At 74.0% G+C, this 115,343-nt stretch carries 84 protein-coding genes and 2 pseudogenes (2 of these 86 cut by a window edge); 18 read left to right on the top strand and 68 right to left on the bottom strand.

The features are described 5' to 3' along the window. The 14 genes from ACHZ99_RS15185 to ACHZ99_RS15120 form a co-directional block, all read right to left on the bottom strand. A protein-coding gene (locus ACHZ99_RS15185) for an ROK family transcriptional regulator (RefSeq protein WP_420305214.1) crosses the window boundary here: on the bottom strand, positions 1-124 show its beginning. 1,082 nt of this gene lie to the left of the window's left edge; only the first 124 of its 1,206 coding nucleotides appear in the window; it begins with the start codon at positions 122-124; the stop codon falls past the left edge of the window. A 221-nt stretch (positions 125-345) separates the two neighbouring features. Beyond that, positions 346-1,281: a carbohydrate ABC transporter permease gene (locus ACHZ99_RS15180; RefSeq protein ID WP_420305090.1), complete on the bottom strand. Its 936-nt coding sequence runs from the start codon at positions 1,279-1,281 to the stop codon at positions 346-348. A 22-nt stretch (positions 1,282-1,303) separates the two neighbouring features. After that, positions 1,304-2,302: a carbohydrate ABC transporter permease gene (locus ACHZ99_RS15175; RefSeq protein WP_420305213.1), complete on the bottom strand. Its 999-nt coding sequence runs from the start codon at positions 2,300-2,302 to the stop codon at positions 1,304-1,306. Positions 2,303-2,366: 64 nt separating this feature from the next. Further along, entirely contained in the window at positions 2,367-3,785 is a 1,419-nt protein-coding gene (gene ngcE / locus ACHZ99_RS15170; RefSeq protein ID WP_420305088.1) for an N-acetylglucosamine/diacetylchitobiose ABC transporter substrate-binding protein, read from the bottom strand. Positions 3,786-4,065: 280 nt separating this feature from the next. Continuing rightward, positions 4,066-5,019 (bottom strand): hypothetical protein, encoded by a 954-nt coding sequence (locus tag ACHZ99_RS15165; protein ID WP_420305087.1) that lies wholly within the window; start codon positions 5,017-5,019, stop codon positions 4,066-4,068. Next, positions 5,007-5,654 carry a hypothetical protein gene (locus ACHZ99_RS15160; protein WP_420305086.1) on the bottom strand — a complete coding sequence of 216 codons (648 nt, stop codon included), beginning with the start codon at positions 5,652-5,654 and terminating at the stop codon, positions 5,007-5,009. The genes ACHZ99_RS15165 and ACHZ99_RS15160 overlap by 13 nt, the downstream gene beginning before the upstream one ends. Positions 5,655-5,802: 148 nt before the next feature. Next, the gene (locus ACHZ99_RS15155) at positions 5,803-6,192 is read right to left on the bottom strand and encodes a hypothetical protein (protein ID WP_420305085.1); all 390 of its coding nucleotides are present in this window, start codon (positions 6,190-6,192) and stop codon (positions 5,803-5,805) included. Continuing rightward, on the bottom strand, positions 6,189-10,724 hold the full coding sequence (locus ACHZ99_RS15150) for an RHS repeat-associated core domain-containing protein (RefSeq protein WP_420305083.1): 4,536 nt from the start codon (positions 10,722-10,724) through the stop codon (positions 6,189-6,191). Before ACHZ99_RS15150 ends, ACHZ99_RS15155 begins: the two co-directional genes overlap by 4 nt. 135 nt (positions 10,725-10,859) lie before the next feature. After that, the gene (gene acnA, locus ACHZ99_RS15145) at positions 10,860-13,574 is read right to left on the bottom strand and encodes an aconitate hydratase AcnA (RefSeq protein WP_420305212.1); all 2,715 of its coding nucleotides are present in this window, start codon (positions 13,572-13,574) and stop codon (positions 10,860-10,862) included. A 229-nt stretch (positions 13,575-13,803) separates the two neighbouring features. Then, a complete protein-coding gene (locus tag ACHZ99_RS15140; RefSeq protein ID WP_420305081.1) occupies positions 13,804-15,435 on the bottom strand; it encodes a hypothetical protein in 1,632 nt (543 codons plus the stop codon). Further along, positions 15,422-17,473 (bottom strand): ATP-binding protein, encoded by a 2,052-nt coding sequence (locus ACHZ99_RS15135; protein WP_420305080.1) that lies wholly within the window; start codon positions 17,471-17,473, stop codon positions 15,422-15,424. The genes ACHZ99_RS15140 and ACHZ99_RS15135 overlap by 14 nt, the downstream gene beginning before the upstream one ends. A 36-nt stretch (positions 17,474-17,509) precedes the next feature. Next, on the bottom strand, positions 17,510-18,406 hold the full coding sequence (locus tag ACHZ99_RS15130) for a hypothetical protein (protein WP_420305079.1): 897 nt from the start codon (positions 18,404-18,406) through the stop codon (positions 17,510-17,512). 165 nt (positions 18,407-18,571) lie between these two features. Continuing rightward, entirely contained in the window at positions 18,572-18,970 is a 399-nt protein-coding gene (locus tag ACHZ99_RS15125; RefSeq protein ID WP_420305078.1) for a RidA family protein, read from the bottom strand. A 113-nt stretch (positions 18,971-19,083) separates the two neighbouring features. Beyond that, complete coding sequence (locus ACHZ99_RS15120; protein ID WP_420305077.1) at positions 19,084-20,286, bottom strand: acyl-CoA dehydrogenase family protein; 1,203 nt, start codon at positions 20,284-20,286, stop codon at positions 19,084-19,086. A 129-nt stretch (positions 20,287-20,415) separates the two neighbouring features. Here ACHZ99_RS15120 and ACHZ99_RS15115 point away from each other — a divergent pair, with 129 nt between their 5' ends. The 3 genes from ACHZ99_RS15115 (at position 20,416) to ACHZ99_RS15105 (ending at position 23,600) form a co-directional block, all read left to right on the top strand. Further along, the gene (locus ACHZ99_RS15115; protein WP_420305076.1) at positions 20,416-22,053 is read left to right on the top strand and encodes an AMP-binding protein; all 1,638 of its coding nucleotides are present in this window, start codon (positions 20,416-20,418) and stop codon (positions 22,051-22,053) included. Between the two features lie 9 nt (positions 22,054-22,062). Beyond that, positions 22,063-22,944: a PaaX family transcriptional regulator C-terminal domain-containing protein gene (locus tag ACHZ99_RS15110; RefSeq protein WP_420305075.1), complete on the top strand. Its 882-nt coding sequence runs from the start codon at positions 22,063-22,065 to the stop codon at positions 22,942-22,944. 101 nt (positions 22,945-23,045) lie between these two features. Next, a complete protein-coding gene (locus ACHZ99_RS15105) occupies positions 23,046-23,600 on the top strand; it encodes a Uma2 family endonuclease (RefSeq protein WP_420305074.1) in 555 nt (184 codons plus the stop codon). Positions 23,601-23,602: 2 nt separating this feature from the next. Here the strand turns inward: ACHZ99_RS15105 and ACHZ99_RS15100 are convergent, their stop codons facing one another. The 3 genes from ACHZ99_RS15100 to ACHZ99_RS15090 form a co-directional block, all read right to left on the bottom strand. Then, positions 23,603-24,859, bottom strand: a complete 1,257-nt coding sequence (locus ACHZ99_RS15100) for an RNA polymerase sigma factor (RefSeq protein WP_420305073.1) — start codon at positions 24,857-24,859, stop codon at positions 23,603-23,605. Between the two features lie 2 nt (positions 24,860-24,861). Continuing rightward, positions 24,862-25,218 carry a YciI family protein gene (locus ACHZ99_RS15095; protein ID WP_420305072.1) on the bottom strand — a complete coding sequence of 119 codons (357 nt, stop codon included), beginning with the start codon at positions 25,216-25,218 and terminating at the stop codon, positions 24,862-24,864. A 234-nt stretch (positions 25,219-25,452) separates the two neighbouring features. Further along, on the bottom strand, positions 25,453-25,716 hold the full coding sequence (locus ACHZ99_RS15090) for a hypothetical protein (RefSeq protein ID WP_420305224.1): 264 nt from the start codon (positions 25,714-25,716) through the stop codon (positions 25,453-25,455). A gap of 165 nt (positions 25,717-25,881) precedes the next feature. Between ACHZ99_RS15090 and ACHZ99_RS15085 the strand changes: the two are divergent. Next, positions 25,882-26,907 (top strand): annotated as a pseudogene (locus ACHZ99_RS15085) (M20/M25/M40 family metallo-hydrolase). A gap of 336 nt (positions 26,908-27,243) precedes the next feature. Here ACHZ99_RS15085 and ACHZ99_RS15080 read toward each other — a convergent pair. The 14 genes and pseudogenes from ACHZ99_RS15080 to ACHZ99_RS15015 form a co-directional block, all read right to left on the bottom strand. Then, entirely contained in the window at positions 27,244-27,750 is a 507-nt protein-coding gene (locus ACHZ99_RS15080; protein ID WP_420305070.1) for a DinB family protein, read from the bottom strand. A gap of 67 nt (positions 27,751-27,817) precedes the next feature. Then, positions 27,818-28,429, bottom strand: coding sequence for a dihydrofolate reductase family protein (locus tag ACHZ99_RS15075; RefSeq protein ID WP_420305068.1), 612 nt, complete (start codon positions 28,427-28,429; stop codon positions 27,818-27,820). A 74-nt stretch (positions 28,430-28,503) separates the two neighbouring features. Then, on the bottom strand, positions 28,504-29,346 hold the full coding sequence (locus tag ACHZ99_RS15070) for a helix-turn-helix domain-containing protein (RefSeq protein ID WP_420305211.1): 843 nt from the start codon (positions 29,344-29,346) through the stop codon (positions 28,504-28,506). A gap of 92 nt (positions 29,347-29,438) precedes the next feature. Further along, on the bottom strand, positions 29,439-29,930 hold the full coding sequence (locus ACHZ99_RS15065; protein WP_420305223.1) for a hypothetical protein: 492 nt from the start codon (positions 29,928-29,930) through the stop codon (positions 29,439-29,441). After that, positions 29,899-30,330 (bottom strand): annotated as a pseudogene (locus tag ACHZ99_RS15060) (alkene reductase); the annotation flags it as partial. The gene ACHZ99_RS15065 and the pseudogene ACHZ99_RS15060, both read right to left, overlap by 32 nt. Before the next feature lie 289 nt (positions 30,331-30,619). Next, the gene (locus tag ACHZ99_RS15055; protein WP_420305066.1) at positions 30,620-30,742 is read right to left on the bottom strand and encodes a hypothetical protein; all 123 of its coding nucleotides are present in this window, start codon (positions 30,740-30,742) and stop codon (positions 30,620-30,622) included. Between the two features lie 385 nt (positions 30,743-31,127). Beyond that, positions 31,128-33,437 (bottom strand): bifunctional salicylyl-CoA 5-hydroxylase/oxidoreductase, encoded by a 2,310-nt coding sequence (locus ACHZ99_RS15050; protein WP_420305065.1) that lies wholly within the window; start codon positions 33,435-33,437, stop codon positions 31,128-31,130. 5 nt (positions 33,438-33,442) lie between these two features. Next, positions 33,443-34,270, bottom strand: a complete 828-nt coding sequence (locus tag ACHZ99_RS15045; protein ID WP_420305064.1) for an enoyl-CoA hydratase family protein — start codon at positions 34,268-34,270, stop codon at positions 33,443-33,445. Positions 34,271-34,406: 136 nt separating this feature from the next. Further along, positions 34,407-35,405 (bottom strand): ornithine carbamoyltransferase, encoded by a 999-nt coding sequence (gene argF / locus ACHZ99_RS15040; RefSeq protein ID WP_420305063.1) that lies wholly within the window; start codon positions 35,403-35,405, stop codon positions 34,407-34,409. A gap of 39 nt (positions 35,406-35,444) precedes the next feature. After that, positions 35,445-36,698 carry an arginine deiminase gene (locus ACHZ99_RS15035; RefSeq protein WP_420305062.1) on the bottom strand — a complete coding sequence of 418 codons (1,254 nt, stop codon included), beginning with the start codon at positions 36,696-36,698 and terminating at the stop codon, positions 35,445-35,447. 169 nt (positions 36,699-36,867) lie between these two features. Continuing rightward, the gene (locus ACHZ99_RS15030) at positions 36,868-38,529 is read right to left on the bottom strand and encodes a hypothetical protein (RefSeq protein ID WP_420305061.1); all 1,662 of its coding nucleotides are present in this window, start codon (positions 38,527-38,529) and stop codon (positions 36,868-36,870) included. After that, on the bottom strand, positions 38,516-43,225 hold the full coding sequence (locus ACHZ99_RS15025; protein ID WP_420305060.1) for an SDR family NAD(P)-dependent oxidoreductase: 4,710 nt from the start codon (positions 43,223-43,225) through the stop codon (positions 38,516-38,518). The genes ACHZ99_RS15030 and ACHZ99_RS15025 overlap by 14 nt, the downstream gene beginning before the upstream one ends. Before the next feature lie 9 nt (positions 43,226-43,234). Then, on the bottom strand, positions 43,235-43,630 hold the full coding sequence (locus ACHZ99_RS15020) for an SCP2 sterol-binding domain-containing protein (RefSeq protein WP_420305059.1): 396 nt from the start codon (positions 43,628-43,630) through the stop codon (positions 43,235-43,237). Positions 43,631-43,667: 37 nt separating this feature from the next. After that, the gene (locus tag ACHZ99_RS15015; protein WP_420305058.1) at positions 43,668-44,927 is read right to left on the bottom strand and encodes a cytochrome P450; all 1,260 of its coding nucleotides are present in this window, start codon (positions 44,925-44,927) and stop codon (positions 43,668-43,670) included. 267 nt (positions 44,928-45,194) lie between these two features. On the opposite strand from ACHZ99_RS15015, the gene ACHZ99_RS15010 reads away from it, so the two are divergent. Beyond that, entirely contained in the window at positions 45,195-45,920 is a 726-nt protein-coding gene (locus tag ACHZ99_RS15010) for a thioesterase II family protein (RefSeq protein WP_420305057.1), read from the top strand. Between the two features lie 28 nt (positions 45,921-45,948). On the opposite strand, the gene ACHZ99_RS15005 is transcribed toward ACHZ99_RS15010, so the two are convergent. From ACHZ99_RS15005 to ACHZ99_RS14975, 7 genes are all read right to left on the bottom strand, one after another. Continuing rightward, the gene (locus tag ACHZ99_RS15005) at positions 45,949-47,730 is read right to left on the bottom strand and encodes an acetyl/propionyl/methylcrotonyl-CoA carboxylase subunit alpha (protein WP_420305056.1); all 1,782 of its coding nucleotides are present in this window, start codon (positions 47,728-47,730) and stop codon (positions 45,949-45,951) included. 22 nt (positions 47,731-47,752) lie between these two features. After that, positions 47,753-47,971, bottom strand: a complete 219-nt coding sequence (locus ACHZ99_RS15000) for an acyl-CoA carboxylase epsilon subunit (RefSeq protein ID WP_420305055.1) — start codon at positions 47,969-47,971, stop codon at positions 47,753-47,755. Then, entirely contained in the window at positions 47,968-49,542 is a 1,575-nt protein-coding gene (locus tag ACHZ99_RS14995; RefSeq protein WP_420305054.1) for an acyl-CoA carboxylase subunit beta, read from the bottom strand. The genes ACHZ99_RS15000 and ACHZ99_RS14995 overlap by 4 nt, the downstream gene beginning before the upstream one ends. Positions 49,543-49,599: 57 nt before the next feature. Then, positions 49,600-51,348 carry a fatty acyl-AMP ligase gene (locus ACHZ99_RS14990; RefSeq protein ID WP_420305053.1) on the bottom strand — a complete coding sequence of 583 codons (1,749 nt, stop codon included), beginning with the start codon at positions 51,346-51,348 and terminating at the stop codon, positions 49,600-49,602. A 121-nt stretch (positions 51,349-51,469) separates the two neighbouring features. Beyond that, a complete protein-coding gene (locus ACHZ99_RS14985; RefSeq protein ID WP_420305052.1) occupies positions 51,470-60,187 on the bottom strand; it encodes a beta-ketoacyl synthase N-terminal-like domain-containing protein in 8,718 nt (2,905 codons plus the stop codon). Beyond that, positions 60,184-61,530: an NAD(P)/FAD-dependent oxidoreductase gene (locus tag ACHZ99_RS14980; RefSeq protein WP_420305051.1), complete on the bottom strand. Its 1,347-nt coding sequence runs from the start codon at positions 61,528-61,530 to the stop codon at positions 60,184-60,186. Before ACHZ99_RS14980 ends, ACHZ99_RS14985 begins: the two co-directional genes overlap by 4 nt. 36 nt (positions 61,531-61,566) lie before the next feature. Next, complete coding sequence (locus ACHZ99_RS14975) at positions 61,567-61,833, bottom strand: acyl carrier protein (RefSeq protein ID WP_420305050.1); 267 nt, start codon at positions 61,831-61,833, stop codon at positions 61,567-61,569. Between the two features lie 398 nt (positions 61,834-62,231). On the opposite strand from ACHZ99_RS14975, the gene ACHZ99_RS14970 reads away from it, so the two are divergent. The 4 genes from ACHZ99_RS14970 (at position 62,232) to ACHZ99_RS14955 (ending at position 65,352) form a co-directional block, all read left to right on the top strand. Beyond that, positions 62,232-62,972 carry an ABC transporter ATP-binding protein gene (locus tag ACHZ99_RS14970; protein ID WP_420305049.1) on the top strand — a complete coding sequence of 247 codons (741 nt, stop codon included), beginning with the start codon at positions 62,232-62,234 and terminating at the stop codon, positions 62,970-62,972. Beyond that, a complete protein-coding gene (locus tag ACHZ99_RS14965; RefSeq protein ID WP_420305048.1) occupies positions 62,973-63,707 on the top strand; it encodes an ABC transporter permease in 735 nt (244 codons plus the stop codon). A gap of 119 nt (positions 63,708-63,826) precedes the next feature. Further along, positions 63,827-64,462, top strand: a complete 636-nt coding sequence (locus tag ACHZ99_RS14960; protein ID WP_420305047.1) for a TetR family transcriptional regulator — start codon at positions 63,827-63,829, stop codon at positions 64,460-64,462. A 347-nt stretch (positions 64,463-64,809) separates the two neighbouring features. Further along, a complete protein-coding gene (locus tag ACHZ99_RS14955; protein ID WP_420305046.1) occupies positions 64,810-65,352 on the top strand; it encodes a DNA-binding response regulator in 543 nt (180 codons plus the stop codon). 59 nt (positions 65,353-65,411) lie between these two features. On the opposite strand, the gene ACHZ99_RS14950 is transcribed toward ACHZ99_RS14955, so the two are convergent. The 12 genes from ACHZ99_RS14950 to ACHZ99_RS14895 form a co-directional block, all read right to left on the bottom strand. Continuing rightward, positions 65,412-66,938, bottom strand: a complete 1,527-nt coding sequence (locus ACHZ99_RS14950; RefSeq protein ID WP_420305045.1) for an amino acid adenylation domain-containing protein — start codon at positions 66,936-66,938, stop codon at positions 65,412-65,414. Further along, positions 66,935-68,071, bottom strand: coding sequence for an acyl-CoA dehydrogenase family protein (locus tag ACHZ99_RS14945; protein ID WP_420305044.1), 1,137 nt, complete (start codon positions 68,069-68,071; stop codon positions 66,935-66,937). The genes ACHZ99_RS14950 and ACHZ99_RS14945 overlap by 4 nt, the downstream gene beginning before the upstream one ends. A 533-nt stretch (positions 68,072-68,604) precedes the next feature. Further along, positions 68,605-71,229: a polynucleotide kinase-phosphatase gene (locus ACHZ99_RS14940; RefSeq protein WP_420305043.1), complete on the bottom strand. Its 2,625-nt coding sequence runs from the start codon at positions 71,227-71,229 to the stop codon at positions 68,605-68,607. Further along, positions 71,226-72,710, bottom strand: a complete 1,485-nt coding sequence (locus ACHZ99_RS14935) for a 3' terminal RNA ribose 2'-O-methyltransferase Hen1 (RefSeq protein WP_420305042.1) — start codon at positions 72,708-72,710, stop codon at positions 71,226-71,228. Before ACHZ99_RS14935 ends, ACHZ99_RS14940 begins: the two co-directional genes overlap by 4 nt. A 56-nt stretch (positions 72,711-72,766) precedes the next feature. Next, entirely contained in the window at positions 72,767-73,693 is a 927-nt protein-coding gene (gene mmuM, locus ACHZ99_RS14930) for a homocysteine S-methyltransferase (RefSeq protein ID WP_420305210.1), read from the bottom strand. A gap of 8 nt (positions 73,694-73,701) precedes the next feature. Further along, positions 73,702-74,064: a nucleotide pyrophosphohydrolase gene (locus ACHZ99_RS14925; RefSeq protein ID WP_420305041.1), complete on the bottom strand. Its 363-nt coding sequence runs from the start codon at positions 74,062-74,064 to the stop codon at positions 73,702-73,704. A gap of 37 nt (positions 74,065-74,101) precedes the next feature. Next, positions 74,102-74,896, bottom strand: coding sequence for an SDR family oxidoreductase (locus ACHZ99_RS14920; protein ID WP_420305040.1), 795 nt, complete (start codon positions 74,894-74,896; stop codon positions 74,102-74,104). Between the two features lie 29 nt (positions 74,897-74,925). Beyond that, positions 74,926-76,170 (bottom strand): AAA family ATPase, encoded by a 1,245-nt coding sequence (locus tag ACHZ99_RS14915; protein ID WP_420305039.1) that lies wholly within the window; start codon positions 76,168-76,170, stop codon positions 74,926-74,928. A 119-nt stretch (positions 76,171-76,289) separates the two neighbouring features. Beyond that, complete coding sequence (locus ACHZ99_RS14910) at positions 76,290-76,661, bottom strand: cell division protein SepF (protein WP_420305038.1); 372 nt, start codon at positions 76,659-76,661, stop codon at positions 76,290-76,292. A 284-nt stretch (positions 76,662-76,945) separates the two neighbouring features. Beyond that, entirely contained in the window at positions 76,946-78,511 is a 1,566-nt protein-coding gene (locus ACHZ99_RS14905; RefSeq protein ID WP_420305037.1) for an alkaline phosphatase D family protein, read from the bottom strand. Continuing rightward, the gene (locus ACHZ99_RS14900; RefSeq protein ID WP_420305036.1) at positions 78,508-79,098 is read right to left on the bottom strand and encodes a phosphoesterase; all 591 of its coding nucleotides are present in this window, start codon (positions 79,096-79,098) and stop codon (positions 78,508-78,510) included. Before ACHZ99_RS14900 ends, ACHZ99_RS14905 begins: the two co-directional genes overlap by 4 nt. 156 nt (positions 79,099-79,254) lie before the next feature. Beyond that, on the bottom strand, positions 79,255-80,265 hold the full coding sequence (locus ACHZ99_RS14895) for an ArsR/SmtB family transcription factor (RefSeq protein ID WP_420305035.1): 1,011 nt from the start codon (positions 80,263-80,265) through the stop codon (positions 79,255-79,257). 314 nt (positions 80,266-80,579) lie between these two features. Between ACHZ99_RS14895 and ACHZ99_RS14890 the strand changes: the two genes are divergently transcribed. Then, complete coding sequence (locus ACHZ99_RS14890) at positions 80,580-81,860, top strand: hypothetical protein (protein WP_420305034.1); 1,281 nt, start codon at positions 80,580-80,582, stop codon at positions 81,858-81,860. A 50-nt stretch (positions 81,861-81,910) separates the two neighbouring features. Further along, on the top strand, positions 81,911-82,747 hold the full coding sequence (locus tag ACHZ99_RS14885; protein WP_420305033.1) for a peptidoglycan DD-metalloendopeptidase family protein: 837 nt from the start codon (positions 81,911-81,913) through the stop codon (positions 82,745-82,747). A 60-nt stretch (positions 82,748-82,807) separates the two neighbouring features. On the opposite strand, the gene ACHZ99_RS14880 is transcribed toward ACHZ99_RS14885, so the two are convergent. From ACHZ99_RS14880 to ACHZ99_RS14820, 13 genes are all read right to left on the bottom strand, one after another. Next, positions 82,808-83,590, bottom strand: coding sequence for a PH domain-containing protein (locus tag ACHZ99_RS14880; RefSeq protein WP_420305032.1), 783 nt, complete (start codon positions 83,588-83,590; stop codon positions 82,808-82,810). 312 nt (positions 83,591-83,902) lie between these two features. Then, on the bottom strand, positions 83,903-85,621 hold the full coding sequence (locus ACHZ99_RS14875; RefSeq protein WP_420305031.1) for a carbohydrate-binding module family 20 domain-containing protein: 1,719 nt from the start codon (positions 85,619-85,621) through the stop codon (positions 83,903-83,905). Between the two features lie 306 nt (positions 85,622-85,927). Then, positions 85,928-86,659, bottom strand: a complete 732-nt coding sequence (locus tag ACHZ99_RS14870) for a cytidylate kinase family protein (RefSeq protein WP_420305030.1) — start codon at positions 86,657-86,659, stop codon at positions 85,928-85,930. 12 nt (positions 86,660-86,671) lie between these two features. Beyond that, positions 86,672-86,821 carry a hypothetical protein gene (locus tag ACHZ99_RS14865; RefSeq protein WP_420305029.1) on the bottom strand — a complete coding sequence of 50 codons (150 nt, stop codon included), beginning with the start codon at positions 86,819-86,821 and terminating at the stop codon, positions 86,672-86,674. A 92-nt stretch (positions 86,822-86,913) separates the two neighbouring features. Then, the gene (locus ACHZ99_RS14860) at positions 86,914-87,381 is read right to left on the bottom strand and encodes a hypothetical protein (protein ID WP_420305028.1); all 468 of its coding nucleotides are present in this window, start codon (positions 87,379-87,381) and stop codon (positions 86,914-86,916) included. Positions 87,382-90,795: 3,414 nt separating this feature from the next. Then, on the bottom strand, positions 90,796-91,806 hold the full coding sequence (locus ACHZ99_RS14855) for an alpha/beta hydrolase (RefSeq protein ID WP_420305027.1): 1,011 nt from the start codon (positions 91,804-91,806) through the stop codon (positions 90,796-90,798). A 62-nt stretch (positions 91,807-91,868) separates the two neighbouring features. Continuing rightward, entirely contained in the window at positions 91,869-93,479 is a 1,611-nt protein-coding gene (locus ACHZ99_RS14850; protein ID WP_420305026.1) for a phosphodiester glycosidase family protein, read from the bottom strand. A gap of 146 nt (positions 93,480-93,625) precedes the next feature. Continuing rightward, a complete protein-coding gene (locus ACHZ99_RS14845) occupies positions 93,626-96,001 on the bottom strand; it encodes a family 43 glycosylhydrolase (protein ID WP_420305025.1) in 2,376 nt (791 codons plus the stop codon). Then, positions 95,998-97,467, bottom strand: coding sequence for a sulfatase-like hydrolase/transferase (locus ACHZ99_RS14840; RefSeq protein WP_420305024.1), 1,470 nt, complete (start codon positions 97,465-97,467; stop codon positions 95,998-96,000). The genes ACHZ99_RS14845 and ACHZ99_RS14840 overlap by 4 nt, the downstream gene beginning before the upstream one ends. Then, the gene (locus ACHZ99_RS14835) at positions 97,464-98,450 is read right to left on the bottom strand and encodes an aliphatic sulfonate ABC transporter substrate-binding protein (RefSeq protein WP_420305023.1); all 987 of its coding nucleotides are present in this window, start codon (positions 98,448-98,450) and stop codon (positions 97,464-97,466) included. Before ACHZ99_RS14835 ends, ACHZ99_RS14840 begins: the two co-directional genes overlap by 4 nt. A 70-nt stretch (positions 98,451-98,520) precedes the next feature. Continuing rightward, positions 98,521-99,336: an ABC transporter ATP-binding protein gene (locus tag ACHZ99_RS14830; protein ID WP_420305022.1), complete on the bottom strand. Its 816-nt coding sequence runs from the start codon at positions 99,334-99,336 to the stop codon at positions 98,521-98,523. Beyond that, the gene (locus tag ACHZ99_RS14825; protein ID WP_420305021.1) at positions 99,333-100,145 is read right to left on the bottom strand and encodes an ABC transporter permease; all 813 of its coding nucleotides are present in this window, start codon (positions 100,143-100,145) and stop codon (positions 99,333-99,335) included. The genes ACHZ99_RS14830 and ACHZ99_RS14825 overlap by 4 nt, the downstream gene beginning before the upstream one ends. A 16-nt stretch (positions 100,146-100,161) precedes the next feature. Beyond that, positions 100,162-101,373, bottom strand: coding sequence for an ROK family protein (locus ACHZ99_RS14820; RefSeq protein ID WP_420305020.1), 1,212 nt, complete (start codon positions 101,371-101,373; stop codon positions 100,162-100,164). 259 nt (positions 101,374-101,632) lie between these two features. Here ACHZ99_RS14820 and ACHZ99_RS14815 point away from each other — a divergent pair, with 259 nt between their 5' ends. The 5 genes from ACHZ99_RS14815 to ACHZ99_RS14795 all read left to right on the top strand — a co-directional run bounded on the left by ACHZ99_RS14815 (position 101,633) and on the right by ACHZ99_RS14795 (position 108,557). Beyond that, the gene (locus ACHZ99_RS14815; protein ID WP_420305019.1) at positions 101,633-103,003 is read left to right on the top strand and encodes a family 43 glycosylhydrolase; all 1,371 of its coding nucleotides are present in this window, start codon (positions 101,633-101,635) and stop codon (positions 103,001-103,003) included. A gap of 89 nt (positions 103,004-103,092) precedes the next feature. Further along, a complete protein-coding gene (locus ACHZ99_RS14810; RefSeq protein ID WP_420305209.1) occupies positions 103,093-104,178 on the top strand; it encodes a magnesium and cobalt transport protein CorA in 1,086 nt (361 codons plus the stop codon). Between the two features lie 358 nt (positions 104,179-104,536). Beyond that, positions 104,537-106,768, top strand: coding sequence for a catalase/peroxidase HPI (gene katG, locus ACHZ99_RS14805; protein WP_420305018.1), 2,232 nt, complete (start codon positions 104,537-104,539; stop codon positions 106,766-106,768). A gap of 79 nt (positions 106,769-106,847) precedes the next feature. Then, positions 106,848-107,213, top strand: coding sequence for an Mth938-like domain-containing protein (locus ACHZ99_RS14800; protein WP_420305017.1), 366 nt, complete (start codon positions 106,848-106,850; stop codon positions 107,211-107,213). 120 nt (positions 107,214-107,333) lie between these two features. Then, a complete protein-coding gene (locus ACHZ99_RS14795) occupies positions 107,334-108,557 on the top strand; it encodes an MFS transporter (RefSeq protein WP_420305016.1) in 1,224 nt (407 codons plus the stop codon). A 16-nt stretch (positions 108,558-108,573) separates the two neighbouring features. On the opposite strand, the gene ACHZ99_RS14790 is transcribed toward ACHZ99_RS14795, so the two are convergent. Continuing rightward, entirely contained in the window at positions 108,574-109,059 is a 486-nt protein-coding gene (locus ACHZ99_RS14790; protein ID WP_420305015.1) for a hypothetical protein, read from the bottom strand. Between the two features lie 317 nt (positions 109,060-109,376). On the opposite strand from ACHZ99_RS14790, the gene ACHZ99_RS14785 reads away from it, so the two are divergent. Then, entirely contained in the window at positions 109,377-110,966 is a 1,590-nt protein-coding gene (locus ACHZ99_RS14785; protein WP_420305014.1) for a peptidoglycan-binding protein, read from the top strand. A gap of 46 nt (positions 110,967-111,012) precedes the next feature. Here the strand turns inward: ACHZ99_RS14785 and ACHZ99_RS14780 are convergent, their stop codons facing one another. After that, complete coding sequence (locus ACHZ99_RS14780; protein WP_420305013.1) at positions 111,013-112,275, bottom strand: MFS transporter; 1,263 nt, start codon at positions 112,273-112,275, stop codon at positions 111,013-111,015. Positions 112,276-112,338: 63 nt separating this feature from the next. Here ACHZ99_RS14780 and ACHZ99_RS14775 point away from each other — a divergent pair, with 63 nt between their 5' ends. Beyond that, positions 112,339-113,346: a DUF5937 family protein gene (locus tag ACHZ99_RS14775; RefSeq protein WP_420305012.1), complete on the top strand. Its 1,008-nt coding sequence runs from the start codon at positions 112,339-112,341 to the stop codon at positions 113,344-113,346. Between the two features lie 21 nt (positions 113,347-113,367). Here ACHZ99_RS14775 and ACHZ99_RS14770 read toward each other — a convergent pair whose 3' ends face one another. From ACHZ99_RS14770 to ACHZ99_RS14760, 3 genes are all read right to left on the bottom strand, one after another. Continuing rightward, the gene (locus ACHZ99_RS14770; RefSeq protein ID WP_420305011.1) at positions 113,368-113,940 is read right to left on the bottom strand and encodes a dihydrofolate reductase family protein; all 573 of its coding nucleotides are present in this window, start codon (positions 113,938-113,940) and stop codon (positions 113,368-113,370) included. A gap of 115 nt (positions 113,941-114,055) precedes the next feature. Beyond that, complete coding sequence (locus ACHZ99_RS14765; RefSeq protein WP_420305010.1) at positions 114,056-115,153, bottom strand: chemotaxis protein; 1,098 nt, start codon at positions 115,151-115,153, stop codon at positions 114,056-114,058. 53 nt (positions 115,154-115,206) lie between these two features. Then, positions 115,207-115,343, bottom strand: the end of a protein-coding gene (locus ACHZ99_RS14760) for a universal stress protein (RefSeq protein WP_420305009.1). 739 nt of this gene lie beyond the right edge of the window; 137 of the gene's 876 nt are visible here — the last part of the coding sequence; its start codon lies off the right edge, out of view; it ends in the stop codon at positions 115,207-115,209.

Genomic DNA, 115,343 nt, shown 5'->3' with positions numbered 1-115,343 from the left:
CGGCGGACAGCCCGGTGCTCCGCGCGATCTGCGCCTGGGTGAGCGAACCGGACAGTCGCACGGCGCGCACGACGCGCTCAAGGTTTGCCCGGTGCAGCGAGGACTGCGAGCCCGGAGTCTCCACCACGGCCATCCACTCCTGGTCCGGTGGGCGACACGACGGCCCCCACCTCCCGGATCACGCCTATGGGACCCGGATCGCCTACAACTTGTGAAGTCTAGGCTCGACGGCCATGGTTACCGCCGTCAAGACCTTGACGGCGTGACTCTTCCGTAACCCGCAGCTGTCCACGGTACCGGGGCTGCCCGAACGGGCACCGGAAACCCGCCCCGGGCCCGGCCCGGCTACTTCACCGCACCGGCGGTGAGCCCGGCCTGGACCTGGCGCTGGAAGATGGCGTAGACGATGAGGATCGGCAGCGCCGCCATCATCAGGCCCGCGAACAGGCGGCCGTAGTCGGCGCGGTAGCCCGCCTGGGCGAAGAGGAAGCCGACGCCCTGGGTGAGGACGTAGTCGTCCTCGTCGCCCTGGTTGAGGGCGAAGGGCAGGACGTACTGGTTCCAGTGGCCCAGGAAGTTGAAGATCCCGACGCTGATCAGGCCCGGCTTGGCCATGGGCAGCATGACCTGGAAGAAGATCCGCGAGTGGGACGCGCCGTCGATCTCGGCGGCCTCGGCGACCGACGAGGGCAGCGTGCGGAAGAACGTGGTCATGAAGAAGATCGTGAAGGGCATCGAGTAGGCGATGTAGACCATGACCAGGCCGTGCCGGGTGTCCAGCAGCGCCAGGTTCTTCATGACGAAGAACAGCGGGACGAGCGCCATCACCACGGGGAAGGCCATGCCGCCGACGAAGGTGAAGTAGACGATCCGGCTCCCGCGGAAGTCGAAGCGGGCCAGCACGTACGCGGCCATCGAGCCGAACAGCATCGTGAGCGGCACCGAGAAGATCACGATGAAGAACGAGTTCAGCGTGTAGCGGCCGATGTTCGCCTTCGACCAGGCGTTGGACCAGTTCTCCCAGTGCAGGCTGTCCGGCAGCCCCCACGGGCTCGACAGGATGTCCGCGGACGGCTTGAAGGCCGTCATCAGCGCCCAGATCAGCGGCCCGGCGGCCAGCACCGCCCACAGGATGAGGAAGCCGTGCGAGAACACGTTGAGCACGGCGCCCTCGATGGTCCGCTCCGGCCCCCGCAGGGGCGAGCCCGTCTTCTTCGCCTTCGGGTCCGCCGCCGGCGCCTCGGCGGGCCCGGGGGTGTCCGTGGGTTCGGCAGTGGTCATCAGGTGCTCTCCCGGGTCGCGCTCAGTATTCGATGCGGTCGCGGCGGCGGCCGACGGACAGGGCGGCCACGGCGAGGAGCATGGTGAGGATGAAGAGGCAGACGCCCATCGCGGCGCCGCGGCCCGCCTGCGCCTGGGTGAAGCCGGTCTGCCAGAGGTAGACGCCGAGCACCTGGGTGGAGTCGTCGGGGCCGCCCGGTCCGATGGTGATGATGTTGACCACGGCGAAGGACTCCGAGCCCAGCGCCATGATGCCCATGTAGACCCAGCCGGTCTGCACCGTGTCGCGGATGAGCGGGAGTGTGATGCTGAAGAACGTCCGGGCCCGGCCGGCGCCGTCCAGCAGCGCCGACTCGTTGATCTCCCGGGGGATCTGCCCGATGGCGGCCGAGAAGAGCACGACGAAGAAGCCCACCATCGCCCAGGACATGACGATCATCACGGCGAACAGCGCGAAGCGCCGCTCCCCCAGCCAGCCGTTCTCCGGCGACAGCGACTCCGGCAGGATGGCTTCGAGCACGCCGATGCCGGGCGTGAAGATGTAGCCCCAGAGCGCGGCGATGACCGCGATGGACAGCGCCTGCGGGAAAAAGTAGAGGATCTTGTACGCCTTGGCGCCCGCGACCCCCGTCACCGCCTCGCCCTTCCGGCCGCGGCCGCCGAGGTTGATCATGAAGGCGAAGAAGAGGCCCAGGCTCAGCGTGAACAGCGGCACGGCCAGGGCGAGGATGAGGTTGTTCCGGACGGCGGCCCAGAACCTCTCGTCGTCCATGAGCCGGGTGAAGTTGTCGAACCCGACCACGTTGAAGTCGCTGCTGAGGCCGGACCAGTCGGTGAACGAGTAGTAGAAGGTCTGGACGAACGGCGAGATGACGAACACCGCGTACAGGCCGAACGGGATCGCCAGGAACCCGACGACGAACCGGTACTTGACGTAGGTCCGGTAGCGCGGTGAGGACCTGAAGCCCCCCGCGCCGCCCGCCTTCGGCGATCCGGTGGACCGCCGCACTGTCTTGATCACGGCAGGGTCGTCGACCGTCATCCCGCCCGCTCCGTCCCGCTCGCTCACCGACTGGGCCCGACGCTCAGTGCTTGTACTTCTTGATGCTGTCGTCCTTGGCGGCGTCGTCGACGATGCCCTGGATCTTGTTGACCGCCTCGCCCGGGCTCGCGTCGCCCTTCATCATGTCGCCGAGGACGAAGACGACGTGCTCGCGCCAGGTGGTCGGATACCAGTCGGGGAACCGGGGGTTGAGGAAGTTCTCGCCGGCGGCGTCCATGAGCCCGATCGCGCTCGTCAGGCCGGTGCCGAACTCCAGGCCCTCCTCCGAGCCCTGGACGGACGCCAGCGAGGAGACCAGCTTGGAGAAGCCCGCGGCCGACTCCTTCCGGAGCATGTGGCGCAGGAACTCGAATCCGCCGTTGACGTTCTTCGCCTTCGCCGGAACGATGTACGGCTCGCCGGCCTGGGCCCAGATCGTCTCGAACGGCATCGCGTCCGAGGCGTCCAGGTTGGGCGACGGGGACACCGTCATCCGGAAGTCCGGGGGCGTGGTGTCCTTGGACTCGTTCTCCACCCAGGAGCCGTTGGGGATGAACACGGCCTTGCCCTCGGTCCACTTGGTCTGCGACTCGGTGTGCTTCCAGCCGCCGGAGCCCTCCAGGATGTAGCCCTTGGCGTACAGCTCGTAGTGCGCCTCCAGGACGCTCTTGACCGCGTCGTGCTTCCAGGCGTTGGGCTCGAAGTTGTCGATCGCGTCGAGCACCTCGGCGCCGCCGACCTTGCCGATCATCGGCAGCATGCTGAAGCCGAGGTACTGGGGGTAGACGCCGGTGTACGTCCAGCCGGCGATGCCCTCCTTCTTCGCCTCCGCGCAGACGGCGAGCATGTCGTCCCAGGTCTTGGGGTACTCCCAGCCGTGGTCGTCGAGCATCTTCTGCGAGTACCAGATGCCGAACACCGAGTAGGCGATGTTCATGCGGTAGCACTTCTCGTCGCCGTACTGGCCCATCTCGACCGTGCCGGGGCGCAGGGTGTCCGCGACGGTCTTCGACGGGTCGTCGATGGACGGCGCGTTCAGCAGCGGCGTCATGTCCGCGAGCTGCCCCTGGCCGATCAGCGCGGGCACGTCCATGGCCTCGTCGCCGGAGTTGTTGATCACGTCGGGCGGGTCGCCCGCGGCCATCCGGCCCTGCACCTTGGACTGGATCTTGACCGTCGAGCCGGTCTTGACCTTCGCGTACTTCTTCTCGTAGGCCGCGGCGTCGTCCTCGACGTACTGGGTGCCGAAGCCGCCGTCGAAGATCAGCAGTTCCAGCGGGGCGTTCTTGTCGACGCCCAGCGGGTTCTTCTCCGTCTTCTCGCTCTTGGCGCCCCCGTCGTTGTCGTCGTCACCGCCGCTCGCGCACGCCGTCAGAGCGCCGATGGTGGGTACGGAGATCAAGCCGAGCGCCATGGCCTGCTTGACGAGATCGCGGCGACCGACTTCCGAGGTGGATCCCATGCTCAAGTCCTCACTTTCTCCAGGACTCAGGCGGTGCACCGGGTCCCCCGACGCCACATGCCGGCGGAGGGAGGGGCCGATTACCGCGGTCGGTGATACGTGAGTGGTTCTGGGTCTTCCCCCGGGGGGCCAGGGGGAGCCGCCGGGTGCGGACAGGTATAGTCCACTCGCCACCGTCCGAGCAAGATCAAATACAAGGTTCGCCGTGAGTCTTTTTCGACTTGAGACCTGGGCGTACCGGCCCGCACCGGTACACCCAGAGGTCTACTCCAATTGGGCCCTACCGGACCACGGTCTGGATCTCCTTCACGGTGACCGGAATGTCGTCCGTCGACTGCCCCTCGGGCAGGGGCGTCGCCGGGGTGCCGGCGGGGTCGGCCGACGCGTTCCAGGCGACCTCCCACGTGAGCGACGCCCGGAGGTCGTACGTGCCCTCGCCGCTCGACCTGCGGTACGTGATGTTGCAGCCGGCGTCCTCGGTGTCCACCGTGTAGCCGCCGCCGGCGGGCACCAGCTCGTACGAGCACTCCGCCGGGTCGGCGTGGGCGCTGTCCGCCGCCAGGGTGAGCCGGCTGGGGGTGGCCACGGTGGTCGCGGCGATGCCGAGCTGGTCGATGCTCGCGGTCACCCACGCCGGCTCCAGGTCCTGGCCGAAGGTCGCGAGCGTCTCCAGGTTCACGATCTGCCGGTCGGCGCCGGGCTTGAGGTCGACCGGCGGCGTCGGCAGCTTGATCCGCTCGTAGGCGAGCATGGCCAGCAGCTCGGGGTCGGGGATCTCGACCTCGGGCGGCGGCGGGAAGTCCGGGCCGATGAACTCGTACGGGTCGAGTTCGTGCGCGCAGCTGAGGTCCTCCTGGTTGAGGTCCACGGTCAGCTGCCACCACTCGCCTTCGTCGCCCTTGTGGTACTTCCCGTCCGTCTCGTTGAAGTACTGCTTGTACAGATCGGCGCCCGCGCTGCCGGTGTAGTTGTGCTCCTGGAGGTACTTCTCGAACTCCTCGGGGCTGTACTTCGGCGCGTACCAGCACGTCGGCGGCGCCCAGTCGGTGTCGCCGGAGGTCATGGTCGTGCCCGTGGAGCCGGGGTTGCTGTACACGAAGTCGACGAACGCGCCGAGCCCGCCGTCGTCGCTTTCCCCGCCGTAGTCCGCCGCCGCCGGCGCGGCGCCCAGACCCGTCGCCACCACCAGCCCGGCGGCGATCACACCCGCTCTCCGCAGGCTCAGAGCTGACACTCGGGGGCTCCCCTCTCGGACTGGTCGAAGGTCATCTTCCAGACGCCCCCGGCCGTCTTCCTCATCAGCGCCGTGTAGCGCACGAAGCTGTCGTCGCTGGGCTCGGTCCGCTCGACCTCGCCGCTCTCCACGTCCTTGTCGAACGCCTTCCGCTGGTCCTCGCAGTACGTCACGGAGGCCGTGTCCTTGCCCTTCAGCTCGACCTCGCGGTCGTAGAAGTGGGTCTCGCCGGTCACGGTCCGGCCGTCGGCCTTGAAGGACGCGACGGTGTCGGCGGACTTGATGAACGACTCGCCGCCCACGTAGTCGGCGAGCACCGGCAGCTCCGGGTCGAGCTCGGCGAGGGCCAGCATGTGGGCCCGTACCGCGTAGCCGTGGTCGCGCAGGACCGCGTCCTTGGTCTCGTCCCCCGTGGTGTCGGCGTCGACCTCGACCTTCAGGCCGGCGGGGAAGTCGAACTCCGGCGCGTCCACGGGCGGTTCCGACCCGCCCGGCTCCGGGGACTCCGCCGCGGGCTTCTCCGTCGCGCCCACGATCTTCTCCGTGCCCTCGTCCCCCGAGTCGCCGCAGGACGTCAGCAGCAGGGCCGCGCCCAGCACCGCGGCGGCGCCCCCGCGCCGGCGTGAGGTGGTCATCGTGCGGCAACTCCCCATGTCGTGCATACCATTGACGTCAGGTGCAGGAGCCTAGTCAGACGTGCTGGCCGGAAGAAAGCGGTCCCCCGGCATTCTCACCGGGCTGTTACGTGCCGCCCGCGGCCCGGCGCCGCCCGCGGCGTCGCGCTCAGCGCCAGGGCCGTACGTCCCTCAGCGTGCCCGCGGCGAGGTCGACGCGGCCCCAGACGTCCCCCACCTGCGTCGCGACCACCACGACGGGTCCCCCGTCGTCGAGGTAGGCGGTGTAGTAGCCGATGACCCAGTGCGGCTCGCCGCCGGTCGGCGGCGGCCGCAGCCGCGTGTTTTCGGCCCCGTCCGCGTCGAAGACGACCGCGTTGTCCTTGGCCGCCCCCGCCGGCGGCACCGCCTCGACCACGAGGACGTGCCCGTCCCAGGCCACGACGGACTGCGGGGGCTCGGCGAAGCGCTTCTCCACCGTCGCGCCGCCGTGCGTCCAGCGGACGAGCCGGTCGCCCTCCGCCCACCGGACCTCGATCGTGCCGTGCTGCTCGGTCATGTGGGCAACGCCACCGGATCACCTACCGGGATGAGTCTCGCGCGGTCGCCGAAGTCCAGGATCTCCAGCTGGGTCCCCCCGCCGGGCAGGTGCCCGAGCACGGGGTCGGTCTGGGGTCCGACGATACTCTCCTGGATCCGGATCGGATCGCCGTCGGGTATGCGGTAGCGCTGCACCATCGACACGTCCGGCTTCCAGTCGCTGCGGATCGCCAGCTGCTCGCGCGCGTACTGCTGGTGGGGGATGTCGTCGAACGTGCCGAAGCCGCCGGGCCGCGACGGCGGCTGGCCGCGGGAGAGGACCATGTTGAACTCCTCGCCGGGCCGGGCCAGCCGGGAGACGATGTCCGTGCCCGCCAGGTTGGGCGGCTCGCGGCCCGCGGGCGGCAGCGCCGCCCGGCTGCCGGCCGCGGTGCACGGGCTGAGCCCGAGCGGGTCGCTCCAGGTGAACGGGTTGCGGACGTACGTGCCCGGGTTGGGCGCCGGGGTCAGCCCCAGCGGGTCGGGCGAGGCGTAGCGGGCGGTCTCCGGGTCGTAGTAGCGGTGCACGTTGTAGTGCAGCCCGGTCTCCGGGTCGAAGTACTGGCCGGGGAAGCGCAGCGGCGTGTACGCGGTGGCGTCCGCGGACCACGCCGTGCACCCCCATACGGTGCGCCGGGTGCGCCACGCGACGTCGCCGTCCGGGTCCACCAGCTCGGTCGGCGTGCCGACCAGGTCGGTGACGATCGCGAAGAACCGCCGGTCGACCTCCTCCTGCGGCAGGTCCGCCGCGCCCAGCCGCTCGCTCTGCGCCACCGGGTGCAGCCCGTCGTGGTCCCACGTCAGGGTGACCGGCGGGGCCCCGCCGGACCCGTGGGCGGTCTGCTCGACGAGCGTGAAGCCGTCCCAGCAGAACTCCACCCGCTCCACCGGCTCACCGCCGGCGCCGAGCCGGTGCTTGGCGATCCGCCGGCCCAGCGGGTCGTACAGGTAGCGCCACACGGCGCCGTCCGGGGTGGTCACGCGCGTCAGGCGGTCCTCGGCGTCCCACTCGTACGTCCAGGTGTCCGGCTTGCGGGAGAGCCGGACCTTCTGCCGCTCGACGGTGCGGCCCGCGGCGTCGTGGCGGTAGCGGACGGCGCCGGCGAGGATGAGCGAGGTCCCCGAGAAGGCGCGCGCGCCGGCGGCGTCCGCGTCGTGCGGGCCGGCCGGCCAGTGGCCCTCGGTCTGGTTGCCGGCCGGATCGTAGGCGTACGACTCGGTCCAGCCGGCCGCCGTGACGGTGGTGACGCGGCCGGCGCGGTCCAGCTCGAAGGTGCGCGGCCCGTCGAGGAGGTCGTCGACCCCGGTGAGCTGGCCGTCGGCGCGGTAGTGGAAGCCGTGCTCCTGGAGCCGCCGGCCGTGCCCGGTGAGGGTCTGCCCGGCGAGCCGCCCGGTCGGCTCCCAGGCCCGGTCCAGGACGAGCGCGTCGCCGATGCTGCGGGCGACCTCGTGCCCGGCGGCGTCGTAGGCGGAGCCCAGCTCGACGCCCGCGGTGGTGAGCAGGGTGCGGCGGCCGGCGGCGTCGTAGGCGTAACGGGTCTCGGCGCCGGCCGGCGTCGTCCGGCGGGTGCGCCGGCCGCGCTCGTCGTAGGCGGCGGCCAGGGTGCGGCCGTTGCAGGTCTCGGCGGTGACCCGGCCGACGGCGTCGCGCTCCCAGGCGAGCACGGCGTCCGGCCCGGCCGCCGCGACCAGCTCGTCGTCCGGGCCGTACGCGAACGTCGACTCGGCCCCGGCGGTGTTCTGGGCGACGACGCGGCCGAGGACGTCGTAGCGGTAGGCGACTTCCTGGCCCAGCGCGTTGGTGCGGGAGACCAGCCGGCCGGCGGCGTCGTGCGCGTAGTCCAGCCGGCGCCGGTCGAAGTCGGTCTCGGCGACCAGCCGGCCCGCGGGGTCGTAGGCGTACGTCCAGGTCAGCCGCTGCGGGTTGGTGACGCCGGTGAGCCGCAGCTCGGTGTCGTGCGCGAACTCGTAGCGGGAGCCGTCGGGCTCGGTGCGGGCCACGAGCACGTCGAAGGCGCCGTACTCGTAGGCCACGGTGTTCCCGGCGGCGTCCACGTGCGCGGTGCAGTTGCCCTCCGCGTCGTACGTCCAGCGCTGCTCGGCGCCGTCCGGCGCGCGGTGCCGGGACGGCTTGCCCTCGGTCGTCCACTCCAGCTCGGTCCGGGCGCCGAGCGCGTCGACGGCGGCGGCGATGCGCCCGAAGGCGTCCCGCTCCCAGCGCGCGGTCGCGCCCGTGGGGTCGGTCACCGCCAGCGGCAGCCCGGCGGCGTCGGTGACGACGTCGTGGCCGTGCCCGAGCGGGTCGGTGACGCGCAGCGGGTGGCCGGCCGGGGTGTAGTCGTAGACCGTCGCGGCGCCGGACGGGTCGGTCACCGAGGTGCGGTTGCCGCGGGCGTCGAAGGTCTGCCGCCAGGTCCGGCCGCCGGCCAGGGTGAGGGACTCGGCGAGCCCGGGGGCGGCGTAGACGGCGGTGACGGCGGTGCCGTCCGGGCGGGTGGCGCAGGCGAGGTTGCCGTCGTCGTCGTACTCGTAGCGGGTGGTGCGGTCCGTGGGGTCGGTGATCGAGGTGAGGCGGTCGTAGCGGTCCCAGGTGCGGCGGGTGGTGTGGCCGAGCGGGTCGGTCTCGGCGACGAGCTGGTAGGCGTCGTCGAAGCGGTAGCGGGTGGTGTGGCCGAGGGAGTCGGTGGCGGAGGTGGTGCGGGTCCCGTCGTCGTAGGCGTACGTGTACGCCAGCGTGCCCTCGGCGCCGCCGGCCCGGACGCAGCGGCCGGCGGCGTCGTACTCGTAGCGGTAGGACGCCCCGATGCGGTCCGTCCAGCCGGTGACGCGGTGCTCGCCGTCGTAGTCGAACCGCTGCGGCAGGCCGGAGGAGTTGTAGACCTCGGCGAGGTTGCCGTGCTCGTCGTAGGCGAAGCGGCGCAGCTCGTGCCGGGTGTCGCCGTCGCGGAGGTGGAGGGCGACGACGCGGCCGAGGGCGGTGGTGACGGCGACGCGGTAGCCGGCGTGGACCACCTCGGCGGGCATGCCCTCGGCGTCGTACTCGACCGAGACCGTGTTGCCGTTGCGGTCGGTGAGCGCCACGAGCCGCGCCTCGCCGGCCCCGGGCACGGGGGTCTGGAAGTAGAGCGTGTGGCCTTCGTCGGGCCGGTGCACGCCGAGGGTGCCGTTCTCGTCGGCGGGGTGCAGCGGCCAGCGCGGGCCCTCGACGGGCAGCACCGGGGTCCCGGGCCCGGGCAGGGGGTAGCGCAGCACCATGCCGTCGGCGGTGACGAGGCGGTAGCCGTACTCGTCGGCGACGAGCCGCTGGTCGAGGAGGGACGACCAGGAGGGGCCGAAGAGCCGGCCGGCGGTGAAGCCGGTGCGGTGGTGGCGGTCGAGGACCAGGGGCAGGACGCCGGGGAGGCTGACGTCGTGGGCCGACATCACCATCTCGCCGGTGGCCATGTCGATGGGGTCGCCGCAGGTGAAGAGCTTCTTCATGGCCCGGGCGCCGGAGCGCGCGGACCGGGCGAGGCCCTTGGCGGCGAGGGTCATGCCCTTGAGGCCGGTCTTGGCCATGCTCAGCCCGCCCTTGAGGCCCTTGGCGAGCTTGCCGAGCGAGGTGAGGCCCTTCATGCCGGGGATGCAGTCGAGGGCGGCCATGGCGACGTCGAAGAGGGACGCTTCGCCGTTCATGTATTTCATGAGGGTGTCGGCGAGGACGACGAGGGCGGCGGCCAGCACCACCCAGGCCAGCGGCCCGCCGATGATGAGGACGACGATGCCGAGGACGGCGACGATCACCTTGCAGACGGAGACGATGGTGTCCCAGTTGTCCTTGACCCAGTCGACCGCGTTCTCCCACCACTTGCGGTTCTGGATCCCGGCGTCGGAGGCGTCTTCGAGTTTGTCCTTGGCCTCGGAGGCGGCGTCCTCGCGCATCTTCCTCGCGTCGTCCGCCATCTTCCTCGCCGCCGCGAGACCGGCCTCGGCGTTGTCGACGGCCGTCTGGGCGCTGGACTGGGCGGACTTGGCGTCGGTGGCGTTGCGGGCGGCGGCGCGTACCTCGGAGTCGTCGGGCTTCTCCTTGCCCTCCGCCTCGTCGTACTTCTCCGTCTTCTCCGTCGCCCGCTCGACCCAGGAGTTCGCCGAGTCCAGGCGGCCGCTGGCGGCGGTCAGGTCGCTCCGCGCCTCGCGGCCCTTGGCGAGCGCCTTGTCGGCCAACGACTGGGCACGCTCCAGTTTCGGCCAGTACGCGGCGAGCGCGTCGCCCGCCATGTCGTACGAACGCTGAAGCTTCTTCAGGTTCTTGGGGACCTCGTCGAACTCGTCCTGGAACGCCTTCGCGGTCTTCCCCGCCCAGCGCAGCAGCGCGTCCTCGTCCGCCATCCCCTTGATCTGACGCAGCGCGTCGGCCACGTCGTCGGCGAAGTCGTGCAGCTCACGGGCCAGCTGCTTCACCCGCTCCGGATCGCCGGGCGTCGGATCGTCATCGAGATCCAGTACGTGCCAGTCCGTCGGTCTGTTGCCCACCGGTCCCCCCGGTCTCACCGGTACCTGAAGCGTCGCACAGCACCGTAGCGGCCGGACGGGTCCGGTGGGAGGCTGACGGAAAAACCCCGCCCCCTCCCGGCGGGAGGGGGCGGGGTTCGGAGCGGAGGCGTCCGGTCAGTCGCGGATCAGGGAGCGCAGGACGTACTGGAGGATGCCGCCGTTGCGGTAGTAGTCCGCCTCGCCCGGGGTGTCGATCCGTACCACCGCGTCGAACTCGACACCGGTGTCCGTGGTCACCTTGACCGTCTCCGGGACCGTGCCGTCGTTCAGGGCGGTGATGCCGGTCAGGGTGAAGGTCTCCTCCCCCGTCAGGCCCAGCGACTGCGCCGAGGCGCCCGCCGGGAACTGGAGCGGCAGCACGCCCATCCCGATGAGGTTGGAGCGGTGGATGCGCTCGTACGACTCGGCGACCACCGCGCGGACGCCGAGCAGTGCGGTGCCCTTCGCCGCCCAGTCGCGGGACGAGCCGGAGCCGTACTCCTTGCCCGCCAGCACGACGAGCGGGGTGCCGGCCGCGGCGTAGTTCTGGGCGGCGTCGTAGATGAAGGAGACCGGGGCGTCCGCGCGGGTGAAGTCGCGGGTGTAGCCGCCCTCGGTGCCGGGGGCGATCTGGTTGCGCAGCCGGATGTTGGCGAAGGTGCCGCGGATCATGACCTCGTGGTTGCCGCGGCGGGAGCCGTAGCTGTTGAAGTCGCGGCGGGTCACGCCGTGCTCGGTGAGGTACTTGCCGGCCGGGGTGTCGGCCTTGATGGCGCCGGCCGGGGAGATGTGGTCGGTGGTGACCGAGTCGCCGAGGAGGGCGAGCACGCGGGCGCCCGCGATGTCCTCGACCGGCGCCGGGTCCATGCCCATGCCGTCGAAGTACGGGGGCTTGCGCACGTAGGTGGACTCGCTGTCCCAGGCGAAGGTGTCGCCGGTCGGGATCGGCAGCGCCTGCCACTGCGCGTCGCCGGCGAAGACGTCCTGGTACGACTCGGTGAACATCTCCTCGCCGATCGCGGCGGCGACGACCTGCTCGACCTCCTGCTCGCTCGGCCAGATGTCCTTCAGGTAGACCGGCTTGCCCTCCTTGTCGGTGCCCAGCGGCTCGCGGGTGATGTCCGTCTTCATCGAGCCCGCGAGGGCGTAGGCGACGACCAGCGGCGGCGACGCCAGGTAGTTCATCTTGACGTCGGGGTTGATCCGGCCCTCGAAGTTGCGGTTGCCGGAGAGCACCGAGGTGACGGCCAGGTCGTGCTCGTTGACGGCCTTGGAGATCTCCTCCGGCAGCGGGCCGGAGTTGCCGATGCAGGTGGTGCAGCCGTAGCCGACGAGGTTGAAGCCGAGCTTGTCGAGGTACGGGGTGAGGCCGGCCCGGTCGTAGTAGTCCATGACGACCTTGGAGCCCGGCGCCAGCGTGGTCTTCACCCACGGCTTGCGCGTCAGGCCCTTCTCCACCGCCTTCTTCGCCAGCAGCGCCGCGCCGACCATGACGGACGGGTTGGAGGTGTTGGTGCAGGAGGTGATGGCGGCCACGGTGACGGCGCCGTGGTCGAGCTCGAAGGTCGTCCCGTCGGCCGCGGTCACCGGGGTGACGCGGGTCGGTACTCCGTTGGAGGACGCGGGGGCGTCGGAGGCGGGGAAGGACTCCTTGCCGGGCTCGTCGGCGTCGTCGACGTAGTTGCGCACGTCGAGGCGGAACTGCTCGGCGGCCTTCGACAGCTCGATGCGGTCCTGCGGGCGCTTCGGCCCGGCGAGCGACGGCACCACCGTGGACAGGTCCAGCTCCAGGTACTCGGAGTACTCCGGCTCGTGCGCCGGGTCGTGCCACATGCCCTGGGCCTTGGCGTACTCCTCGACCAGCGCGAGCTGCTGCTCGTCGCGGCCGGTGAGCCTCAGGTACGTGAGGGTCTCGGCGTCGATGGGGAAGATCGCGGCGGTGGAGCCGAACTCCGGCGACATGTTGCCGATCGTCGCCCGGTTGGCCAGCGGGATCTGGGCCACGCCGGCGCCGTAGAACTCGACGAACTTGCCGACGACGCCGTGCTTGCGCAGCATCTCGGTGATGGTGAGCACCAGGTCGGTGGCGGTGGTGCCGGTGGGCAGCTCGCCGGTGAGCTTGAAGCCGACGACGCGCGGGATGAGCATCGAGACGGGCTGGCCGAGCATCGCCGCCTCGGCCTCGATGCCGCCGACGCCCCAGCCGAGCACGCCGAGGCCGTTGACCATGGTGGTGTGGCTGTCGGTGCCGACGAGGGTGTCGGGGTACGCCCTGCCGTCGCGGACCATGACGACGCGGGCCAGGTGCTCGATGTTCACCTGGTGCACGATGCCGGTGCCGGGCGGGACGACCTTGAACTCGTCGAACGCGGTCTGGCCCCAGCGCAGGAACTGGTAGCGCTCGCGGTTGCGGCCGTACTCCAGCTCCACGTTGACCTGGAAGGAGTCCGGGGTGCCGAACTTGTCGGCGATGACGGAGTGGTCGATGACCAGCTCGGCCGGGGCCAGCGGGTTGATGCGGGCGGCGTCGCCGCCCAGCTCCTTGACGGCCTCGCGCATGGTGGCCAGGTCGACGACGCAGGGGACGCCGGTGAAGTCCTGCATGATCACGCGGGCCGGCGTGAACTGGATCTCCCGGCTCGGCTGGGCCTGGGAGTCCCAGCCGCCCAGGGCCCGGATGTGGTCGGCGGTGATGTTCGCGCCGTCCTCGGTACGGAGCAGGTTCTCCAGCAGCACCTTCAGGCTGTACGGCAGCCGGGCGGCGCCGTCGACCTTGTCCAGCCGGAAGATCTCGTACGACTCGCCGCCCACCTGCAGCGTGCTGCGGGCGTCGAAGCTGTTCGCCGACACGACAGTCTCCTTCGTCATCTTCGCGTTCCACCGCAATCCTGCCGCTACGTCCGGAGCGGGGCGACCTGAGGGTGGCACCTTCGGCAGATATCTCGATGTCGAGATAAACCCTACTCCATGGCCCCGCCGCGGCGCCCACCCGTGTCGCGTACCCGGGCGGGCGCCGGCCGAACGTGCCGGGCGCGGCACGGCGCCGCAGCTCAGCGGGGCCCGCGGGCGGGGCGCGGCGCTACGCCGGGCACTTCCCGTTCGGGCCCTGGAACGTCCGGTACAGCCGCGGCCGGTCCGCGCCCTCCGGGCGCGGGTACTCGATGATCGGCACCGGCTTGCACACCGGCCAGTTGTCCTTCTCCACGTCGAAGCCGAACTGCCCGCTGGCGCCCGGGACGCAGTCGTGGCACCCGTCGGGGCCCCGGACCACCCGCATGTTGGTGATGGTGTTGTAGACGTCGAGCTTCGACGGCAGCCGGTTCGACCCGCCGCCCCCGGCCGACTCCTCCAGGTCGGTCAGCGCGGTATCCGTGGCCCGGGAGACGACGACGAAGGCGTCGTGGTGCATGATCGCGTAGCCGTCGTTCAGCGCCTCCCCCGGCAGCCCGCTGGCCTTCCCGAACCCCTCCGCGAAGGTCGCGAAGCGCTCGCCGGACCCCTCGCCCGCCCGCCAGGAGGGCGCGTCCGTCGCCGAGGCGCCGACCGTGACGACGCGGGCCTCGGCCATGTCCTCGCGTACCCGCCGGTCCGTCAGGCCCTCGGGCAGGCCGGTGGCAACGCGCAGGATGCGGATCTCGGCGTCGAAGTCGTCGCAGTCCGGCTCGTCGGACAGCTGGGTGATCAGATACGGCAGGTCGGAGTCGCGGCCGGCGTAGAAGACCGTGTCGGCCTCCAGCCGGCAGATGCCGCGCGCGGCCGGGGAGAAGCGGCGCGGCGCGCCCGCGTAGTCACCCATCCGGCCGACGAAGCTCGCCTGCCGGTTCTCCAGCCCGTACTCCTCGCCGAACACCCGGCGCATGTTCTCGCGGGTGTTGGCGACGTAGCCGTCCTCCTCGCGGGAGTCCCAGACCAGGAAGCCGGAGGGCTCACCGGGGTGCGCGCCCGGGTTCTCGTCGAGGTAGCCGGAGAGCGCGGCGACGGACTCGGTGTTGGACGGCGCGGCCTTGAAGAGGGTGTCGGCGCTGATCTCCGGCGAGCTGAGCACGCCGCTGACGGCGGGGATGTCGGCCCGCGCCAGCGCGACGGCGGCGTCCTCGGTGTCCTTCTCGCTGTTGGGCAGGCCGATCACGCCGACGAGCGGGGAGTCCTCCTCGGTCGGCGCCTCGTGGACGGTGAGCGCGTCGAGGGCCTCGACGGCCGGCCGCCACTGCGACAGGTCCCTGCCTATGTTGGACAGCAGCAGCTGGTAGTTGAGCCCGTGGTCGCGGTTGGCGTGGAGCTGCGCGGTGAGCACGCCGGCGAGGCTGTTCTGCACGACCTCGGGGGTCATGGCGCTGGACTCGCTGGCGTTGAACGGCAGCAGGACCGCGACCCGCACGTACGGCTCCTGCCGCCCCTCCCACAGCTCGCCCACCTTCTCGTTCTCCTCCGCGATCTTCCGCACGAGGTCCGCTATCCGCTCGTCCGGCCCGTCCGCGCCCGGCTCGAACGCCGGGGATCCGGCGGTGGCGTCGGCCACCCCGACGCACTCCTCGCCGTCCGCCGACTCCACCAGCCCGTCGCCGCACGGGCCGTCGCCGCCGAGACGGAGCACCAGCACCACCGCGACCGCGGCGACCGCCGCGACGGCGAGCACCGCCAGGATCGCCCGCTCGGCGCGGCCCAGCGGCCGCCGCCTCCTCCGGCCCGGCCGCCGCCTAGTCAACGCCATGCCCTCTCCCCTCCTCGCCGCCGGAGCCGTCCCCCACGGCCGGGTCCGGCGTGCGCAGGTCCTTGATCGCCGCCGGCCACTCCTGCGACGCGTCGTACAGCGTGCTGTTGCCCGTCGGGTGCTTCAGCGACAGGAAGTCCAGCTCCCGCCCGACCCGGCCGCGCAGGTGCGCGTCGGGTACGGACAGCGGGTCGGCGGCGAACCACACGGCGTGCAGCAGCCGGTTGACCGAGCGCTGGACGGAGTCGCCCTCGAACGTCCCGTCCCGCTCCCCCGAGGCCGTCGCCCGGCAGGTGTCGGCCCACGCGGGGTCGGGCGGGTGCGGGGCGGTGGCGATGTGCCAGAGGTCGGCGAGCCAGCGCCCCGCGGCGGTGCCGCGGAAGGTGTCGGCCAGCCACCGCGCGGGCTCGTCGGGGCGGCCCGCCGCCAGCGCGTGGTGCCGGGCGGTGGCGGGCTCGCCGCGGTCCTCGTGGTGGTCGCGCAGCAGCCCGTGCAGCTCCGGCCAGGACTGCGGCGGGTCGGTCGCGCCCGCGGGGCGGCGGCGCAGCTCGTGCACGAGCACGGCGCGCAGGAAGTCGTCGGCGACGAACGGCCGGATCGCCTGCGGCCACTGCTCGGCGCGCAGGTGGCTGCGTACCGCCTCGACCGCGCCCGCCTGGTGGTCCCGGGTCAGGTACGCGCCGGCCAGCGCCCGGGCCGCGGCGGGGTCCTGCGCGACGGACAGCAGGACGAGGTACGCGCTCAGCTCCGCGTCCGGGACGAGCGCGTGCAGCATCCGCTCCGTGACGTGCTCCCCCGCCAGCCGCAGCCGCGCCAGCCCGTGCGTCCCGACGGCCGCCGGGTCCGGCGCGGCGTTGAGGGCGTCGTAGAAGATCCGGCAGCCCAGCGGGCTGCCGCCGGTGAACCGGTGCACCGCGCGGGCCGTCTCCTGGCGCACCGCGCGCTCCTCGCCGACGCGCATCATCGCCAGCAGCTCGTCCCGGCCCAGCGGCGGCAGCGGCAGGGTGACGAGCCCGGCCGCGGACGAGCCCCGCGCGGGCCGGTGCCAGCCGGCCAGCCCGGGCACGTCGGCGAAGGTCCACCGGGTCGCCCCGGTGAAGCGCCGGCCCGTCGCCCCGCCGAGGGTCGCGGCGACCACGACCAGCGGGTCCGGCCGGTCCTCGGCGGCGGCCCGCCGGGCGAGCAGCAGGTCGAGCAGGTGCCCGCCGGCGGGGGTGTGGACGTTGTCGAGCAGCGCCAGCGGGCGGGGCGCGGCGTTGAGGTGCCGCCATCCGGTGTACGCGGCCCGCAGGTCCGCCAGCAGCGCCTCGACGAGGTGGCCCTCGACCCGGCGGCGGATGTCGTCGCCGAGGTGGAAGGCGCGGCTCACGGCGGTGAACACCTGGCCGTCGTCCGGGGCGCCGGAACCGCCCTCCCCGCCCCGGTGCCGGCTCCGGTACCACTGGCGCACCGCCCGGTTCTCCCGGAAGCCCAGATACCGGCCGGTGAAGAGGTCGACGCTCGCGGCGGCGACCGGCCCCAGGTCGTCCGTACCCCACCCGGTGACGAGGTCGAGCACGTCGCCGGCCCAGCCGCGGGCCCGCTCCGGGTCCTTCTCCAGCCCGCAGTCGGTGAGCAGCGCCGCGACGCGGTCGCGGCCGCAGCCCTGCTCGCCGAGCTCGCCCCGGTGCCAGGCGCTCACCGCGACCAGGCCGGTGAGCAGCCGGGGCAGCCGCAGCCGGCCGAAGCCGGGGCGGTGCCCGCTGAGCCCGCGGGCCAGGCCGGTGAGCAGTTCGGCGGCGGGCGAGGTGTTGGAGACCGCGGCGTCGTCGTCGGCCGCGTCCGCGCAGTCCACGGCGGCGACGGGGATCCGGTCGGCGTACGCGGCGCGCAGCTCCTCCAGCACGGCCGAGCGGCCGCTGCCGTGCCCGCCGTGGAGCACCACGGCGGGCACCTCGCCGCGGGGCTCCTGCCGTATCGACTTGTTCTTCGCGTGGTGCAGCCCGACCATGCGGGGCACCAGCTCGTGCAGCACGGCCTCACGTCCGTACGGGGTCAAGCTCCGTTTCCCTCCCGTTGCGCGACGGCGTCCCGGCTAGCCGAGCAGGCCGCCGACCTGTCGTGCGGTTTCGAGGAGCAGCTGCCGGCCGGTGGTGTCCGGGGCGCCGCCGAGCTCGTGGGTGATCCGGTCGAACAGCGCCCGCAGCCGGCCGGGCCGGTCCTCCTCGGCCGCGCGGCGCATGTCGTCCGCGTCCCGCAGCAGCAGCCGCAGCCGCTCCTCGTCGAGCCCGAGCGCCGGGCCGAGCCCGGCGAGCTGGTCGGCCAGCCTGCCGACGACGTGGACGGTGCTGTTCTGGATGAACGTGACGTCGCCCTGGACGGTGCCGATGTTCACCGGGGGCGGCGGCCGGTCGCGCTCGCGGCGCAGGAAGCCGGCGATGCCGGTGCCCGCGTGGCCGCACTCCAGCCCGCGCTCGGTGAGCTCGACCTGCCCGGTGACGACGTCGCCGGAGATCCCGTCGTCCGTGACGCCGAGCAGGCCGTCCGACCGTAACGAGCGGGCCGCGGCCAGGACTTCCTCGGCGTCGAGGGCGTCGCCGTGGAAGAAGACGTGGTCGGCCACGAAGAAGTCGCGCAGCGGCAGGCTGTCGTCGCCGCGGTGCTCGAACGCCCAGCGCAGCACCGCGTTCTCGGCGTACGAGCGGCGCGCCACCGGGTCGCGGCGCTCGCTCTCCAGGCGCAGCGCACGCGCGTGGCCGGCGGGGCGGAGCGAGGTGTCGGCGGGGTCGTGCTCGGGCCACTCGTGGGCGTGCACCAGGCCGCGGTCCGCCAGCGCGGCGATGACGGCGGAGACGCCGAGCGCCGGCTTGTTCTGCGCCAGGCCGAAGGGGGCGGTGCGCACGGGCACGTCCGGGCGGTGGCCCGACTCCCGCAGCAGCCACAGCAGCAGCCGCGCCTCGTAGCGGCCGAGCTCGGGCCGGCGGTCAGCCATCGGCGCGTAACCTCTGTTCTGCGTGCGGTGGTTGGGGATGCGCACGAATCTACCTACGATCTCCCCGGGTCACCAGTTCGTTGCCCAGCGGAGTCGCCACACTGCGGCCGTCCCGTAGCGGGATCGCGACCGTCGCGCGACGTGCCGCCGCGCCCCGCCGCCCCGTTACGGCAGCACCGCGATCCCGTCCAGCTCGACCAGCGCCTCGGCGTCCCAGAGCCGGGTGACGCCGATCAGCGCCATCGCCGGGTACGTGTCGCCGGCGCGGCGGCGCCAGATGCGGCCCAGCTCGGCGGCGTGGGCGCGGTAGTCCTCGGGGTCGGTGGCGTAGACGGTGACGCGGGTGAGGTGGGCGGGCTCCCCGGCGCCGGCGGCGAGGGCGGTGAGGAGGTTGCCGAGGGCCTGCTCGAACTGGGCGGGGAGGGTGTCGCCGACGATCCGGCCGGCGCCGTCGAGCGCGGTCTGGCCGGCGAGGAAGACGAGGGTGGAGCCGGTGGCGGTGACGGCGTGGCTGAAGCCGGAGGGCTTGGCGAGGACGGCGGGGTTGATGCGGTGGACGGACACGGCGGCGGGTTCCCTTCGGTGGCGGGCGGCGGGGGTGCGGTCGTGCGGGGTGGGTGGGTCCGTACATCGATACGTCGACACATCGGTACGTCCGTACGTCCGTACGTCCGGGTTCAGCGGCGGTACAGCTCCCTGGCGATGATGCTCCGCTGCACCTCCGTCGCCCCCTCGTAGATGCGCGGCGCACGCACCTCGCGGTACAGGTGCTCCAGCAGATGCCCCGCCTCAAGCGCGCGGGCGCCGTGGATCTGCACCGCCGCGTCGACGGCCGCCTGCGCGGTCTCCGTCGCCAGCAGCTTCGCCATCGCCGCCCGCCGGGCGACGTCCGGCGCGCCCGCGTCGTACGCCGAGGCCGCCGCGTACACCAGCAGCCGGGCCGCCTCGACGCGGGTCGCCGTCTCGGCGAGGGTGTGCGCGACGGACTGCAGGTCCGCGAGCGGCCCGCCGAACGCCTCCCGCCGCCCGGCGTGGTCCAGCGCCGCATCGAGTGCGGCCTGCGCCATGCCGACGGCGAACGCGCCGACGGAGGGGCGGAAGAGGTTGAGCGTCGCCATGGCGGTGCGGAAGCCGCCGTCGACCTCGCCGAGCACGTCGGCGGCGGTGACGGGGACGCCGTCGAAGCGCAGGGTGCCGATGGGGTGCGGGCTGAGCATGGTGAGCGGCTCGCCGGTCAGCCCGGGGCGGTCGGCGGGGACGAGGAAGGCGGTGACGCCGCGGGCGCCGGCGCCGCGGGAGTCGGCGACGGGCGTAGTACGGGCGAAGACGGTGACGAAGTCGGCCTCCGGGGCGTTGGAGATCCACTTCTTCTCGCCGGTCAGCCGCCAGCGCCGCGGGCCGGGGCCGCCGTCCGGCTCGGCGGCCAGCCGCAGCGCCGCCGCGTCGGAGCCCGCCTCCGGCTCGGTCAGGGCGAACGCGGCGACCGCCCGCCCCGCCCGCACCTCGGGCAGCCACCGCTCCCGCTGCCCCGACGTGCCCGCCTGCACGACGGGGTACGCGCCCAGCCCCTGCAACGCGAGCGCCGTCTCGGCCTCGGTGCACTCGCGGGCCAGCGACTCCCGCAGCAGGCAGAGGGTGAGCGCGGAGACCGGCCCGGCGGCGGGGAACACCTGGGCCAGCAGGCCCGGTTCGCCGTCGTCGCCGGGGGCGCCCAGCGCGGCGAGGAGCGGCCGGTTGACCCGGCCCGGCTCGCCGGCCTCGGCGAGCGGGCGGAGCCGCCGGGCGGCGAGCGCGCGCAGCTCCGCGCACCAGCGCTGGAGCCCGGGGTCGAGCGCGAAGGGCTGCGGAGCGGGGTGCGGCTGCGCGTGCGGCTGCGCCATGCGGGGTGCTCCTCTCTCCCGGTCCCTCCCGTGACGGGCCGGGCCGGGATATCGCGGAGTGTTGACTGTCGTCACGCCAACGCTACGCTCCTTGGGGTACCGCAGGGCACACCTAGGGGGCGTACCGCCATGCAGCTGAAGCCTTCCGCCCACGCCGACAGCTTCGCCCGCGACCACCTCCCGCCGGCCGGGCAGTGGCCGGAGCTGGTCTTCCCGCTGCCGGGCCTGCGCTACCCCGACCGGCTCAACTGCGGCGCGGAGCTGCTCGACGCCACCGTCGAGCGGTTCGGCGCCGGCCGCCCCGCCCTGCACACCGACGCCGGCGAGAGCTGGTCGTACGGCGAACTCCAGCGCCGCACCGACCACATCGCGCACGTCCTCACCGACGACCTCGGCGTGCTCCCCGGCAACCGCGTGCTGCTGCGCGGACCCACGACCCCCTGGCTGGTGGCCTGCTGGCTGGCCGTCATGAAGGCCGGCGCGGTCGCCGTGACCGTGCTGGCCGCGCAGCGCGCGCACGAACTGCGCGGCATCTGCGACATCGCGCGGGTACGGCACGCGCTGTGCGACGCGCGTGCGCTCGACGACCTGACGCAGGCGGAGGTGGCCGGGCTGACGGTCGTCCCGTACGGCGGTGACGGCCCGGGTGACCTTCTACGCCTCGCGGACGCCAAACCCGACACGTACGCGCCTGTGGAAACCTCCGCCGACGACGTCGCCCTCATCGCCTTCACCTCCGGCACCACCGGCCGCCCCAAGGGCTGCGTCCACTTCCACCGCGACGTGCTGGCCATCGCCGACACCTTCTCCGAGCACGTGCTGCGGCCCGTCCCCGAGGACGTGTTCGCGGGCAGCCCGCCGCTCGGATTCACCTTCGGCCTCGGCGGCCTCGTCGTCTTCCCGATGCGGGCCGGCGCGTCGGCGCTGCTGCTGGAGCAGGCCGGGCCCGACCGGCTGCTGCCGGCGGTCGCGGAGCACCGGGTGTCGGTGCTGTTCACCGCCCCGACCGCGTACCGGGCGATGCTGGAGAAGCTCGACGCGTACGACATCGGCTCGCTGCGCCGCTGCGTGTCGGCGGGCGAGAACCTGCCGGCCGCCACCTGGCAGGCGTGGCGCGAACGCACCGGGCTGCGGATCATCAACGGCATCGGCGCCACCGAGATGCTGCACATCTTCATCTCCGCCGCCGACGGCGACGCCCGCCCGGGCACCACGGGCGTGCCGGTGCCCGGCTACGAGGCGCGGGTCGTCGACGCGGACGGCGCGCCGGTGCCCGACGGGGAGCCGGGGCTGCTCGCGGTCCGCGGGCCGACGGGCTGCCGGTACCTGGCGGACGAGCGGCAGCGCGAGTACGTGCGGGGCGGGTGGAACTTCACCGGCGACACATACGTGCGCGAGCCCGACGGGTACTTCCGCTACGTCGCGCGCGCGGACGACATGATCATCTCGGCCGGGTACAACATCGCCGGGCCGGAGGTCGAGGACGCGCTGCTGCGCCACCCCGACGTGCGCGAGGCCGCGGTCGTGGGGCGGCCGGACGCGGAGCGCGGCACGGTGGTCGTGGCGTACGCGGTGCTGCGCGACGGCGTGCCGCGGGGGCCGGAGACGGCGGCGGCGCTGCGGGAGTTCACGAAGGGCGAGATCACGCCGTACAAGTGCCCGAAGGAGATCGTCTTCACCGACGCGCTGCCGCGGACGCCGACCGGGAAACTCCAGCGGTACCGGCTGCGGGAGGAGCAGGCGGGGCGGGCCGCCGGGAATCGCTAGAGTGATCGAGTGGCAGCAGAACGGACCCCGCGGTCCCTGATCGTCAGCTTCTACGGGGCGTTCGGCCGGGGCGGTGATCCCGGCCGGGGCCCGGACGCCGGCGACCCGGGCGGCTTCGCGGGCTCCGGGCGGGTGCCCGTGGCCGGGCTGATCCGGCTCCTGGGGGCGGTGGACGTGGACGCGCCGGCGGTGCGGTCGGCGGTGTCCCGGCTCAAGCGGCGCGGGCTGCTGCTGCCCGTACGGCACGAGGGCGAGGCCGCGTACGAGTTCTCCCCCTCCGCGCGCACCCTCCTCGACGACGGCGACCGCCGCATCTACCGCCGCGACACCCCGGCGAGCCCCGGCGACTGGCTGCTGGCGGTGTTCTCCGTCCCGGAGTCCGAACGCCGCAAGCGGCACCTGCTGCGCTCCCGCCTGGCCCGCCTCGGCTTCGGCCAGGCGGCGCCGGGCGTGTGGATCGCGCCCGCGCACGTCGCGGAGGAGACCCGGCACACCCTGCGCCGCCTGGAACTCGCCCCGTACGTCGACCTCTTCCGCGGCGCGCACGAGGGCTTCACGCCGACGCCGGAGGCGGTGGCGCGGTGGTGGGACCTGCCGGCGACGGCGAAGCTGCACGAGGCGTTCCTGGACGCGCACGAGCCGGTGCTGCGGCGGTGGACGGCGAGCACCGCGTCCGCCGCGTCCGCCGCGTCCGCCGAGGACGCGTACCGCGACTACCTCCTCGCCCTCGACGCCTGGCGCCACCTCCCGTACGCCGACCCCGGGCTGCCCCCCGAGGTCCTGCCGCGGGACTGGCCGGGCGCACGGGCCGCGGAGGTGTTCGCGGCCCTGCACGACCGGCTGCGGGGGCCGGCGGCGGATTTCGTGAGCGCGACGCTTCACACACCGTGACCAACCGACACGATGAGTCGTTGATACGACCGACAGTGCCCTGCAGCCACAGCTACTCTGGCCGTGGCGGACCGGACGACTCAGGAGGAGCAGTGGTGGTTATGACCGCGACCGAGCGCCCCGGCTCGGCGGAGGAGGACCCGACGCTCGCCGCCTTCCTTGAGCTTGAGCCGCCGGAGGGCTGCCGCGCCGAGCTGATCGAGGGTGAGATCGTCGTGTCCCCGCCGCCAGACCGTGACCACGAGGACATCGTGGGCAAGCTCACGTGGCTGATCGCCCGTGAGTCCGCCACCCAGTTGTACGCGCCGGGGACGGTCGGCCTGATCACCCCGCACGGCAGGTTCATCCCCGACGCCACGGTCGGCGCCTGGGGAAGTTTTCATGGAGCGGAGTCCTGGGCCGAACCCGCGGGTGTGGTCATGACCGTGGAGGTGACCTCCATCCGCGCGGACAAGGACCGCGGCCCCAAACGGCGCGGATACGCCGCCGCCGGTATCCCGCTCTACCTGCTCGTCGACCGTACAAACGCCACCACCACGCTGTACAGCGAGCCCCACGAGGAAGATTACCGACAACACATCCGCGTGCCCTTCGGCAAGGAACTCGAACTCCCCGCCCCCTTCTCCTTCACCCTCGACACGTCGGTCCTCACCTGACCTCAGAGTCCGTCCCGCGCCCGCAGCAGATACGCCCGCTCGGCGGCGTTGCCCGTACGGGCCGCCGACGCCGTGTACTCCGCCGCCGCCTCCGCCGTGCGGCCCACGCGCCGCAGCAGGTCGGCGCGTACCGCGTGGAAGACGTGATACCCCGCGAGCGGCAGGGCGTCGACCTCCGCCAGCGCCGCCGCCGGACCGGCGGTCTCGGCGAGGGCGACGGCGCGGTTCAGCGCCCCGACGGGGGTGGGGGCGACGGCCATGAGCTGGTCGCAGAGCCGCACGATCTGCCGCCAGTCGGTCGCCGCGGCGGTGCCCGCGTCGCTGTGGACCGCGTTGATCGCCGCCTGGATCTGGTACGGGCCGGGGCGGTTCCGGCGCAGGCAGCGCCGCACCAGTTCCCGCCCCTCGGCCATCAGCTCCCGGTCCCACAGCCCCCGGTCCTGGTCGGCGAGGAGCACGAGATCGCCGCGGGCGTCCGTACGGGCAGCGCGCCGCGACTCCGTCAGCAGCACCAGCGCCAGCAGCCCCAGCGCCTCCGGCTCGTCCGGCATCAGCCCGGCCAGCAGCCGCCCGAGCCGGACGGCCTCGGCGCCGAGGTCGGGACGGCCCAGGGCGTCGCCGGAACCGGCGGTGTGGCCCTCGTTGAAGATCAGGTAGAGCACGGCGAGCACGGCGCCCAGCCGCTCCGGCAGGTCGGCGTCCCGCGGCACCCGGTAGGGGATGCGCGCGTCGCGGATCTTGCCCTTGGCGCGTACGAGCCGCTGCGCCATCGTCTTCTCCGGGACCAGGAACGCGCGGGCGAGGTCGGCGGTGGACAGCCCGCCGAGGAGCCGGAGCGTAAGCGCGACCCGGGCGGCGGGGGCGAGCGCCGGGTGGCAGCAGGTGAAGATCAGGCGGAGCCGGTCGTCCTGCACGGGTGTCTCCTCGGCGGCCGCGGCGGCGGTCGCCGCGGGATCGTCCGCGTACGGCGCGACGCCGGGCCCGTACACCAGCGCCGTCTGGGCGTGCCGGTGCTCGCGGGTGGCCTCGCGGCGGAGCCGGTCGAGGGCGCGGTTGCGCGCGGTGGTGATGATCCAGCCGGCCGGGCTGGGCGGCAGCCCGGCCGCGGGCCAGCGGTCGACGGCGGCGGCAAAGGCGTCCTGGACCGCCTCCTCGGCGACGTCGATGTCGCCGAAGCGGCGGACCAGGACCGCGACCGCGCGCCAGTACTCCCGGCGGAACACCCGGTCGATCTCGTCGGCGGAGGGCCGGGACGACACGGTCAGCCTTCGGCCCAGCCGTAGAAGGGCCGCACCTCGATGGGCAGCAGCCGCACCGCCGCCGCCTCCTTGCGCGCCCAGACGAGGGCGGCGTCGAGGTCGGACACGTCGATGATGGTGAACCCGCCGAGGTGCTCCTTCCCCTCGGCATACGGACCGTCCGTGGTGAGCACCTCCCCGTCGCGCATCCGCACCACGGTCGACGCCTCCGGCCCGTGCAGCCCGCCGTCGAAGACCCACACCCCGGCGGCCTTCATCTCGTCCTTCACCGCACCGAGGTCCCGCATGATGGGATCCAGCACCTCGGGCGGCGGCGGGTCCCCGACGGGCTGGTGCATGGCGAGCAGGTAGTACGACACAACGACTCCCAGGTCCGGCGACCGGCTCGGTACCGGCCTCTCACCCTCTACACGAACGCCCCGGCCCGGATCGACACCGACGCGCACAAAATCTCCCCACCCCCGCACCCCGCACCGCTCCGTTGTCTTTTTCGCGACTTCGCAACGGGGTTGCCTCGCCCGCAGGCCCGTCCTTCTGGCCGCAGCCCGACGGTCACCCAACGGACCGCTCCGTCGCACGCACCAGAAGACGGCTCAGACCGTTACCCAGCCGCCGCCCGCGACGCCCCAGCCGGTGAGTTCGGGCCTGACCGCAGGGAGCGCCCAGGGATCCAGGGTTCCGTCGCAGAGCTCGGCAAGGAACTGGACCACCCCGCCTTCGTAGTGCCACCAGGGGCCGTTGCGGGAGCAGACGGTGACCGGCCAATGCTCGGGATCGTCCCCGAGCAGACTCCAGAGGAACCTGTCGCCCCCCTTCGACTCTCCCCAGGACACCAGGTCCGTCGAGACGAGTTCCACGGGTCGCAGATCGGTGGGGTAATCGGAGTACCCGCCATCCTTGTCCTTCGCATCGGCCCAGTCGCCTTCCTCTCCGGGCCAAGGGGTGAAGACGCCCAGGAAGGGCTCAGAACGACTCTCCCGCCCAACTTCAAGGCGCTCGCCGAGCGGTACCCGGCCTTCGAACTGGACGACTCGCAGGCGGCGCGGGATCGTACGGCGTCCGTGGTCGAGCTGGCGAGCGAGCTGATCCGGCGGCCGAGCCGCGGCGGGATCGACGGCTACGGGCCCGTCCTTGGCGTGCTGGAGTACTGGGTCGCCGGTCGCCGGTCGCCGGCTGCCGCACCGCCATCTGTATGACGGCGCGGGTGCCCTGATGGGCCTGCTTGCAGAGATTCCCGGCGGGCGGCCAGGAGCATGGTGGACGTTGGACGCGTGCGTGGACACCGCGCCCTACGGCGACGAGACCGCCTGGTCCTTCCCGCCCACCGCCGGCGATGTCGCGGACGGCTGGCTACGGGGGCGGGGGCAGCCGACTCCAAGCTCGCAGCGGCGATGTTCTGCCACATCGCCGCCGACCTCGCTTCCCGCGCCGAGTCCCTGCGCGGCGGACTCGCGGTGCTCCTGGACATCGACGAGCACACCGGCGGCTTCGGCGGCGCCCGCACCTACCTCACCGACCCCGCCGCAGCCCGCCCCGCCGGGGTGATAATCGGCTACCCCGGTATGGACGAGGTGGTGGTCGGCGGAGGGGCCTGTGGCGAGCGACGATCACCGTGCACGCCTCCTCCGGGCACTCCGGGTCCAGCAAGACCGTCAGCGGAGCCATCACCCGGGCCGCCCACCTCGTGCAGCTCCTGGACACCGCGGAGTTGCCCGGCGGCCACGGAGGCCCGGGGTTCCCGCTGCCGCCGAAGCTGTCGGTCACCGCCTTCCACGGCGGTCAGGGCTTCTCCGTCATCCCCGACCGGGTCGACATCAACGTGGATGTCCGCACCACCCCGGCCTTCGACGCGCACGACGCCGAGACGCTGGTCCGCGAGGCCGTCGAACATCGGAAACCTGCTCGCCGGGGAGGGCATTCCCGCCACGGCCGGCTTCGGGGTGCCGTACGAGGGGCTGCACGGTATCGACGAGCGCGCCCACCTGGCCGAGTTGCCACAGGTCTACGCGGTCTACCAGCGGGCCGCCCTCGGCCTCCTAGGCGGCTGACGTCCCAGCACGGTCCAACCCGTTTCTGGTCCGCCAGCCGCAGCCGTCGGCCACAATCACCCCGACCTGCGGATCTTCGAGGAGAACGACACGATCGGCCTCGGCATCGAAGCCGAGTACCGGATGACACGCACGTCCGGCAGCGACCCCACCACGTCCAGGTCGAAGAAGCACTTCACGTCATCACAAGCAGATCAGCCACCCCGCCATGCTGCCCGGCAGCCTCTCCCCGCGGTTCTGCGCCACGCGGGAGCCGTCACGCGCTTGCCGGAGGCCACCAACGGGTCGGCCCGGACTGCCCGCGCGGCACAGCGGATCCCGGGACTCACGCCGGGTCTAGTCGCCGGTCGTGCCGTCGAGCATCTCGCGCAGGATGTCCAGGTGGCCGTTGTGACGGGCTGTCTCCTCGACGAGGTGGAGGAGGATCCAGCGCAGGTCGACGTGGAGGCCGTTGCGGACGGTTCCCTCGGCCTGCTGGTCCAGGTCGTTCCCGGCGACCAGTTCGCGGTAGCGGGCGCTGTGTTCAGCGTACTCGTCGAGCAGTTGCGTGAGCGGGAAGTCGACGGCGATACGCATCTCGCGGTCGGGGTCCTCGGCCGTCATGGGGGCCCGGTCCTCCTCGCCGAGGAAGACCACCTGGAACCAGTAGTACTCGACCCAGCGGAGATGATTGATCACTCCGCTCATGGTCATCAACGGTGACCCCGGCAGCAGCGCCTTGCGGGCGTTCTCAGCGGAGACGCCTGCGCACTTGGCGCGGGCGGTGTCCCGTGCGTAGTCGAGGAAGTTGGTGAGCTGGGTGCGGTCGTCCCATGCGGGCGGCGTGTCGTCGGTTCTGTTCATCGCGCGAAGCATCCCCGGCCACCGCGCCCGTTGTCGAGGCCCCCGGCGTGATCGGCCGGACGCGGCCCTAGCGGCGTACCCTGAACCTGAGGTGCAGCACCCGGTCGCCCTGGATGACCACGTGGGGGTCCTCCAGCAGATGCCGGCCGTCGATGCTCCCGAAGTAGCGTTTGCCCGACCCGAAGACCACCGGCACCACGTCCATGGCCACCTCGTCCACGAGACCGGCCGCGAGGATCTGGCCGCCCACCTCGCCGGCGCTCACGGCGACGACCCGTTCCCCGGCGAGTTCCCGGGCCTTGTCGACGGCCGCCGTCACGCCGTCGACGAAGTGGAACGACGCCTCGGGGTGCCAGCCCGCGGGCTTGGGCCGATGGGACACCACGACCACGTGGTCGCCGGCGGGCTGGTTGCCCTCCCAGCCGTTCATCAGGTCGAAGAAGTGGCGGCCCATCACGATCGTGCCGATCGACTCCCACATGGGCCGGACGTACTCCGCCGACGCCCGGGAGACCTTGATGCCGCCGCCGGTGCCGGAGTGGTCGTACTCCTGGTCGCCGGCCGCGGTGATCGGGGTGTCCCCGCTGAAGTACCACTCGTGGAGCGGGCCGACGTCGTCGTGGTCGTCGGCGATGAAGCCGTCCACCGACACCACGTTGTGCATGATCACTGTGCCCACGGGTCCTCCTCGGCCTTCCCTGCGTGTGCACCCCCGATCCTGTCGCCCCGGGAGGCGGCCGGGCATGTAAGAAATCAATCGGCGGGCATCGGGCCGGCGTCCGGCGGGAAGCCCGGCGCGGCGGGGAAGCGGCGTCGCAGGGCCAGGTACTCCGTCGGGGTGTGGCCGGTGAAGTCCTTGAACTCCCTGCTGAAATGGGCCCGGTCGAAGTAGCCCGCCGCGTGCGCGAGGTCCGACCAGTCGACCGGACGCGGGGCGTCCACGGACAGGATCAGCCGCGCGAAGCGGTAGATCCGCGCCACCCGCTTGGGGGTGACCCCGACATGGGCCTTGAACTGCGCGGCCAGGTGGTTGCCGCTCACCCCGGCGCCCGCGGTCAGCGCACCGATCGGGACCGTGCCGTCGGACGTCGCCAGCCGTCCGCCCGCGTGCAGGACCAGGTCGAGACCGCGCGCCGGCGCGTCGGCCAGCCGCGACAGCAGCTCCGCTTCCAGCACCCGCAGTGTCCCGGCCGCCGACGCGGTGTCGCCGAGCCGGTTGCGGATCCGGTCCACCGAGCGCTGCCAGACGGCGTCGACCGGCACCCACCGGTCCCGCAGTTCGCTCGCCGGCACGCCGACGAACGGCGACATGCCCCACGGCTTGAAGTGCACGCCCACGACCCGCACCCGTGCCGGGTACTCGACGAGGAAACGCCTGGTCCATACGCCCATGAACCACCCGTCGGCCAGCACGGCCGGCGGCACCGCGGGGTCGGAGTCGCGCAGGCGGACGGGCGCGCCCAGGTTGAGGAACAGGTGCGCCGACGGCATCGGCGGGATGTTCATCCGGCGGTGGCGCGGCGTCCCGGTCAGGCAGTAGATGTCGTCGACGAACCGGTCGAGGGGCGGACAGGGCACGCGGCCGACGTACTCCACCGGGACAGTGTGCCCGACGGCCGTTCGTCCGGGCACCGGAGGACCGGTCCCCGGCCGCTCTCCCCGCTCACGCACCGCAACCTGACGACGCACTACTGGGAGGGGCCGGTCACTGTGGGGTAGTCCGTGTACCCCTCCGCGCCGCGCGCGAAGTGCGTGTCGCGGTTGTCGGCGGCGAGAGGGTGGCCGTGGGTGAATCGATCGACGAGGTCCGGATTGGCGATGAACGGGGCGCCGAAGGAAACCGCGTCGGCCAGTTGCCGTTCGAGCAGCTCGTTGCCGCGCGCTTGCGTGAAGCCGAGGTTGGCAATGACGGCGCCCTGGTAGTGGGCGCGGTAGCGGGTGAACGCGGTGTGGGTGTCGGTTTCCGTGCCGGGTTCCGGGCCGAGGAGGTGGAGGTAGGCCAGGTTGCTGTCGTTGAGGCGCCTGAGGAGCTGGTCGTAGTCGTCCAGCGTCTCGGCGTCCGCGGTGAAGTTGGGCCCGTGATTCCAGTAGGGCTGAGAGTTTGATTCCGACGCGGTCGCTGCCCCACACGCCGGTGACGGCGTCCACGATGTCGAGGAGGAACCGGGCCCGCTTCTCACCGGTGCCGCCGTACGCGTCGGTGCGCTGGTTGAGCCGTGGGTTGAGGAACTGGGCCACGAGGTGGGACACCTGTGCGTGGATCTCCAGGCCGTCGAATCCGGCGCGCAGGGCGTTGGCGGCCGCCTGCCGGTAGGTGCGGATCGTGGCGGCGATCTCCGCGACGCTCAGGGCGCGTGGGGTGAGGGAGTCCTTCGGACCGTCGGGGGTGTAGGACATCTCGTGGGGATTGATCGCCGAAGGGCCGGCGGGGAGCCTGCCGCCGTGGTGGTCCGGGTGGGAGGCGGCGCCGGCGTGGCCGAGTTGCGAGACGATCCTGCCTCCCGCGGCGTGCACCGCTTCGGTGACCTCGGTCCAGCCGGCGGTCTGGGCGTCGGTGTAGATGTCGGGGACGTCGATCAAGCCGATCGCGTCCTCGCCGACCCAGGTCCCTTCGCTGATGATCAGGCCGGCGCCGGCGCGCTGCGTAGTAGGTGGCGTGCAGGGCGGTGGGGGCCAGTTCCTCGTTGTCGGCCCGGCAGCGCGTCATGGGAGCCATGACGACGCGGTTGGGCAGCTTGGGCGCGCCCAGTTGAACGGGCCGCAGGAGGGGCTGGGTGCCGGGTATCGAGGTCAGGTCGGACATGAACGGCTCTTTCGTGCGGGGAGGCGCTCCGCGCGGACACGAGGAGCACGCGAGCGGTGGGTGGGGTCAGTCCTGCTTGAGGGCGTGGAGGGCGGACAGGGGGCCGCCGAGCTGGATGAGGCGTCCTCCCTCGCGCAGCGTTCCGAGGTCGACGGGGGCGAAGCCGAACTCGGAGGTCAGGTCTCTCACGGTGTTCTTGGCATCGATGGCCCTCGCCCGCGCCGTGAGCCACGTCCAGCCCGAACTGTCCGACGAGATTCTGCGGACCTGCCGCACCCGCCCTCTCGACTGACCGGCTTCGCACCCGCCGGCCCCGCGTCGTCCCGTCCGGCGGCGAGCCGCACGGTCACGGCGGCCGCGCCACCGAACCGGACGACGCCGAGCGGGCCGCGCCCGGCACAGGGGTGACCGTACGACGCGGACAGGGCTGCACCCTGCGCGTCACCGCCGTCCCCGCCGTGCACCTCGGCCGCTCGACGGCGGCCACGGCATTCCTGCGGTCCCGGCCCGGCGCAAGGCCCGAACCGGCTTGGCGCCAACCGCTGCACCGATGTTCCCCCAGGCCGGTGTCGCCTCAGCCGTCGCCGCCCAGCGTCAGCCTCGGCTTCGGCCCGTCCGTCCGCCCCGTCGGCGGCCTGCGGCTGCCCGCGCGGTACGGGGCCGGCCACGGCGCGCCCGGGCCCTCGTAGCCCTGTTCCGCGGCGGCGTGCAGGGTCCAGTGGGGGTCGTAGAGGTGGGGGCGGGCCAGGGCGCAGAGGTCGGCGCGGCCGGCGAGGATCAGGGAGTTCACGTCGTCCCAGGAGGAGATGGCGCCGACCGCGATCACCGGGATTCCCAGCTCGGCGCGGATGCGGTCCGCGTACGGGGTCTGGTAGGAGCGGCCGTACGCCGGCCGCTCGTCCGCGACGACCTGGCCCGTCGAGACGTCGATCGCGTCCGCGCCGTGGGCCGCGAACGCCCGCGCGATCGCCACGGCGTCGGCGGCGGTCGTGCCGCCCTCCGCCCAGTCGGTAGCGGAGATCCGCACGGTCATGGGGCGTTCGGCCGGCCAGACGGCCCGTACCGCGTCGAAGACCTCCAGCGGGTAGCGCAGCCGGGCGTCGAGGTCGCCGCCGTAGGCGTCGGTGCGGCGGTTGGTGAGCGGGGAGAGGAAGCCGGACAGCAGGTAGCCGTGGGCGCAGTGCAGCTCCAGCAGGTCGAATCCGGCGCGGGCGGCGCGGCGCGCGGCGGAGGCGAACTGCTCGCGGATCTCGTCCATCCCCGCGCGGTCCAGCTCGCGCGGGGTCTGGTTCAGCCCGGCGCGGTACGGCAGCGCGGAGGGGGCGACGACGGGCCAGTTGCCGTCGGGCAGCGGGTCGTCGATGCCCTCCCACATCAGCTTCGTGGAGCCCTTGCGGCCGGAGTGGCCGAGCTGGACGCCGAGGGCGGCGCCGGGGGCCTGGGCGCGTACGAAGTCCACGACCCGGCGCCAGCCGGCCTCCTGCTCGTCGGACCACAGGCCGGTGCAGCCGGGAGTGATGCGGCCGCGGGGGCTGACGCAGACCATCTCGGTCATCACCAGCCCGGCGCCGCCGAGGGCGCGGGCGCCGAGGTGGACGAGGTGGAAGTCGCCGGGGAGGCCGTCCTCGGCGACGTACATGTCCATCGGGGAGCAGACGACGCGGTTGCGCAGCGTCAGCCCGCCGAGGGTGTACGGCGTGAACATCGGCGGCGTGCCCTCCGGCACCCCGGCCTCGCGCTCGACGGCGGCGACGAAGCCGGGGTCGCGCAGCCGCAGGTTGTCGTGGGTGATGCGGCGGCTGCGGGTCAGCAGGTCGAACGCGAACTGCCTGGGCGGGCGGCCGAGGTGGCGGGCCAGGTCCTCGAACCACTCGCGGCTGGCGTGCGCGGCGCGCTGCGTGGAGGCGACGACGGGTTTGCGCTCGGCCTCGTACGCGGCGAGGGCGGCCGGGACGCCGGGCTGCTCCTGAAGGCAGGCGGCGAGCGCGAGGGCGTCCTCGACGGCGAGTTTGGTGCCGGAGCCGACGGAGAAGTGCGCGGTGTGGGCGGCGTCGCCGAGGAGGACGACGGCGCCGCCGGCGGGCGGTTCGTACCACCAGCGTTCGTTCACCACCGTGCGGAACGCGGTCCACTGCGACCTGTTCCCGGTCAGCGGCCGGCCGCCGAGCGCGTCGGCGAAGTACTTGGCGCACCGCTGGGCCGACTCCTCCTCGTCGCAGCCGTCGAGCCCGGCCGCCCGCCAGACCTCCTCGCGCATCTCGACGATGACGGTGGAGGCGTCGGCGGCGTACGGGTAGCCGTGCAGCTGCATGACGCCCGCCTCGGTCTCCACGATCTCGAAGCGGAACGCGTCGAACGCGAACGGCGCCGACAGCCACACGTACCGGCAGCGGTGCTCCTCGGTCCGGGGGCGGAAGTCGCCGGCGTGGGCCTCGCGGGTGGCGCTGTTCACGCCGTCGGCGGCGACGACGAGGTCGTGGGTGCGGGCGAGCGCGGCGGCGGGCGGGGCCTCGGTGCGGAAGCGGAGCGACACGCCCAGCTCGCGGCAGCGCTCGTGGAGGACCGCGAGCAGCCGGCGGCGGCCGAGGGCGGCGAAGCCGTGGCCGCCGGAGCGCTGGACGCTGCCGCGGTGGACGATGTCGATGTCGTCCCAGCGCACGAACTCCCGCCGGAGCGCGGCGTAGACGACGGGGTCGGCGTGCTCGATGCCGCCGAGGGTCTCGTCGGAGAGCACGACGCCGAAGCCGTACGTGGCCTCCGGGGCGTTGCGCTCGTAGACGGTGACCTCGCGGGCGGGGTCGAGCCGCTTGAGGAGCGCGGCCGCGTACAGCCCGCCCGGGCCGCCGCCGACGACCGCGACCCGCGCGGCGGTTCCGGCCGCCACGGCGCTCAGCGCCCCTGCCACGCCGGCGGCCGCTTGGCGGTGAACGCGGCGTGGAACTCGGCGTAGTCGTCGCTGTTCATCAGCAGCGCCTGGGTGGCGGCGTCCATCTCGACCGCCGCGGCCAGCGGCATGTCCAGCTCGGCGGTGAGCAGCGCCTTGGTCTGCGCGTACGCGAGCGCGGGCCCGGCGGCGAGCCGGCGGGCGAGCGCCCGGGCGGCCTCGTCGGCGCCGCCCTCGTCGGCGAGTTCGCTGAGGAGGCCGATGCGTTCGGCCTCGGTGGCGCGGACGGGGTCGCCGAGCATCAGCAGCCGGGTGGCGTGGCCGAGGCCGACGACGCGGGGCAGCAGGTAGGCGGCGCCCATGTCGCCGCCGGAGAGGCCGACGCGGGTGAAGAGGAAGGCGAAGCGGGCGCTGTGGTCGGCGACGCGGAAGTCGGCGGCGAGCGCGAGGACGGCGCCGGCGCCGGCGGCGACCCCGTGGACGGCGGCGACGACCGGGAACGGGGCCTCGCGCAGGGCCCGTACGACCTGGCCGGTCATGCGGTTGAAGTCCAGCAGCCGGCCGGTGTCCATGCCGAGGGTGGCGCCGATGATCTCGTCCACGTCGCCGCCGGAGCAGAAGCCGCGGCCGGCGCCGGCGAGCACCAGCGCGCGGGTGCCGCCGGTGCGGGCCAGCTCGGCGATCAGGTCGCGGAGGTCGGCGTACGCCTCGAAGGTCAGCGCGTTGAGCTTCTCGGGGCGGTCGAGGGTGACGGTGACGACCCCGTCGTCGGCGGTGACCCGGAGGTGCTCCCACTGCTCGGTGCTGCCGGCGGATCCGGTGAACGGGCTCATCGTGCGCGGCCCCTGTCTGCAGACGGTGGCGGGCGGTGGCGGTAAGCCGAAGTTATCACCCGTACGTGACTGTCGTCACGACCGCGCGATACGTCGGGGCGCGCGGGGGCCCGCGGCGGCCCGGGGGCCCGCGCGCTCAGGTCAGGGTCGCCACCAGCAGCGCCTTGATCGTGTGCATCCGGTTCTCCGCCTCGTCGAAGACGACGGAGTGCGCCGACTCGAAGACCTCGTCGGTGACCTCCAGCGACGTCAGCCCGTGCCGCTCGTGGATCTCCCGGCCCACGGCGGTGCCGAGGTCGTGGAAGGCGGGCAGGCAGTGCAGGAACTTCACGTCCGGGTTGCCGGTGGCGCGGAGCACCTCGGTGGTCACGGCGTACGGGCGCAGCGCCGCGATCCGCTCGTCCCACACCTCCTTCGGCTCCCCCATCGAGACCCACACGTCGGTGGCGACGAAGTCGGCGCCGGCGACGCCCGCGGCGACGTCCGCGGTGAGGGTGATCCGCGCGCCGCTGGCGGCGGCGAGGCGGCGGGCCTCGGCGACGACGGCGGCGGCGGGCCAGTACGCCTCGGGTGCGACGATGCGCACGTCCATGCCGAGGAGGGCGGCGGTGACGAGGTAGGAGTTGCCCATGTTGAAGCGGGCGTCGCCGAGGTAGGCGTACGCGATCCGGTCCAGGGGCCCGGCGCTGTGCTCGGTCATCGTGAGGACGTCGGCGAGCATCTGGGTGGGGTGCCAGTCGTCGGTGAGGCCGTTGTAGACGGGCACGCCCGCGTGCGCGGCCAGCTCCTCGACGGCCGCCTGGGCGGCGCCGCGGTACTGGACGGCGTCGTACATCCGCCCCAGCACCCGCGCGGTGTCCTTCACCGACTCCTTGTGGCCGAGCTGCGAGCCGGACGGGTCGAGGTACGTGGTCGACGCCCCCTGGTCGGCCGCCGCGACCTCGAACGCGGCGCGGGTGCGGGTGGAGGTCTTCTCGAAGACCAGCGCGACGTTCTTCCCGGCCAGCCGGCGCCGCTCGGCGCCGGCCCGCTTCGCCGCCTTCAGCTCGGCGGCCAGGTCGAGGAGGTGGCGCAGCTCCTCGGCGGTGTGGTCCAGCTCCTTGACGAAGGAACGGCCGGTGAGGTCTGTCGCCATGGTCCCCAGCTCCCGAAATCTATGCGTTACTACGCATCATTATACAATCCCTTCGACCGGGTCGCGCTCGACGGGGCAGCTCATGCACCGCGGCCCGCCCCGCCCGCGGCCCAGCTCGCTGCCGCGGATCTCGATCACCTCGATGCCCTGCTTGCGCAGGAAGGTGTTGGTCGTCGAGTTCCGCTCGTACGCCACCACCACCCCCGGCTCCACCGCCAGCACGTTGCAGCCGTCGTCCCACTGCTCGCGCTCCGCCGCGTGCACGTCCTGCGTGGCCGTCAGCACCCGGATCCGGTCCAGCCCGAGGGCGGCGGCGATCGCGCGGTGCATGTGCTCCGGCGGGTGGTCGGTGACCTTCAGCTCGTCGCTGCCGGAGCCGGGCTCGATCGTGTACGAGCGCAGCATGCCCAGGCCCGCGTACTGCGTGAACGTGTCGCCGTCGATCATCGTCATCACGGTGTCGAGGTGCATGAGGGCCCGCGCCTTCGGCATGTCCAGCGCGACGATCGTGCGCGCGGAGCCGGCCGCGAACAGCCCGCGGGCCAGCAGCTCCACCGCCTGCGGCGTGGTGCGCTCGCTCATCCCGATGAGCACGGCGCCGTTGCCGATGACCAGCACGTCGCCGCCCTCGATGGTGGAGGGGTAGTCCTCCTGGCCGCCGGACCAGACGTGGAACGCGCCGGACTGCGGCCCGGCGAACAGCGGGTGGTGCTTGTAGATCGCCTCGAAGTGCACGGTCTCGCGCTGCCGGGCGGGCCAGCGCATCGCGTTGATCGACACCCCGTCGTAGACCCAGCAGGAGGTGTCGCGGGTGAACAGGTGGTTCGGCAGCGGGCCGAGGAGGAAGTCGTCCTCGTCCATGACGTGAAAGCGCACCGACGCCGGCTCGGCGAAGCCGGCCAGGTACTCCCGCTTGGTCATCCCGCCGACCAGCGCCTCGACGAGCGCGGCGGAGTCCAGCGACTCGAAGGTGGAGCGGAGCTTCTCGGTGGCGAGCGGGCCGTACTCCTTCTCGTCGAAGACCCGGTCGAGGACCAGCGCCCGCGCCTGCGGGATGTCGAGGCTCTCGGCGAGCAGGTCGCCGAAGAGGTGCACCTGCACGCCGCGGTCGCGCAGCACGTCGGCGAAGCCGTCGTGCTCCTCGCGGGCGCGGCGTACCCAGAGCACGTCGTCGAAGAGGAGGGCGTCCTTGTTGCTGGGGGTGAGCCGCTTCAGCTCCATGTCCGGCCGGTGCAGTATCACGCGGCGCAGGCGGCCGGCCTCGGAGTCGACGCGGAATGAGGGCGCTGGCATGGGATCAGACTGCCACGCGGGGCGGCGCGGGGCAGCGATTCGCCGATCACGCCGCAGGGGGTACGGGCCGGGGGCGCCGGGGCGGGCCGCCCCGGCGACCGGCCGCCGCGCGGCGCCGGCGGGCGGCCGGAGGGCGCCGCCCGCCTCCCGGGACCCGCTCGGCCCTCGCTCAGGCGCGGGGCTTCCCCTTGCCGCGGACGCCGTACGACAGCACCAGGCGCCGGACCTCGGGCGGCGCCTTCCGGACCCAGCGCAGCGTGCGCAGCCGGTTGCGGAACCTGAGGGCGTACTCCCGGTCCCACGGGTTGCCGAAGCCGTAGACCGGCGGGATGAAGGACTCCGCGCGGATGTGCTCGAAGATCCGGGCGGCGGCCCGGGCCGGTGTCAGCCGGCCGTCGCGGGCGGCCTCGCACTCCGCGGCGGTCCGGTCCAGCAGCGCGTCGTAGAGCGCGAGGGGCTGGTGCGACCGCCCGGCCTCGGGGTCCCGGCTGCGCAGGTCCTCGTCCGCGGTCGGGCGGTCCCCGGCGCGCAGGTACTTGGTGCCCCGCTTGAGGGTCAGCGCGTCCACCATGGTGCCCAGGAGCCAGACCCGGGAGACGGCGTTCCACAGCATGAAGTCCGCGGAGGCGGCGTAGGCCATGGCGGTCAGCCGGTCCTGCCGGCGGGCGATCCCCCGCTGGAGCCGTTCGAGGTAGGCGAACCGGGCGGCGGTGAAGTCCCCGTCCCGCACCATCTCCAGCAGATCGTTCGCGGCGGTGAAGACCACCTGTGCCGAGGTGTACAGGTCGTGGCCCAGCAGCGGTGCGCTGTCCGCGGCGGCCCGGTCCAGCAGGAGCATCCGGTCCGCGGCCATGACCGACGCCTGCCAGGGAACGTTCTCCGCGTGCCACTCGCGCACCGGCGAGGCCGACTCGAACTGGGCGGCCACGGAGGGAAAGCGCGCCACGTGCGACGTCAACTCCGCCCAGTCGCCGTCTCCCGCCGGATGGCGCCGGGCGTCGAGGCACAGCTCCACGCTGGTCAGCGCCCCGGGCTCCGGCCGGTCGCCCTGATTGCGCAGCGGCGTGACGCGGAGCCAGCCGCCGTCGAAGAGGTGGTGCAGGGTGCCCTGGCACCAGGGGCGGGAGCGGTCCAGGCGGGGGACGACGTCGTCGTACGGCCGCACGTCGCGCGCGTGCGCGCCGATGATCCGGGTCGGCGGCCCCTCGGGCTCCCGGGTGGCCCCCAGGGCCTCGGCCACCGCGGGTTCCGGCCCGTCGGTGGCGACGACGCAGCGGGCCCGGAGCTCCTCCCCGGACGCCAGCACCAGCCGTACCTTGTCGCCCTCGTCGACGGCCTTCACCACCCGGTCCGAGCCGTGGACCCGCGCGCCGTGGCGCTCCGCGACGGTCAGCGCCCAGGCGTCGACCTCCGGCCGGTAGTAGACGCTGTCGCCGTGCTCGGACGGCACGTTGAACTGCAGGGCGTGGGCCCGTTCGTGCGGCTGCCCGGCCGTGTGGTGGGCGAAGCCGAAGGTGCGCTGTGCGCCGCTGCCCCCGGAGACCTCCTCGCGTACCCGCTGGGCGACGGCGAGGGCCCCGATCTCGGGGACCTGGAAGCGTTCGGCGATCAGCTCGTAGAAGAAGGACGTGCCGGGGACGCTCAGTTCCCCCGAGTGCGGGCGGACGGGGCCGTCCGGGCCGAGCACCAGGACGCTCGCGCCGCCCCGGGCCAGGGCCGCGGCCAGCATGCCCGCGGTGAGGCCGGCGCCGATGACGGCGACGTCGACGGTGGCGTCGGTATCGGCGTCGGCGTGGGCTTCGTTGGCGTCGGCGGTGTCAGGCGGCGTCATGGCGAGTCTCCCCTGGCGCGTCGGTGGTCGGGTCGCCCTCGTGCTGCCGGGCGATCTCGGTGGCCAGCAGGCGCGGCCACCGGGGCGCGGGCTCCTCGAAGAAGGCCCTGGCGTCCAGGCGGACGCCCAGATCGCCGCGGAAGCGGTTGAGCAGCTGTACGACGCCGAGGGAGTCCAGGCCCAGCTCGACGAGGCTGGCGTCCTCCGTGAACTCCTCCGCCGGCAGGCCCAGCTGCTCGGCCAGCCGTTCGCGGAGGTAGTCGCCGAGCGACCGCTCCCGCTCGTCCGGCCCGGCGGCCAGCAACCCGGCCAGGTACCGCCCGCCGTCGCCGTCGCCGGCGCCCGCGAGGTCGTCGCTGATCCGGTCCAGCAGCGGGCGCGGCCGCCGGGACTCCAGCAGGGGTTTGAGCGTCGGCCACACCGCGTCGCAGACCACGGCCTGCGTCGCGCCCTGCGCCAGCAGGTCCGCGAGGTGCCCCAGCGCCGCGTCGGGGGCCAGGGTGCGCAGCCCGTTCGCCTCCAGCCGCCGGAGCAGTTCGTCGCCGCCCAGCCCGCTGGCGACGTGCCACGGGCCCCAGTTGACGCTCAGGCCGGCCAGTCCCCGGCTTCGGCGGTAGGCGGCCAGGGCGTCGAGGAACTGGTTGGCCGCGGCGTACGCGCCGAGGTCCGCCGAGCCCCACACCGACGCGATCGACGACATGCCGACGAAGAAGTCGAGGGGGGCGTCGCCGAGCAGGCGGTGCAGCGTCCAGGCCCCGGTGACTTTGGAGCGCATCACTTCGTGCAGCCCGGCGGGGGTGAGGTCCCGCAGCAGGGCGGCGCCGGCCGTGCCCGCGGCGTGGATCACGCCGCGCAGCGTCCTTCCGGTCTCCTCGACGCCCCGCAGGACGTCGGCCATGGCGGCGGCGTCGCAGACGTCGGCGGCGACCGCGGTCACCGTGGCGCCGCGCCGCTCCAGGGCGCGGACGCGCTCGACGCGCTCGCGCACCGCGGCGGGCAGCCCGGGGTCCTCCCAGGCGGCCCGGTCGGGCAGCCCGGCGCGGCCGGTCAGCACGAGGTGGCGGGCGCCCAGGCCCGTCAGCCAGTCCGCGAGGGTGAGCCCCAGCCCGCCCAGGCCGCCCGTGATGAGGTACGCGGCGTCCTCGCGGACCACCGGCGGGGCGGGCGCGGCCGAGGCCGCGGCCGGGACGAGGCGCGGGACCAGCCGGGCACCGCCGCGCAGCGCGACCGCGTCGTCGTGGCCGGGACCGAGGATCTCGGCGGTGAGCCGGTCCGCCTCGCGCTCCGCGTCGCCCGCGGCCGGGTCGAGGTCGACGCCTCCGCCCCACAGCTCGCTGTGCTCCAGCGCGATGACCTTGCCGAGGCCGTCCAGCGGGGCGGCGGCCAGCCCCTCGGGGCGGTCGGCCGCGGCCGTGCCGCGCGCGCCCCGGGTGACCAGCCACAGCCGCGGCGTTCCGGCGGTGCCGTCGGTGAGCTCCTGGACGAGGTGCAGGACGCTCTCGGCGCCGAGCCGCTGGGCGTTGTCCAGGTCGAGCGGGGTCGCCTGGCCGGCGGGCGGCACGTCCAGCGCCCAGAGGTGGACGACGCGGTCCAGCGGGCCGAGCGAGCGCAGCAGGGCGCGCAGCGCCTCCCCGTCGCCCGGCGGAACCCGGTGGACGGTCCCGGTGGCGCCGGCCCCGGCGGTGTCCGGGGCGTCGGCGGGCACCGCGAGGTGGCACTCGCCGCCCAGCCGGGTCAGCCTGCCGGCGAGCCGGTCCGCCAGCCCCGACCCGTCGGCCAGCAGCAGCGTCCGGCCGGGGGCGGGGCCGCCCGGCGCCGGGGCCGTCGCCGGGCGGGTGGCCTCCCAGCGGATCTCGTAGCGCACGGAATCGCCCGCCGGGGCGGCGGCCCGGCCCGGCCGGGGCCCGCCGCCGCGGTCCGCGACGGCGTCGTACGCCTCGTGCTGGAACGGGTAGGTGGGCAGGTCGGCGCAGGAGGCCGGGCCCGTGCCGTGGAGCGCGGACCAGTCCACGGCGGCGCCGTGCTCGTAGAGGAGGCCCAGGCCCGTCAGCATCCCGGCCGCCTCCGGGCGGCCCCGGCGGATCGACGGCACCCACATGAGGTCGGCGTCGCCCAGCGCGGCGGCGCCCAGGCCGAGCAGGGTCCGGCCCGGCCCGGCCTCGACGAACGCGGTGACGCCGCTGTCGTACAGGGCGCGCATGCCGGGGGCGAAGCGGACGGGCTCCCGGGCGTGGCGGGACCAGTAGCCGGGTGCGGCCAGGGTCTCGGGCGTCGCGGGTTCTCCGGTGAGGTTCGACACCAGGGGGACGGCCGGCGCGGCGTGGGGCGTGGCGGCCGCCGCCCGGTCCAGCTCGCCCAGCACGCCGTCGAGCAGCGGCGAGTGGAAGGCGTGGGAGACCTTCAGCCGCTTGGGGGCGACGCCCCGCTCGGTGAGCTCCGCCACGATCTCGTCCACGGCGTCGGCCGCGCCCGACAGCACCGTCGACCCGGGGCCGTTGACCGCGGCGATCGACACCCGGCCGGCCCGCCCCTCGGCGGCGTGGACGGCCTCCGCGGCCGCTTCCTCGCCCAGCGGCACGGCCACCATGGCGCCCGGCGCGGTCACCGACGCCATGAGCCTGCCGCGCAGCTCGACCAGGCGGACGGCGTCCTCCAGCGACAGGACGCCGGACACGCAGGCCGCCACGTACTCGCCGACGCTGTGGCCCATCACGGCGGCGGGCTCGACGCCCCAGGACCGCCACAGCTCGGCGAGGGCGTACTCCACGGCGAAGAGCGCGGGCTGTGCCCAGGCGGTGTCCTCGGCCGAGCGCGGCGCGGACAGCAGCTCCGCCGGCCGGGTGCCCAGCAGTTCGGCGCAGTTCTCCAGCGCCTCGCGGAACGCCGGTTCGCCGCGGTGGAGTTCCAGGCCCATGCCGGCGTACTGGGCTCCCTGCCCCGGGAACAGGAACGCCACCTTGGCGCGGTGTTTGGGCAGGGCACGGCGGGCCCGCGGCGCGCCGACGCCCTGGGCCAGCTCGGCGAGCCCGCGGGCGAGCCCGGCGGTGTCGCCGGCGACGAGGGAGGTCCGCACCCGGTGGTGGTCGCGGTGGCGGGCGGCGGCGCGTGTCAGCGTCTGGGGCGGCACGTCGGGCCGGTCCTTGAGGTAGGCGGCCCACCGGTCGGCGAGGTCGCGCAGGGCGGCCTCGGAGTGGGCGGACAGCGGGAGCAGGTGGGCCGGGCGGACGTCCGCGGCCGGGGCGGGCTCCGGGGCCGGCTCGTCCCGCTGGGCCTCGCCGCCCGTGCGGGCCGGGGCCTGTTCGATCACCAGGTGGGCGTTGGTGCCGCTGGCGCCGAAGGAGCTGAGCCCGGCGACGCGCGGCCCCTCGCGCGACGGCCAGTCGGTCAGCCCGGTGGCCACTTCGAGCCGCATGGCGCGCCAGTCGACATTGGGGTTGGGGCGGGTGAAGTGCAGGCTGGGCGGGACGCGGCCGTGCCGCACGGCCAGCAGCACCTTGATGAGGCCGGCGATGCCCGCCGCGGCCTCCAGGTGGCCGATGTTCGTCTTCACCGACCCGACGTACACGGGGGCGCCCCCGGCGGCGGAGCCGCCGTCCGCCAGAACCGTGTCCAGGGCCCGGAGTTCGACGGGGTCTCCCAGCGGTGTCCCGGTGCCGTGGGCCTCGACGTACCCGATCCGGCCCGGTTCGACTCCGGCGTCCCGCAGGGCGTCGCGGATGACGTCCTGCTGGGCCGGGCCGTTGGGGACGGAGATGCCGCTGGCGCGCCCGTCGTGGTTGACGGCGGTGCCGCGGATGACGGCCAGGATGTCGTCGCCGTCGCGCTCGGCGTCCGACAGCCGCTTGAGGACCACGACGCCGCAGCCCTCGCCCCGGGCGTAGCCGTCGGCGGAGGCGTCGAAGGTCTTGCAGCGCCCGTCCGGGGACACCGCCCGGGCCTTGCTCACCAGGACGAAGCCGTAGGGGGAGAGGATGACGTTGACGCCGCCGGCCAGGGCCAGGTCGATGTCCCCGGAGCGCAGCGCCGTGGCCGCCTGGTGGACGGCGACGAGCGAGGAGGAGCAGGCGGTGTCGACGACCTGGACCGGCCCGCGCAGGTCGAAGGTGTGGGCGACGCGTCCGGCGATGAAGCTGGACTCGCCGAGGAGCTGGTAGGGGTCGATGGACTCGGGCGTGCCGAACTCCTGGCGCAGCCGCACGTAGTCGTTGGTGCTCGCGCCCATGTAGACGCCGGTGCGGCTGCCGCCGAGGGAGCCCGGGGGGATGCCGGCCCGTTCCAGCGCCTCCCAGGTGACCTCCAGGGCGAGCCGCTGCTGCGGATCCATGCCCGCCGCCTCGGGCGGGGAGATGCCGAACAGCTGGGCGTCGAATCCGGTGACGTCCGGCAGGTAGCCGGCGTCGAGGACGTACGCCTTCGCGGGGGCCTCGGGGTCGGGGTCGTAGTACGGTGCCGCGTCCCCCCGCTCCGCGGGAAAGGGGCCGATGGCGTCGACGCCGTCGGTCAGCAGGCGCCACATGCTCTCCGGGTCGGACACCCGCCCCGGGAAGCGGCATCCGGCACCGACGATCGCCACCGGTTCCCGGGCGGCCCGCTGCCGTTCCTCCAGCGCGTTCCGGAGCACCGAGATGGTGCCGAGGGCCTTGGCCAGCTCCTCGCGGTAGTCCGGGGCGCCGCCGGCGGGTACCAATGACGTCATGAGGCCCTCTCAGTACTCGGTGATGGTCCGCAGCTCCGCCATCAGGCCCTGGAATTCACCGGACTGCATGAGCGGCAGCATCGACATGAGCTTTCCGATGTTCCCGCTGGCCCGCAGCCTGCCCGTCATGAAACCGGCGGACGGGTGCAGTTTTCCCTGCTGCACGCGGACGCTGTTCTTGTAGGCGGCGGAAATCGTGAAGGTGGGGGTGCCGGCGTCTCCGAGCCGGGCCTCCTCGATACGCCCCCGCACGATGCGGAAGTAATACCGGACCTCGTCGCCCACGGGTGTGTCGCGGATGACGTACTGCACCGTGATGTTGATTTTCTCGCGTTCCGGGAGCAGTTGTCCCCGCTTCTCCACCTCCGTGAAGAACTCCGGGGTCAGGAACTGGACCTTGGACAAGAGAGTGCTCCTCTTCGGTGGTTTTCCGGCGGTGGGGTCACCTGCTGGTCAGGGCGACCTTGAGCGACTCGAAACCCCGCATCGTCACGCGCGGCTGGTGGACGGGCTCCTCGACGACCTCGATCGAGGAGAAGCGGTCGAGCATGGCGTTGAGCGCGATGCCGATCTGCTTGTGGGCCATGGCCCATCCCACGCAGTGGTGGATTCCGGCGCCGAAGGAGAGGTGGGCGATGTTCGGCCGGGTGATGTCGAAGCGGTCCGGGTCGGGGAACTGCTCCGGGTCGCGGTTGGCGCTGCCCAGGATCGCGATGATCGTCTCCTGCGGCGGGATCACGGCGCCGCCCAGCTCCAGCGGCTCGAACGTCATGCGGGCGTTGATCTGGATCGGCGGGTCGTAGCGGAGCACCTCTTCCACGGTGTTGTGGACCAGGTCGCGGTTCTCCCGCACCAGTTCCAGCTGATCCGGGTGGCGGGTCAGCTGGAGCACCATGCCGGTGATGGTGTTGGTCGAGGTCTCGAAGCCCGCGGAGACGAGCATGTTGCAGAAGGTCATCAGCTCGTCGGCGCTCAGCTGGCCGGCCTCTTCGAGCTCGATGAGCGCCGAGATCAGGTCGTCCTGCGGGTCGGCGCGCTTCTTGGCGATGAGCTCGGCGAAATACTTCTGGGTGAACTCCATGCCCTCGTCGGCGTCGAGGAGTTCGTCGGCCGTCAGGCCGATCTCGAACGTCCTCTGGAACGCCTGCATGGGCTCGCGCAGCGCCGGTGCCTCGTCGCGGGGCACGCCGAGCAGGGTGGTGACGGTCGCCAGCGGCAGGGGGAAGGCGAACTCGTTGAGGATGTCGCCGCCGCCGGCCGCGGCCAGCGGGTCCAGGTACTCGTCGACCAGGTCCCTCATGGTCTGGTCCATGGCCTCCACGCGGCGCGGCGTGAAGGCGTGGTTGACCGCCTGGCGCAGCCTGGTGTGCTCGGGGGGGTTGTACCAGAGCAGACCGGAGGCCATGCGGCGCAGGGAGGCGTGCTCGTTCCACTCGCCGCCGAACCGGCCGCCCATGAAGAGCTCCGCGTCCCGGCCGACCTTCTGGTTCCGCAGCACCTCGTTCACCAGCGCGTAGGGGGTGACGATCCAAAAGCCCATCTGGCTCTTGTAAACGGGCGCCTTCTTCCGCAATTCCGCGTAGAGCGGATACGGGTCCTCGTGACCCTCCGGGCTGAGCAGCAGCTGCGCCAGGAGGGTGTCGGCCTCTTCCGTCAGCTTCTCGTCGGCGGAAAGCGTCCCGCCATCTGTCATGTCTGCCATGGGCGCTCCTGGAGCGACGTGCGGCCGGGGGGAATGTGTGTCGAGTCCGCGTTCCCCCCAGACAGTAGTCAGGCCCGCAACACCCGTCTTCGTTCCGATGGATGAACTGTGCCTCATCCTTTTTCCCACCCTGGCACCTGCGGCCCATACCGACCGGTACTCGGAGCGGAAATCGGCGCGGCCCCCGGGCCGGGCGGTGCGCGGCGGGGGCCGCGCCTTTAGGATCCAGGCGGATGTGCCCCGCCGCGAAACCCGAGGGAGTTTCCCGTGAAGCAGTCCGGCCTGACGCTGTACTGCCTGCCGTACGCGGGCGGCGGAGCCGTGGCCTACCGGCCGTGGATTCCCGGCCTGTCCGGCACGGCCCGGGTCCGCCCGCTGGAGCTGCCCGGCCACGGCGAGCGCAGGACGGAGGCGTTGCTGTCCGACAAGGACACCCTCGTCAAGGACATCGCCGACCGGATACGCGCGGAACAGCCGGACAGCTACGCGCTGTACGGCCACAGCCTCGGCGCCCTGCTCGCCTTCGAGGCCGCCCACGCGCTGGCCGGCCCGGCGGGTCCGCGCGCGCTGCTGGTGTCCGGCCGCAACGGGCCGGCCCTGCCGCATCCGGTGTCCCCCCTCCACCGGCTCCCCGCCGACGAGTTGCTGCGGCATCTGTACGCCCTCGGCGGCGTTCCCTGGGAGTTGCTCAACACCCCCGAGGTCGCGGACCTGTTCCTGCCGGCGATCCGCGCGGATCTGAAGATCGCCGAGGACTACCAGCGGCCCGGGGTGGGGCCGCTGGACTGCCCCGTCTGGGCGGCGGCGGGCGACGACGACCCCCTCGCGGATCCGGTGGGGCTGCGCGCATGGGCGCGGGAGACGAACGCCGGGTTCACCATGACGACCGTCCCGGGCGGGCACATGCCGCTGGATCAGCCGGCGTTCGTCGCGGAGATACGCGCGTTCCTGCGGCGGTTGACGTCTCCCCCGCCCCCGCGGCCGGGCGGCTGACAGGGACGGGGGACGCGGGGAGCCGGTCTCAGTCCGTGATCTGGCAGATGACGGCGCCGGAGGAGAGGGAGCCGCCGGCTTCGGCCTTCAGGTTGGCGACCGCGCCGGTGCGGTGGGCGTGGATCGGCTGCTCCATCTTCATGGCTTCGAGGACCACGATCAGCTCGCCCTCGGTGACCTTCTGGCCCTCGGTCACGGCGACCTTGACGACGGTGCCCTGCATGGGTGAGGTCAGGGTGTCGCCGGGAGGGGCCGCCGTGCCGCGCCGGGCGGTGCGGCGGCGTCGCGCGGGCGCGGCGCCCCCCGCGGGGGCGGTGTGCGCCAGCGGCGTCGCCAGCGACGACGGCAGCGAGACCTCCAGGCGCTTGCCGCCGACCTCGACCACGACCGTCTCGCGCGTCACGCCCTCCTCGCCCTCGGCTCCGGCCCCGCCGTCCGCGCCGCCGAACGGCTCGATGGTGTTCGCGAACTCCGTTTCGATCCAGCGGGTGTGGACGGAGAACGGCTCGACCGCGGAGTCGGGCGCGAACGCCGGGTCCCGTACGACGGTGCGGTGGAAGGGCAGGGCCGTGGCCATCCCGGCCACCGTGAACTCGTCCAGCGCGCGTGCCGCGCGCTGGAGCGCCTGCTGCCGGGTGGCGCCGGTGACGACCAGCTTGGCCAGCAGCGAGTCCCACGCCGGGCCGATCACACTGCCCGCCTCCACGCCCGCGTCCAGCCGCACCCCCGGACCCGCCGGCGGGTCGAACGCCGTCACGGTGCCCGGTGCGGGCAGGAAGTTGCGCCCGGGGTCCTCGCCGTTGATACGGAACTCCAGGGAGTGACCCCGCACCGGCGGGTCGCCGTAGCCCAGCTCCTCGCCGTCGGCGATCCGGAACATCTCCCGCACCAGGTCGATGCCCGTGACCTCCTCGGTCACCGGGTGCTCCACCTGAAGACGGGTGTTGACCTCCAGGAACGAGATCGTGCCGTCCCGGCCGACGAGGAACTCACAGGTACCCGCACCCTCGTAACGCGCCTCTTTGAGGATCGCCTTCGACGCGCGGTACAGCTCGGCGTTCTGCTCCGGCGACAAGAACGGCGCCGGCGCCTCCTCCACCAGCTTCTGGTGGCGGCGTTGCAGCGAGCAGTCGCGGGTGGAGACGACGACGACGTTGCCGTGCTTGTCGGCCAGGCACTGCGTCTCGACGTGCCGGGGGCGGTCGAGGTAGCGCTCGACGAAGCACTCGCCGCGGCCGAACGCGGCGATGGCCTCGCGCACCGCCGACTCGTACAGCTCCGGGACCTCTTCGAGGGTACGGGCCACCTTCAGCCCCCGCCCGCCGCCGCCGAACGCCGCCTTGATGGCGATCGGCAGCCCGTGCTCCTCCGCGAACGCGGTCACCTCCCCGACCCCGCCGACCGGGTCCTTCGTCCCCGCGACCAGCGGCGCCCCGGCACGCTGGGCGATGTGCCGCGCCGACACCTTGTCGCCCAGGTCACGGATCGCCTGCGGCGGCGGCCCGATCCAGACCAGCCCCGCATCACGGACCGCCTGCGCGAACCCGGCGTTCTCCGACAGGAACCCGTACCCGGGATGCACCGCGTCCGCACCCGAGTCGGCCGCCGCCTTGAGCACCTTCTCCATGTCCAGATAGCTGGCCGCCGGCGTGTCACCGCCCAGCGCGAACGCCTCGTCGGCGGCCCGGACGTGCACGGCGTCGCGGTCCGGCTCCGCGTACACGGCGACGGCGGCGAGACCCGCGTCCCGGCACGCCCGGGCGATGCGGACGGCGATTTCGCCGCGGTTGGCGATGAGCACCTTGCGCACGATGACTCCCTCTTCTCCCCGTTTACCAGGCACTGTCGCGCCACACGCCGGCGCCGCGCAGCGTCGGCTGACCGGTCATCAGGTCGCTCCGGCGGCTCCACCGGCTCCGGTGCCGGTCGTCCGCCGCGGGGCCGGCGCCGACCGCGGCGGTGCGGGCCACGGCCGCCAGGGCGAGCACGACGGCGGCCACCTCCTCGGGCGTGGGCCCGCCGGACACGTGGATGAGCGCGGTGTCGGTCACAGCGGCAGGTTCCCGTGCTTGCGCGGCAGCCGCGTCCTGCGCTTGTCCCGCATCGTCTCCAGGGCCAGGGCCACCTGCCGCCTGGTCTCGTGGGGCATGATGACCGCGTCCACGTATCCGCGTTCCGCCGCGATGTACGGGTGGCACAGGGTGCGTTCGTACTCCTCGCGGATCGCCGTGCGGGCCTGCTCCGGGTCGTCGGACTCCTCGATCGCGCGCCGGTAGAGCACGCTGACCGCGCTGTCGCCGCCCATGACGGCGATCTCGGCGGTCGGCCAGGCCAGGCTGACGTCCACGCCGAGGTGCTTGGAGCCCATCACCGCGTAGCCGCCGCCGTACGCCTTGCGGGTGATCACGGTGACCATCGGCGTCGTGGCCTCGGAGTAGGCGCAGCCGAGCTTGGCCCCCCGCCGGATGATGCCGTTGCGCTCCTGGTCCTGCGAGGGCAGGTACCCGGGGACGTCGGCGAACGTGACGATCGGGACGTGGAAGGCGTCGCACATGCGGATGAAGCGGGCCGCCTTCTCGCTGGCCTCCAGGTCGAGCGCCCCGGCCAGGTGCGAGGGCTGGTTGGCCACGACCCCCACCGACCGGCCCTCGATCCGCCCGAAGCCGCAGATGATGTTGGGGGCGTACAGCGGCTGGATCTCCAGCAGCTCGCCGTCGTCCAGCACGGTGTGCAGCACGCGGAACATGTCGTAGGGCTGGTTGACCTCATCCGGGATGAGCGTGTCCAGGTCGAGGTCCTCCCGGGTGGGCTCGGACGGGGCCTCGGCCGGGTACCTGGGGGGCTCGGTCATGTTGTTCGACGGCAGGTAGCTGAGCACCTGCCGGGCGTACTCCAGCGCGTCCTTCTCCTCCGTGGCGAGGTGGTGGGCCGACCCCGTGACCGCGTTGTGGAGCCGGGCGCCGCCCAGCTCCTCCCGGTCGACGCGGTGGCCGGTGACGGTCTGGAGGACCTCGGGGCCGGTGACGAACATGTGCGAGGTGCCCTCGACCATGATGATGATGTCGGTCACCGCCGAGGCGTACACCGCGCCCCCGGCGCACGACCCCATCATGAGCGAGATCTGCGGGATGACGCCCGAGGCGTCCACGTGCCGCTTGGCGAACTTCGCGTAGTAGGCGAGGGCCACCACCCCCTCCTGGATGCGCGCCCCGCCGGAGTCGTTGATGCAGACGATGGGGCAGCCCGTCTCGATGGCCAGGTCCATGACCTTGATGACCTTCTCGCCGAACACCTCGCCCAGGCTGCCGCCGAGCACGGTCGCGTCCTGCGCGAAGACGCAGACCTTGCGGCCGTCGATCATGCCGGAGCCGGTCACCACGCCGTCGCCGTAGGGGCGCTTCTTCTCCATCCCGAAGTCGTGGCAGCGGTGCCGGGCCAGGGCGTCGAGTTCGACGAACGTGCCCGGGTCGAGCAGCAGGTCGATGCGTTCGCGAGCGGTCAGTTTCCCCCGGGCGTGCTGCTTGTCGCGGGCCGCTCCCGTCGACTGGGCGGTGAGCGCTTCCCTGCGCTCACGGAGCTCCGCCAACTGCCGTGCGGTACGCCCGGTTGTGGTTGTCGCCACGTGCGTCTCCCGTAGGTCCGTGAAGGGGTGTGACTGCCTGGGGCTGCTCGGTCGGGGTCAAGCCGGGGTCAGCCGGCCGTCCAGGTAGAGCCGGCGGCACAGCCGCCGCTGCACCTTGCCGCTGGACGTCACGGGCAGTGAGCCGCGCCGCACCACCACCACGTCGTCCACCGCGAGCCGCTGCCCCTCGTGGACGGCGGCCCGGACACGCGCGCGCAGCGTCGCGGCCCCGGTCGCGCGCAGCGTCCTGCCGCCGGCCTCGACGATGACGACCAGCCTCTCGGCCGTACCGTCGTCCACCGCGAAGGCGGCGCAGGAGTTGGGGTGCAGCCCGGGGTCGCACCGCTCGACGGAGAGTTCGATGTCCTGGGGATAGAAGTTCCGTCCCCGGTACACGACGAGGTCCTTCTGGCGCCCGGCGACGTACAGCTCCCCGTCGTGGAGGAAGCCCAGATCGCCGGTGCGCAGGTGGGGGCCCTGGTGTTCCGCGCCCGCGATCCAGGCGTGGAACACCGTGCCGGTCTCGGCGGGCCGGCGCCAGTAGCCCTGGGCCACGCTCGGGCCGCAGAGCCATATCTCCCCGACGCGGCCGTGGGGGCACGGGCGCCCGGTGTCCGGGTCGACGATGCGCACCCGGGTCTCCTGGACGGGTATCCCCGTGCTCACCAGCTCCACGACGCTGCCGGGCTCCCCCGCGCCGAGCACGATCTCCACCCGGTTCTCGGCCAGGGCTCCGGCGTGCACCCGCAGCACGGAGGGCTCCTGGTCCGGGCGGCTCCCGGTGGCCTTCAGGGTGTTCTCCGCCAGGCCGTAGCAGGGGCACATGGCGCGCGGATCGAAGCCGTGGGGGCCGAACACCTCCGCGAACGCGCGGACGGTGGGCTGCCGTACCCGCTCGGCGCCGTTGCCCGCCAGCCGCCACGACGACAGGTCGATGCCGCTGAGGTCCCGGCCCGCGCGCGCCGCGCGGACGCACAGCTCGAACGCGAAGTTGGGGCCCGCCGAGTGCGTGCCCCGGAACCGGGAGACGGCCCGCAGCCAGCGCAGCGGGTCGCGGACGAACGCCTCCGGGGCCATGACGTAGGAGGGGATCCCGGCCCACAGCGGCAGCACGATGCCCTTGACCATGCCCATGTCGTGAAAGAACGGCAGCCAGGAGACGACGGCTCCGTCCGGCCGGCACGGCCACAGGGCGTCGATCTCGCGGGCGTTGCCGAGGAAGTTGGCGTGGCTGACCATCACCCCCTTGGGGTCGCCGGTGGAACCGGAGGTGTACTGCAGGAGCGCGACGTCGACGGGCAGGGGGCGGGGCGCCGGGGCCGTCCCGGCGGGCGGCGGGACGTCGGTGGCGACGACGGTGAGGCCCTTCATCGCGGGCGCGTCCCCGAAGCTCTCCATCAGGTCGTCGCGCACCGCGGCGGTGGTGAGGACGATGCCGGTGCCCGCGTCGTCCGCGATCCTGCGCATGCGCTCCACGCCGGTCACGCGCCGGGGGACCTGCACGGGCGCGGCGGGCACCCCCGCGTGCATGCAGCCGAAGAGGGTGCGGATGAACTCCAGCCCCGACGGGTACAGCAGGACCACGGGTGTGCCCCGCTCGGCCGTCCGGGCGAGCAGGCCGGCCCGTTCGACCGCCGACGCGTGGAGTTCGGCGTACGTCACGGTCTCCGCCGGTTCCTCTCCGTTGGCGAGGAAGACGTACGCGACCTGGTCGGGCTGGGCCGCGGCACGGTGCTGGAGAAGCCCGGGCAGGGTCTGCGCGGACGTGTCCACTCCGGCCGCCTCGGCGGTCTGAACTGCGGTCATCGTCTCCTCCGGAGATGGATGCGGTTCTGGCCGGCTGCGCGTCGGCCACGCGACGGCGCCTCCCGGCCGCGGGTGCCGTCGCGCCGGCGGGTACGGCACGGGCCCGGCCCGGCGCGGGTCCTCACGGCCGCTGCCGGATCAGGGCCTCGACCGCCTCGGTCTCCCGTGCCAGCCGCGCCAGCAGGTCGTCGTCCTCGGGCGGGGCGGCGTCGGGCGGGGCGGCGGCGGGCTCCGGCGCGGGTGCGGGGTCCGGGGCGGCCGGCGGCTCCTGGCCGCCCGGCAACCCGGCCGCCAGGTGGCCCGCGACCGCCTCGCAGGTGGGGTACTCGAACACGAGGGTGGCGGGCAGCGGGACGCCGAGGCGGCGTTCCAGCCTGACCTTCAGCTCCAGCGCCGTCACGGAGTTCACGCCCATCTCGAAGAAGCCCTGCCGCGCGTCGGGTTCGTCGCCGCCGTCCATCCCGAGCACCACGGTCACCTCGTCCAGGACGCACTCCAGCAGCCGCTCCGCGCGGGCGGCGGGGGGCAGCGTCGCCAGGTGCGCGACCAGTTCCCCCTCCCCGGCCCCGGCCGCGGACGCCGAGGCGTCCATCTCGTCGAACAGCGGCCACCGCATGGTCTGCCGGTAGAGGGGGAGCAGCAGGCTCCAGTCCGCGGACGCGGCCAGGACCTCGTGGAGACCGAGGTCCACGGCGGCGTCCAGCAGCTCGACGGCGGCGGCGGGGTCGAGCGGCTCAAGGCCGCCGCGTACCAGCCGCGCCCGGGCGTCGGCGCTCAGCAGGTCCAGCCCGTCCCACGGCGTCCAGGCGACGGCGGTCACCGGGCGGCCGAGCGCGCGGCGCCGGCCGGCGAGGGCCGTGAGCATCCCGTCCACCGGCGCCTGGGCCTCGGCGCCGAGCGCCCCCCAGTGCGAGGCCGCCGAGCCGAACACCGCGAAGAGGTCGAGTTCCGTCCCGGTGTCCGCGCACGCCTCGTGCCACGCCCAGGCGCCGCGGGCCCGGTCGCGGAGCGCGCGCGACAGCGCCTCGGCGTCCGGCTCGCCGCCGCTCCACGGCTCCCACTCGGCGCCCAGCCAGACGAGCCCCGCCACCGGGCGTCCGCCGCCGGCGGCCTTGTCGAGAACGGCGCGCACGTGGGCGGCGTCGGCCCGGGCGCTCACCGTCAGCACCTCCCCCGCGCCGCGCGCGTGGAGCCAGTCGCGGACGTGGCCGGCCAGCCGGCTGTCGGCGCCGGCCACGAGGTAGGTGCGCCCGGGGTCGAGCCGGACCGGGTCGAGTACCGGGGGCGGTGCGGCGGCCCGGGTGACGCGCGCCACCAGCCGCGTGCCGCCGCGCAGCGCCACGTGGTCCTCGCCGTCGCCGGACAGCGCCTCGGCCAGGACCGCGTCGGCGTCGGCGTCGGCGGCGGCGGTCGCGGCGCCCGGACGGGCCGGGTCGAGGTCCAGGGTGCCGCCCCAGGCACCGGGGCGGCGGAGGCCGATCACGGTGGCCGTCTGCCGCACGGCGGCGTGCAGCGGGGCGGCCCGGTCCGTCGCGTCGACCGCCACCGCGCCGCGCGTGACGTGCCAGACGGGTGACGCGCCGACGGCGGCGAGGGGGTGCATCGCGGCGCAGGCCCGCGCCGCGGCGTCGGCCTCCTGCTCCCCCGGTGCGTCGGCGGGCAGGTCGAGCGGCCACAGGTGGAGCACGGCGCGGCAGCCCGGGCCCTTCGCCAGGTCCCGCCAGGCCGCCTCGGCGCGGCGCACGTCGTCCGCCGCCGGCCCGTCGGTGCCGGTCGCGGGGACCAGCCGGCAGGGCAGGCCGCGTTCGTCGAGCCGCCGCGCCAGGGCGTCGGCGACGCCCGTGCGGTCGGCCAGCACGAGCAGTTCGCCGTCGCGCGGGTGGGCCGCCCGGGTGTCGTCCGGGGGGTCGGTGTCCTCGCTGCCGGGCGGCGCCGGCGTCAGGGAGCGCTCGCGCCACGCCGTGCGGTAGAGCCGGTCGGCCACGCGGTCGCGCTCCTCCTCGGCGAGCACGCGCCCCGGCGGCGGGGCCAGCCGCACGCCGCGGGCGTCGGCGACCGGGTGGCCGGTCTCGTCGGTGATCCACACGTCGGCGAGCATCCCGTGCTCGTCGTCCCGCAGGACCCGGGCGCCGATCCGCACGCGCTCGCCGGGGGTGCCGTACACCGTGAGGGACCGCAGGTGCCGGGGCACCCGGTCGGCCGCGTCCGGGGCGCCGGTCAGGACGGGCAGCCTGAGGGCGAGGTCGAGCAGTTCGGGCGGCAGGTGCCAGCGCAGGGCGGCGGGGCGGCAGCGGACGGCGACCTCGATCTCGGCCGCGTCGCCGCCGCCCTGCCCGGGTGCCGACCACGCCGACTCGGGGACCGGCGCCACCCCGCTGCCCTGGAACGCCCGGAACCACTCCCGCACCGCCGCGGGCACCTCGCCGGGGGTGCGGTCGGTGCCCGGCCCGGGGCGGTCGGCGTCGGCGGTGTTCCCGGCGGCGGCCGGCCGGATACGGCCGGTGGCGGTCTCGCGGTCACCGCCGGGGCGTTCGCCGTGGTCCTGCTCCGCCGCCGCCCCGGCCGTCGCCCGCACCGTGAAGGCGGAGGTGCCGTCCGCGGCGGGGGTCAGCGAGAGCTGGGCGAGTCCGGTGGTGCCGGGCTCCACGACGGGAGCGTGGGAGAGTTCGACGTCCTGAAGCGTCACCGGCCCGCGCCCGCCGCCCTCGTCGGCCGCCGCCAGGGCCATCTCCAGCCACAGGGCGCCGGGCAGGCGCACGGCCCGGTGGCCGGGCGCCACCGGCTGCGCGCCGCAGCTCGCGGCGAGTTCCGGAGGGATGGCCGCCTGGACGACGCGGGCGCCGCCGGGCCCCAGCAGCCGGACGTCCTGGGCGATCAGCGGGTGGCCGGAGCCGCCCGCCGGGCTGAGGGGGGTGCCGGACGCGGCGGGCGCGGCCGTGTGGCGCATCCAGTAGCGCTTGTGCTGCCACACGTACGGGGGCGTGGCCGTGGGACGCGCCGGGGCGGGGTACAGCCACCGCCAGTCGACCGGCTGCCCCCCGGCGTGGAGGGTGCCGAACGCGCTCAGCAGCGCCAGCCGGGAGTCGGTCTTCCGCAGCAGCGAGGGCACGAGCACGCCGTCGACGCCCGCGGCGCTCAGCTCCTGCTCGACGGGGGCCAGTTGGAGGGGGTGCGGCGACAGCTCGACGAAGGTGTCGTAGCCCTCGGTCACCAGGTGGCGTACGGCGTCGGCGAAGCGCACCGGAAGGCGCAGGTTCCGCCCCCAGTAGGCGGCGTCGAGGGTCGTGCCCTCGACGGGGCGGGCGTCGGCGGTGGAGTACATGGGCAGCCTCGGCGCGGCCGGGGTGAGCCCGGCCAGCTCGCTCTCCAACCGGCGGCGCAGCGGCTCCGCCAGCGCGCTGTGCCCGGGCCCGCCGGCCCGGACCGCCTTGAAGAAGACCTTGCCCTCCTTCATGCGCGCGCCGAAGTCGGCCAGCGCCTCGTGGGTGCCGGCGACCACGGTGGAGCTGCTGCTGTTGATGACGGCGACGCTCAGCTGCTCCCCGTAGCCGCGGACGGCCTCCTCGGTGCGCGCGGCGTCCATGCCGACGACGGCCATGCCGCCCCGGTCGGCCAGTTGCTTGAGCAGTTCGCTGCGGCGGACCATGATCTCGGCGGCCTGCTCCAGGGTGAGGGCGCCCGCGCAGAGTGCGGCCGACACCTCGCCCATGCTGTGCCCGACGACGGCCCCGGGGGTCACGCCCGCCGTGCGCCACATCTCGCTCAGGGCGTACTGGAGGGCGAAGACGAGGATCTGCTGGTCGGCCTCCTGGGCGGGCTGCCGCCCGGACTCCAGCGCCTCGCGCACGGACCAGTCGAGGTGCGGTGCCAGCGCCCGGTCGCAGCGGCTCAGGGCGGCGCGGCACACCGGGTCGTCGCTCGCGAGGTCCCGGGCCATGCCGGCCCAGTGGGAGCCGTGGCCGGAGAAGACGAAGACCGGTCCGCGCGCCCGGTCGCGGTCCGCCCGGCCCACGGCGGTGCCCGGCCCGTGCCGGCCCCCAGGGTCGTCGGCGAACGCGGCCAGCCGGTCGGCCAGTTCGTACCGGTCCCGCCCGACGACGACGAGACGGTGGTCCAGGTGGCTGCGCCGCAGCGCCGCCGTCGCGCACAGCCCGGCGAGATCGTCGACGACCGGCCGGTCCGCGGCGCCGGCGAGGTCCTCCTCCTCGGCGGCGCCGGTGCCGGCGGTGAGGGCCGCGTGGTAGGCGCGGGCCTGGTCGGGCAGGGCCGCGGCGGTCGCGGCCGACAGCGGCAGCACGAACGCCGGTACGGCCGGGGCGGTGCCGGCGTCGTCCCGCCCGCGCGGCCGGGGTGCCTCGGCGAGCACCACGTGGGCGTTGGTGCCGCTGAAGCCGAACGCGCTCACGCCCGCGGTGCGGGGGCCGCGGCCGGTCCAGGGCACCAGCTCGGTGGGAACGCGCAGCGGCAGCTCCTGCCAGGGGATGTCGGGGTTCGGCTCGCGGAAGTGCAGGTGCCGGGGGACGGCCTGGTGCCGCAGCGCGAGCACGGTCTTGATCAGACCGGCGATGCCGGAGGCGGCCTCCAGGTGGCCCAGGTTCGTCTTCACCGATCCGACGAGGCAGTCGTCGGCGCCGTCGCGCCGCCCCAGCACGGCCCCCAGGGCGCGCAGCTCGATCGGGTCGCCGAGCGGGGTGCCGGTGCCGTGCGCCTCCACGTAGCCGACGTCGTCCGCGGCGACGCCGCCGTCCGCCAGGGCCGCCCGGAGCAGCGCTTCCTGGGCCGGGCCGTTGGGCACCGTCAGGCCGCTGCTGGCGCCGTCCTGGTTGATCGCCGAGCCGCGGATCACCGCCAGCACCTCGTCGCCGTCGGCCTCGGCGCGCGACAGGGGCTTGAGGATCACGGCCCCGCAGCCCTCGCCGCGGCTGTAGCCGTCGGCGGAGGCGTCGAAGGTCTTGCAGCGGCCGTCCGGCGCGAGGGCTCCGCCCGCCGCGCTGACCCGGTGGATCGTGGGGCTGAGGACGAGGTTGACGCCGGCGGCCACGGCCAGGTCGCTCTCGCCCGAGCGGAGGCTCCGCACCGCCAGGTGCACGGCGACGAGCGAGGAGGAGCAGGCCGTGTCGACGGCGAGGCTGGGGCCGTTGAGTCCCAGCAGGAAGGACAGCCGCCCCGCCGCCGCGGAGAAGGAGTTCCCGATCCCGTAGTAGATGTCCAGGTTGTCGGGGTGCTGGGTGATCAGCTGCCCGTAGTCGTAGGAGTTCATGCCGAGGAACACGCCCGTCCGGGAGCCGGCGAGGTCCCGGGCCGGGGTGCCGGCGTGCTCCAGCGCCTCCCAGGCGACCTCCAGGAAGAGCCGCTGCTGGGGGTCCATGGCGCGGGCTTCGACCGGCGAGATGCGGAAGAAGGAGGCGTCGAAGCCGGCCACGTCGTCGGACAGGAAGCCGCCCCGCCACACCTCGGGCCCCGCCAGCCGGTCCTGGGGCGCCGGTCCCACGGCGTCGACGCCTTCGGTCAGCAGCCGCCAGTAGTCCTCGGGGCCCCGTACGCCGCCGGGCAGCCGGCAGCCCACGCCGATCACCGCGATGGGCTCGGGGCCGGTCGCGGCTTCCGTGGCCCGCGGGCGCACCGGGGCAAGGGCGGCGGAGTCCGGGGTGCGCGCCCCGGGCACGAGCGTGGCGAGGTGCGCCGCCAGCCGTTCGACGGTCGGGTGGTCGAAGGCGACGGTGCGCGGCAGTGCGACACCGAGCGACCGCTCCAGCGACCGGGCCAGCTCCACCGAGCCGAGGCTGTCCATGCCCAGGGCGGCGAAGCCCTCGCGCCGCCGTACGGATCCGCCGGCGAGGCCCAGGACGTCGGCGGCCGCCGCCGCCACCGTGTCGGCCAGGCCGCTGGCGGCTCCCTCGCCCGGGGCCGGGGCCGGAGCGGAGGCCGGGGTCGGGGGTGCGGCCGGGGCGGGGGCGGCGGGCGGCGGCTCTCCGTTCGCGGCGCCGGGGGCGCGCAGCCGCAGGGGTTCGGTCTCCGCGACGAGCCGCCCCTCGGCGTCGTACAGCCGCAGCTCACCCCGAAGTCCGGCGGTGGCGGGGGCGGTGCCTGCCCCGGTGGCGCCGCCGGCGGCGTCGAACCACAGGGGCTCTCCCTGCCAGGGGTACGTCGGCAGGGCGCTGCTGCGGCCCGCGCCGCCGCTCGCGGACGTCCAGTCGGGCGCGACTCCGTGCGTGTAGAGCGTGGCCAGCGCGCCCTTGGCGGTGAGCACGTCGTCCGTGTCCCGGCGCAGCGTCGGGACGACCGCGCCCTCGGCGCCGGCCGCGCGCAGGCACTGGGTGACGGGCTGGGCGAGGACCGGGTGCGGCCCCAGCTCGACGAAGAGCCGATGGCCGGAGTCGACGGCCTCGGCGACGGCCTCGGCGAAGCGGACCGGCCGGCGGACGTTGCGCCCCCAGTGCTCCGCGTCGAAGGCCACAGGGCCGGGCGTGGTGTCACCGGTGGTCGTCAGCACCGGGATGCCGGGCGTGTGCCAGGGCAGGCCGTCGAGTTCGGCGGCGAGCCGGGACGCGGGGTCCGCCATTTGGGGGCTGTGGAAGGGGTGCGTGCCCGGCAGCAGCCGGGTCGTCACCCCGCGGCGGTCCAGTTCCTCGCGGAACTCCTCGACCGCCGCGGGGACTCCGGACACCACCACGGAGCCGGGGCTGTTCACGGCGGCCAGCGCCAGCCGGTCGCCGTAGGGTTCGAGCAGCCCGGCGACGTCGGCCTCGCCGAGCGCCACCGCGGCCATCAGCCCCTGGCCGGCGGACGGCGCCAGCAGCCGGCCGCGGTGCACGATGACGCGGGCCGCGTCCGGCAGCGTCAGCGCGCCGGCGACGTGGGCGGCGGCGATCTCGCCCATGCTGTGACCGACGACGGCCGTGGGCACGATCCCCCAGGACCGCCACAGCGCGGCGGCGGCGGCCTGGACGGAGAAGATCACGGGCTGGGCGATCTCGGTGTCCGCGAGCCGGGAGTCCGGCTCGTCGCGGAGGAGTTCGTCGATGACGGACCACCCGGCGAGTTCGCGCACCGCGTCGTCGCACTCGCGCAGCGCCGCGCCGAACGCCTCCTCCCGCGCCAGCAGCTCTCTCCCCATGCCGGGCCACTGGCTGCCCTGGCCGGAGAAGAGGAAGCACACGCCGGGAACCGGGGAGTCCGGGTCGTCGCGGCCGCCGTGCGCCACGCCGGGGGCGGGCTCGTCCTCCAGGAACGCGTCGAGTCCGGCGGCCAGTTCGCCGGTCGTCCGGCCGGTCACCGCCAGGCGGTGCCGCGCGTGGTGGGAGCGGCGCACGGCGGCGGTGTGGACGTACGCGGCCGCCTCGTCGTCCGTGCCGGCGGCCGGCCCGCGCAGCCGGTCCCGGTGCCGGGCGGCGAGCTCGCGCAGCGCCTCACCGGAGCGGGCCGAGACCGGCAGCAGGAACGACCCGCCCTCGCGGGAGGGGTTTTCTTCGCGGCCCGCCCGGGCCGGCTCGGGCCGGGGCGGCGACTCGACCACCACGTGGGCGTTGGTGCCGCTGAGGCCGAACGCGCTGGCTCCGGCCACCCGGTGCCGGGGGTCGCCGGGAAAGTCGGTGAGCTCCACGGGTACGCGCACCGGCCAGCGGTCCCAGGGGATCGCCGGGCTCGGGGTGCGCAGGTGGAGGTGCGGGGGGATCCGGCCGTGCCGCACCGACAGGGCCGCCTTGAGCAGCCCGGCGGCGCCGGCCGCGCCGTCGGTGTGCCCGAAGTTGGTCTTCAGCGAGCCGACGAGCAGGGGGTCGTGCCCGGACCGGCCCTCGCCCAGCACGGAGGCGAGCGCGGACATCTCGATCGGGTCGCCGAGCGGCGTGCCGGTGCCGTGGGCCTCGACGTATCCCACCTGGCCGGGTTCGAGACCGGCGCCGGCGAGCGCCTGGCGCAGCAGCGCCTGCTGGGCCGCGCCGTTGGGCGCGGTGAGGCCGGCGCTGGCGCCGTCGTGGTTGACGGCGGAGCCGCGGATGACGGCGATCACGTCGTCGCCCGCCGCGAGAGCGTCGGACAGGCGTTTGAGGACCAGGACGACGGCGCCGTCGCCGCGTACGATGCCGTCGGCCGAGGCGTCGAACGTCTTGCAGCGGCCGTCCTTGGACATGGCGCCGATCTGGCACATGAAGACGTTCAGGTCCGGGGACAGCAGCAGGTTCACCCCGCCGGCCAGCGCGGCGTCGCACTCACCGGCCAGCAGGCTCTGGCGTGCCAGGTGCACGGCGACGAGCGAGGAGGAGCACGCGGTGCTCAGCGACAGGCTCGGGCCGTGGAACTGGAGCAGGTAGGACAGCCGGCCGGAGTGGAAGCTGGGCTCCTTGCCCGAGGCGTACCACGGGTCGACCCCGCCCATGCCCGCCTGCCGGGAGTGGAGCAGGGTGTAGTCCATCCCCAGCCCGCCGACGTAGACGCCGGTGCGGCTGCCCGCCAGCTCCGCCGGCACGAGGCCGGCGTTCTCCAGGGCCTCCCAGGCGACTTCGAGCATCATGCGGTGCTGGGGGTCGATCTGCCGGCTCTCCCGGGGCGAGATGCCGAAGAAGGCCGTGTCGAAACGGGTCTCGCCCTCGATGAACCCGCCCCAGCGCGAGTACATCCGGCCGGCGGTTCCGGCGTCGGGGCTGTAGTACCGGTCGACGTCCCACCGGGTCGGCGGAACCTCGGTGATGACGTCGGTGCCGGAGGTGAGGGCCCGCCAGAAGTCGTCCGGACCGGAGATGCCGCCGGGGAATCGGCATCCCGCACCGACGAGGGCGATCGCCTCGTCGTCGGTGCGGCCGCCCGCCGGTGCCTTGGTGGACTGCCGGCGCCCCTTCACAACATCGCGGCCATGCTCGGCGCGGACAGGTTCCCCAGGTGCTGGTGCCACAGGTGGTCGGGGTTGTCCTCGACGACCCGGACGAACTCCCGCATGGCCGTGAGCGCCTTGGGCTCGGCGTCGTCGTAGACGTCGCCCTGGAGCATCTTCAGCACGTCGAGGCGATACCTCGGGTCCTGCACGAACGCGGTGAACAGGATGTTGAGGCGGTAGTAGATGGAGATGAACTCGTACCAGTTGCGCACGCCGCGGCGCAGCGTCTGCTCGTACGTGGCGAACCTGGGCTTGCTGAAGTCGCCCGCCTCGGCCGCGGCGATGATGTCCTTGCACGCCAGCCGGGCGCTGTTGAGCGCGACGCTCACCCCGCTGGAGAAGATCGGGTCGACGAAGCGCGCGGCGTCGCCGACGAGGACGAAGCCGTCGCCGACGATCTCCTTCATGCCGTAGCTGTAGTCGCCCTCGGTCTTCAGCGGCCGGACCTGGGTGGCCTGCTCCAGGGCCTTGCGGAGCGCCGGCCGGCTGCCCAGGCAGTCCCAGAAGAACCCGTCGAGGTCGTCCTTCGCCGCGCGCACGTGCTTCTTCTGCGTCACCACGCCGACGCTGGTGATGGTGTCCGTGATGGGGATCTGCCAGACCCAGGTGTCGGTGATGGGAAGGAAGTGGATGAAGATGTAGTCGGCCTTGTCCTTGTCGTGGGCCAGGGCCGTGCGGTCGAGGTCGTCGAACCAGGTGTGGATCGCGTACTGGTTGAATACGGGATCCGGCACCTTGATTTTCTCCTGGCGGCCGAGGAAGGTGCCCCGCCCGCTGGCGTCCACCACCATGTTCACCGTGACGGTGGCGTCCTTCTTTCCCAGCGGCAGGTGAATGACCGGCCGGTCGCCGGAGAAGTCGACGCGGCGGACGCGCATCCCCTCGAAGACCTTGGCGCCCTGCGCCATGGCGTGCTGGAGGAGAAGCAGGTCGAACTGCCCGCGGTCGACGTGGTAGGTGTAATCCTGAAGCACGCCGGCCTGGTCGCGCTCGTTGAACTCGATCTCGGCCGCGCCGAGGCCGTGGGAGAGCCCCTGGAATCCCAGCCTCGGAATGTCGTCCGAGGCGGCCGAGGTCCAGGCGGCGCCGAACTTCCGGGGAAATCCGGCCTTGTCGATCAGGTCGATCGCGCCGATGTCGCGCAGCACCGGAGTGGTCGCCGGGACAAGGGACTCACCGACGTGCTCCCTGGGGAAGTTCTCGGCCTCGAACACCGCCACGGACAGCCCGGCGCGGGCCAGGTAGGACGCCGCGGTGGACCCCGCCGGCCCGCCGCCGATGATCCCGATGTCGTAGTCGACCTCCGGCATGGAAACCCGTTCCTCTCGTTTGACGGCCTTGTCGGATCACTTGACCGGACAGGACCGGCCCGATGACTCTTCCCGTATGGAGAGCACGAACCTGGTGATGACGTCCAGGTTCTTGAAGTTCGATCCGACGATCTTCTCCGGCGGCACGAACACCCCGTAGTGAGACTGGATGTGGCCGATCAGCTCGGTGGTGTTGAGCGAGGTGAGGATGCCCAGTTCGAGGAGTGGCGCGGTGGGTTCGATACCGCTCTCGCCCGTCGGAAGAAAGCGTTCCTCCACGTAGACGGTAAGCTCCTTCAGCACTTCCTCGTATCCGTCGGATAGCCGATTCTGCTGTGTCATAGGTCCGCCCCGGACTTCGCCTGGACTGTTTTCATGGCAAGCCGAGGCTAGCAATCCGCACCTGACGAGTTCTTCGGTCCCGGTGATGAATTGGCCCCGGCCCGGACCGCCGCGGTTGCCCCCCTGAGAAGGAGGCTTCGTCACAAAGAACGAGGGCGCGCGGCCCCTTTTTGGGCCGTTCGTGGCACCGCCGGGGCAACAGGGGTCTCCTGCCCGGAAGGTCCTGTCCGGAGGGTCCTGTCCGGGCGTCCGGCACCACCGGAGTCCGGCGATGGCGTCAGGTCCCTGGTCCTCCCGGAGGAATTCACTTAGCATTGAATTCCGCGAGCCAAGTCACTCCGAGTCACAAGAAGGGCAACATGGAGACCGCCATCGAGGTCCGCGACCTCACAGTCGTGCGCGGCGCACGCGAGGTGCTGCACGGCATCAGCACCGACGTGCCGCGCGGCGTCATCACCGGGCTGCTCGGGCCGAGCGGCAGCGGCAAGACCACGCTCTTCCGCGCCATCGTGGGCGTGCAGATCGTCAGCTCCGGCACCGTGACGGTCCTGGGGGAGCCCGCCGGCTCGGCCGAACTCCGGCGGAAGGTCGGCTACTTCACGCAGTCACCCAGCGTGTACACCGACTTGACCGTGCGGGAGAACGTGCGGTACTTCGCCAGCCTCCACGGCCTCGGCGCGAAGGACGCGGAGAGCGTGATACGCGAGGTCGGCCTCGCCGAGCAGGCCGGGCAGGAGGTCCGGACCCTCTCGGGCGGCCAGCACAGCCGGGCCTCGCTCGCCTGCGCCCTGGTCACCCGGCCCGAGGTGCTGGTGCTCGACGAGCCGACCGTGGGCCAGGACCCCGTGCTGCGCGAGGAGTTGTGGGAACGCTTCCGTGATCTGGCGAGCCGGGGGGCCACGCTGGTGGTGTCCAGCCACATCATGGACGAGGCCAACCGCTGCGACGGTCTGGTCCTCATCCGGGAGGGGGCGATCGTCGCCGAGGGAGCCCCCGACGAGATCAAGTCCCGGACGGGCACGGACGACCTCGACCAGGCGTTCCTGCGGCTGGTGCGCGCGCAGGACGCCGAGGGCGGGCGCGGGAAGGAGGTGGCCTGAGTGTCCGTCGCGATCCTGGCCAGCACCACCGGCCGCATCCTGCGCCAGTTGCGGCACGACCGCCGCTCCATCGGGCTCCTCATCGGCGCCCCCGTGCTGCTGATGACCCTGCTGTACTTCATGTTCGAGGACGGAGGGATGTTCGACGAGGTCGTCGTCATCGTGCTGGGCCTCTTCCCGTTCCTGCTGATGTTCCTCGTCACCAGCATCGCGATGCTGCGTGAGCGCACCTCGGGCACGCTGGAGCGGCTGTTCACCACCCCGGTGGGCAAGCTCGACCTCCTCTTCGCCTACGGGCTGGCCTTCGGCCTGGCCGCGGCCGTGCAGGCGACCGTCGGCGCCACCGTCGCGTACCTCTTCCTCGACCTGGACACCGTGGGCAGCCCCGGGTTCGTCGTGCTCATCGCGGTGGCCAACGGGCTGCTCGGCGTCGGACTCGGGCTGCTGTGCAGCGCGTTCGCCCGCACCGAGTTCCAGGCGGTGCAGTTCCTCCCGGTCGTGGTGATCCCGCAGATCCTGCTGTGCGGGCTGTTCGTGCCGCGGGAGGAGATGGCCGGGTGGCTGGAGGTCGTGAGCACCGTGCTGCCCCTGTCCCACGGCGTCGAGGCGCTCCAGGAGGTCGGCCTGCACGAGGATCCCACCACCGTGATGTGGCGGGGGTTCGCCATCGTCGTCGGCGCCGTGGTGCTCGCCCTGGCGCTCGCCGCCGGCACCCTGCGCCGGCGCACGCCCTAGCCCCGGCCGGCCGGCGAGGATCCGGCGGGCACCGGGACGTCCCGGCCCGGGGCGGGCTCCCCCGCCCGTCCCGGGCCCGGTGACCGCGGGAAACGGGGAAATGGGAAGATGGACGGACCATGGGCAGAGGACGTACCGGTCGCAGACCCGGGAACCAGGACACGCGCGGCGTCATCCTGACGGCCGCCCGCGAGGCCTTCTCGCAGCGCGGCTACGACGGGGCCTCCATCAAGCAGATCGCGACCAGCGCCGGTGTCGACGCGGCGCTCGTCCACCACTACTTCGGCACCAAGGAGAAGCTCTTCCTGGCGGTCGTGCGGCCGCCCATCGACCCGGCCCTCCTCATTCCGCAGGTCCTGGCGGGGGGACCGGAAGGGGTGCCGACGCGCATCGTGAGGACGTTCCTCCAGACCTGCGAGGGCCCGGTCACCGGGCCGGCGTTCCTCGGCATGCTGCGTGGCGGCACCTCCCACCGCTGGCAGGGGCTGCTGCTGCGGGACTTCTTCACCACGCAGATCGTGCGCCGGGTGCTGGACAACCGGGAGGACATCGGCGATCCGTCCTACCTGCCGCTGCGCACCTCGCTGGTCGCCAGCCAGCTCTTCGGGCTGGCCCTGACCCGGTACGTACTGAAGTTCGAGCCGCTGGCCAGCGCGCACCAGGACGCCGTGGTCACGGCGGTCGCACCGACCATCGCCCGTTACATCGCCGGCGACATTACGGCAGAAATCGAATCCGGGAGTTCCGGAGCTTGACGGAATCCGCACTTCCTGAATCCGTTTCCCGTTTGTTCACCGCCTTCCACTTTGTCTTCGTTCCGCCATCATTATCCACGGCCGATCGCCCCTGATCACATTCCCGGTCCGTCGCAATCACAAATTGTTGCGATTCCACTTCCCGGACGGCGGGCATACGCTGGCTTCCTTCAGCAGTGATCTGTCAAACCAGCGGGGGCCTCGCCATGACGCAGGGCGCGATCACACGTGTCATGATCGTAAATGATCGTACAGTAACGCGAGCCGGCTATGAGTCACTCTTCGAGAAGTATGTTGATTTCGAGATAACGGGGGAACCACGCGACCTGGAAAACGCGGTCGCCGGAATGATCTCCGCGGAGCCCGACGTCGTGGTCGTGGACCTCCCCCCGCACTCCTTCGACGTCGTCGAGACGGTGCGCTGCCTGGTGTCGGCGGCGAAGAGCGACATCGCTCCCGTCCTGGTCCTGATCGACCAGCTCGACGAGCGCGTCCACGGCCTGCTCCGGGTCGGCGCCCGGGGCCTGCTGCTCAGCCAGGCCAGCCCGGCGGAGATCATCGCGGCGGTACGCCTCGTCGCCGCGGGATATCTGCTCGCCCTCCCCACGATCGTCAGGGCCGGTATGGACCAGGCCGTCACGGCACCGGACGGCTCCCCGGAGGACCCGGCGGCGTTCTGCCTGGAACACCTGACCCGGCGGGAGGCGGACGTACTCCGGCTGATCGCCCGGGGACTGAGCAATGCGGAAATATCGGCCGCCCTGTTCGTCAGCGAAAGCACCGTGAAGTCCCATGTGCAGCGCATGCTCGACAAGCTGAAATTAAAAAACCGCGTACACGCCGTCATCTACGCGTACCAGGCCGGCCTGGTACAGTCCGAGCTCATTTGATTCGGACCGGCGGCCGATGCGGCGTCCCTCTCCTTCCGCCCGGGCTGAGGGACGCCGGCTCATCCGTCCCACCCGGAGGATATGCCGCCCGCTATCCGGCGCTTGTCCATCTTCCCGTTCGGCGTCCGCGGCAGCTCGTCGACCAGGTGCAGCACGTCCAGCACCATGGAGGACGGCAGTCGCTCGGCCGACCACAGCTTGAGCCCCAGCAGCGTCGGCGTCCGGCCCGGTACGGCCACCGCCACCGCGTGCAGCGCGGCTTCGAGGCCGGTGCCGACGACGACGGCGGCGACGTCCCCGACGTCCGGATGGGAGCCGATCACGGCTTCGATCTCGCCCAGTTCGACCCGCTGGCCGCGGATCTTCACCATCTGGTCGCGCCGGCCCAGATACTCCAGGTTGCCCTCCGGGTCGAGGCGCACCAGGTCGCCGGTGGCGTACGCCCCGCTCTGCGCCGGACCGCCCCAGTAGCCGAGCATCACGGACGGCCCGGTGACCCGCAGCTCGTACGCCCCTTCGGGCCCGCCGCCGTCCCGCTCCAGCGGCGCCAGCTCCAGCTCGTCGCCGGACGCCGCCGTCCCGATCGGCAGGGGCGTGGTGCGCTCCAGGTCGGCGCCGGTCACCTCGTAGGAGGTGCACACGTTGGTCTCGGTCGGGCCGTACCAGTTGAAGATCCGCACGTCCGGCCAGTGGCGGCGCAACCGCTGCGCCAGCGGCAGCGGGAACGGCTCGCCCGCGACGAGGCACACCCGGAGCCCGGGCGGCGCCTGTTCCTCCAGGAGCCCGCCCTTGGCCGCCATCAGCGTGAGCGCCGACGGCACCGAGTACCACACGGTCAGCTCCTGCTCCATGAGGAGGCGCACCAGCTGCTCGGGGGCGTAGGCCAGCTGCTGCGGGATCAGGTGCACCGAGGCGCCCGCGTGGAAGGCGGCGTACAGGTCGAACACCGACAGGTCGAAGTTGAAGGGGGCGTGGTTGGACAGCCGGTCGTGCGGGCCGATCCGCAGCATGTCGGCGGCCCAGACGACGAAGGCCAGGGCGTTGCGGTGGCTCAGGCACACACCTTTCGGCTCCCCGGTCGAGCCGGAGGTGTAGAGGATGTACGCCGGGTCGTCGGGCGTCAGGGGCGCGGGCGCCCCGGCGCCGGGGGCGGGCGCGTCGGCCAGCAGCGCTTCGAAGGTGACGACGGGCGCGGCCGCGAAGCCCGCGCCGGCCGCCCGCCCGGCCCCCTCGGCGTCCGTGAGGACGAGGGCCGGCGTACAGCCGTGGCAGATCCGGGCCAGCCGCGAGGGCGGGTTGGCCTCCGTCACCGGGACGTACACCGCGCCCAGCCGCAGGCAGCCCTGCATCGCGGCCACGAGCTCAAGGCTCTTGCCGGCCCACAGGACCACCCGGTCGCCCGGCGCGACCCCCCGGGCGGCGAGCGCGCCGGCGTACCGCCCGGCCGCTTCGTCGAGCCCGCGGTAGCTCAGCTCCCCCTCGGGAGCCCGCACGGCCGGCGCCTCCGGCGAGCGGCGCGCCGCCCGGGCCACCAGGTCGTGCAGCAGCACCGGCCCGCCCGGGGGCGTCTGCCCGCCGCCCCTCACAGCCCCAGCTCCCTGGCGACCAGTTCCTTCTGGATCTCGGAGGTGCCGGAGAACAGCACGCTCGGGACCGCGTCCCGCAGTTCGGCCTCGATGCCGTCGTCCGCGAGGTACCCCCGGGCGCCGAAGACGCGCACCGCGTCGAGCGCCGAGGCCACCGCCCCCTCGGAGGCGGCGAGCTTCGACAACGCCACGGACATGCGGGCGGGCTGCCCCTCGTCCATCTCCCAGCAGGCCCGGTAGAGCAGCAGCCGGGCGGACTCCAGCCGGGCCGCCATGTCCACGATCCGGTGGGAGACCGCCTGGAAGTCGGCCAGCCGCCGCCCGAACTGGCGGCGTTCGCGGGCGTGCGCCACACAGCGCTCGACCAGCCGGGCCGTCATCCCGACGTACCCGGCGAACAGGCAGGCCCGCTCCCAGCCCATCGAGCGCTGGAAGACGGCCGCGCCCGTCCCGGGCACGCCCAGCACGTGATCGGCGGGGACGTGGCAGTCGTCGAACGTCACCGTGCCGGCCGGTGTCGAGCGCAGCCCCATCTTGTCGAACGGCTCGCCCACCGCGACCCCTTCGGTGTCGGCGGGCACCACGAACGCCGTCTGGCCGAGGTGGCCGCTGTCCGGGTCGGTGGTGGCGTACGCGACGAAGACGTCGGCGGCCGGGGCGTTGCTCACGAAGCTCTTGACGCCGCGCAGCCGGTAGCCGCCGGGCACCTCGGTGGCGGTGACGGCGAGGCGGGAGACGTCCGAGCCCGCCTCCGGCTCGGTCATGGCGTTGCCCGCGATCAGCTCGCCCGAGCACAGGCCCGGCAGGTAGCGGGCGGCGAGGGACGGCTGGGCGTGGTCGCGGATGGGCACGACGCAGGCGAAGAGGTGGGCGCCGGCGGCGAAGACGAGGCCGGTGTCGGCGCATCCCTCGCCCAGCGCCTCGAACAGCCGGGCGGTGTCCAGGGCGCCGAGTCCGAGGCCCCCGTGCTCCGCGCCGACGCAGGCGCCGAGCAGCCCGAGCCTCCCCAGCACCCGCCAGTCGGCGCGGTCGAACGGCTCGCGCGGCCGGCCGCCCGGGGGGAACTCGTTCCGCACGGCCTGACGGGTCTTCTCGTAGCGGCTGTGCTGGTCAGCCGTCCAGCCGAACTCCAAGGGACACCCCCGTGCGTCGTCTCACCTGCGCGGTCCATCCGGCCTGCCGCGTGCCCCGCGGCCGTCAATTCTCTTTCACCAGTGAATTGCGCGGCCCAATTTCGCACCGCGCCGCGGGATGCGCAAGAAAACGTGCCGCCGCGCCGCCGGCGGGGCGGCACTGGGTACCAAGTGCCCGCGGGGCGGCGTGCTCCGACCCGTCGCATGCCCGGCCACCAGCGGGAACGCGCCCGCCGCCGCCGCTGTCCGGCGGCGCGTTGCCGCGCCGCCGGACACGTGGGGTCACGCCGCGGGTGATTCCGTGACAGGGCGCTGGCCTCCCACGATTCGGCCACGCGCCGATCCGGACCCGCCGGCCGAACACGTGGAGTGATCCCTCCCGGAGAGGCAAGGACGGCGCACCGGCACTCATCCCTTCGGCCCCACCTCGTTCTCAGGGGCCAACGGCCGGCCGCCGGCCCCCCGCGCCTTCGTCCTTTCGGCCCAGGGGCCCGCGGCCGGGCGCGCCGCGCGCCGCCCGGCGCGCGGCGCGGTCACAGCCGCGGGTCCACCGGCTCCGACTCCAGCGCCAGCACCGCGAACACCGCCTCGTGCACCCGCCACAGCGGCTCCCCCGCCGCCAGCCGGTCCAGCGCCTCCAGCCCCAGCGCGTACTCGCGCAGCGCGAGGGAGCGCTTGTGCCCGAGGTGGCGGTTGCGCAGCCGGGCCAGGTTCTCCGGGCGGGTGTACTCCGGGCCGTAGATGATGCGCAGGTACTCCCGGCCGCGGCACTTCACGCCCGGCTGTACGAGCCGGCCCTCCCCGTTCCGCACCAGCGCCCGCAACGGCTTGACGACCATGCCCTCGCCGCCGGCCGCCGTCATCTCCTGCCACCAGGCAACGCCTTCGGCCACCGACTTCTCGTCGCCGGTGTCGACGTACCGCCGCCCGGTGCCCAGCAGCAGCCCGGTCGCGTCGCCGGCCACCAGCCGGTCGAGGCGGGCGAGCTGGGTGTCGTGCGGCTCGGTGGCCAGGTTGCGGCCCGCGACGGCGAGCAGCTGGAACGGGGCCAGGCGCACGCCGTCGAGGCCGTCGACCGGCCAGCAGTAGCGGCGGTACGCGGCCGAGAACGCCTCGGCGTCGGCGGCCCGCCCGCGCTGCCGGGCGAGCAGCGCGGCGAGGGCGGCGGTCGGGTCGGCGTCGGCGTCGGGGTGCGCGCCCGGGGCCGACGCGGCGCGGGCGAGGCGGGTCTGCGTCGCCGCCAGCGCCGCCAGCGCGTCCGGGAACACCGCGCGCGACGCGGCGCCCACCGCGGCGTACTGCTGCCGCAGCAGCCCGCCCGCCTTCACCGACCAGGGCAGCAGCTCGGCGTCGAGGAGCAGCCAGTCCGTGTCCAGCTCGTCCCAGAGCCCGGCGGCCGCCGCCGCGTCGCGGACGCGGGCGAGGACCTGCTCGGTGCGCTCCTCGTCGGCGAAGAACGGGCGGCCGGTGCGGGTGTACAGCGCGCCGGTCACCCCGGAGCCCGCGGGCAGGCCGAAGCGCTTCTCCGCCACGCCCGCGTCCCGGCAGACCAGCGCCACGGCGCGGGAGCCCATGTGCTTCTCCTCGCACACCACCCGCGCGACGCCGTCCGCCCGGTACGCCGCGAAAGCCTCCGCCGGGTGCTCCAGATACCCATCCGCGGCGGAGGTGGCGGTGGGCGCCATCGTCGGCGGCAGGTGGAGGAGCAGCCGCGGGTCGACCGCGAAGCGGCTCATGACCTCCAGCGCCGCCGCCGCGTTCTCCTCCCGTACGGCGACGCGGCCGTGCTGACCGGTCTCCACGACGCGGCGGCCGTGCACGTCGCCGAGGTCGAGGGGGCGGTCGGGGGTGCCGTTCCGGGGCGGGTCCGTGCCGGGGCCGGGTGCCAGCGGCTTGACGGGCTCGTACCAGACGCGCTCGGCCGGCACGTCGACCAGCTCGCGCTCCGGCCAGCGCAGCGCGGTCAGCTTCCCGCCGAAGACGCAGCCGGTGTCGAGGCAGAGGGTGTTGTTCACCCAGACGGCCTCCGGCGTCGGGGTGTGGCCGTAGACGACGGCGGCGCGGCCGCGGTAGTCCTCGGCCCACGGGTAGCGCACCGGCAGGCCGTACTCGTCGGTCTCGCCGGTCGTGTCGCCGTAGAGCGCGAAGGAGCGGACCCGGCCGGAGGCGCGGCCGTGGTACTTCTCCGGCAGCCCGGCGTGGCTGACGACGAGCCGGCCGCCGTCGAGCACGTAGTGGCTGACGAGGCCGTCGACGAACGTCCGCACCCGCTCGCGGAACCCGGGCTCCGCCGCCTCCGCGCGCTCCAGCTGCTCGACGGTCTCGGCGAGGCCGTGCGACACCTTGACGTTGCGGCCGTGCAGGAGGCGGCCGAGCTTGTTCTCGTGGTTGCCGGGCACGCACAGCGCGGTGCCCGCGGCGACCATGCCCATGACGCGGCGCAGCACGCCGGGGCTGTCCGGGCCGCGGTCGACGAGGTCGCCGACGAAGACGGCGGTGCGGCCCTCGGGGTGCACCCCGTCCTCGTACCCGAGCCTGCTGAGCAGCGTCTCCAGTTCGCTCGCGCAGCCGTGCACGTCGCCGACGAGGTCGAACGGGCCGGTGAGGTGGGTCAGGTCGTTGTACAGGCGCTCGCGGACGACCTCGGCGGCGTCGATCTCCGCGGTGCCGCGCAGGTGGTGCACGGCGCGGAAGCCCTCGCGCTGGAGCCCGCGCAGGCCGCGGCGCAGCTCGCGGCGCTGCCGCGGGATGACGTGCGCGGGCATGCCGGCGCGGGCGGGTCGGGCCGCGTTGCGCTCGCGGCAGACGCTCTCGGGGACGTCGAGGACGATGGCGACGGGCAGCACGTCGTGCTCGCGGGCGAGCCGGACGAGCTGGCGGCGGGCCTCGGGCTGGACGCTGGTGGCGTCGACGACGGTGAGGCGGCCGGCGGCGAGCCGCTTGCCGGCGACGTAGTGCAGGACGTCGAAGGCGTCGCGGGAGGCCGACTGGTCGTTCTCGTCGTCGGCGACGAGGCCGCGGCAGAAGTCGGAGGAGAGGACCTCGGTGGGCTCGAAGTGCCGGCGGGCGAAGGTGGACTTGCCGGCGCCGGTGGTGCCGATCAGGACGACGAGGCTGAGGTCGGGGACGCCGAGGCGGCGTCCGGTGGTGTCGCTCATGACGCCTCCTTCGGGGTCGTGGCGTGGTTGTCCGTTCCGGTGCGGGTGAAGACGGCGAGCTGCGTCGGCGGGCCGACCTCCGGGTCGTCCGGCCCCACGCCCTCGTACGCCACCGTGTAGCCGAACCGCGCCGCCACCGGCGCGGCCCAGGCGCGAAACTCCGCCCGGGTCCACTCGAAGCGGTGGTCCGCGTGCCGGACGTGGCCGGCGGGCAGGGACTCCCAGCGCACGTTGTACTCGGAGTTGGGGGTCGTCACGATCACCGTCGCGGGGCGCGCGGAGCCGAAGACGGCGTACTCCAGCGCGGGCAGCCGGGGCGGGTCGACGTGCTCCACGACCTCGCTGAGCACGGCGGCGTCGTAGCCCGCGAGCCGGCGGTCGGTGTACGTCAGCGCGCTCTGCAGCAGCGTCACGCGCGCCGCCCGGCGCTCACCCATGCGGTCCAGCCGCAGCCGGCGGCCGGCGGCGGCGAGGGCGCGTACGGAGACGTCGACGCCGACGATCTCGGTGAACCGCGGGTCGTCCAGCAGCTCCTTGACCAGCTGGCCCTGGCCGCAGCCGAGGTCGAGCACCCGGGCCGCGCCGGCGGCGCGCAGCGCCTCGGCGATGGCGGCGCGGCGCTGCACGGCGAGCGGCACCGGCTTCTCCTCGGTGTCGGTGGTCTCGTCGACGGCGTTGTCCAGCTCCTCCGGCTCGGCGTCGTCGGACTCGGCGAGGCGGGCCAGCTCCAGCCGCTCCAGCGCCTCGCGCGCCAGGGACCAGCGGCGGGAGAGGTAGCGGCCGGTGATGAGGCGCTGCTCGGGGTGGTCCTCCAGCCAGCCCTCGCCGGCCCGCAGCAGCTTGTCGACCTCGTCGGGGGCGACGCCGTAGTGCTTGGCGTCGTCGAGGACCGGCAGCAGCACGTACAGGTGGCGCAGCGCGTCGGCGAGCCGCACCTCGCCGTCGAGGGCGAGCGAGACGTACCGCGAGTCGCCCCAGTCGGGGAAGGCGGGGTCGAGCGGCACGGCGTCGGCGGTGACCTGCCAGCCCATCGGGGCGAAGAGGCGGTGGACGAGCTCCGGGCCGCCGCGGGCGGGGACGGCGGGGACCTCGACGCGCAGCGGGAGCGGCCCGGCGGCGCGCTCGGGAAGGGTGCGGCTGACGCCGGTCATGGCGGTGCGGAAGACGCGGCTGAGCGCGACGGCGAGGAGGGAGGAGGCGGCGTACGGCCGGTCGTTGACGTACTGCGCGAGGGCGGAGTCGGGGCTCCGGCCCTTGCCGTTCCCGCCCTTGCCCTTCGCGGCGCGCACGAGGCCGACGGGGTCGACGTCGAGGAGCAGCGCGGCGGTGCAGCGGGCGGTGCTCGCCTCGGGGTAGAAGACGTGGGCGGTGCCGCGCGCGGTGGCGAACTCCTGCGCCCGGTCGGGGTGTTTGTGCAGGAGGTGGCCGAGGTCGGTGGCGGGCGCGGCGTCGGTGCCGGTCGCGGTGATGGTCAGGAACACGTGAGCGAGTATTTCGTGCGGGGCGGCGCGCGGGCCATCGGTTTAGCGGCGGGGCGTCACCCGCCGGACGCGCCGCCGCGCAGCTCCGCCGCCAGGGCGGCGATGCCGTCCGGGCCCACGCGGCAGCAGCCGCCCAGCACCGCGGCGCCCGCGCGGCGCCAGGACGCCGCCGCGGCCGGGTCGAACGAGCCCGGGCCGCGCCAGTCGCGGGCGGCCGGGTCCCAGCCCTCGCCGCTGTTCGGGTACGCCACCACCGGCTTGCCCGTGACGCGCGCCGCCGTCCGGACCGCGTACGCGACGTCCTCCGGCGCGCAGCAGTTGACCCCCGTCGCCACCACCCGCTCGTCGTACGCGGCGAGCGCGAAGGCGTCCGCCAGCGGCTCCCCCGCCCGCGTCGCCCGGCCCGCGACCGTGTACGTCAGCCACAGCGGCACCCCGAGCCCCGCCGCCGCCCGCAGCAGCGCCGTCGCCTCCGCCGTCCCCGGCACCGTCTCCAGCGCCAGCACGTCCGGCTCCGCCGCGGCCAGCACCTCCAGCCGGGGCCGGTGGAACCGCTCCAGCTCACGGGCGCCCACCCCGGCCCCGTACCGGCCGTGGTACTCCGAGCCGTCCGCCAGCATCGCGCCGTACGGGCCCGCCGACGCCGCCACCCACACCGGCCGCGGCGCCGCGTCCGCCGCCCGCCGGGCCAGCGCCACGCTGCGCGCCAGCAGCCGGGCCGCCGCCGCGCGCCCGGTGCCCCGGCGCGCGAAGCCCTCGAAGGTCGCCTGGTAGCTCGCCGTCAGCAGCACGTCGGCCCCGGCCCGTACGTAGGCGGCGTGGGCGGCCGCGATCTGGTCCGGGTCGTCCGCGAGGAGCCGGGCCGACCACAGGGCGTCGCGCAGGTCGCAGCCCTGCGCTTCGAGCTGGTTCGACAGGCCGCCGTCGAGGACGAGCGGCGGCCCGCCGGCCGCCGGGCCGGCCACCGCCTCGGCGAACGACAGGCCGGGTCTCACGCCCCCTCCCCCGCCGCCCGCCCGGGCCGGGCCGCCCGGGGCGGCGCCGGGAAGCGCTCCTCGTTGCGGTCGATCTTCGCCGCCAGCGCGGCCAGCGGGTCCACCCCCGTCGCCGAGCAGAACTGGAGCAGGTACGCCAGCACGTCCGCGACCTCGTCCGTCACCCGGTGCGCCGCCCCGGGGTCCGCCATGATCCGCGCGGACTCCTCCGGCGTCAGCCACTGGAAGATCTCCACCAGCTCCGCGGCCTCCACGCTCAGCGCCGCGGCCAGGTTCTTCGGGGTGTGGTACTGCTCCCAGTCCCGCGCCGCGGCGAACGCCGCGAGCCGCTTCTGGAGCCCCTGCACGTCGTCCGTCATGCGCCCCTGTCTACCACCCGCGCCGGACCCCCGGGCGCTAGTGCACCCACCGCCGGAAGCCCGACTCCGCGTCGACCGTGTTGCCCGTGATCGTCGCCGCGTCGTCGCCCAGGAGGAGCCGGACCACCGCCGCCGCCTCGTCCGGCGTGTTCCACCGCCCGCGCGGCAGCGCCCGGCCCACCTGCGCGGTCAGTTCCGCGTCCGCCCAGCCCGTGTCCGTGGGGCCGGGGTTGACGCAGTTCACGGTGATGCCGCGGTCGACGAGGGCGTCGGAGAGGGTCAGTGTCAGCTGCTGGAGCGCGCCCTTGGTGGCGGCGTACGGGATCTCCCCGCTCATCGGCGCCAGATGCTGCCCGGAGGTGAACAGCACCACCCGCCCGCCGCCGCGCTCCCGGCCCGCGGCCGGGTCGTACTGCGCCGCGTACTCCTGGACCAGCAGCAGCGTGGCCCGTACGTTCACCGCCCAGCACAGGTCGAGTTCGGCGGCGGTCAGGCGCTCCAGGCCGTACGGGGAGCTGCGCGCGTGGTTGACCACGAGCGTGTCCACCATCCCGTGCCGCTCCCGCGCCGCGGTCAGCAGCGCGGCGGGCGCGTCCGGCCGGGCGAGGTCGGCGACGGCGTGGTCGATACGCTCCGGGTCGCCGCCGAGGGCGGCGACGACGCTCGCGGTGCCGTCGAGGTCGGAGCCCCAGGACATCTCGTCGTCGTGCGCCGGCCAGCCGTGCACGAACAGCCGCGCGCCGTCGTCCGCCAGCCGGCGGGCGATGGCGAAGCCGATGCCGCGGGTCCGGCTCACACCGGTGACCAGGACGTTCCGGCCCTCGATGGGCATGTGCGCTCCGTTTCGCCGTCGTCGGGTGTTCACGGAGCACTCTCCGGGCCCGGCGCGCCGTCCGCAACACCATTCCCCGCGGGCCGCGACGGCAGCGCCACCGCCGTGGCGCCCTGCGCCGCCGCCAGCGCCGGGTCGCTGACCGAGCCGACCACCCGGATGTGCCCGCGCTCGCACATCCGCCCGCACAGCGCCACCAGTTCCCGCGCCTGCCGGGTGTCCAGGCTCCGGTCGATCCCGTCCGCCAGCACCGTCAGCGCCTGCCGCGCCGCCGGCACCTCCGCCGCCTGGTCCACGGCCAGCACCCCCGGCCCGGTGAGCAGCACCAGCGCCAGGGCGAGGTAGCGCAGTTCGCCGTCGCCCAGGGTCTCGGCGGGGGTGCCGGGCCGGTCCGGCGCGCGCTGGAGCACGGCCCGGACCAGGCCGGTGCCGTGCGGCTCGGTCGTCACGTCGTGCAGCGGGCCCGCGCAGCCGCCGCGGACGGCGTCCACGAGGGCGGCGTGCCGGGTGCCGCACTCGTCGCGTACGCGGTGCAGCACCGCCGGCAGGTTGCGGCAGTCGGCGGTGAGCTCCCCGCCGTCGCGGGGGACGGCCGCGGTGGCGCGCATCAGGGCGGGGTGCGGGTCGCAGAGGTAGACGGAGCGGAGGGCGACGACGGCCTGTTCGGCGGCGGCGAGCACCAGCTTCTCGCCCTCCGTGCGGCCCCCGACCCGCAGCGGTAAGAGGGCGGTGCCGAGCCGGTCGTCGGGCAGCGGGGCGCGGGTGACGGGGGCGGGGCCGGCGGTGTACCACGCCGCGTCCACCCGGTCCCGGCCCGGGTCGCGCAGCGCGGTGGACAGCAGGGTGCGGCCGGCGCCGGTCAGGCGTTCGCCGACGATGCGCAGCTCGGGTTCGGCCTGTACGGCGACGTCGAGGTGGACGTCGCCGAGGGGGCCGCGCACCGTGCAGCCGAGCCGGATGCCGCGGCGGCCGGCGGCGTCGGGCCGGGCGCGGTGGGGGACGCAGGCGGCGGCGCCTCCGGAGACCGGCGCGAACGCCTCCGAGAGGCCGGCCCCGGAGCCGAGCCGGGCCAGGACCCCGTACGCCTCCAGGGCCGCGGTCTTGCCGCTGCCGCTGCCGCCGGTGAGCAGGGTGAGGGCGCCGAGGCGGAGGCGGGTGCCGCGGTGCGACTTGAAGGCGGACAGCCGCAGTTCGGTGATCGTGGCGCGCTCGGCAGCCCGGCGGCGGCGCCCGGCGGGGGGCGCGGGGGCCGCGCCCAGCGTGGGGGAGGTCATGCGACGGGACGGTATTGAGCGCGCCGGCCGCGGAACCGTTCCGGCAGCGGCACCTTCCCCCGTTCGGGCGAGGACCGGCGGATCCGCCGGGGCTCACCCGAACGGGCGCGGTAAAGGGGTCAGCGGCCGGCCAGCGGCTCGACCTCGGTACCGACCGGGGCGAGCAGGAAGACGTTGCGGTCGACCCGGTGCATGCTGCTCTGGATCCCGAAGGTGACGCCGCTGGCGAAGTCGAGGACGCGCTTGGCGACGTCGATCTCGGCGCCGGTGAGGTCGAGCAGCACCGGAATCTGCGCTATCAGGTACTCGGCGACGCGCCGCGCGTCGGCGAAGACCTGGCAGCGGATGACGACGAACTGCCGCTGGTCGGCGGCGACCTCGCCGTCGTCGAGCGCTTCGTGCCCGGTCCAGGAGGGCCATTCGTTGCCGCGCAGCGGCACGACCTCGGCGAGCCCTTGCCACTGCTCGTCGGTGACGTCATGTCCGGTCAACGTGCCTCCTCGCAGTTCTCCGTGCTCCCCGTGTGGACACCGCGCGATTCTATCGATGGGCCGAACGGGTGAGCGCGCAGGGACACACGGGCAAACCGATGTTCTCCCCCCAGTGACTCCTCGGGGCGGGCAAGCAAATCCGAGGATTGACTTGGGTGTTGGGGGCGGCGGACGATCGTCCGGGATCCCAGGCGGCAACCCGGCCGGGGCCCCGCGCCGTACGGCCGGCGGCGCGCGGAGCCCGGCCGGGTGCCGACCGCCGGCGGCGGCCCCCGGGTCGGGTGTCAGGCGCGGCGGTACTGCGCCGGGGAGTTCTTCGTCGCCTCGTCCTCGTAGCTTCCGGGGCGCCCGCGGTCGACGTGGAACGTCGTCAGCGTCGTGACCGGCGAGCGCGGGTCGCGGCGGTCGGCGATCACGCGCATGTGGGCGCTGAAGCGCTCCGGGGTGGCCTCGTAGACGTCGTAGCCGTATCGATTGCCCTCGAAGTACTTGAGGTGCGGGTTCGCGGCGCCCATGACCGGCCCGTTGGCCCTGTTCCAGTCCGGGGAGTACGCGCCGGAGGTGACGGAGTGAGCGGTGAACTCGGTTCCCAGAAGCGGGGATTCCGGATCGTCGTAGTCGGTACGGATGTCGTCGACGAACGCCGAGTGCCAGTCCCCGGTGACGACGACGAGGTCTTCGAGGCCGGCGGCGTGGACGTGCGCCAGCACCTCCTTGCGTTCGGCGAGGAAGCCGTCCCACTGGTCGGTGAACATGTACGGGCCGCCCGGTGAGCCGCGCAGCTGGCTGAGCATGATCGAGTTGGCCCAGACCTGCCAGGCGTCGGGGGCGTCGTCGACGTGCCGCTTGAGCCAGCTCTTCTGCGCGGCACCGAGGATGGTGCCGTCCGGGAGGTTCTGCGCGGAGCGGTGGGAGCGCAGGTCGAGCACGGTGAGCCGGACCAGCCCGCCCCAGTCGCGGACGCGGTGGATCTCCGGGTCGGGCAGCGCGGAGTCGCCGAAGGAGTCGCGGTGCGGCATGTGCTCGTACCACGCCTGGTAGGCGGCGGCACGGCGGCGCACGAAGGGGGCGGCGCCGGCGCCGCCGCTGTAGTCGTTGACCACCTCGTGGTCGTCCCAGGTCAAAAACCACGGGTGGGCGGCGTGGGCGGCGCGCAGCGCGGGGTCGCCCTTGTAGAGCGCGTGGCGCCTGCGGTAGTCGCCGAGGGTGAGGATCTCCGGCCCGTCGTGGTCGCGGACGTGCTCCTCCGGTACGCCGCCGACCTGCCCGTGCTCGTAGATGTAGTCGCCGAGGTGGACGACGAAGTCGACGTCCTCGGCGGCGATGCCGCGGTGGGCGGCGTAGTAGCCGTCGTGGAACGCCTGGCAGTTGGCGGTGGCGAAGCGCACCCGGCCGACGGGCCCGCCGGGGGCGGTGCGGGTGCGGCCGGTGCGGCTGGTGCGGCCGCGGGCGGAGAAGGCGTAGTAGTACGTACGCCCGGCCGCGAGGCCGGTGACGGGGACGTGCACGCTGTGGCCGAGGGTGGCGGAGGCCGGGGCGGTGCCGCGGGCGACGACGCGGCGCAGCCCGGGGTCCTCGGCGACGGTCCAGCTGACCTCGACGACCCCGGGGAGGTCCTGTTCGGCGGCGAGGGGTTCGGGGGCGAGCCGGGTCCACAGCACCACGGAGTCCGGCCGCGGGTCGCCGGAGGCGACGCCGAGGGTGAAGGGGGCCTCGTCGTACGCGGCGCCGAGCGCCTCCGCGCGGGCGCGGGCCTGCGCCGGGGTGAGGCCGGCGGTGAGCGGCCAGGCGGCGCCGAGGGCGCCGGCGGCGGCCGCGGACCTCAGCAGGGTGCGGCGGTCGACGGTCACGGGCGGCCTCCTCGGCGGGCTGCTTGCGCAGGGGTGAGGGTGAGGGTGATCGCGTCGGCGTAGCCGTCGTTGGAGGTGCCGCCGGCGCGGGTGAAGGCGAGCAGGAGGCGGGCGCTGCGGGCGCCGGGCGGCACGGCCGCGGTGTCCGTACGCGCCAGCAGCGCCGTCCGTCCGCCGCGTTCCTCCGCGGTGACGGGGCCGAGGACGCTCAGCGCGAGCGGCGTGCCGTGGGCGTCGCGGAGTTCGACGGAGAGCCGGGCGCCGTCCTGCTGGCCGGCGTAGCCGCCGAGCCAGGCGGTGAGGGTGTAGCGCACGCGCCCGGCGTCGACGGCCCGGTGGCCGGTGGCGCCCGCGCGGGGCAGGCCGACGTCCTGGACGAGGGCGGTGCGGGCGCTGTCGCCGCCGCTGAAGAACCGGGTGCCGCGGTCGGCGGGGCCGGGGTCGCCGGGCGTGGGGTAGCCGCCGCCGAGGTCGTAGCGGACGAGGGCGGGGGCGCCCTGGGCGAGGCGCCAGCCGTGGACGCTGCCGACGGGCTCGGCGGTGCCTCCGGGACCGGTCTCTGCGTCGCCGTTGACGACGAGGTTCACGCGTGCCTCCCTGGTGGTCGGGGGTGTGGGGCGCGCAGGTATCACACCAGCGGCGTGTGAACCCGCGGCGGCCGTACGGCGAATGGCGCCCTACGGCGGACGGCGCCGGGGGGGCGGGCGTCTCCGTGGCGGGAGCGGCGGCCGTACGGCGTTCGGTCATGGGCGGTCGGCCTCCAGCAGGTGCCGGCCGCGCGCGGTCAGCCGGTGCACGACGTGCGGGCCGGCCCGTTCGCTCTCGGCGAGGCCGGCGCGGCGCAGCACGGTGAGGTGCCCGCTGACGGAGGAGGCGGGCATCCCGAGCCGGGCGGCGACGCCGCCGGTGGTCGGGGTGCCGGCGGCGCCGGTGAGCGCGGCCAGCACGCGGGCGCGGCTGGCGCCGAGGAGCGCGGCGAGGGCGGCGTCGCGGGGTGCGGCGGGGGCGGTGCCGGGGCCGGCGGGGCGCCGGCGCACGGGATGGACGACGACGGGCGGCAGTCCGGGGTCGGCGAGGGCGATCGGCGTGGTGTGGCAGAAGTAGGAGGGCACCAGCCGGACGCCGCGACCGTGCAGGTGGAGGCTGGAGTTCACCGGGTAGGGCGCGCTGAGCACGGGGTCGGCCCAGGTGAAGGGGTCGAGGGTGGCGAGGACGGCGGGCAGTCCGGCCTCCAGCGCGTCGAGCTGGCGGGCGCGGTCGGCGGCGACGGTGGCCTCGATCTCGCTCCAGTCGGGGGCGACGAGGCGGTCGTGGACGAGGTGCAGGGCGTCGGCGAGGTCGTCGAGCACGGTGCGGTCGCCGGCCGCGAGCCGCCGGGTCCAGGCGGGCAGCGGCCGGTGCCGGGCGGCGAGGCGGACCTCGCGGGCGAGCCGGGTGGCGGGGGTGGAGCGCAGGGTGCGCAGTCCGGCGGTGATGCCGTCCTCGGACTCGGCGGGGGTGAGGAAGTCGGGGAAGTACGGGGCGTCGGGGGGCGCGATGCCGTTGAGCAGGCGGCAGGTGCGGCGCAGGTCGCCCTGGTGCAGGCGGCGGCGGGCGCGGCCGTGCCAGGGGCGCAGCCGGGCGGGGAGGAGGGGCGCGGGGGTGTACGCGACGTGCAGCCCGAGGATCGTCTCCCAGAGCGGGTCGGCGGTGGGCGCGAGCTGGACGTGGCGGAAGTCCCGGTCATTGAAGTGGACATGAAGCACTCCGGCCATACCCGAGGGTAACCACGACCGGCCTGCGCTGTCCCCGCCCCGGCCGGCAACGGGTTGCCGGCGGTGCCGAAAACCCCGGGCGGCACGGCCGATCGGCGGGCGCCCGCGATACGTCGCCGCACCGGGAGCGCACCGCGGCCACCCCCAGGGACCACTCCCCGGCCCCCCTCGCGTCCCCGGCCACGACGGGTTTTCGACCGTGCCGGAAAACCCCGGCGGCACGGCCGTGCGCAGCGCCCCTACGATGCGTCGCCGCACGGCACGCACCTTCACGGACGGAACCCACCGACGACGGAAACACGGGAAGGAGCCAGATGCGGCGCACACCCACCCGAAGCCGGCGGCGCAGAGCCGCGCTCGCCGGCGCGATCTGCGCGGCCGCCCTCGCGCACCCGGCCCACGCCGCCGGGGCGGCGGAGAACGCGGCCGGGGCCGGCGGCCCCGCCCCGCCCGCCACCTGGCGGGCCGACCTCTCGGACATCGACGCGGACGACGTCAACGTCCGCTACGTACACGGCGATCTGCGGCTCCGCTCGCGGTCCGCCGGACCCGCCTCCCTCCAGCACCCCGCCGGCGCCCCCGGCGAGGGCACCCAGGTCCTCGCCGCCGAACGCCTGGACCGCCCCGTCAACCGCGTACGGGCCGACCTCGGCGCCCGCGCCCCCGCCGGCGCCGAGGTCGCGGTCGACGTCCGCGGCCGGGCCGCCGACGGCGGCTGGACCGAGTGGCTGCCGGCGGGCGCGGGCACGGCGGACGCCGCCCGGCTGCCGTTCGCGGTCTCCGAGGTGCAGGCCCGGCTGACGCTGCGCGCCGGCGGCACGGACGCCGCCGTCCCCGCCGTCGAGTCCCTGCGGCTACGGGCCGACACCGACGCGGCGCCGCGCCCCGCGGCGGCCGCCGCCCCGCTGACCTATCGGCTGTTCGCCACCCGCGAGGGCCTGGTCGGCGGCACCACCGCCAACGGCCACGTCATCGTGCCCAACGACCACTTCGTGGCCCTGCCGTCGCGGCGCGGGCTGTCCCCGAAGGGCAGCGCCGAGTACTCGGTGCAGGTCTGCGGCCCGGTGCGCTGCGAGACGGCGCCGGTGTGGGACGTCGGGCCGTGGAACACCAAGGACGACTACTGGAACCCCCCGTCGGTGCGCGAGTCCTGGCAGGACCTGCCGCAGGGCATGCCCGAGGCGCAGGCGGCCTACCAGAACGGGTACAACGGCGGACTCGACGAGTTCGGCCGCCGCGTCGCCAACCCGGCCGGCATCGACCTCGCCGACGGCACGTTCTACAACGTCGGCCTCAACGACAACGGCTGGGTCGACGTGACGTTCCTGTGGACCGGCGAGCAGGACGGCAAGCGGTTCCCCACCTGGGGCACCGACGTCCGGGTCCGCCAGGAGTCGAACACCTCCTCCGCGGTGCTCACCACGCTCCCCGGCCCGACGCAGGTGCGGGTGGAGTGCCAGGAGCGCGGCGAGTCGGTCACGTACAACGGCTACACCAACGACGCCTGGTCCTATCTGCCGGACTACGGCGGCTACATCTCCAACATCTTCGTCGACGTCGCCGACGCCTGGCTGCCGGGCGTCCCCGAGTGCTGAACGCGCCACCCCTCCCCACCCCCCTTGCCCCCACCGAAGGAGGCGGCCCGATGCCCCACAGACCCACCCCCGTCCCCGCCGTCCGCCCCGCCGGCCCCGCGCGGCGGGCCGCGGCCGTCCTGGCCGCGGCGCTGCTCGCGCTGCTGGGCCTGACCGCGGCGGCCCCGGCCCAGGCGGACGACGTACGGCCCGCGCTGGCGCCGAACTTCAAGGCGCCCTTCCCCTGCGGCCAGCAGTGGACGTACAGCCACCACAGCGCCGAGGTGCGCCGGGCGCTGGACTTCATCCGCTCCGACGGCGGCGCCACCGGCGGCACACCGCAGGTCGCGTCCGCGGCCGGCACCGCGACCCGGCACTACCAGGCGGGCGGCGCCGGCAACTACATCGTCATCGACCACGGCGGCGGCTGGAAGACGTACTACTTCCACCTGGCGTCGTTCTCGGTGGCCAACGGCCAGTCGGTCGCCCAGGGCCAGCAGATCGGCGTCACCGGCAGCACCGGCAACTCCTCCGGCGCGCACATCCACTACGAGCAGCTCTACAACGGCGTCGGCCAGAACATCCGCATCAACGGCACGGCGCTGCCGTACCCGGGCTCGTACGGCCAGTACCACCTGCGCAGCGACAACTGCGGCGGCGACACCAACTTCACCACCTGGGGCAGCGGCGTGCGCGTGCGCGCGGACGCGCGGCTCGACGCGGCGGTGGTGACGACCCTGCCGGGGCCGACGCCGGTGTACGTCGAGTGCCAGAAGCAGGGCGACGTGGTCAACGCCGAGGGCTACACGAACGCCTGGTGGAGCCGGCTGCGCGACCAGCGCGGATTCATCTCCAACATCTACATCGACCATCCCGACGCGAAGCTGCCGGGCGTCCCGGTCTGCTGAGCACCCGGGTCCCGCGGGGGCCGGTGTCCCGCGCCGGCTCCCGCGCCACCCGGCTCCGCGTCACAGCGGCGGCGGCCCGCCGGGCTCCCGGCCGGCGCCGCCGCCGTCGTCGCGGTCGCCGTCGCGGTCGCGGCCGCCCTCGCCGCCTCGCCGCCGGGCGGCGGCCCGGCCCGCCAGCGCGATCGCGAGCGGGGCGGCGAACACCGCCGCGAAGACACCGGCGAAGACCTCGCCCGGGATGTCCGGGAGCGCGTCGGCGTTGCCGGTCGCCAGAAAGACGACGGCGACGACCAGGACGCAGAAGACCAGCACGCGCACCGCCGTGAGGCCCCAGCCCATCGACTCGACCAGCGAGTTCCGGGTGCGCTCGGCGGCCTCGGCCTCCGTCCGCGCGGCCACGGCCACCTCCGGCCGCGGCGTCCAGTCCGCGCCCCGGCAGCGCTCCCACACCTCGCGGATCACCTCCACCTCGCGCTCCGCGCGCAGACTGCGGGTGTCGATGACGTTGGGCAGGCTCACCCGGCGGCCGTCGCGGGTGTAGACGACAACGCTCATGACGGGGCGCTTGCGCTCCGCCGACGCGGGCGCGTTGTGCTCCAGTTCGACGGCGACGAGGTCGCGCCAGGCCAGCCGCCGGGTGCGCAGCCAGCGGAGGGTGAGGCCGTCCTCGTCGACGAACGTCACGCCGCGGACGACGCAGAAGGCGAGCAGCAGAAGGGCCGACCCGGGGGTGCAGAACGCGATCGCGACGCCGAAGTGGACCCCGGCGCCCAGGACCATCAGCAGACCGAAGAACACGAGCAGGCCGCCGAAGACGACGCACAGCAGGGCGAGGAAGACCATGGTCCCGAGGTGCCCCCGGTACGTACGGACCCGTCCCCCGCTCCCCGCCGCGCCGCCCATCGCGCACCCCGTCCCGTACGTTCCGTACCGTCCGGCGTAGAAGGGTAGCGCCGCGCCCGGGGAGGGTGGCGGGGGGCGGGGGGTTCCGCTGAGTCGGTGGGGGGCGGGCGGCAGGTGGTGCGGGCGTAGCGGCCGGCCGGGGGGTGGAGCGGTCACGGTCGGCGGGCGGCGGTGAGGGGGGGTGCGGCCGGTCGGCCGGAGGCCGCCCCCGCGCGGACGTGCGGGGGCGGCCCGGCTGTGAACGCGGGGGCGTCAGTCGCGCCAGGTGTCGTGCAGCTGGACCATCCCGGACGTCCCGACCGCCGCGGTGCGGTTGCCGCCGCTCTCCCAGGTGACGTTCCCGGCTTCGTCCTTGCGGAGGTACTTGTACTCGAAGGACGTACCGGCCGGGAGTTCCACCGCCAGCTTCCAGACGGGATAGGCGGCCGGGTCGAGCTTCAGCGCGCTGCCCGGGTCCCAGTTGCCGAGCTCCGGCCTGTTGCCGGTCACGTGGATGTTCTGGCCCCAGCTGGTGGTGGCGTCGACCTCGAAGGAGGCGCCCGTGGCCACCGGGTCGGGGTCACCGCCGCCGTCGCAGCTGCGGGCGTTGACGTGCAGGGCCACGGCGGTGTCGGCGCCCAGCGTGGCGGTGAACCGGCCGTCGCCGTTCACCGTGACCGTCCTGCCGCTCTGCACGTCGCAGTAGTCGCCGGAAGGCAGGGAGGTCTGGAAGGTGCGGGACAGGGACGAGCCCTCGTGGTTGATGGCCACGAACGCCTTGTCCCCGCGGCCGAACGCGATCTGGTCACCCCCGTTGTCCCACCAGTCGGTCACCGCCTGCCCGCGGGCAGTGTTGCGGAAGCCGACCATGGAGGAGATCTCGCGCCAGTCGTGCTGGCACTTCCAGCCGTCGCGGTAACAGGCGTTCACCTGGCCGCCGTTGGGCGGGCCCTGGTCGCCGGAGGAGAACTCGTAGCCGGAGTGGACGTCGGGGCTGCCGTACGGCCAGGCCAGCATGAAGACGTGCGCCAGGGTGTAGTCGGCGCCGTCCTTGTAGCTGAGGGTGTCGCCGCCGCGCTCGGTGTCGTGGTTGGCGACGAAGACTCCGGAGCTGTCCGAGTCCAGGTAGCCCCAGCCCTCGCCGAAGTTCTTCAGGTACGCGAGGTTCTCGCTGCCGAAGACGCGCTTGAGGTCGCGGGCGTAGCGGAACTCCTGCACGTCGCCGCTCCCGAGGTACTCGGCCGGGGAGACGGCCTCCCCCGCGCCGTGGATGACCTCGTGCTTCCAGTAGACGTCCGGGTCGCCGAGCCGGGACTTGATGTCGGCCAGGTCACCGGCGGCCATGTGCTTGGCCGCGTCGATCCGGAAGCCGTCGACGCCCAGGGACAGCAGGTCGTCGAGGTAGCCGGCGATCCTGCCCCGGACGTAGTCCTCGCCGGTGTCCAGGTCCGCGAGCCCGAGCAGCTCGCACTCCTGGACGTCGAAGCGGTCGCGGTAGTCGTTGATCTCCGAGGTGCAGTTGTCGAAGTCGTACGACGAGTAGATGCCCGGGTAGTCGTACTTGGTGTACGGCGACCCGCCGGTTCCGGTGCCCTCGCCGGCGGCCATGTGGTTGATGACCGCGTCGGCGATCACCTTCACGCCTGCCGCGTGACAGGTGTCGACCATGTTCTGGAACTGCCCGCGGTCGCCGAGACGGCCCGCGATCTTGTAGCTCACCGGCTGGTACGAGGTCCACCACTGGCCGCCCTGGATGTGCTCCTGCGGCGGGGAGACCTGGACGAAGCCGTAACCGGCCGGACCGAGGGTGTCGGTGCACGCCTGGGCGACCGAGTCGAACCTCCATTCGAACATCACGGCGGTGACGTCCTTCTCGCCGGGCGGCGAGGGCTGAGCCGGGGTGGCGCCGACCAGGAGGCCGCCGGCCATCCCGGCGGTGAGGACGAGTGATGCGACCGTGCGCCTTCTTGCCCTGTTGGTGCTCCCGTGCATGGGTCCTCCAGGATGAGGTGTGCGGGACGCGTGGGGGTCGGCACGCCGGGTGACGCCCGGCCCCACGGAAGGGACTGCAAGAGCCTCCGCAAGACGACTGCAAGATGTTGCGACCATGACCGTAGAGTCACGGTGCAGGCCGGTCAACCCACTGGACCGCGGTACGTTGCCGACGACGCCGTGCTGAGGCTCGCGGAGACGCACGATGGGGGGTGCATTGCCTTTTCCCTTGCGCAAGGATATGGAACTTCTTGCGCACTCTCGTGAGGTGCTGACCACGGCAGATGCGGGCGCGGCCCGGCCGTCTCACGTCCCCTGGATCGGCGGGTGCGGCCGGACTTCCCAGGCCGGTCGCTGAAGCTGATCGTTGTACACGATGACGTCGGCGCGGTCGGCGGGACGGGCCACGGCGAAGTAGAGCTGCTGGGAGGGGATGTACCGGTGCCGCCAGGACCGTTCGATCGCGGTGGCGCCGGCGGTGCCGGCGGTGTCGGCGGTGTCGGCGGTGGCTCCGGGCGGCGTCGCGGCTCGTTCCCGCGCGCGTTCCAGCGTCCGCGCGAAGGGGACGGACACGAGGATGCGCAGATCCCACCGGTCGACGAGTTCCGGGCGCAGGAGGAAGACGCCGTCGAAGAGCAGCACGGCGTCCGCGGCGGCGGTCGCGGCCGGCGGCAACAGCGGGGTGTCGGCGTCCTTGTCGTAGACCGCGCACCGGAACCGGCGGTCTCCGCCCGGGCCCAGCGGATCGAGCAGCACCCGGCACAGCGCGGCGCGGTCGTGGGCGTCGAAGTAACACCCTTCGGCCGAGTACCGGCCACGCCGGTAACGCTGCGCGCGGGGCACGAGGAAGTCGTCGACGGTCGCGCGGATGACGTCACGGCCCTGCGCGCGCAGAACGTCGGCGACCTCGTCGGCCAGCGTGGTCTTGCCGGCGGCGGGCGGCCCGTCGACGGCGACCCGCAGCGGGTGCGTCGTCCTCGCGGACCTGATCGCCTCGGCCAGCCGACCGATCAGCTCGCCGCGGGTGCCGTGGTCCATGGCCGCCGCCTCTCACGGTGCCGTGCCGGCGGACCGCCCGGGGCGGGGCAGCCGGGGTGCGGTCGCGCGGGCGGGGGGTGTGTTGGAGAGTTCGAGGGCCTGGGTGAAGGCGACGAAGTCGGCCCGGGCCGTGAACCACCCCGGTCCGAGGAGCGTGCTCATCGGTCTCCTCGCGTCTGCTCCAGCAGTTCCACGGTAGCCCCGGATACCGAGGCTTGCGGTGGTGCAGCGTGGTGTTCGGGACCGTCGGCCCGTCAATCGCGTTCGAATGTATTGATGTCGCACGTGTCGGGGTCGCCGATGTACTGGTACAGCGTGGGGCTGTCGGCGGGTCCGTCAGCAAGCAGTTCGAAGGCCACACCGAAATCTTCTGAGGCAGAAGTCGATGCGGTCAGGCTGACCTGCACTCTGTCATCCCGTCCCGCACGAGTGAGGCTCCAGCTTCCGGTGCCGTACGGAACTTCAGTCGATTCACCGGTGATGACGTCGTCGTGATGCCGCCAGTCGCGGAAACTCAGCTTCCCGTGAGGCTCAAGATTGAGCATGCCGTACTCGCTGCCGACGTAACGGCCGTTCAGGTCAGCTGCTGTCACGTCCTCTTCGAGCTGGTCGATGCCACATCCGAAATAGTTGACGCACGACGTGAGCCCGCCGGCAAGCAGACTTGCCGCTGCCAGGAGCCCGACGCCGGTCACGGTGCGGACGCGTATCCAGTGCGGCATCGGCAGATGCTAACCGGTCACGGGTTCGAGCCCGGCGACGGGGCGGGCGCGGGGGGTGTCTGAGAGTTGGACGGCCTTGGCGTAGGCGATGAAGTCAGCGCGGACCGCGGGGGTGACGGAGAGCTGACCGCCGCCCCGGTCCTTGGCGTCACGGACACGGGCACGGGACACCCTGCGGGGTGACGGCGCCCTCGACGCAGTTGCCGCCGTCACCGCTGCTGGAGCCGCTCTGGAACCGCCCCGGCCCGATCGTGCGGCGAGCGCCCGGGTGGCGAGGCGGTTCGGCAGCTCCGGCGGGGCGGGCGGTGGCGGATGGGTCGGTGCCGGGTCGAAAGGTGCCGGATCGACAGGTGCCGGATCGACAGGTGCCGGTCGGCCGATGGACGGTGGGCGGTGGGCCGATGGACGGTGGCCGGTGGCCGGTGGGCCGATGGATGGTCGCAGGTGGCCGGTGGGCCGGTGGGCCGGTGGGCCGGTGGCGGTTCTACCGGTGGCCGGTCGGCCGGCACCGCGGAGGACCGCGGTAGGTCGCGAACGAGGGCCCGCTGGCCACGTAACGGGGAGCCCCGAAGTGTCATCGGCTGCACCACCACAAGGGACACGACCCCGAACCCCAGCCCCGAGCCCCCGCGTCCCTGGCCCACGCGCCCCAAGCCCGGACGCCCCCAAGCACGGACCGTCCCAAGCCCGGACGCCCCCGGGCCCGCGTCCGCAAACCGTGATCCCCGCACGCCCGCCCAAGGGTATGCCGCTCCTATGACAAGGATCGTTGCCCAGCTCCAGGGGTACGCCACGAGTCCGCCGCCGTACGAGGCACAGCCCGGCCCCGGCGAGGGCGGCGCCCGGCGCCGGGCCACGGCCCCTTCCTGGACGCATCCCGCGACGGGGACCGGGCACCGGCGGCGCCGGTGAGCGCGGCCGGGCCGGCGGACGGGGAGGCGCCGGGGTGGGCCCGGCCCCGAACGCCATGACGGCGCGGCGCCGGGGAGGCAACCCGGCCCCCGCGCTCGGGCACCACCGGGCCCGGAGGCGCGGGCGCTACCGGGCCGCGCGGCGGGGCGCTACCGGTGGCCGCCACAAGGGCCGAGGCGTGCAGCGGGTGCCGCTACACGCCGACGCACGGTGCCTGCGGCCGGAGGGCTCTCGGTCGACGGGGGCCAGCGTCGGGGGTGACCGGGGGGCGGGAGGTGGCCGGCGTCGGGGGCCGGGGCGGCGGCGGGGGGCGGGGCAGCGTCGGGGGGTGGGGCAGCGCCGGGGTGGGCGGCCGTGCGCATGCGGGCCGGGTCGGGCTGGCGCCGCACCAGGGGTGGCCGATGCGGCCGGTGACCCGGCGTCGGGGGCGGGTGGCGCGGCGTCGGGGTGGGCGGGCGTGCGCTGGGGGGCGCGGCGACGGGGGTGTGGAGCATTTGTCCCCCGGGGCCCCGCCGCCCGGCGTGTCAGGAGTGCGGGCGTCGGACTTGGTCGGCGATGTGGCGGAGCTGAGCGGCCATCGGCTCTCGTATCGCGTCCGCGCCGCAGGGCGCCCCACTGGCGCTGCCGCTCTGCGGCGATGCGCTTTCTGCGGCTCGCCGCCCCCGGGGGACGCGCCGCGTGTCACAACCCGCGGTAACCCCCTCCCCGAACCCGGGTAAATCGCCCACCGGGGCCGAGTTTTGACCGGCTACGTGCGCGCGGGCCCGGCGGTCGTGACCGACCCCCTCGAAGGCTCGGCGTGCGCGTGGCGGTGACGAACCCGCGGTAACCCACTCCCAGAACTGGCCCAAATCGCCCACGAGGGCCGGGTTTCGCCCGCCGACGTGCACCCCGGCGGGCTCCTGCCGCGCCGAGGCCCGCGTGAACCCCGGAGGGCGGTACGGTCGGACGCCGCAGGGCACAGGTGCGGCCCCTGGGCAGCGGTGCGGACGCGATACGAGGGCCCATCGCCGCCAGCTCCGTGCCAATCGCCGACCACACCCCGACGCCCGCACTCTTGACACGCTGGGCAGCCGGGCCCCGGGGGACAAATGCTCCAACCCCCCGACGCCGCACCCCAAGGCGCACGGCCACCCACCCCGACACCGCCCCCTCCCCCGACACCGAGCCACCCACCGACCCGGCCACCCCCGACGCCGGCCGCGCCCGACGAAGGTCCTCACACACACGGCCGCCCATCCCGACACCGCCCCCCTCCCCCGACACCGGGCCTTCCGCCGCCTCGGCCGCCCCCGACGCAGGCCCCCAACGCCGTGCCCCCGTACGCACGCCCACCCACCCCGACACCCCCGTCGCCGCATCCGCCACGCACGGCCGCCCGCCCGGCACCACCGCAGCCCCCGACACCGCGGCCACCCACCGGCCCCGACCACCCCCGACGCAGGCCGCCGCCGCGACACCGCACGCACGCCCGTCCACCCCGACGCCGCCCCAACCCCCGGCACCGGGCCATCCACCGGCCCGGGCCCCGCCCCCGCGTGCCCACACGCACGCACCCCCGCCCCGGCACCGCTCCACCCACCTGCCCCGACCACCCCCGACGCAGGCCCCCCGTCGACCGCGAACCCTCCGGCCGCACGCACCACCCCACCCCCACCGCGCCGCCGTCACCCGGCGACGCCGCCGGGCCGCCTCCTCACCGGCCGAATCGACCCCGGCCGGTACCGGTCCCACCACCCGGCGGGGCACGATCGCACGGGGAGCGTTACCGGAGGTTCGGCACCTTCACGTGCACCCGGACCCCTCGGCCCCGGCACGCGCACGCCGACGCGCGAAAGTCGAGGCGCGTGGGCGATTCGCCCCGCTTCGCGGGGAGCCTTACCGCGAGTTCGTCGCCCCCACGTGCACCCGGCCGGTCGGGGCGACGACCCACCCCCCTGAGGCGCTCACGCGCACGTCGACGGGCGAAAGACGGAGCGCGTGGGCGATTTGCGCCGGTTTCTGGCGGGAGTTGCCGCCGATTCCGCCCACCGACGCGCACCCGCACGGCCGTTGACCACCCGTCGCCCTCTCCCGCGTCGCCCCCCGGGGCGGTCCGGGCGGGACACGAGGGCCCAACCGCCGACCACCCCGACCCATGACCGCCCTCCGAAACTCCTTCTCGTTCCGTCGCTGTTCATCACCGACCGGGACCCGGCACCCGGGCGGTACCTCTGGTCGGCGCCTCCCACCGAGAGGCCGCTCGACCGGCTCCTGGGAACGACCCGGTCGAGGATCCTGACCGCGCTCGCCACTGGCGATCCTTCGGGACGCCAAGCGCTCGAAGGCAACCGGGACGGTCGCACGGCCACGCACGAACTCACCGAAGCCGTACGTGCTCTCCTGGACGCGGCCTCGCCGCGCTGCACCCGGCGAGGCCACGGACCGGCGGCGGGATGCGGTTCCGACTGCCGTGGAGGACAGGCCCCAACAGGCGCGTCAGCGCACCACCCCCACCGAACCTCACCGCACCCTCAGCGCGCCGAGCAGCATCGGCAGTGAGGCGTGCAGCTCCCGCTCCCAGTACTCCCAGCGGTGCGTGCCCGGGCCGTAGAAGTGGGTCGTCACCTTCTTCGCGCCGACCCGCTTCAGCTTCTCGGCCAACGCCTGGTTCTGGCGCTCGAAGTCCGCCTCCAGGGCGCTCGTCGCGCCCGGCGGGTCGAAGGGCCCCGCGGTGCCGTCGCCGCAGGAGAGGTAGACCGGCGTGGACTTGAGCCGCTTCGCCAGGTGGTACGGGTCGTGGGCCGCCCAGATGGCGCGCTGGTCGACCGGGTCGCCCCAGACGCGGCGGGGGTCGTCGCCCTGCCCGGCGAAGAAGCCCATGATGCGGTTCACCGACTCGTCGTTGAGCAGCGGGTGTGCCGCGCCGGAGTAGGAGGCGGCGGCCCGGAACATGCCGGGGTGGCGGGCGGCGTACATGAGGGCGCCCTGGCCGCCCATCGAGAGGCCGGCGACCACGCGGTTCGTGCTCGCTCCCCAGTCGCTCTCCAGCAGCCGGCGCAGTTCGTCGGTGTGGAAGGTCTCCCAGGCCGGGTCGCCGCCCTCGCCGAAGTTCCACCAGTCGCTGTACCAGCCGTTCCAGCCCGCCTCGGGCATGACGACGAGGACGTCCCGCAGTTCGTCGGTCCGGGCCACGTCGGTCTCCGACGTCCACGAGGTGTAGTCGCCGCAGCAGCCGTGGAGCAGCCACAGCGTGGGCCAGTGCTGTGCGGGGTCGTCGGGGTCCCAGCCGTCGGGGGTGAGCAGGCGTACGGGGACGGTGCGGCCGCCGAGGGCGGGGGAACGTACCGACAGGTCGACGAGGCGGTCGCCGGCGCGGGTGACGTCGACGACCTCGGCGTCGCCGCGGGGGCCGCCCTTTCCGGGCTCGGGTGGCGCCGCGGCGGCGAGGGTCGGGGCGGCCGGGACGAGGGCCAGCAGGAGGGCGCAGACCAGGAGGAGCAAGCGGTTTCTCACGGGCGGAACGGGTGCCATGGCGGCTCCTTGGTGAGGGCGGAGGCGTTCGTACGGTGCCGGGTTCGAGGGGTCCGCCGGCGTCAGCGCCGGTTCGGCAGGATCAGCAGCGCGTCGCCGACCGGCCGCTCCCCCGCCCCGTCGGACGGGTCGCCCACGACCTCGCCGCCGACGGCCATCGTGGTCGACCCGCCGCCGTCGAGGTTCACCGCGTCGCGCAGGCCCAGCGCGCGGGCGACGGCGGCGCTCTCCGGGACGCTGAGGCCGAGGGAGTCCGTGGCGCGGCCGTCGGCGGTGACGAGGACGGTGCGGCCCGCGGCGTCGACGCCGGCGAAGGTGCGGGGATTGCGCTTGTGCATCCAGCCGTAGTAGAAGCTCGGGTCGTCCGGTCGGACCATGCCGTCCGCGGCGGGCGTGACGTGGGTGCGGCCGTCGCGGACGAGTTCCGGGCCGCCGTTCACGACCGCCGTGCCGGGCGGGGTGGGCACGGGGCGGCCGCGGTCGTCGCGCAGCCCGTGGCGTATGCGGAGTTTCCCGCCGGGGCGTGCGAGGGCGGCCAGCTCCCCGGCCTGCGCGCCCGTCGCCTGTACGGAGCTGCCGCCGGCGGGCAGCGGGCCGCCGCGCGGCGAGCGCAGCGCGACGACCCGGCCGTGGGCGTCGAGCACCGCCTCGACGCCGTCGCCGGCGGGGGTGCGGGGGCCGTACTCCTCCGTGAAGGCGACGACTTCGTCGTCGTCGGTGCAGGTCACGTCGTGGCGCGCGTGGGCGGTCGGGGTGTCGTCGGCGGTGCCGCCGCAGTTGCGGATCAGGCCCGGTACGCGGTCGACGCCGTCCAGCGGCAGCGCGCCGCCCGGGGCGGTGACGCGGCCGCGCCAGCCGAGCCGTTCGACGCGCGTGCCGCGGGCGGAGTCGTGGAGCACCAGCGCCGGGCGCGTGCCCACGGGTTCGCTGAGCAGCCGGCCGTCGTAGACGCCGATGCCCGCCGGGTCGCCGGGGGCGCCGGCGCGCGGGTCGAGGACAAAGAAGCCGGCGTTGACGCCGGCGGTGGCGCCGGCGGCGGCCGCCAGCTCGGTGGTCTTCTCGCGGCTGACCAGGTCCGGCCCGTACGAGGCGACGAGCCCGCCGCGGAAGGCGCGCGGGTCGACGGTCAGCACGTCGATCCGCCAGCTGCCGCGCACGCCGGGGTCGCCGTCCCAGCCGGTGTACGTGGCGGAGCCCCGGTATCCGGCGTCGGCCAGCCGGGCCCGCACGGCGTTCGCCGCGGCGCGCCCGTCGTACGTGCCGACGCGGACGCGCCAGCCGAGGGTGCCGCCGGCGAAGTCGGCGACGGCGGGCGTCGTGACCTCCTCGACGCGGGCGGCGAAGCCGTCGCCGGTCAGCTCCGCGGCCAGCTCCTCGGCGCTGGCCCGGTCGCGGAGCGCGGCGGGCGGGGCGTCGGGGTCGGGCGAGCCGGTGCCGCCGGGGACGGGCACCTCGACCGTCCACGGCAGCGGCGGCGTGCCGGCGCCGCGCTCGATGCGGGTGAGGGTGACGCCGGGTTGCAGCGTCTCGGTGGTCCGGGTCTCGGTCAGGCCCGGGTCGCCCAGGGGCAGGGGCTTCGCCGCCGGTACGGGTGCCGGCGACGCCGACGGCATCGCCGCGACCGTGGCGAGGAGCGCCAGGACCGTTCCGGCGCCGAGCAGTCTGCTGTTCACGTGGACCTCTCCGGGTGGCGTACGGCGGACGTACGAGGCGGCCCCGCCGGCACCTCGGGGGTGCCGGCGGGGCCGGTGGACCAGCCTCAGCAACGGTGGGCGTGATCGAGACCGCCGTCAAGATGCCGGGGGCGGCCGCCCCGCCGTCAGCGGGTCCGGTGGGTGCGTACGTAGTCGAACTTCGCGACCGCTCCTTCCCTGTTCATCGACACGAGCCCGATCCGGAGCCGTTCGTCGCCGGGCAGCGTCCATACGCCGCTGTGGACCCAGGTGCGGCCGTCCCGGCTGGTGGCGGCGCGCACCTCGTGCTCGCCGCGCTCGCCGGTGCCGGCGTCGTGGTGGTAGGACAGCCGCAGCCACATCCGGTCCGCCGTGGGGCCGCCGAACATGGGCGCGTTGGCGACGGGCGTCGGCGGCGAGGTGGTGGGGCGGGCGCCCTCCTTCGCGAACTCGCTGACGTCGAGCACCGTCCCGCCGCCGCGGTTCAGCGGCAGCACGGAGTGGGTCATCTTGACGTACTTGTCGTCGTCGGCGTAGAGGAGCAGCCCGGCCTGCTGGTTGGGCTCGGCCGGGTCGAAGTCGAGCTTGGCCGTCACGGTGTAGTCGCCCTCGGGCGCGTCGCGCAGCAGCACGGAGGCGGTGTTGTTCCGCAGGTACAGCTCCGCGTTCTGGGTGGGCCAGACGAGGTCGCCGTCCTCGGTGCGCACCCCGGGCGCCGGGCCGCGCAGCCACCGCCACGGCGAGCCGGGCTCGGTGCCGGGCACGGCGCCGGCCGTGAACTCGTCGCTGTGACCGGGCAGCAGCCGCCCGGTCGCCGGCTCGAGTACGCGCTCGGTGACCGGTTCGTACAGGCGCGCCGCGCCGACGTTGTCGGCCGCCGCGCCGTCGCCGCGGGCGGCGGTGCCGACCGCGCCGGGCCGGGTGGCGGCCCCGGGCAGGCGCCGCTCCTGGACGGCGACGGCGTCGCGCAGCCGGTCGCCGCTGACCTCGACGGTCATGCGGCCGCGGCGCACCTCGGCGGTGACGTTGTGCCAGGAGTCCCAGTCGTACGACGCGGGCAGCGGCGTCACCCGCTCGCCGCGGCTGCGGCCCCGTACGACGACGTCGGTGACCAGCGCGCCGCGGGCGCGGTCGAGCCAGGCGATTGTGTGGTTGCGCGGGTCGCGGTAGGCGACGGTCAGGCCCGCCGCCCCGCCCGCAGACGCGACCCGCAGGTCGGCCTCGGCGCGCAGGTCGCGCGGCGCGGCCTCGCCGGTGACGAGGAACGCCGGGTCGGTGGCGCCCCGATGCGTCGCGTACGGGCCGGAGTCGGCGTCGTCCGCGAGCGACCAGCCGCCGGTGCCGGCGCCCTCGGCGCGCCAGCCGTCGAGGGAGCCGCCGGCGAAGGTGCCGCCGGCGTCCCAGTCGGTGACGGGGGCGCGCTGCGGTCCTTCGGAGGCGCCGGCGCCGGCGCGGACGACGGGCCAGCCGTCGATCCAGTCGAGCCGGTCCATGAGCATGGGGCGCCGGGTGAGCTGGCGGTCGAGGCCCGGGAAGCGGTCGAGGTCGGGGTTGTCGGCGGGGATGCCGTGGTACATCAGCCAGTCCTGGCCGGCGAGGTCGGTGGCCAGCCCGTTGTGGCCGGGGCCGATCCAGCGGTTGCCGTTGGCACCGACGACGACGGCGCCCTTGCTGGTCGGCGCCATGAGGTCGACGCCCTCGTCGTCGCGGAAGGGGCCGGTGGGGCTGGTGGAGCGGCCGGCCTTGACCTGGTAGCCGCTGTACGCGCCGTCGCAGCAGCCGGCGTCGGAGTAGAAGAGGTAGTAGAAGCCGTCGCGGCGGACGACGAACGCGCCCTCCATGCGGCGGCCCTGGGCGACCTGCGTGACCTCGCCGGTGATGCGGGTCCGCTCGGCGTTCATCTCGGCGACGCAGAGGATGTCGTAGCTGCCCCAGTACAGGTACGTCCTGCCGTCCCGGTCGGTGAACTGCGCCTGGTCGATGCCGCCGGTGGGGCAGCCGCTCGGGGTGGGCAGCACGGGGCCGGTGTCCGTCCACGGGCCGGTCGGGGTGGGCGCGGTGGCGGCGCCGACGGTGTTACGGCCGGGGACGGAGTAGGAGAGGGTGTAGTGGCCGTCGTTGTAGCGGATGTCGGGGGCCCACAGCCGGGAGCCGCGGTGCCACGCGGGCTGGGTGCCGGGGGTGAAGACCTCGCCCGCGTACTCCCAGTCGACGAGGTCGGCGGAGCGCAGGATGGGCAGCATCCGCTCGTGCTGCTCGCCGTCGCTCTGGAAGACGGGGTTCATGGTGCCGTAGGCGTACCAGTAGCCGTCCTTGCCGCGGATCGTCACGGGGTCGGGGAAGGTGTCGACGACGCCGTCGGTGACCGGGTTGGTGTACGTCCCCGGGGCTTCGTCCGCCGCTGCCCGCTCGGCCGGCGCCGGTTCCGGCGCCGGATCCGCGGCCGTCGCCGACGTCAGCGGCAGCAGTCCCGCGAGGAGGGCGCACAGCAGCAGCCCGGTCCGTGTCCACGTCCGTCTCATGCGGTGGTTCCTTCCGGTTCGAATGAGCTGAGCGTCGGGTCGTGGTCGAGGTCGCCGACGTCGTACATCGGCGTCATCCAGTGGTAGAAGTTGTCACCGCGCTCGCGCAGCAGCTCGTAGAGCCGGCGCAGCATCCGGCGGCGTACGGGCAGCATCTCGGGGTGCGTGTAGCGGTTGGTCAGCTCGTGCGGGTCGGCGGTCAGGTCGTACAGCTCGTTGACCGACTCGGGGTTGACGACGAGCTTGTAGCGGTCGTCGCGGATCATGCGCTGCGGGTACGGGAAGTGGTGGCCGTGGAACTCGGCGAGCAGTTCGGCGCGCCACTCGGGGCGCTCGCCGCGGACCAGCGGCAGCAGGCTGCGGCTGTCGACGGCGGGCGCGGTGTCGCAGCCGGCCAGCTCCAGGATGGTGGCGGTGCAGTCGGTGAGGGTCACGAACTCGTCGCGCACCTGCGGCGGGGCGCCGGGGACGCGGACGATGCCGGGGATGCGGTAGATGTCCTCGTACATGGCCGGGCCCTTGTCGTGGAGGCGGTGGGCGCCGGTGAACTCGCCGTGGTCGGCGGTGAAGAGCACCGCGGTCTCGTCGGTCAGGCCGAGTTCGTCGAGGCGGGCGAGGATGCGGCCGATCTGCTCGTCGATGAGGGTGACGTAGCCCCAGTAGACGGCGATGAGCTTGCGGGTGACCTCGATGGGGATGGTGTCGAAGGTCCAGTGGGCGCTGTAGTTGCGCTGGACGGCCGGCTTGCCCTCGAAGGTCTCGGCGATCGACGGGGGCAGCTCGACCAGGTCCGGGTCGTACATGTCGTAGTACTCGTCGGGCAGCAGGTAGGGCAGGTGCGGGCCGAAGAAGTGGGTGGCGAGGAAGAAGGGGCGGCCGGTGGCGGCGTACGTCTCCAGCTGCTCGATGGCGCGGGTGGCGAGGTAGTGCTCGAAGGTGGCCTCGGCCGGCTGGTGGAGGCGGGCGGCCAGCAGGTTGCCGGGGTTGCCGTTGGGGGTGGTGCCGCGGATGGGCGCGGAGATGCGGTACGGGGGCAGCCCCCGCTCGTCGAGGTACGCGAGGTAGTCGGGGTGGTCGACGGGGTTGTGCCAGCCGGGCAGGTCGGGGCCGTCGAAGCCGTAGGAGGCGGCGTTGCGGTGGGTGCCGCCGTGCCACTTGCCGACCAGCCCGAGCCGGTAGTCGCGCTCGGCGAGCGCGCCGGGGAAGGTGTACGCGTCGTGCCGCAGGTCCTCCAGATAGCCGACGTTGCGCTCGTAGTTGGCGAGCAGCCGGTGCCGGAACGGCGCCTGGCCGGTCAGCAGGCTGGCCCGGGCCGGGGTGCAGATGGCGGTGGGGGTGTAGCACCGGTCGAAGCGGGTGCCGGTGGCGGCCAGCCGGTCGAGGTGGGGGGTGGCGACGTGCGGGTTGCCGTAGCAGCCCAGGGTGTCGACCCGGTGCTGGTCGGTCATCAGGAAGAGCAGGTTCACTTGGTGGACGCCTTCGTGTAGAGATCGCCGAGGTAGTACTCCGCCGGGTCGGGGGCCTCCTGGAGCTGTCCGGTGCCGACGAAGAACTCGGCGAGTTCGTCGAGCCAGGCGCCGACGGTGCCGTCCTTCGTCTTGGCGACGAGGTCCTCGGTGGCCAGGACCTCCTGGTTGGCGGCGTCGGCCCGGACCTTCTCCTCGTCGAGCTTGAGCATCGCGGCGGTCTGGGCGACCGTCTCCTCGGGGTGCTCGAAGCGCCAGTCGTTGGCCTGCTGGAGCACCCGGACGACCTTGGTGGACAGCTCGGGGTCGACGCCGGTGCCGGCGACGAAGGCGGTGGGGAAGTAGCTGTCCTTCATGTCCCGGGTGCTGGCGACCTCTTCGAGGTCGGGGACCTTGGCCTTGATCTCGTCGATCATCGGGTACCAGAGGCCGGCGCCGTCGATCTGCCCGGAGGAGAACGCGGAGACGATGGTCGCGGGGTCCATCGGCACCTTCTCGACGTCGTCGATGGACATGCCCTCCTCCTGGAGGGCGAGGCCCAGCGCCATGTCGCCGGAGGTGCCCTCGGGGACGCCGACCTTCTTGCCCTTCAGGTCGGCGAGCGAGGTGATGCCGGGCTGGGCGATGACGCGGTCGGCGTAGCCGAGGGTGTTGATCGCGACGACGTCGGCCTTGCCGGAGGCGGGCAGCCACATGGCGCCGGGGCCGATGTAGCCGAAGTCGAGGTCGCCGGCGCCGAGGGCCTGGATCTGGATGGGTCCGTTGTTGAAGACGGAGACGTCCGCGTCGATGCCGGCCTTCTTCCACAGGCCCTGCTTCTCGGCGATGGCGAGCAGGCTGGCGCCGTTGTAGTCGTTGATGTAGCCGAAGCGGACGCTGGAGCCGTCCGACCCGCCGCCGCCGTCGTCGGAGCAGGCGGCAACCGGGAGTGAGATCAGCGCTACCGTGAGTGAGAGAGCGAGGGTACGACGGGTCGCACGCATGGCCAAGTGGTCCTTTCGGGCGTCTGAAGTCTGCGGGGCGTAGGAGCGTTCGGGGATACGGGCGTACGGGTCAGGCGGCGGCCGGCGCGGCGCCCTGGTGGTAGACGGAGTGCCAGACCTCGTTGCGTATCCGGCCGAACTCGGGCGACAGCCGGATCTCCTCGGTACGGGGGTAGGGCAGCCGGACGTCGACGATCCGGTGGATGCGCCCGGGGCGGGCGGCCATCACCACCACCCGGCTGGCCAGGTAGACCGCCTCGTCGACGTCGTGGGTGATGAACATGACGGTGCGCTTGTCCCGGCTCCAGGTGTCGAGAAGCTGGTCCTGGAGCTGCACCCGGGTCAGCGCGTCCAGCGCCCCGAACGGCTCGTCCATCAGCAGCACCTGCGGGTTGACCGCGTACGCGCGGGCGATGGCGCAGCGCTGCTTCATGCCGCCGGACAGCGTCTTGGGCAGCGCGTCGGCGAAGTCCGCGAGGCCGACCAGCTCGATGGCGTGGCCGGACCGCTTCCTGCGTTCGTCCGGCGCCAGGCCGGCGAGCTTCAGCCCGAACTCGACGTTCTGCCGGACGGTCAGCCAGGGGAAGAGGGCGTACTGCTGGAAGATCACCCCGCGTTCGGGGCCGGGGCCGGTGACGGGGGCGCCGTCGACGAGGACCTCGCCCGCCGTGGGCTCGGCCAGCCCGGCGGCCATGTTGAGCAGGGTGCTCTTGCCGCAGCCGGAGGGGCCGACGACGGTGACGAACTCGCGGTCGGCGATGTCCAGGGACACCCCGTCGAGGGCGGTGAAGTCGGTGCCCTTCATCGGGAAGGTCTTCACGACCTCCCGGAAGGAGATCTTCTCGGTGCGTCCGGTCCGCTCGGTGTTCTCGCTCTTCTCGGTCATCGGCGCTCCTGCCAGCCGGTGAGACGCCGTTCGGCGAGCAGCAGCAGCCGGTCCATGACCAGGCCGAGCACGCCGATGGTGATGAGTCCCACGAAGATCGTGTCGAGTTCGTAGTAGGTCTGGGCGTGCTGCATGCGGAAGCCCAGGCCCTCCTGGGCGGCGATCAGCTCCGCGGCCACCAGGGTGGCCCAGGCGGCGCCGAGGCCGATGCGCATGCCGACGAGGATGAACGGGGTCGACGCCGGGATGACGACCTTGAGGAAGATGACGCGGTCGGAGGCGCCGAGGACCCGGGCGGCGTTGATGAGGGTGCGGTCGACGTCGACGACGCCCTGGAAGGCGGCGACGACGCAGGACAGGAACGCCGCCAGGAAGATGACGAAGACCTTCGGCGTCTCGCCGATGCCCATCAGCACGATCGCCAGCGGGATGAGCGCCAGCGGCGGGATGGTGCGGAAGAACTGGATGTACGGCTCCAGCAGCCCGCGCGCCGTGGGGTACCAGCCCATGAGGAAGCCGACGGGGATCGCCAGCGCCACGCCGAGCGCGAAGCCGGTGAAGACGCGGCGCAGGCTGGCGACCAGGTCGTCGGCGAGGGTGCCGTCGGCGATCAGGTCGCCGGCCTTCCCGGCCACCGCAAGCGGCCCGGGCAGGCTCTCGACGTTCAGCGCGGCCAGCACCGCCCAGACGGCCACGCCGACCACGAGGGCGATGAGGTTGAGTACGAGGGAGGGGATCCCGCGGCGCCGCTCGGCGCGGCGGGTGCGCGGCCGGGCGGCCCGCTTCTCCGGTGTCGTGATCACGGCCATACGCACCTCGTTCGTTTCACGCGTCGCACGATTCGTCCTCGGGATCGGCTTCTGCGGGGTAGTGGGAGAGCAACGGGGATTCGTGCAGCACCAGCGCGATGGCGCCGAGGGCGCCGCCGGTGGCGCCGAGGGTGGCGTTGCGCAGCACCACGCGGTCGCGGGAGGCGGGCATGATGTGCGCGGCGAGCGCCTTCTCGACGGGTTCGGTGAGCGCCTCGCCGGTGCGGGCGAGTTCGCCGCCGATGACGATCACGCCGGGGCCGATCGCGTTGCAGACGGCGGCGAGCACGGTGCCGATGTGGGCGCCGGCCACGGCGAGGACCGCCCGGGCCGCGGCGTCGCCGGCGGCGAGCGCCTCGTGGAAGGCGGCGAGGTCGTCGGCGCGGCCGCCGGCGGTGCGGTAGGCGTCGAGTACGGCGCCGACGGAGGCCACGGTCTCCAGACAGCCGGCGCCGCCGCACTCGCAGGGGGCGCCGGACGGCACGGCGGTGACGTGGCCGAGTTCGCCGGAGAGCCCGAAGGCGCCCCGGTGCAGCGAGCCGCCGACGATCAGGCCGCCGCCGACGCCGTGCGAGACGCGGAGGTAGAGCACGTCGGCGTCGTCGGCCGCGGCGCCCCAGGTGGCCTCGGCGAGGGCGGCGAGGCGGGTGTTGTTGTCCAGCAGTACGGGCACGCCGAAGCTCTTGCGCAGCAGTTCGGACAGCACGTCGAGGCGCCGGCCGCCCGCGGTCCGGTCCCCGGGCGCGCCGATGGGGCCGACGACGCCGACGCCGATGGCGCCCAGCGCGCCGAGGCGCAGCGCGCCGCCGGTGAGGGTGCCGACGAGCCGTTCCGCGACGCGTACGCGCTCCTCCCAGGACAGGTCGGGGGCGTGCTGCTCGCTGGCGGAACCGACGATCTCGTGGGCGACGTTGACGGCGGCGACGTGCACGGCGCGGCGGGCGAAGTCGATGCCGAGGGCGTGCCCGGCGTCGGGGTTGAGGGACAGCTTCTCCACGGGCCGGCCGCGCCGCCGCTCCTCCGCCAGCGGGACGGCGGCGACGACGGCGCCGTTGGCGATCAGGTCGCCGACGATGTCGTAGAGCGTGGTGCGGGACAGCCCGCAGCGGGTCCCGAGTTCGCCGCGGCTGAGCGGTCCGTGCTTGCGCAGCAGGGACAGCACGAGCTCTTCGTGCTCGCGGCGGAGGCGGGTCAGGGGGCCGGCGGAGGGGTGCATGGCCGACAGCATGGAGACGCCCCCGGTTTTTCGTCAACAGGTCGGAAAAAAGAAGGGCGAAGCCGCGGGACTCCCCGGCCCGGGATTCCGTCGCGCCTGACGCCCTCGGGCTCGTGCGTGACCTGCGGCGACGGGCCCGGGCCGCGGGTCCGGGGGCCGGCGGGGCCCGACCGGATTATTTTTCCGACCTGTTGACGAAAATCTCGGGGGGTTCGCATGCTGGGGCGCCAGGCTGCCGCCGGTGCGCGGCACGACGTGGGAGGACGAGAACATGACGCACTCAGCGAACGGTTCGTCGATCGGCCGGCGGTCACTGCTGGCCGGCGCCGGGTCCGTCGGGGCCGCGGCGGCGCTGGCGCCCGTGCCGGCGTCCGCGGCGGCTCCGGACGCGGCGGCGGCTCCGGCGGCTCCGGCAACCGGGGAGGCCGCGGCCCGGGGCAGGGGGAACTGGCCCGACCCGGAGCCGTACGGGCTCGCCGACACCCGCGCCGACCTGTGGCCGCGCGAGGACAACTCCTTCGTGCTGGACCTCCAGTTGCGTCCGCGCGACGAGGAACTCGGCCGGGTCTGGATGCGCGACACGTACGTCAACTGCTTCGACGTCGGCGGCCGCCCGCTCTACGTCGCCACCGGCACCAGCCGCGTACCCGGACTGGAGACCGCGGGCCCGTGGAACGACGGGATCTTCGTGTGGACGGCCCGCTCGCTGCGCGGCCCGTGGCGGCTGGCCGACACCACCGGCATCCGGCCGGACGCCGAGAGGGGCAAGGTGTGGTCCCCGGAGTTCGCCGGCGAGAACCGGCCGGGGCGTACCGTCGTGGCGCCGTGGCAGGAGTACTGGCACGACGACATGTTCGGCAAGCGGGCCAACGTCTGGGCGCCGGAGGTGCACCACTTCCGCGGCACCTGGTACATCGTCGCCTGCATGGGGGACCACTCGCGCAAGGTCGGCTCGTTCATGCTCGTGAGCGACGGCGGGGTCGAGGGTCCGTACCGGCTGATCGAGGGCAACCGCGACAAGCCCTTCGGCGACTCCTTCACCGGCGGCCCGTCCTTCATCGAGCCCGGCGCCTACCACCACATCGACGGGAGTCTGTACACCGAGGGCGGCGACGCCTGGCTGGTCCTGCACAACGACCTGTACGCCAGGTTCCGCGACGACATGGAGGACATCGTCCCGGCCACCGGCCTGCCCCGCTTCACCCAGCAGCGCTACTCCCCCGAGCCCTACCTCGAAGGCGCCTACGTCTTCACCCACCGCGGCAGGTACTACCTGCTGCACGCCGCCTGGAACCGCGCCAGCCTCGACCCCTACGGCAGCACCCGCCACGCCTACGAAGGGCGCGGCGAGGGCCGCGTCCAGTACCAGTACGACACCGTGATGGCCGTCGCCGACCGCTTCGAAGGCCCCTACTCCCGCCGCTGGACCGCCGGCGTCGGCACCGGCCACAACAACGTCTTCACCGACGCCGGCGGCGACCTGTGGGCCACCTTCTTCCGCAACCCCAACTTCGGCTACTGGGCCGACCCCGACCGCCTCGACCTTGCCGCCGTCCCCGGCGTCGTCCGCCTGGAACACACCACCGGCCCCGACCCCCGCATCTATGTCCAGCGCCGCCGGGGACGCCCCGCCGGGGACTGACCCGCGGGTGATCGGCGCCGGCGCGGCCCGGCGCGCGGCGGACCGGTGGCAGACTGTCCACCGGTCCGCCGAAGGAGTCCGCCGTGTCGATGATCAAAAGCCTCCGCCACGCGGTGCGCAGGACACCCCGGCGCACCGTGGACCTCAGCCACCCCGCCCGCTCGCCGCTCGGCAGCGCCGTGGTCAACTGCGTGTCGTACCTCGACGGCGCGCGGCTCCAGCAGGGCAACTGCCCGGCCGCCGAGGCGCTGCGGCAGGTGCGCAGGCGCGGTGACGGCTTCGTGTGGATCGGGCTGCACGAGCCGCGCCAGGAGGAGTTCGCCGGCCTCGCGGACCTCTTCGGCCTGCACCCGCTGGCCGTCGAGGACGCCGTCCACGCGCACCAGCGGCCGAAGGTGGAGCGGTACGACGACACGCTGTTCGCGGTCTTCAAGACCGTCCGCTACGTCGAGCACGCGGAGCTGACGGCGACCAGCGAGGTGGTGGACACCGGCGAGCTGATGGTCTTCACCGGCCCCGACTTCGTGATCACCGTACGGCACGGGCCGCACGGCTCGCTCGGCCCGCTGCGCGAGGCGCTGGAGGCGGCGCCGGAGCGGCTGGAGCAGGGGCCGGCGGCCGTGCTGCACGCGATCGCGGACCACGTCGTCGACGACTACCTCGCCGTGACCGACGCGGTGCAGCGGGACATCGACGACGTGGAGTCCGCCGTCTTCAGCGAGGCCGCCCGGGGCGGCGACGCCGGCCGGATCTACCAGCTCAAGCGCGAGCTGCTGGAGCTGCGCCGGGCCGTCGCCCCGCTGGACCGGCCGCTCCAGCGGCTCGCGACCAGCCCGCTGCCGCACGTCGCGCCGGGGATACGGGCGTACTTCCGGGACGTCGCCGACCACCTCCAGCGGGCCACCGACCAGATCACGTCGTACGACTCGCTGCTGGACTCCATCCTCCAGGCGCACCTGGCGCAGGTGACCGTGGCGCAGAACGAGGACATGCGGAAGATCACGGCGTGGGCGGCGATCATCGCGATCCCGACCATGGTGTGCGGGGTGTACGGGATGAACTTCGAGCACATGCCGGAGCTGCGCTGGACGTACGGCTACCCGGCGGTCCTCGGGGTCATCGCGGTGGCCTGCTTCGTCGTCCACCGCGGCTTCCGCCGCAACGGGTGGCTCTGATCCCCGGCGGCGAACCACTCCCCGTACAGGTGTCCGAATCCGGCCCTCCCCTGATAGTCCGATCCGATACGGACTTGGCGTCCTTCTTGACTTAGAATCTGTCCACCGTAGGATCGGAGTCGGCGAAAGCCACAGGAAACAGGAAGACCTCGTACGGCAGGAGACGAACACTCCGACATGCGCGTACGCCGCCGTTTCGAACCGCACGGCTGCCCGGAGCCCGGTTCGAGGGTCGCGTCCGGGCGGAAACCGGCCATACCACGCCGGTCGCCCACGCCTGCCCCGGCACTTCCCCACTTCCTCCGCCCCGCGGCCCGGCGAGCACCGCACCCTCAACGCATGGTCCGGAAGGATTTTCATGGCCGACAAGCCTGACGCACACGTCACCGACAGCAACCCGGACGGGGCCGCCGGCTGCCCCGTCGCGCACGGCCGCGCGCCGCACCCCACCCAGGGCGGCGGTAACCGTCAGTGGTGGCCCGAGCGCCTGAACGTGAAGATCCTGGCCAAGAACCCGGCCGTGTCCAACCCCCTCGACGAGGACTTCGACTACGCCGAGGCGTTCAAGGCCCTGGACCTCGCCGCGGTCAAGCGAGACATCGCCGAGACGCTGACGACCTCGCAGGACTGGTGGCCGGCCGACTTCGGCCACTACGGCCCGCTGATCATCCGCATGGCCTGGCACAGCGCCGGCACGTACCGCATCCACGACGGCCGCGGCGGCGCGGGCTCCGGCCAGCAGCGCTTCGCGCCGCTGAACAGCTGGCCGGACAACGGCAACCTCGACAAGGCCCGCCGGCTGCTGTGGCCGGTGAAGCAGAAGTACGGCCAGAGCCTGTCCTGGGCCGACCTGCTGATCCTCTCCGGCAACGTGGCGCTGGAGTCCATGGGCTTCAAGACCTTCGGCTTCGCCGGCGGCCGCGCCGACGTGTGGGAGGCCGAGGAGGACGTCTACTGGGGCCCCGAGACCGAGTGGCTCGGCGACAACCGCTACAGCGGCGACCGCGAGCTGGAGAACCCGCTCGGCGCCGTCCAGATGGGCCTCATCTACGTCAACCCCGAGGGCCCCAACGGCAACCCCGACCCGGTCGCCGCGGCCCGCGACATCCGCGAGACCTTCCGCCGCATGGCGATGAACGACGAGGAGACCGTCGCCCTGATCGCCGGCGGCCACACCTTCGGCAAGACCCACGGCAACGGCCCCGCCGACGCCGTCGGCCCCGCCCCCGAGGGCGCCCCGATGGAGGCCATGGGCCTGGGCTGGGCCAACAGCCACGGCACCGGCAAGGGCGCCGACTCCATCACCAGCGGCCTTGAGGTCACCTGGACCGACACCCCCACCGCCTGGGACAACAGCTTCTTCGAGATCCTCTTCGGCTACGAGTGGGAGCTGTTCCAGTCCCCCGCGGGCGCCCACCAGTGGCGGCCGAAGGACGGCGCCGGCGCGGGCACCGTGCCCGACGCCCACGACCCGGCGAAGCGGCAGGAGCCGCGGATGCTGACGACGGACCTGTCGCTGCGCTTCGACCCGGCGTACGAGCAGATCTCCCGGCGCTTCAAGGACAACCCCGAGGAGTTCGCGGACGCGTTCGCCCGCGCCTGGTTCAAGCTGACCCACCGCGACATGGGCCCGAAGGTGCGCTACCTCGGCCCGGAGGTCCCGGCCGAGACCCTGATCTGGCAGGACCCGGTGCCGGCGGTCGACCACGAGCTGGTCGGCGCGGCGGACGTCGCGGCGTTGAAGACCAGCCTGCTGGAGTCCGGCCTGTCGGTCTCCGACCTGGTCGCGACGGCGTGGGCGTCGGCCTCGACGTACCGCGGCAGCGACATGCGCGGCGGCGCCAACGGCGCGCGCATCCGGCTCCAGCCGCAGAGCGGCTGGGAGGTCAACGACCCCGACCGGCTCGCGGGCGTGCTCCGCACGCTGGAAGGCGTCCAGGAGGCGTTCAACTCGGCGCAGTCCGGGGGCAAGCGGATCTCGCTGGCCGACCTGATCGTCCTCGGCGGCGTCGCGGGCGTGGAGAAGGCCGCCGCGGACGGCGGCGTCGCGGTCGAGGTCCCGTTCACCCCGGGCCGTACGGACGCCACCCAGGAGCAGACGGACGTGGAGTCGTTCGCCGCGCTGGAGCCGGCCGCGGACGGGTTCCGCAACTACCTGGGCAAGGAGACGCCGCTGCCGGCCGAGTACCTGCTGCTCGACCGCGCGAACCTGCTCACCCTGAGCGCCCCGGAGATGACGGTCCTCGTCGGCGGCCTGCGCGTCCTGGGCGCCAACCACGCGCGGTCCCCGCACGGCGCCCTCACCGCGGCCCCGGGCACGCTGACGAACGACTTCTTCGTCAACCTGCTCGACATGGGCGTCACCTGGTCGTCCGCCAACGGCGACGGCCAGCTCTTCGACGGCCGCGACTCGGCCACCGGCGAGGTCAAGTGGACCGGCACCCGCGCGGACCTGGTCTTCGGCTCGAACTCCGAGCTGCGCGCGCTGGCGGAGGTGTACGCGAGCGACGACGCCAAGGAGAAGTTCGTGCACGACTTCGTCGCGGCGTGGGACAAGGTCATGAACCTGGACCGGTTCGAGCTGAGCTGACGCCCGTCCGAACCGTGTGACCCGGAGCCGCCGGGCCGTCCCCCACCGGGGCCGGCCCGGCGGCTCTACGATGTGCGCCATGGAGCGCTCACCGAGGATCACGCACCTGTCGTGGGGCCGGATGGAGGTCGAGGGGATCGGCGAGGGCAAGGACTTCAAGCTGTACCCGGGCGGCGGCCGCGCGTGGGACTGGAACGAGTACGGAACGCGCCACGACCCCGGTATCCGCCCGGAGGACACCCGCGAGCTGCTGGACCACGGCGCCACGGTGGTCGTCCTCAGCGAGGGCATGGACCGCCGGCTGAAGACGATGCCCGAGACGCTGGCGCTTCTCGCGGAGAAGGGCGTGGAGGTGCGGGTGGCGCCGACGCCGGAGGCCGTGGAGCTGTACAACTCCCTGGCGGCGGCGGGCCCGGTGGGCGGGCTGTTCCACTCCACCTGCTGAGCCGGCGCTTCCCATCTCGTTCCGCGATAGATGACATGACAAACATGCGTTGGACTCATTGATCGGGTCGAACCAGACTCGAAGGACCTGCCCACACCTGAGTCCTTCGGGAGTTCCGCCATGTCTGCCCGCATACCGGAGAGTTCGCCCTCGGCGCTGAAGGGCTGGCTGGGCGTCGCCGCCATCACGGCCAGCCTCTTCGTCTTCCTCACCACCGAGCTGATGCCCGTGGGCCTGCTGACTCCGCTGAGCGAGAGCCTGGACATCTCCGTCGGCGCCGCCGGCCTCATGGTCACCGCCCAGGGCGTCGCGGCCGGGCTCGGCGTGCCGTTCCTCGTGGCGTGGACCAGGCGCGTCGACCGCCGCGCCCTGCTGACCACGCTGCTCGCGGTGCTCGCCGTGGGCAACCTCGTCACCGCCCTCTCGCCGAACTACCCCCTGATCCTCGGCACCCGGCTCTGCATGGGCTTCGCCAGCGGCGTCTTCTGGGCCATCGGCGTGAGCATGGCCATGCGGATCGTGCCGGAACGGCACGCGAACCGGGCCGCCGCGGTGGTGATGTCCGGCATCTCGATCGCCACGGTCGCCGGCATCCCCCTCGGCACCGTCATCGAGGCGCAGACGGGCTGGCGGACCACCTTCGGCATCTGGGCCGGCCTGAGCGTGCTGGTCTTCGCCGCGGTCGCGGCCCTCGTCCCGTCGATGCCGTCGCGGAACGCCGTGTCCGTCCGGGAGGTCTTCAGCCTGCCGGTCCGGAACGGGCGGCTGCGCACCGTGCTGTTCATCGTCGTCTTCTTCGTGCTCGGGCACTTCGGCGCCTACACGTTCGTACGCCCCTACCTGGAGGACACCGCGGACGCCTCGTCCGCCTTCGTCACCACCGTCCTGATCATCTTCGGAGTCGGGGGTGCGGTCGGGAACTTCGTCGCCGGCCACACGGTGGGCAGGAGCGTGCGCGGCACCTTCGTCACCGGCCTCGCGGGGCTCCTGGCGGGCCTGCTGCTGCTGCGCACCGTCGGGAGCGGGGAGGCCGGGGCCGTCGTCGCGCTGGTCCTGTGGGGGCTGTCGTTCGGGGCCGTGCAGCTGTCCCAGATCAACATGACGCTCGCCGCCGCACCCGAGACCTTCGAGGCCGCGATGTCGCTCAACACCATGGCGTACAACACCTGCATCGCGCTCGGAGCGCTGTTCGGCGGCCTGTTCGTCGACCACGTCGGGGTCACGAGCGTCATCTGGTTCGGCGTGGTCCTGGCGTCTGCCTCGCTGCTGCTGCGGCTCGGTACGGGCCGGAGGCCGGCCCCGGACCGCGCGCCCGCGGACGACCTCGCGCCCACCCCCGGCTGAGCACCCGGCCGTCGCGCTACGCGGCGACCGTCACCGAGGTCCTGGCGAGCGCCGGCGTGCGGCGGATCCGGCGGGTGCGGCGGGGGCCGCGCCCGCGGCGGCCGTCGGCGAAGACCACCGCGCGGAGGACCGCGAAGCGGCCGACGCCCGCCAGGGCCGAGGCGGAGAGGTAGACCGCCTGCTCGGTCACGACCGAGGGGTCCGCCCGCACCGCGTGCAGGATGAGGAGGGCGGCGGTGGTGAAGGCGTAGCAGACGGCGACCGTCAGCGCGGACTGGAGGTGCACGCGCCAGCCGCCGCGCCCGCTGCGGAACGACACCCGGCCGTGCAGCTCGGTGGCCAGCAGCGTCGAGACCACGGTGATCAGGGCGTTGGCGGCCATCATCGGCATGGCCCCGTCGAGGAGCACGAGCGCGCCGCTGGAGGCGAGCCCGACACCGCCGCCGCAGACCACGAACCGGGCGAACGCCGCGACGGCCGGGCGGCTGGGAAGCTGGAACACGGGGGTCCTCCGGGGTCGTTGTGCACCGCGGTCGCGGCGGCACCCACGAAGCTACGGATCACCGGGCCCCGGCACGATCCGGGATCCCCCCGGCCTTGGTAGGGGTTACCCCCCCTTCGCCCCTGAGGGCTGGGCTCACCCCGGAGTACCGGTCGCCCCCGTCGCACCGCGCGGGACCCGTTCCGACAAGTGCCGGACATCTGCGCGGTCTTGAGTTGTCAACGCGCGTAGGTGAAGCTGAGTGGTGCACCAGGGCGTGGGTCAATTGTCATGCCCTTGTCACCTTTCACCCCTCACCCCGATCCGCCAGGAGCCCCATGTCCCCCCGCACCGCAGCAACCCGCAGGCACCTCGCCACCGCATCCCTCGTCGCCGCGACCGTCTCCGCGCTCACCCTGACGTCGATGCCCGCCGGCGCGGCCCCCGCGCCCGCACCACCCGCGGCCGGCCAGGCCCAGCACGCCTCCCTGGGCCGCGCCTTCGCCGACGCCGCCGCCCGCCACGACGTCCCCCGCGACCTCCTCGTCGCCCTCGGCTGGAGCGAGACGCACCTCGACGGCCACGACGGCGCACCCAGCCAGGCCAACGGCTTCGGCGTCATGCACCTCGTCGACAACCCGGAGCACCGCACCCTGCGCGAGGCCGCCGGACTCACCGGCCGCCCGCTCGCCCGGCTGCGCACCGACTCCGCGGCCAACATCGACGGCGCCGCCGCCGTCCTGCGCTCCTACGCCGACGACCTCCGGCTGACCACCGCCGAGCGCCGCGACCCGGGAGCCTGGTACCGGGCCGTCGCCCGCTACAGCGGCGCCGGAAAGCACGCCGCCGCCCTCTACGCGGACACCGTCTACGACTTCCTCGCCAAGGGCCTGCTCGCCCGCCCGGGCGGCGGCGAGGAGATCGTCGTCGTCGGCCGGCCCGTCAGCCCCGACAAGGGCGGCTACGCCGGCCTGCGCGCGAGCGGCACCACGTTCGGCGCGCAGAGCCCGGACTACGGGCCGGCCCGGTGGGTGCCCGCCTCGTCGAGCAACTACACGACCGGGCGCTCCGCCGCCGTCGACAAGGTCGTCGTGCACGTCACGCAGGGCTCGTACGCCGGCGCGATCAGCTGGTTCCAGAACCCGTCCTCGGACGTCAGCGCGCACTACGTCATCCGCTCGTCGGACGGCGAGGTCACGCAGATGGTCCGCAACCACGACACCGCCTGGCACGCCCGCTCCGCCAACTCCTCGTCCCTCGGCATCGAGCACGAGGGCTGGGTGGACGAGCCCAGCTGGTTCACCGACACGATGTACCGCTCCTCGGCGGCGCTGACCCGGCACCTGTGCGACACCTACGGCATCCCCAAGGACCGGACGCACGTCCGGGGCCACAACGAGCTTCCGGACAACGACCACACCGACCCCGGCCAGCACTGGAACTGGACGTACTACATGGAGCTGGTCCGCGGCGGCTCGGACAGCGGGGACGGCATCAGCTTCACCTCCTACCCGACGGTGAAGAGGGGCGCCTCCGGCGCCCACGTCAAGGCCGTGCAGACGCTGCTGAAGGCGCAGTCCTTCGACCCGGGCGCGGTGGACGGGCAGTTCGGTCCGGCGACCGAGGCCGCGGTGACGGCCTTCCAGACGTCGCGGAAGCTGGCCGCCGACGGAGTGGTGGGCCCGAGGACGTGGACCGCGCTGCTGTCGGCCGGCGAGGTCGTCACGGTGCGCAGGGGCAGCACGGGCGAGGCGGTCAAGCGGCTGCAACGCGCGCTGACCGCCGCGCTCGGCAGGACCGTGGACGTGGACGGGCAGTTCGGCCCGGCCACCGAGAGCGCGGTCGTCTCCTACCAGAGCAGCCGCGACCTGGCGGCGGACGGCATCGCCGGACCGGCCACCTGGGGCGCGCTCCAGGCCGGGCGCTGACGCAGGGGCCCTCCGCGAGACCGCGGGGGGCAGCACCCGTCGCGCGTCACCCCGCGTCGGTCAGGTTCGCCGCCGACCGCAGCGGGGAGAGCGCGATCGGGACCCAGACCAGGGCCAGGGACAGGGCCGCCGCCGTCAGCACCCCGCGGATGCCGACGGCGGCGGCCAGGCCCGCCGCGGCGCCGCCGAGGGCCACCGCCGCGGTGAAGAGGACGCGCATCGTGCCGTTGACCCGGGCCATCAGGTGCGGCGGCGTGACCTGCTGGCGGAAGGTCGTCATCACGACCGAGTCGAAGCCGACCTTGTACATCACCAGCGCCCAGCCCGCCGCCGCGGCCCAGCCCGGGACCGGGGCGCCGAGGAAGGGGAAGGTCAGGGACAGCGGGGCGACCGCGGCGCCCATCAGGAGGACCGCGCGGCCCGCGTGGTGGCGCCGGGTGACGGGGACCGCGGTCAGGGCGCCCGCCAGGCCGCCGATGCCGCCGGCGCCGAGGAAGAGGCCGAGTTCGGCTTCGGTCCAGTCCAGGGTCGTGAGGGTGAGGACCGGGAGCAGCGTGGTCGTCGCCGCGATGCCGATGTTGACCAGGGAGCCGGCCAGCAGCACGGCCCGCAGCACCGGTTGCCGCCAGACGAACGCGGCGCCCTCGGCGATCTCGGGCAGCAGCCGGCGCCGCGGGCCGCCCGTGTCCGGCGGCCGCGCGGGGGTCCGCTCCCCGCCGCCGATGCGGGAGAGCCACAGCGCCGACCAGGCGTAGCCCGCGGCCGTGGCGGCGAGGACGGCCGGGGCGGAGAGGGCTCCGGCCGCCCAGCCGGCCAGGGGCGGGCCGCAGACCAGGGCGGTCTGGGTGACGGTGGCCAGCCGGCCGTTGACCCCGGCGAGCCGGTCCGGCGGGACGAGGTCCTTGACGTAGCTCTGGGTGCCGAGGTCGAAGAAGACGGTGGCGACGCCGACGACGAGCACCACCGCCCACAGGTGCGGCATCGTCAGTCGGCCGCTCCAGTGCGCCGCCGGCACGGTGGCCAGGGCCACGGCCCGTACGACGTCCGCGCGGATCATCACCGGGCGCCGGCGGACGCGGTCCAGCCAGGCGCCGACCGGCAGGCCGAGGAGGACGAACGGCAGGGTCAGGGTGGTCTTGAGCGCGGACGTCCCGGCGGTGCCCGCGTGCAGCACCGTCACCGCCGTCAGCGGGATCGCCACCTGCCCGAACTGGGCGCCCCACAGGGCCACTCCGGATGCCGTCAGATACCGGCGCCGGTCGCCCCGGCCGCCGTCCGCCACCGCCGTCACCACGTCTTCGCCCGTCACGGCGGACAGCTTCCGCGGGCGGCCCCGCGGGCCACAACAGATTCACGCTAGGGTGAATCGACCGTGTCCCGTACGACGATCGCCCTCACCCTCGGCGCGGCCGACCTGAGCCTGCTGCGCTGGGCGATCTCCCCTGCCTGGGAGCTGCTGGCGAGCATCCGCGCGCTCCACGCGCCGGCCGCGCGCGGCATCCACCTGCCCTGGCTCACCGCCCACCGGGACGACCCGCTGCTGCGGGCGGCGGAGCCGGGGACGCGCCGCACCCGGGCGCTGACCGCCGGCCCCCGCGACCACCTGCCCGGCTTCCTCGCCCCCACCCCCGCCTCGCCGCTGGCGACCGTCGACGACGAGCTGGAGCTGGTCGCGGGCACCCCGGCGGACGTGGTGCGGCGGGATCTGCGCGGGGTGTTCCCGGACGGCGTGCCGGCGGCGCTGGCGCCGATGCTGCGGGCGCCGCGGCGCGAGCTGGCGGCGGTCGTACGGGACCTGCGGGCCTACTGGGAGCGGACACTCGCGCCACAGTGGCCCCGCGTCCGCGGGCTGCTGGAGTCCGACATCCACCACCGGGCCCGTACGCTCACGGAGCGCGGGCCGGCGGCGATGTTCCGCGGCATCCACCGCGACCTGACCTGGCACGCGCACGCCGGCTCCGGCACCCTCACGGTCGCGGACCGGGCGGCCGCCTCCGGCCCGCGCCGGCGGGTCCTCGACGGCCGCGGGCTCGTGCTCGTCCCGTCCGCCTTCGCCTGGCCGCGCGTCTGGCTCAAGACCAGCGAGCCCTGGACGCCCGTCGTGCGCTACCCGGTCCGCGGCATCGGCGCGCTGTGGGGCGCGGACGCCGGCGCCCGCCCGGACCTCGCCGCCGCGCTCGGCGCGACCCGGGCGCGGCTGCTGCTGCTCCTCGACACCCCGGCCACCACCGACGAGCTGGCCCGGCGCACCGGGCTGGCGGCGGGCGGGATCTCGGCCCAGCTGCACAAACTCGCGGCCGCGGGGCTGGTGCGCGGCCACCGCACCGGGCGCAGCGTGCTGTACGCGCGGACCGCCCGGGCCGAGGCGCTGCTGGCCTGACCCGCGGCGGCCGGGGCCCGGTCAGCGGACGACGTCGAAGACGTTCTTCTGGATGCCGTTGGCGTACACCTCGTGCTCGACCAGCTTCAGCTTCTGGGTGTCCTTGGACGTGTCGCTGTACAGCCGCTTGCCGGCGCCCAGCAGCAGCGGGAACACCAGCAGGTGGTACCGGTCGACGAGGCCCGCGTCGGAGAGGCTGTGGTTCAGCCCGGCGCTGCCGTGCACGATGATCGGGCCGCCCTCGGTCTCCTTCAGCGCGGCGACGTCGTCCATCGAGCGCAGGATGGTGGTGTCCCCCCAGTCGGCGACGAGGTCGTCCTCGGCGAGGGTGGTGGAGACGACGTACTTCGGCAGGACCTTGTACCGGGCGAACTCCTCCATGCCCGGCCACACCGGGCTGAACGCCTCGTAGCTGACGCGGCCCATCATCAGCGCGTCGGACTCCTCCTGCTCCCGGCCCTTGATCTCGTACGCCTCGGGGAGGAACTCGACGTCCTTGAAGGTCCAGCCGGAGTTTCGGTAGCCCGGCTCGCCGCCGGGGGCTTCCACGACGCCGTCGAGCGAGACGAAGGCGGTGCTGATGAGGGTACGCATGATCGGTGGCTCCTGGTCCGGGGTGTCCGGCGGGGGTTCCGCCCCGCCGCGTGCGGTCATCCTGTACGACGGCGTGGCGCGCCGGAACTCATCGCCCGGCGGGGGCCCGATCCGCTCAGTAGCGCAGCACCGCGGCGATCCGGTCGTGGTCCGCGAGGGCGTCGTCGGGGACGAAGACGACCTGCGCACCGGTGTCGAGCGCCTTCTCGACGATCTCGTCGACGATGTCGGGGCGCGCCCGCGGGTCGTCGTCCTCGGCGGGGACCAGGTGATCGTCGTCGGCCGAGCGCACGGTGACGCGGTAGTTCTCCTCGACGACGAGGCGGTGGATCCGGCCGTCGGAGACCTTCGCCCACACCTCGTCCACGCCGCCGGCGAAGGCCCGGCGGCCCCGGGCCTCGTCCAGGGCGCCGACCGCCTCCTCGGTCTCGCGGCGGCCCTGGGCCGCCCGGGCGGGGGCGACGGCCCGTACGACCGCCTCCGGGGGGCCCTGGGCCAGGCCGCCGTGCGGGATGTGCACCGCGGTGGCGGTGGCGGTGCCGGCGTCGGCGAGGAGGGAGAGGGCGGCGTCCTCGCCGGTGACGTAGAGGGGGCGGGGGTCCTGGCGCAGCACCGAGTGCAGCGCCGCGTCGGCGTCCCGCAGGAAGTGGCGGACCTCCTCGTCGCGGAAGGTGCTGGGGGTGTCCCCGATCCGCTCCTCGCGCTCGGTGTCGGTGTTGTCGGGGCTCCTGGTCATCGGGAAGCCGCCGGCGGTGGCCTCGGTGACGTGCCGGCCGGAGCCGCTCCAGAGGGTGACGCGGTCCGCGGCCAGGGACAGCACCCAGTACGGGCGCTGCGCGGCGTAGGCGGCGACGAGGTTGCGGGTGAGGAACGTCTCGGAGAGCACGACCCGTTCGGGGACGGCGCGCGGGAGCGCGTACACGTGCTGCTCGTCGGCGGCGGCGAGGACGACGAGGCCGTCCAGCGCCCGGGCGAGGTCGGTCTCGTCGACGGCCGCGGTGAGCTGCGCGCGGATCGCGTCGCGGGCCGCGCGGGTCACGCCGGGGTCGCGGTCGAGCCGCCGCTCGGCCTCGGCGAGGACGTTGCGCAGCCGCACGGAGTCCTCGGCGTTGCGGGGCGCGCGCCGGTCCGTCGGCAGCGTGAGGGACACGGCGGGGTACGGGCGGGGCTCGCGCAGCTCCGCGAGCGCGGTGGGGGTGAGCGAGGTGTGCATGGTGCCCTTTCGGGGTCCGTCGTACGTCGTCCGGGGGGCGTGGGTACGCGGGGTCACTCGCGGGTGCCGCGTACGACGGCGACCGGGCAGTGGGCGTGCTGCAGGAGCGCCTGGCTGACCGAGCCGAGCAGCAGCCCGGTGAAGCCGCCGCGGCCGCGGGCGCCGGTGACGAGGAGGCCGGCGTCCCTGC

Source organism: Streptomyces sp. MAR4 CNX-425 (assembly GCF_048656465.1).
In the GTDB taxonomy this organism is placed as follows: domain Bacteria; phylum Actinomycetota; class Actinomycetes; order Streptomycetales; family Streptomycetaceae; genus Streptomyces.
This window is presented reverse-complemented; position numbering and strand designations above follow the sequence as displayed.

Excerpts from the sequence above, each read along its gene's own strand:
- ACHZ99_RS14785 (WP_420305014.1), top strand. The coding sequence starts at position 109,377 with ATGTCCCCCCGCACCGCAGCAACCCGCAGGCACCTCGCCACCGCATCC.
- ngcE (WP_420305088.1), bottom strand. The coding sequence starts at position 3,785 with ATGGGATCCACCTCGGAAGTCGGTCGCCGCGATCTCGTCAAGCAGGCC.
- ACHZ99_RS15025 (WP_420305060.1), bottom strand. The coding sequence starts at position 43,225 with ATGACGTCATTGGTACCCGCCGGCGGCGCCCCGGACTACCGCGAGGAG.
- ACHZ99_RS15080 (WP_420305070.1), bottom strand. The coding sequence starts at position 27,750 with ATGAACAGAACCGACGACACGCCGCCCGCATGGGACGACCGCACCCAG.
- ACHZ99_RS15105 (WP_420305074.1), top strand. The coding sequence starts at position 23,046 with ATGACCGCGACCGAGCGCCCCGGCTCGGCGGAGGAGGACCCGACGCTC.
- ACHZ99_RS14865 (WP_420305029.1), bottom strand. The coding sequence starts at position 86,821 with ATGAGCACGCTCCTCGGACCGGGGTGGTTCACGGCCCGGGCCGACTTC.
- ACHZ99_RS14770 (WP_420305011.1), bottom strand. The coding sequence starts at position 113,940 with ATGCGTACCCTCATCAGCACCGCCTTCGTCTCGCTCGACGGCGTCGTG.
- ACHZ99_RS15180 (WP_420305090.1), bottom strand. The coding sequence starts at position 1,281 with ATGACCACTGCCGAACCCACGGACACCCCCGGGCCCGCCGAGGCGCCG.
- ACHZ99_RS14980 (WP_420305051.1), bottom strand. The coding sequence starts at position 61,530 with ATGCCGGAGGTCGACTACGACATCGGGATCATCGGCGGCGGGCCGGCG.
- ACHZ99_RS14860 (WP_420305028.1), bottom strand. The coding sequence starts at position 87,381 with ATGCCGCACTGGATACGCGTCCGCACCGTGACCGGCGTCGGGCTCCTG.
- ACHZ99_RS14880 (WP_420305032.1), bottom strand. The coding sequence starts at position 83,590 with ATGGTCTTCCTCGCCCTGCTGTGCGTCGTCTTCGGCGGCCTGCTCGTG.
- ACHZ99_RS15155 (WP_420305085.1), bottom strand. The coding sequence starts at position 6,192 with ATGACCGAGCAGCACGGCACGATCGAGGTCCGGTGGGCGGAGGGCGAC.
- ACHZ99_RS15120 (WP_420305077.1), bottom strand. The coding sequence starts at position 20,286 with ATGGCGCAGCCGCACGCGCAGCCGCACCCCGCTCCGCAGCCCTTCGCG.
- ACHZ99_RS14820 (WP_420305020.1), bottom strand. The coding sequence starts at position 101,373 with ATGCTGTCGGCCATGCACCCCTCCGCCGGCCCCCTGACCCGCCTCCGC.
- ACHZ99_RS15160 (WP_420305086.1), bottom strand. The coding sequence starts at position 5,654 with ATGACCACCTCACGCCGGCGCGGGGGCGCCGCCGCGGTGCTGGGCGCG.
- ACHZ99_RS14800 (WP_420305017.1), top strand. The coding sequence starts at position 106,848 with ATGGAGCGCTCACCGAGGATCACGCACCTGTCGTGGGGCCGGATGGAG.
- ACHZ99_RS15015 (WP_420305058.1), bottom strand. The coding sequence starts at position 44,927 with ATGGCAGACATGACAGATGGCGGGACGCTTTCCGCCGACGAGAAGCTG.
- ACHZ99_RS14855 (WP_420305027.1), bottom strand. The coding sequence starts at position 91,806 with ATGGCACCCGTTCCGCCCGTGAGAAACCGCTTGCTCCTCCTGGTCTGC.
- ACHZ99_RS14920 (WP_420305040.1), bottom strand. The coding sequence starts at position 74,896 with ATGCCCATCGAGGGCCGGAACGTCCTGGTCACCGGTGTGAGCCGGACC.
- ACHZ99_RS14925 (WP_420305041.1), bottom strand. The coding sequence starts at position 74,064 with ATGACGGACGACGTGCAGGGGCTCCAGAAGCGGCTCGCGGCGTTCGCC.
- ACHZ99_RS15045 (WP_420305064.1), bottom strand. The coding sequence starts at position 34,270 with ATGAGCCCGTTCACCGGATCCGCCGGCAGCACCGAGCAGTGGGAGCAC.
- ACHZ99_RS14990 (WP_420305053.1), bottom strand. The coding sequence starts at position 51,348 with ATGACCGCAGTTCAGACCGCCGAGGCGGCCGGAGTGGACACGTCCGCG.
- ACHZ99_RS14815 (WP_420305019.1), top strand. The coding sequence starts at position 101,633 with ATGACGCACTCAGCGAACGGTTCGTCGATCGGCCGGCGGTCACTGCTG.
- ACHZ99_RS14885 (WP_420305033.1), top strand. The coding sequence starts at position 81,911 with ATGCCCCACAGACCCACCCCCGTCCCCGCCGTCCGCCCCGCCGGCCCC.
- ACHZ99_RS14890 (WP_420305034.1), top strand. The coding sequence starts at position 80,580 with ATGCGGCGCACACCCACCCGAAGCCGGCGGCGCAGAGCCGCGCTCGCC.
- ACHZ99_RS14830 (WP_420305022.1), bottom strand. The coding sequence starts at position 99,336 with ATGACCGAGAAGAGCGAGAACACCGAGCGGACCGGACGCACCGAGAAG.
- ACHZ99_RS14870 (WP_420305030.1), bottom strand. The coding sequence starts at position 86,659 with ATGGACCACGGCACCCGCGGCGAGCTGATCGGTCGGCTGGCCGAGGCG.
- ACHZ99_RS14810 (WP_420305209.1), top strand. The coding sequence starts at position 103,093 with ATGATCAAAAGCCTCCGCCACGCGGTGCGCAGGACACCCCGGCGCACC.
- ACHZ99_RS14845 (WP_420305025.1), bottom strand. The coding sequence starts at position 96,001 with ATGAGACGGACGTGGACACGGACCGGGCTGCTGCTGTGCGCCCTCCTC.
- argF (WP_420305063.1), bottom strand. The coding sequence starts at position 35,405 with ATGGCGACAGACCTCACCGGCCGTTCCTTCGTCAAGGAGCTGGACCAC.
- ACHZ99_RS14765 (WP_420305010.1), bottom strand. The coding sequence starts at position 115,153 with ATGCACACCTCGCTCACCCCCACCGCGCTCGCGGAGCTGCGCGAGCCC.
- ACHZ99_RS14825 (WP_420305021.1), bottom strand. The coding sequence starts at position 100,145 with ATGGCCGTGATCACGACACCGGAGAAGCGGGCCGCCCGGCCGCGCACC.
- ACHZ99_RS14795 (WP_420305016.1), top strand. The coding sequence starts at position 107,334 with ATGTCTGCCCGCATACCGGAGAGTTCGCCCTCGGCGCTGAAGGGCTGG.
- ACHZ99_RS15140 (WP_420305081.1), bottom strand. The coding sequence starts at position 15,435 with ATGGCGTTGACTAGGCGGCGGCCGGGCCGGAGGAGGCGGCGGCCGCTG.
- ACHZ99_RS14955 (WP_420305046.1), top strand. The coding sequence starts at position 64,810 with ATGATCTCCGCGGAGCCCGACGTCGTGGTCGTGGACCTCCCCCCGCAC.
- ACHZ99_RS14940 (WP_420305043.1), bottom strand. The coding sequence starts at position 71,229 with ATGAGCGACACCACCGGACGCCGCCTCGGCGTCCCCGACCTCAGCCTC.
- ACHZ99_RS15115 (WP_420305076.1), top strand. The coding sequence starts at position 20,416 with ATGCAGCTGAAGCCTTCCGCCCACGCCGACAGCTTCGCCCGCGACCAC.
- ACHZ99_RS14895 (WP_420305035.1), bottom strand. The coding sequence starts at position 80,265 with ATGGCCGGAGTGCTTCATGTCCACTTCAATGACCGGGACTTCCGCCAC.
- ACHZ99_RS14875 (WP_420305031.1), bottom strand. The coding sequence starts at position 85,621 with ATGCACGGGAGCACCAACAGGGCAAGAAGGCGCACGGTCGCATCACTC.
- katG (WP_420305018.1), top strand. The coding sequence starts at position 104,537 with ATGGCCGACAAGCCTGACGCACACGTCACCGACAGCAACCCGGACGGG.
- ACHZ99_RS14960 (WP_420305047.1), top strand. The coding sequence starts at position 63,827 with ATGGGCAGAGGACGTACCGGTCGCAGACCCGGGAACCAGGACACGCGC.
- ACHZ99_RS14915 (WP_420305039.1), bottom strand. The coding sequence starts at position 76,170 with ATGACCTCCCCCACGCTGGGCGCGGCCCCCGCGCCCCCCGCCGGGCGC.
- ACHZ99_RS15035 (WP_420305062.1), bottom strand. The coding sequence starts at position 36,698 with ATGCCAGCGCCCTCATTCCGCGTCGACTCCGAGGCCGGCCGCCTGCGC.
- ACHZ99_RS15030 (WP_420305061.1), bottom strand. The coding sequence starts at position 38,529 with ATGACGCCGCCTGACACCGCCGACGCCAACGAAGCCCACGCCGACGCC.
- ACHZ99_RS14835 (WP_420305023.1), bottom strand. The coding sequence starts at position 98,450 with ATGCGTGCGACCCGTCGTACCCTCGCTCTCTCACTCACGGTAGCGCTG.
- ACHZ99_RS14970 (WP_420305049.1), top strand. The coding sequence starts at position 62,232 with ATGGAGACCGCCATCGAGGTCCGCGACCTCACAGTCGTGCGCGGCGCA.
- ACHZ99_RS15130 (WP_420305079.1), bottom strand. The coding sequence starts at position 18,406 with ATGGCTGACCGCCGGCCCGAGCTCGGCCGCTACGAGGCGCGGCTGCTG.